Genomic DNA, 89,517 nt, shown 5'->3' with positions numbered 1-89,517 from the left:
ATTGATCGAGGGTGAGCCACTGTATATTCATATCGCGCGCATGGCGCAGAATCATTGGAACGAACATGGCAACATCAGCCTCGTCGTTGGCGCAACGGCACCTGAAGAGATGCAGCGCATCCGCCAGGTTGCTCCAGAGTTGCCATTCCTGGTGCCGGGTATCGGTGCTCAGGGCGGCGACTTGCCAGCGACAGTGAAGGCGGGGCGATTCCCAGATGGTCACGGCCTGATGATTAACTCGTCTCGTGCCATTTTGTACGCATCCAAAGGCGACGATTTTGCTGATGCGGCACGCAAAGAAGCAGCGGCATTGCGGGCTGCCATTGAGCAGTTAAATACCTGAGCCGGTATAGTACTCGCTGCGGCGGTATAGCCGCAGCCTTTCCATCCTGATTCACAACTCGCGAACGATTTCCCGAATTCGGGAAACATCGTCTTCTCCCATCTGGTCGGTTTGCAGACAACGCTCTACGTAGTCGTGATACCGAGCCTGCCATTGCTCAACGGTGGCCGGCTCTTGCCCAAACTCAACTTCAACCAGCTCAACCTGAGGGATCAGGTAGCCAACACAAAACAAATCCGAGTCCGAACATTTCGCCTCCATAGCATGCAACTTTGCCAGTGTCTCGGTCGCCCAGCGTTCAGCTGTTAAATCGGACATACCACCCCCGTACCTTTCAAACCACAGTATCCTTGCGGGTTTTTATGCAGGTACTGTTGATGATATTGCTCTGCGTAATAAAAAGGCGGCACCGAAGCGATTTCCGTCGTGATACTCCCTTTGCCCTGCTTACTCAGTTGCGCCTGATAGGCCTCCAGAGAACGACGCACGGTCTCGAGCTGATTATCGTCGGCGTAAATCGCGGATCGGTACTGCGTACCGATATCGTTACCCTGTCGCATGCCCTGAGTCGGATCGTGTGCTTCCCAGAAGGTTTTCAAAACCGTCTCGAGCGAGACCTTTGATGGATCGTACACAACCTGTACGATCTCAGCATGACCTGTCAGACCGCTACAAACCTCTTCATAAGTTGGGTTTGACGTCTCCCCGCCAGCGTAACCAACGGCGGTGTTTACCACGCCAGGCAACTCCCAGAACAGCCGTTCAGCCCCCCAAAAACAGCCAAGCCCCAGCCAAATCACGCGACAACCGTCGGGGACGTCGCGCATATCGACCGGCAACACAGCGTGAGCAAATGACAGCGACATGGGGGTTGATCGACCCGGCAGTGTCTGCTCAGGTGTGGGCATTTCGATGTTGCGGGACATTAGAGAACCTCCGGTTTCAATTGCAGCTAAGATGTGAGCGAATTATAGTGATTTCAACCATAAACTCGCAGGAACCGGCCATGTCAATCGAAAACCGGCGCTTCGCTCGCATCCCTTTTGATGCAGACATTCGCCTGACACTCAACGATTCCCCCGGCAACACACTGCACGGCACTTTACAGGATATCAGCCTGAAAGGCGCTATGATCGCCCTGAACAGCGATCAACAAGATGACTACCTGGCCGCTGACACCAGCGCCGAACTGATCATTCAACCGGAACAAAGCACTCTGTTACTGACCATGACCGTCCAGGTGGCCTACTGTTTGCCGGAGAAACGCATTTACGGGCTGAACTTTGTGTCACTCGATATTGACACGGCAGCGCATCTGCGCAGATTGGTTGAAATGAATCTCGGCAGCGATGCCAGTCTACAGCGAGAGCTGCAAAACCTGATTGAAGCCATGGAAGACGAAAACCGTGCTCCTTGAACGCAAACACCCGTCCAGAGCCGACTAAGTAACAGATTCTGACTATTTAGGTGCACCCGGCGGTGAGTGCGCGCTATGACAGGGCAATTTTTACGTCTCTAGCAGAAAAACGCACCACAATGACACCCTTTACATCAATGACATCCGCAAAAATTGAAAAACAACGTTGAAGTTTTCGATAAGACATGGCAACTTTCCATGCGGTTGTCCGTGTTTGGGCAAAAGCCTGTAAATAGTCCTTTGGTCGTGCGATTCACATTGAAACCGCAATCACTGGTCAGGCTAGCATTCTGGTTAAATCCGATCGTTGTCACCGCAGTTGGCCTGTTTATTGATAGCAAACCAACTCTTGATGCGACCTGTCATGCATCACCGTCGCCTGACAACGTCCTGAAATAACCGTATTTCGATGCACAAACTTGTGCACCAAGTAATGCAAGAAGCCTCCAAAAGGGGCTATAAAATGATAATAAGAGGATCACTCATGAAAGCATTTCAAAAAACGCTGGCTGCTACGCTGGTAAGCTCTGCTGTTCTGATCGTCGGCTGTTCATCCGATGAAGAAGCAACAACGCAGACCACAGCGGCCCCTGAAGAAAAGTCAGGCCCGGTTCATCCGGTCACTGGTGAAACGCTGGCAGCTGACCAGACGTTTACTTACTGGGCACTGGATGAGCACAGCTCACTAGACCCACAGATTATGGAAGACACCGCCGGTTCTGACCATGCCCGCCAGCTGTTTGAAGGCCTGCTGAACCAAGACGAAGACGGCAACCTGGTCCCAGGTGTTGCAGAGTCTTACACGACTAACGAAGACAAAACCATTTACACCTTCAATCTGCGTGAAGATGCTAAATGGAGCAACGGTGATCCGGTCACTGCTGGCGACTTCGTTTACGCATGGCGTCGTGCGGTAAACCCAGAAACAGCGTCTCCTTATTCTTGGTACATGGAAATCATGAACATCAAGAACGGTGCAGAAATCATCGCTGGCGAAGCACCGGTTGATTCTCTCGGTGTTGAAGCGGTTGACGACTACACCTTCCAGGTTGAGCTGACTCAATCTCTGCCTTACTTCCCAATGATGGTCAACCACTCCACCGTCTTCCCAGTTCACCCTGCAACCGTTGAAGAACACGGTTCTGACTGGACCAAGCCGGAAAACATGGTTTCTAACGGTGCATACAAGCTGACCGAACACGTTGTTAACGAACGTGTTGAAATGGAACGCAATGAAATGTACTGGAACAACGATGACACCATCATCGAGAAAGTTGTCACCATTGTGGTACCTGACGAAAACCAAGGCCTGATCCGTTGGAAAGCTGGCGAGTTCGACCGTGGTCCGGTTCCTTCAGGTCAGTTCAAGTCTCTGAAAGAAGAATTTGGCGACCAAGCAGTATCTGCTCCTCGTCTGTGTAACTACTACTACACATTCAACCTGAGCGAATCTGGTCCGGAAGCGTTCCAGGACGTTCGTGTACGTAAAGCACTGGCCTATGCGCTGGACCGTTCAGTCATTACTGAAAACATTCTGCAAGCCGGTCAGGAAAATGCTTACACCTTCACGCCAAGCAAGACTGCTGGTTTTGTAATGCCTGAAGTTGACTGGGCTGGCTGGACTCAAGAAGAGCGTGACGCCAAAGCGAAAGAATTACTGGCGGAAGCTGGTTACGGCGAAGACAACCCACTTCAGTTCGACCTGCTGTACAACACTTCTGAAGGTCACAAACAGATTGCGACCGCCATGTCTCAGATGTGGAAGTCTAAACTGGGTGTTGAAGCCACTCTGAACAACATGGAATGGAAAACATTCCTGACAGAACGTGGCGAGCAAAACTTCGAACTGGCTCGTGGCGCTTGGTGTGGTGACTACAACGAAGCATCGACCTTCCTCGACCTGGTACGTTCCGGTTCTGGTTACAACGACGGCAAGTACAACAACGCCGAAGTTGACAGCCTGATGGAAGCGGCGAAGACTTCTGCTAACCCTAACGAGCAGTACACGGCCGTTGAACAGCAGTTGGCTGAAGACATGCCAATCATTCCAATCTACTTCTATACGACTAACTTCATGCTGGATGACAGCGTGAAAGGCTGGCCGTACAACAACATCGAGCAGAACTGGTACGTTCGCAACCTGTACAAAGTTGCCGAATAAATCCAGGTCGATGTAACAGTCTGAAAACACCGCCCATCGGGCGGTGTTTTATGTTAGGGCGCAAGAAACCAAAACATCGACAGCATCACAATAAAATCAACAACTTTGACCGATGTTTGTAAGCATATGTTTACACGGTTTAGTAAGTAATTGATTTCGAACGGTTTCCAATTGCACGGAAAGTGTCGCAGATGGTCACCGATCGCGATAAAATCCCCGCCTTTTCTGCGGGTAGAACAGGATAACAACATGTCCATCTTCATACTCAAGCGTTTGTTAACGGCCATACCGACGCTGCTCATTCTGATCGTTATTTCCTTCATTCTGATGCATAGCGCACCCGGCGGTCCGTTCACGTCAGAGCGAGCATTGCCGCCTCAGGTGGAAGCCAACATCAATGCGAAATACGGTCTCGACAAACCGCTTCATGAACAAATTTATATCTACGTTAAGAGCATTGTTCTTGATTTCGATTTCGGACCGTCTTTCCGTTACAAAGACCGTTCCGTAAACGATCTGATTTCCGATGGCTTTCCCGTTACTTTAACCTACGGCAGTATTTCTGCTCTGGTTGCCGTGTTGTTCGGGGTGACACTGGGCGTGATCGCGGCGCTCAACCACAATACCTGGAAAGACTATACCGCGCTGAGTTTCACCTTTACCGCGCAGGTTCTGCCAAACTTTGTTATGGCACCGCTGCTCGTTCTGTTGTTCACCCTGTACTTAGGCTGGTTACCCGGTGGCGGCTGGGAAGGCGGGAAACCGCAATACATCATCATGCCTGTGATCGCACTGTCGACCAGCTATATGGCCACCATCGCGCGTATTACCCGCTCTTCCATGCTGGAAGTCATGAACTCAAACTTCATTCGTACGGCTAAGGCGAAAGGTTTGCCTTATCCCCGGATTGTTTTCAAACATGCGTTAAAGCCTGCCTTACTGCCGGTACTGTCCTATATGGGCCCGGCTATGGTCGGCCTGATCACCGGTTCTGTCGTCATTGACATGTACTTCAGCACCGGTGGCATTGGTGTGTTGTTCGTTAACGGCGCGCTTAACCGGGATTACTCAACCATTATGGGCATCACCATTCTGGTTGGCACACTCACTGTTCTGTTGAATCTGCTCGTAGACATCCTTTACGCGTGGATTGATCCGAAGATCCGTTATTAAGTCTCAGTGGGGAACACAATGATTGTTAATCAGAAAAAAATGCAGGACCTTGCTGACAACATGCTCAATGCAGAAGAAGTCCAGGGTCGTTCGCTGTGGGCCGACGCCGCCGGTCGCTTTATGCATAACAAAGCCGCTGTCGGCGGTGTCATCACGCTTTTATTGATCGTGATTTTTACCTTAGTCGGACCGGCCTTTGCTCAATGGTCTAACGAAGAAATCGATTGGACCGTCATCGGACAGGTTAAAACGCTCGGGGCGCCGTCCATCGAAAACGGCCACTATTTCGGCACCGATGATCTGGGTCGAGACCTCTACAGCCGTGTCATTCAAGGGACAACCATCTCTTTGATGGTCGGCATCATCGGCTCACTGGTCGCTGTGATCGTCGGTACTCTTTATGGGGCAATCGCTGGCTATGTGGGCGGTCGTGTCGACAACGTCATGATGCGACTGGTGGACATCTTCATGTCCATTCCATACATGTTCGTGCTCATTTTGCTACTGGTGATCTTTGGCCGATCCATCAACATGCTCTTTGTCGGGATCGGTTTGGTATCCTGGTTTGATATGTCACGTATTGTGCGCGGACAAACCTTAAGCATTAAGAATAAAGAGTTCATCGAAGCGGCCATCGCCGCCGGCGTGTCGAACTTCACCATCATCATGCGCCATATTGTGCCAAACCTGATCGGTATTGTGATTGTCTACGCCTCTCTACTGGTCCCTGGTTTCATTCTGACAGAATCATTTATCTCGTTCCTTGGTTTAGGTGTTCAGGAACCTCTGACCTCTTGGGGTGCATTGATCAGCGAAGGCGCGAAGACGTTGCAGTACGGTACGCTGTGGCAAATCGGCTTCCCGTTGTTCTTCTTTGTTATCACCCTGTTCAGCATGTTCTTCATCGGCGATGGTCTGCGTGACGCGCTGGATCCGAAAGACCGATAATCACCAGGAGCGAATCATGAGTTTGTTAGAAGTTAAAGATCTCGGCGTTCAGTTCCAAACCGGTGATGGTGTGGTGAGCGCAGTGAATGGCGTTAATTTTACGCTGGAACAGGGAAAGACCCTGGCAATTGTTGGAGAATCCGGTTCAGGTAAAAGCCAGACCGTATTCTCTATTATGGGCCTGCTGGCTCAAAATGGTTGGGCAACCGGTAGCGTCAAGTTCAACGGACTGGAAATTCTCAATCTGCCAGAACAGGGTTTGAACAAAATCCGCGCCGAACAGATCGCGATGATTTTCCAGGACCCGATGACCTCACTGAACCCTTATATGAAGGTCAGCGAGCAGCTGATGGAAGTGCTCATGCTCCACAAAGGCATGACCCGCCAGGAAGCACTGGAAGAATCCATCAAAATGCTGGATGCCGTGCGAATCCCAGAAGCGCGTTCACGTGTTCACCTGTACCCGCATGAGTTCTCCGGTGGTATGCGTCAGCGTGTCATGATTGCCATGGCGTTACTGTGTCGTCCAAAACTATTGATTGCGGACGAACCAACGACTGCGCTTGATGTCACCGTACAGGCACAGATCATGGATCTGTTGTCAGACCTTCAGCGTGACTTTGGTACCTCCATTGTACTAATCACCCACGACCTTGGCGTGGTCGCCGGCTCCTGTGAAGACACGCTGGTCATGTACGGCGGTCAGGTCATGGAATACGCGAAAACCGAAGAAATCTTTAAGTCGCCGGCACATCCCTATACCCGGGGACTGTTATCGGCCATTCCACGTCTGGATCACATTGGCGATCGCCTGAACACCATTCCCGGAAACCCTCCAAACATGCTGCATAAGCCTAAGGGCTGCCCTTTCTCTGAGCGTTGCGTCAATGCCAAAGAGATCTGTAAACAGGAAATGCCAGCATTGCAAATGTTTGACGGAGCCCGCAAGCGCGCTTGTCACGTTCCGGTGGAGGAAATCAAATGAGTACACAGAAAGAAAAGCTTCTCGCGGTAGAAGATCTCAAAGTTTATTTTGATATCTACCCACCCAACTCCATGCCATGGACAAAGCCTCAGAAGTTAAAGGCTGTCGATGGCGTCAGCTTTGATCTCTATGCTGGCGAAACCCTGGGAATCGTGGGTGAATCCGGTTGCGGAAAAAGCACCCTGGCCCGTGCGGTGATCAAAATGGTTCCGGCTGAAGCCGGCAAAGTCATGTGGATGGGCACTGATCTGCTCTCCTCCACCAAGAAGCAGATGCAGAAAGCCCGCAGCGACCTGCAAATGATCTTCCAGGATCCGTTGGCGTCGTTGAACCCACGGATGACCATTGGCGACATCATTTCTGAACCACTGCGCACGCATTATCCAAAAATGTCGGCGTCAGAGCGCAAAGAGAAAGTGAAGGAGATGATGATCAAGGTCGGACTGCTGCCGAACCAGATCAACCGTTATCCTCACGAGTTCTCCGGCGGTCAGTGTCAGCGTATCGGGATTGCCCGCGCCCTGATCCTGAAGCCTAAGATGATCATTTGTGACGAACCGGTTTCGGCATTGGATGTCTCCATTCAGGCGCAGATCATCAACCTGCTGATGGAACTGCAGGAAGAAATGGGACTCTCGCTGATCTTTATTGCTCACGATTTAAGCATTGTTCAGCACATTTCTACTCGAGTTATGGTGCTCTACCTGGGCAATGTCTGCGAAATCACAACGTCGGAACAGCTCTATTCGCACCCGCGTCACCCATACACGCAGGCGTTGATCTCAGCAGTACCGATCCCAGATCCGGAAATCGAGAAGAATAAGGAAGTTATTCTGATCGAAGGTGACCTTCCGTCACCAATGAACCCGCCCTCGGGTTGTGTGTTCCGAACTCGCTGCCCCAAGGCGCAGGCTAAGTGTGCTGAACTGAAACCTCAGCTCGAAGATGCCGGTAACAACCATCAGGTTGCCTGCTTCTACGCGGACTGATCAGCCTGACAGCCCAATAAAAATCCCCGCTCGCTCATAGCGACGGGGATTTTTTTGTTTCAGGAGCCAAGGCTTCGTCAACAGGCTGTCAGTGGCAACATGGCTTTGCAAAAATCACACTTTCGCCTGCGCGCCCTTCCGCTAGAATGGCTGAATCACTGAACCAAACAGGACAACCACATGCCACAGTATCGTTCCAAAACCACCACTGCCGGTCGCAATATGGCGGGGGCCAGGGCCCTTTGGCGAGCCACCGGCATGAAAGACGATGATTTCCAGAAGCCGATCATTGCGGTCGCGAACAGCTTCACTCAGTTTGTACCCGGCCATGTGCACCTGAAAGACATGGGTCAGCTGGTTGCCCGGGAGATCGAAAAAGCCGGCGGGGTTGCCAAGGAGTTCAACACCATCGCTGTCGATGATGGCATCGCCATGGGCCACGATGGCATGCTCTACAGCCTGCCTTCTCGGGAAATCATCGCCGATTCGGTTGAATACATGGCCAACGCCCACTGTGCGGACGCCCTGGTGTGTATTTCCAACTGCGACAAGATCACCCCGGGTATGCTGATGGCCGCGATGCGACTGAACATCCCGGCGATTTTTGTCTCAGGTGGTCCAATGGAAGCTGGTAAAACTAAGCTGGCGGATCACGGTCTGGATCTGGTTGATGCCATGGTCATTGCTGCTGACGATTCCGTTTCGGACGAATACGTCGCTGAAATCGAGCGCAGTGCCTGTCCAACCTGCGGGTCCTGTTCCGGGATGTTTACCGCCAACTCCATGAACTGCCTGACCGAAGCCATTGGCTTGTCTCTGCCGGGTAACGGTACCACCCTGGCCACACACTCAGATCGCCGTCGTCTGTTTGAAGAAGCCGGTCACCGCATCGTAGACCTGGCAAAGCGCTACTATGAACAGGATGATGATTCCGTTCTACCTCGCCGCATTGCGTCCTTTAAGGCGTTCGAAAATGCAATGAGCCTGGACATCGCCATGGGCGGATCCACCAACACCATTCTTCACTTGCTCGCTGCAGCACAGGAAGGTGACGTCGATTTCACCATGAAAGACATCGACCGGCTCTCCCGTGAAGTGCCTCAGCTTTGTAAAGTTGCTCCTAACACCCAGAAGTACCACATCGAAGATGTGCATCGGGCCGGCGGCATTTACGGCATTCTCGGCGAGCTTAACCGCGCCGGACGACTGCATACCGATGTGCCGACCATTCACGCGCCGTCCATGGCCCAGGCACTGAAAGAATGGGACATTATGGAAACCGCCGACGAGAAGAAAGTCGAGTTCTTTAAAGCCGGTCCTGCAGGCATTCCAACTCAGGAGGCCTTCAGCCAATCCACCCGATGGCCAACGCTGGACGGCGACCGCGCCCAGGGCTGCATTCGGTCACTGGAGCACGCCTTCAGCAAAGAAGGTGGTCTTGCCGTTCTGTATGGCAACATCGCCCAGGACGGCTGTGTGGTTAAGACGGCCGGTGTTGATGACAGTATTCTTAAGTTTGATGGTCGCGCACGAATCTTTGAAAGCCAGGATTCTGCCGTGAACGGGATTCTCAATGACGAGGTAGAGGAAGGCGATGTTGTCATTATCCGCTACGAAGGTCCGAAAGGTGGCCCCGGCATGCAGGAAATGCTCTACCCGACCAGCTATTTGAAATCCAAGGGTCTCGGCAAAGCCTGCGCTTTGTTGACCGACGGCAGGTTTTCGGGCGGTACCAGCGGCCTTTCCATCGGACACGTTTCGCCTGAAGCCGCTGCCGGTGGTAACATTGCACTCGTCGCAGAGGGCGACATCATTGAAATCGACATCCCCAACCGGTCGATAAACGTCCGGCTGACGGAGGCCGAGTTAACAGAACGGCGTGCGGCCATGGAAGCCCAGGGAGACAAAGCCTGGAAGCCTCTGGAAAATCGGCCACGCAAAGTGACCCGGGCGTTGAAAGCCTATGCGATGCTGGCCACCAGCGCCGACAAAGGTGCCGTTCGTAACGCTGAGTTGCTCGACGACTAAGGCTCGGATTACCAACGATCGCTGTCAGGGGGCTTCGGCCCCCTTTTCATTGGTCAGGTGTTGCCCTCCGGTTTTTTTACATGCTGTTATTTTTAAAAGGAAACCTGACGTGAACACCCCGTTGATACGTCGTAGCCTGTTCATCATTATCTCTGTCCTGATTGTTTTGGCTCTGATCGCCGCCGTTAACCTATGGCGGTTCGACGCCAGCGAATGGCTCAGCAAAACACTGCCCGTTGGCGCTCCGGCGTTACAGCAAAGCGATGTCGAGGTTCAGGCTCTGGGCACCGAGCTGACCTTTGTTGAGCCCGATATCCAATGGTCAGAAGCCCGGTTCAGTGCCGACCTCCTCAGTTTGCGTTTCAACCTGCTGTCGGTGTTACTCGGACAACCCCGGCTGCAATGGATCGGCCTCGACGCACCGGTTCTCGAAATGGCCACCAATCAGATCGACGTTCAACAACTGCATTGGCCGATCGACGTTGGATTTCAGGAACTGACGCTGACCAATGGTCTACTGTTGTTAAGCGACTCCGAAGTCACCGACCTTGAGCTGTCACTACTCAAAAATGGCGTCTTCGGTGAGTATGCGGTGCAGGCTTCTGCGGCCCTTTATACCCCTGATTGGCAAGCCACGCTGGGTCTTTCCACATTGTTAGGCCGCGATGGCGATGAAAACCTCGTATTGGGCAAAACCCAACTGGACACCAATCTGGTGATGCTGAACTGGACCGGGCGCCTGGCCGGTAAACTTAAATCCGTTCGCATCACTCCCGATAATGACCTGCAACTCTCCTATCTCAGTTGGTCGTCCAACTGGCGTACCTCTAAAGAACTGATGCCGTACATCCTTGATTGGGCGGGCGGATTAACCGAAGGAACGCTGAGCGACGGCCGCTGGACGCTGGACACCCTGGATTCGGCACTGGCTTATCGCGATAGCAATGACACCGCTCACACGCTGGCGATTCAATCCAATGCTTCAACCTGGCAACAGGGTGATCTGGTCGGTCAACTGGGGCTTTCACTGCTGGCAGAATATCCGCTCGACAGCCCCTATCAGAGTTATCAATTGGTCATGAGTGGACAACTGAATGAAAACGAGCCGCTTTCACTCTGGCACAACCCGGTCATTCGTCTGTCGACGGTTCGCGACGACGGGCTGCAGCAGACACATCAGGTTCAGGCAGCCAGACTGAAGCTGGATACTCAGGTCATGAGCTGGCAATTACACGATGGTGACTGGACGCTTAATGAGGGTGAATCCATCCTTGACGACTTCGGCTTTGGTCAGGTCAGTGGTCAATGGCCCGCATTGACGCCCGATCAAAGCCACCGCATGGCGAATGCGCTGAGTCCCGCACTCACCCTCATTTCACAAGACACTGAGAAACTCGATGCATTGTTCAGTCACCTGGTTCCGTAACGCCGTTCTCGCCTGGTATGACCGCCACGGCCGCAAAGATCTGCCGTGGCAAACCGGTAAAACCGCTTATCGTGTCTGGTTATCGGAGGTCATGCTGCAACAAACCCAGGTGACCACGGTGATCCCCTACTTCCAGGCTTTCACTGAGCGTTTTCCCGATGTCGCGGCGTTGGCCGAAGCCGACATCGACGAGGTATTGCACCTGTGGACCGGGCTGGGCTATTACGCACGTGCCCGCAACCTGCACAAAGCCGCAAAAGCCGTCATGGACAGTTTTGGTGGCGAGTTTCCTGCCGATCCCGAAGCGCTGGAAACCCTGCCTGGCGTTGGACGATCGACAGCGGCGGCCATTGTCAGTTCGGTATTTGATCGCCGTGCCGCCATATTGGATGGCAATGTCAAACGGGTGCTCAGTCGGTTTTTTGCTTTGGAGGAATGGCCCGGTTCGACCGCGGCTCAGAAGCAACTCTGGGCCTGGAGCGAAGCGCTAACGCCACAGACGCGAGTCGCCGACTACAATCAGGTGATGATGGACCTCGGCGCCCTGGTCTGTAAACGATCGCGCCCTGCCTGTGCCGAGTGCCCATTGTCTGAAGAATGCCTGGCGCACCGTCACGACTTAACCTCAGAGCTTCCGAAAAGCAAACCCAAAAAAGCCAAACCGGTGCGCACCTGTTTTATGGTACTGCAGCAATCACCGGAAGGTCAGGTTTTGCTACAACAGCGGCCCGCAAGCGGAATCTGGGGCGGACTGTACAGTTTTCCTGAGTTCTCTGACGAAGGCGCTCTGGAACACTATCTGGATAGCATCGCCATCGAAAAACAGGAACACTGGACGCCGTTTCGCCATACCTTCAGTCACTATCACCTCGATATTGCGCCGATCGTTGTGCATCAACAAACGGCCGTACCTGGCGTTGCTGAGTCCGGACACCTATGGTTCAATCCCCACCTGTTAGACGATGCAGAACAAGCCATTGGTTTACCCGCGCCGGTCAAACAATTGCTGATCAAGCTCGCATCCTCGATGTAACCGAAGTGACTGGAGATACGATGACCCGAACCGTCCATTGTCGAAAATATCAGAAAGATCTGCCCGGATTGGACAAGCCGCCTTTTCCCGGTCCGAAAGGTGAAGCCATTTTTGCGGATGTTTCCGCCCAAGCCTGGGCGGAATGGCAGGCGCATCAGACCCGGCTGATTAACGAAAAACAGTTGGTGATGACCGATCCGGCGTCGCGCAAATATTTACTCGATCAGATGGATCGGTTTCTATCTGGACAGGATTACGATCAAGCCGAAGGCTACGTACCGGAAGACTGAGCCCAATGCTGCGGCTCATTTTCCCTTGGATTTCTGGTCGTCCCATTCCACGAGCCGCGCTTCACCCTTTTTCAAATGTCGCTGAATAAGTTCCAGCTTGTCTTTCAGGCGTTGCGCTTCATCGTTACTTTCCGCCTGTGCCAAGCGCGCTTCCAACTCTACGGCTTTGCGTCTCAAATCGGTCAGCGCCGTTTGCAACGCTTCACGATCGGTGTCGGCTTTGCCCTTCAGCAGCTTACGAAGATGTTTTTGCCATTTCGGCTTATTCGGAGGCTGAGACATCAGAATTCTCCTGTAACTCTTCGTCTTCCAGAATCAGTGATTGAAGCGCCGATACCGCCGAGCCTGTCTGCGCCCAGTACAGCTTTTGCGCCATATGAATCAGACGAAACCCGATATTACGACAATACTCACTGTCGTTCATCAGCGACGTTATGGCTTCGGCCGGAATGCGACCAGAGGCCACCAAACGGTCAAACGTGCCGTTTTTCAAAATGTCCTGCTTCTTAACCCACTGATGCTGTTCACTGAACCCTAACAGCGCTTCTTCCTCATCCGGGTAGTTCAGAATCGATTGCAGTCGATGCAGCAACTCGGCCAGCTGCAAGCGAAACGCGCGGTACTGTTGGTTAAGTTCTTCACTGGGGTGATTGTGATAACGCCTCAGATTTTTCTGTAAATGCTTCACGTCTTTCACTGCATTGACCAAATCCCGACAGGCCACCTTCAACGCAAAAACCGTTTCCTGCTGAGCATCGGTCAGCTGGCCAGGAAGATGATGACTGGCGGTGACAATCGCGGTGTTCAGTGGGCGAACGTAGCGTTCGTACAGCTCATCAATGTCGGAGGTCTGCTCATGCACTGCGCTGTGCAATAACAGTAAATCCAAAGGCTGTTCGGATTCGATGTCGTCGCGATCGAGAAACAACGCATACGCCATCACTGCGACGCTGTTGTCCCATAACCGGCGCATCTCCTGTAACAGCGCACTGAGTGCGACGTCCGGATGGGTCATCACCGATGACGTCAGGTACTGAGGCGTTACCGGGTCCTGACGTCGATCCGCCTGACGCGCCGGCAACGACAACCGGTTCTGACGCTCATCGGTAAACCATTGCTTCAGTTGCTCGGCCAAACGTTGCATGAACGGCAGCATCAACAAGACACCGGTGACATTAAAAATGGTATGGAACAGACTCAGTTTGAGTGTGTAGTTGTCAGCCGCAATGCCGAAAACGGACGACAGCCAATCGACCAGATGAATCATTGGCAGATGAAACAGCAAGGCCACCAGAGCTGTCACACTGTTGAAGACAAAATGAGCGGCGGCCAACTGTCGACCGGGAGACGCCGCGCCAATCGCGCCGATGATCGCTGTGACCGTCGTCCCTATGTTGGCGCCGATGGCCAATGCAATGGCGTTTTCGTAGGTAATCTGGTCACTGGCCAGCGCCGTGATGGTGAGGATCAGGGTCGCGTGACTGGACTGCATAATGACCGTCGCCAGTAACCCGGCCAGTGTATACACCAACAACCCCAGCAACCCGGCTATTGCAAACTGCCTCAGGTCGAGTACCGACTGAAAGGCGCTGAAGCCGTCCTTCATGTAGTCGATTCCCAGGAACAAAAAACCCAAACCGGTCAGTACGTGCCCAAGACCCCGCCAGTGTTGGTTTGATTGCATGATCAGCACGACGCCGGTCATCAACATGGGCATGGCGTAAATGCTGAGGCTCACTTTCAAACCGATGGCAGAAACCAGCCAGGCACCGGTGGTGGTCCCGATGTTGGCACCAAAAATCACACCGATGCCCTGTAACAGCCCCATTAATCCGGAACTCAGAAAAGAAATGGTAATGACCGATACCAGCGAAGATGACTGCACTAAAGATGTGGTTACGATGCCGAAACCAATCGACTTCCAAACGCGATCGGTGCTGCGTTGCAGAAGCCGTTCAAGTGTACCGCCGGTAAACACCCGGAACCCGTTATCCAGCGACAACATGCCAAACAGAAAAATCGCAACACCGGCGCCAATCCGTTGCACATTCAGGTTCCACCATGCCGAGCCCAACAGCAACACCAACGCAACCAGAAAAAACAGGCGACGAACCATAGACGCTAAAGCACTCCTGTTGAAATCCGTTCAAAGTAAAATGGAGATTTATCCAGACCTCCCTACTTACAGCATAGACGATCAGCGCTTAGGATGAGTCCGTATGTTATGGATGCTCTGCCGGCCAAACTGTGTAGAATACCCCTTCCACCCGCTTCGTCATGTGAATCAACTTATGGGCACCACTAATAAGTCTGTTGGGGCTCTGGCCTTTCAGAAAGAGTGGCTGTCCAGGCGCGGTTTGCAGTGAATGTCGGGACCTTTGCAAAAACCGGAACAACGATAGGCGCTTTTTCTGAAAGTCGGGATGCCGCACCACCCTCCGGGCGGGCCTGAACAATTCAGGCTCCGCAGAGTTCCATCAGACTTATTAACGGTGTCCATATGTCAATGCCCATATTTTCGGCCCCCCTCGGATTACGCAGCGAGTATGTGATCAACCACCTGTCATCAACGTTTTCGGAAGAAGAGGACGTTATCGTTCTGCGCTCGCCCGACGATCCGAACTACTATTACGGCAATTCATTAGCGCTGAAAATACCCTTGGACAGCCGCACACCGGCACAATGGCAAACCCGTTTCCGAGAGTTGTTTCGTTCCCTGCCGGATGTTCAGCACTGCACACTGGTTTGGGTACGTGAAGAGCCAACGCCTGAAAACGTCCGCGACTTTCAGCGCTTAAACTTTGAATACGATGAGAATCACATACTGAAGGTGCATCGCGAAAACTTCCGGGTTCCCGAACGCCTCAACACCGAGCCTGAGTATCGTGCCTTACAAACCGACCGCGACTGGCAGCAATGGACCGCACTGAACATCGCCGAAAACCTGGACGATCACCGCGAAGAGGAACTGCGCCCTTATCTGCAAGCACGCATCCATAATTATCAACAGCTGGAAGACAAAGGATTGGGCGAGACATTGGGTGCCTTTCAGGACGGACGCTTGATCGGCTATGCCGGGCTGTACCATCTGGATGGTCTGGCACGATTCCAGATTGTTCATGTGATTCCATCGGCGCAAAACCGTGGCATCGCCCGAACGATATTAACGCAGTTAACGCAGCGACTGCCGGCGTCCGTACAGGAATTGGTGATTGTGGCCGACGAACATTACCACGCCAGTGCGTTGTATCAGAGTTTAGGGTTTCATATCGCTGAACGTGAATGCAGTCTGTGCTGGTGGCCCGGTAAACCGCATCGACCGGATCAGAACAGTCCCACATAAATCGCAAAGCCTATCCAACTCAAGGCAAGCAATACCCAAGGCAGCCAAACCGCTGCGGACGCACTTGGAGATGGGTCGGTCGGTTCTGTTGTTTTGGTTGTGGGCAGTTCTTCAGCGGGTGATGCTTTTTTCCGAGCTTTATCACGTTCACGCGCTTTGGCTTTCTCGCGTTTTTTAAACTCAGCAATGCCTTTTTCAATGCCCTGAGCAATCTGTTTGGTCTGCTCTTTGGTTTGACCGGGACGCGCGGTGCCCTTGGCAATTTTTAACGCGTCATCGATGGTCTGTTGTGAGACTGTCTGTTTTTTAGCCATGAGTACTTATCAGGTTCATTCCGTCTGCGCAATGTACCAGATCCGGTAAAGAATTTGGCAGCTGTCATCAAAAACCTTAAGCTACTTCTACCCTTTAACTGACACCAACCATCCAACGATAAGCGAGTTCATGTCCACACTTCTGCCCGGCTCAAAAGACCTCTATTTCCTGCCACTCGGAGGCACTGGCGAAATCGGCATGAACATGAACCTCTACGGTCACGACGATCACTGGCTGATGGTCGATTGCGGCGTCACGTTTAAAGACACCCTGACACCAGACTCCACCGAACTGTTCGATGTCATCAGTGCCGACCCGGCGTTCATTACCGCTCAATCTGACAAACTGTGCGGCCTGGTCCTTACCCACGCGCACGAGGACCATGTCGGTGCCGTTGCCGATCTGTGGCCGCGCCTGCAGTGCCCGGTCTACACCACCCGCTTTACCGCCGAGTTTCTGCGCCGCAAACTGGCTCAACACAGCCTGCTCGATCGGGTACCGATCATCGAAGTGGACAGTGGCGCGACCCTTGATATCGGCCCGTTCAATGTCGAGTGGTTACCCTTAACCCATTCCCTGCCCGAACCTCATGCGCTGGTCATTCGCACGTCTGCCGGCAATGTCTTTCATACTGGTGATTGGAAAATTGACCCACAACCGGTCATTGGTGAACCGTTTGACCCAACCCCGTTTCAGGCCCTGGGAGACGGCTCGATTGACGCCATGGTCTGTGATTCGACCAACGCCAACCGGCCTGGCCGGTCATTGTCTGAAGGCGCCTGTTTCGCAGGGTTGTATGAACAGGTGAAGACCACGGAAGGCCGCGTCATTGTCGGTTGTTTTGGCAGCAACATTGCCCGCCTGATCACGCTGTGCCGCATTGCTCAGGAAACCGGCCGCTACGTCGGGCTGTATGGACGCTCCCTGCAAACCATGGTCAGTACGGCCAAGGCAACCGGTGTCTGGCCTGCAGACTGCGACATCATCGACAGCCGACATCTGGCATACCTGCCGCCGAGGGAAGTACTCGCGATTGCTACCGGCAGCCAGGGCGAACCTCGGACAGCCTTGCAACGAATGGCAACCGATAGCCACTACGAACTGGATATCAGTGCCGGTGATAGAGTCATTTTCAGTGCCATCGTGATTCCCGGTAACGAAACCTCCGTCGAGAACCTGGTGCGGCTGCTGAAGCTGAAAAAGGTTGAGGTGGTGATGGCAGCCGATTGCGAAACGCCGATACACGCCAGCGGTCATCCGAGTGCCGACGACGTCGCCGATCTGTATCGCTGGGTTCAGCCCCGTATTGCCATTCCCGTTCACGGTGAAGCTGAGCACATGCTTGCGAATGCCAACATCGCCCGAACAAGCGGCGTACGCAAACAACTGACCGGACAAAACGGCGATTTGTTTGTCATCAGCGGACCGGGCAGAGTCCGGAAAAATGCCGTCTCGACCGGTCGAATCGCCTTACGTCGCTGACCGTTTGACAGGATAAGCTATACTGACAGTACGCTTCAGGACAGGAAGATGATGATGACCGAACGCCTGACCACCCAAGAAAGCAAACAGCACTGCCCCTATTGCGGCTCCCCGATTCATCTGATCATCGAACCGATGGATGAACCTCAACAATACACGGAGGACTGTGAAGTCTGCTGCCGACCGATGGTTGTCGACGTCAGTCCGGACCAACAGGTCGAGGTGTTCCGCGAAGACGATACATGACGGAACGCAAACCCGACCATTGTCAGCTCTGCGAACGCCCGACACGCCTGACATACCACCATTTAATTCCGAAAAAGATGCATCGTCGGACCCGGTTTCAAAAGCAATATGGTCGTGATGAGTTAAATCGCGGGATCTGGGTCTGCCGCAAATGCCACAATGGCATTCACCGGCTGTACGATGAAATGACGCTGGCGAAACAGTTCGCGAGTCTCGACGCGCTCAAGCAGGACCCTTCGCTGCAACGCCATGTACACTGGGTACGTAAGCAAAAAAGCTGATACCCAGTCCACGTTCTGGACATAATAGCCGTCAGCGGCGAGTACCGCGTTGCTCGAACTCGGTCGGTGTCAGGCCCGTCCAGCGTTTAAAGGCTTTAAAAAAAGCACTCTCGTCATTAAAACCGAGGCGCTCAGCAATGTCCGCTTTTGACACCTGTTGCGCCAGCAGGTCTTCGGCCATCGACAACCGGGTTTGGTCGGCCAGAATTTTAAAGGTCACCCCTTCACGAGACAGGTTTCGGTTCAGATGCCGTCCGCTCATTCCTAACGCTTCAGCGATGCGCTCTTTACCCCAGTTAGGATGCTCTCGAATGAGGTTGGCGATTTGAGAGCGCAGATCGAACTGCTGTAACTGGGAAAGCTGGTCATCGGCCAACGACCGCATCTGATCAAACAAATCGCTGTTGGCCTGCACCAATGGCAGCGACAGTTGTGAGGTATCAAACACCAGCGCATCGGCCAACTGGCCAAACCGAACCTCACAACCAAGTGCCTGCTCGTACTCAACGACCGACAGCGTCGGTTCATGCTGAAACGTCACAAAACCGGGGTTAAATGCTTCTCCCGTTAAGTACCGGGTCAACCGAACCAACGTCGCCATCACCGCCTCTACCCGCTGCGCGCGAACCACGTTATGAAAGGGTGCATAAATCAGCCGGCAACTGTGATCGTCTTGCGTGGAAACAAACTCGCCGCCTTCACCGACGATTGGATGGTAAGTCAGCAGCACATCCATGGCGTCTTCCAGTGTGTCGCAACTGAGCAACAAAAAACCGACCACATCCAGATGACCAGGCTGCACCTGCAACCCCAGTTTTAGCCCCAACCCGGGATCGGGGTACAACCGTACCAGTAATCGCCAAAGCTCATCCTGGAGCGGCATGGGGACACGCTTATAAGGCCGGATTTTTGCCAGTAACTGGTTCAACTCGTCATTGGGCGGCAGATCGGACCCATCCAACGCCGCCACAATGGCTTTGGTGAACTGTTGAGTGACCGTCGCCTGTCCCAAATTAACCATAAATGTGTCCCGAATCGTCAGGGCGAAATGCCCCAAGCCCGCTTACATTGTTCCCAGTCGCGTGAAAGGCGTCAACACAGTCGGTCTTTACCGTCCGCCCACACAACAAAAAACAACGCGATATGAACTGGAGAGACACAACAATGCTTCCTTACGCCATTATCGGCGCAGGTCCTATGGGCTTGTGCACGGCTCGTCGTCTGAGCCAATATCAGATTCTCTGGATCGGGTTCGAAAGCCATACGGATGTCGGCGGCCTTTGGGATATCGACAACCCCACCAGCACCATGTACCACTCGGCGCATCTGATTTCCTCGAAAACCATGACCGAGTTTCACGAGTTCCCGATGGACAGCGAGGTGCCCACCTACCCGGCGCATCATCACCTGAAAGCCTATTTTCAGGCGTATGCGCGTCGCTTTGGGTTGTATGAGCATTTTCGGTTTAATCACAGCGTCATCGACATTCAGCGCCATGACGATCACTGGCGAATCACGACCTCAGTCAACGGTGAGACACAAACGCATGACGTTGCTGGCGTTCTGCTGGCCAACGGCACGCTGCATCACCCAAACCGGGTCGAACTGCCGGGCGAGTTCACCGGCAAACAAATGCATGCGGCCGAGTATAAATCGCCGTCGGAGTTCAAAGACAAGCGCGTGTTGATTATCGGCTGCGGTAACAGCGGTTGTGACATTGCCGTCGATGCCGTCCATCAGGCCGCCAGTGTCGATATGTCGGTACGCCGTGGTTACTACTTTCTGCCGAAGTTCATCAAAGGCCGACCCACCGATACGCTGGGTGGTAAAATTCGTCTTCCGAAACGCTTAAAGCAGCTGGTCGACGGCTGGCTGATCCGCATGATCATCGGCAAACCCAGCGATTATGGACTGCCCGACCCGGACTACCGGCTGTATGAGAGCCATCCGGTCATCAACTCGATTTTTCTGCATTACATCGGGCATGGCGACATCAACCCACAACCGGACATTCAAGCGGTAAACGGTCAGACAGTAACGTTCAGTAATGGTCAGACCGGTGAATACGATCTGATTCTCGAAGCCACCGGTTACAAGCTGAACTACCCGTTCATTGCTCCGGAAGCACTCAACTGGCAGGGTTTTGCACCACAACTCTACCTGAACGTTTTCAACCCGATGCACAACGATATCTACGTGATGGGTATGGTAGAAGCTGCCGGTCTGGGCTGGCAGGGGCGCGACGATCAGGCCCATCTGGTGGCTTTGTATCTGCGCCAGAAACTGGACGACAAAGCCTCCGCCCGAGCGCTCGACAACACCATTCAGCAGCAGTTCCAGCAGCGCGCCGTCGGTGGCATGGATTACCTGCCGCTGGAGCGCATGGCCTATTACGTCGACAAGCAAACTTATCTCAGCCAATTGCATCAACACATCCGTGAGCTGTCGGCCGACCTTGAAGCCGACCTGGCTACTCGCATCCGGGAGGCTAACGCATGCTGACCGACGTACAGATTCAGTTTGATCCCGGTGCCCTGATACTGCTCAACGGGATTCTCGCCTTCATGATGTTCGGCGTCTCGCTCACCCTGAAACCCGACGATTTCCGTCAGATTCTGCGCGCCCCCATTGCACCCGGTATCGGGCTGATCGCACAGTTCATCGTCTTACCCGCGCTGACCGCCTGGTTTACCTGGGCGTTTGACATCGACCCGGAACTGGCGCTGGGCATGATTCTGGTGGCCTCCTGCCCCGGCGGGTCGTTCAGCAACATCATGACCCACATCGGGCGCGGCAATGTGGCCGTGTCTGTCTCCATGACCGCGGTTTCCAGTCTGGCGGCGATCATCATGACACCGTTTAACTTCATGCTCTACGGGCAGTTGAATCCAGCCACCCGTGAACTGATTCAGAACATCGCCATCAGCCCAATCGAAATCCTGATGCTGACCACGTTGGTGCTGGCCATTCCGTTAATCCTCGGCATGGTGGTCGGTCAGCGCTTTCCCCGCTTTGCCATACGCTCTGACAAGCCATTTCGGGTCCTGTCGCTGCTGGTGTTCTTTGCCTTCATCGTCATTGCCGTGCGCAACAACTTCTCGGTGTTTATGGAACACATGGCGAGCTTTGCGTTGTTGGTCATTGCGCACAATGCCCTCGCGTTGGGCATCGGCACTTTGGCGGGTTACGGCGCAAAACTGGCGCGGGCCGACCGTCGCGCGGTCACCTTGGAAGTCGGCATCCAGAACTCCGGCCTGGGGCTCGGCATTCTGTTCACGTTCTTCCCGGAGTACGGCAGCATGATGATCATCGCCGCGTTTTGGGGCGTCTGGCATCTGGTCAGTGGATTAAGCCTGGCGTTGATCTGGCATCGGCGCACGCAACTGAGGGAGACGGCTTATGTCCAAGGATAATCGCATTCTGATCACCGGCGCGGCGGGTTACATCGGCCATCAGGTCGGTAACGCGCTCGCTAAAGAACACCAGGTACTCGGTTGTGACATCCGGGCTTGCTCGGCGGCACAGTTCGAGATCAAACATCTGGACATTAATGACGAAACGCTCGCTGACCTCATGCGAGAACATCGCATCACACACGTCGTGCATTTGGCCAGTGTGCTGGAGGCCAGCGAAGACCGTGCCCGCGACTATCGCATTGATGTCGACGGTACCCGCAATGTCATCGAAGCCTGCCTGGCCGCTGGCGTTGAGCACCTGACCGTCAGCAGCAGTGGCGCCGCCTATGGCTACCACGCCGATAACGCCGAGTGGCTAAGTGAAGCCGACCCTTTACGCGGAAACTATGAGTTTGCCTACTCGTGGCACAAACGCTTAGTTGAAGACATGCTCGCCGAATACCGCCAGAGCCACCCGCAGTTACAGCAACTTATTTTGCGGCCGGGAACCGTGCTGGGGCAAAACACCCGGAACCTGATCACCAACCTGTTCCTCAAACCCCGGATTCTGACCATCAAAGGGGCTGACTCGCCCTTTGTGTTCATCTGGGACAAAGACGTGGTGAACATCATCTGTCTTGGTGTGACAGAGAATAAAACCGGCATCTTCAATCTGGCCGGAGATGGCGCCCTGACCCTCATCGACATTGCCCGGCGGCTGAACAAACCGGCGTTGTCGCTGTCTCCGCTTCTGCTCAGTGGTGCCCTGCGGCTCGGCAAGCGGCTTAAACTGACGCGCTACGGACCCGAACAGCTCAAATTCCTCCGCTATCGTCCGGTTCTGGCAAACGACCGGTTAAAAGCCGAGTTTGGCTATACCCCGCACAAAACCTCGGCGGAAGTGTTTGAACTGTTCTGTTCCGGGTTAATGCAGGAGCACAGCCGATGATGTCCTCAAACGCGGTGGCACTGATTACCGGTGCGGCGAATGGGCTGGGTTGGGGTTTGGCGCAGCACTACGCACGACAGGGATACGATCTGTTGCTCGTCGACCGAGACCAGATGACGCTGGAAAGCCGCCTGCAACACCTGCAACAACACGGATGTGCAGCGGACCAACGACTGGCAGGGCTGGCTGTGGATCTCACCGACAACCAGGCCACCAAACAGATCCTGCAAACCCTTCGCCAAACGTTTGGCCGACTGGACGTGCTGATGAATAACGCCGGCATCACTCATCGTTCGTTAGCCGATGAAACAGAAATTGCTGTCACCGAGCGCGTCATGACGCTGGATTTTATGGTGCCGGTGCGGCTCACCCAACAATGTCTGCCGTTGCTGGAAAGCCAGCAACATCGGCAAACACCGGGCACCGTCATTAACATCGGTTCTATGGCGGGTTGGTTGCCGGTCATGGGGCGGTCCGGCTATTGCGCAGCCAAAGGCGCCCTGCATCAATACTTTGAAACGCTGCGCGCCGAAACTGCCCACAGGCCGTTGCACATTCTGATGGTCTACCCCAGTTTTCTGGCAACCGACATCGAACGCAATGCCCTCAGTGGCACCGGCCAGCCGGCTAAGCACCAACGCTCAACCATTGGCTCGATTCATTCAGTGGACTGGATGGTACAGCGCATCGCCGACGCCCATCGTAAGCGCCAGGACCGACTGTTTCCCAACCGCAGTATTGCGCTGGCGGCGCTGTTTTACCGCGTAATGCCAAGCCTGTTTATTCGCTTAATGCGGCGAAAGTTCCGCAGCGAGCTGAACCCGGAGCGTACGGCATGACATGGACGTTACTCGGGCTCGCCATTTTTGCCGCCTGGACCATCGATGCGGCCATCGGGTTTGGCAGTCTGGTGATTGCCCTGGCCATCGGGGCGTTACTGTTGCCGTTGGAGGTGATCATGCCGATCCTGGTGCCGCTGAACATTCTGCTCAGTGGCTACCTGACGGTGCGCTACCGGCGGCAGATTCAATGGTCGCTGATGCTGAAAACCATCGGGCCATTCATGGTGATCGGCACGTTGGTCGGCCTCTACGTGGCCGACCTTGTCCCCGAAACCCAGCTCCGCTTGCTGTTTGGGGCCATAGTGGTCTGGTTTGCGGCGCGCAGCCTGTGGCTGGCTTTCGACAAAAACGCGCAGCCAAACGCACACAGAGCATTAACCACCCGAGTGCTGACGTTTGCGGCGGGCATTACCCACGGTCTGTTTGCCTCCGGTGGGCCGTTACTGGTGTACGCCTTAACCGGCGTTACCCTGCTGAAACAGCAGTTTCGGGCCACCCTATCGCTGGTCTGGTTTCTGTTGAACAGCGGGTTGACCCTGTGGTTTGTGAAAAACGAGCGGTTGCTCGAGCAAGCCGACAAAGTTCTGTGGTACGTTCCGGTGGTGATAGCTGCCATCGTGTTCGGCGAATGGCTGCATCACCGCGTCAGCGAAGACCGGTTTCGCAAGGTCGTCCTGGTTCTGCTGCTCATCGCCGGCATTCTGTTGCTGCTGAAATAGCCGCCCTGGTGTCGATCAGGGATCGAGTCGAGTCAGCAGCCCCAGTTCGGCTAACCAGGCCAGATAGGCCTCAACATTGAGATCCCATAGCCACCATTCATGCCCGCCCGGCATTTCTTCATACACCAGCGGTACCTCGGCCTGATGCACCCGGTCGCGGAACCGCCGATTGCCCTCAAGTAAACTGTCTTCCAGACCACAGGTAACAAACAATCTGGGACCATCAACAGATAACGGTAACGCCAGCACATCGTCGCCAGAGCCAGCAATGGCTTCGGGAGACCCAAAAGACGCGATCAGGTCGGGCACAATCGCATCGCTGCGCTCTGAGCGCTGAGCGGCCCCGGCCAGGTCCAACACCCCAGAAAATGCGCCAATGCTCTGGAACCGCTGGGGTTCAGACAAACCCAACTTCATCGCACCGTAGCCACCCATCGACAAACCGGCGATGTGACGTCGTGAACCGACACCGCGAAGGTTCAACCAGGTTTCCATTTTTTCAGGCAGTTCCTTGGCCACCCATGTCCGCCAGGCGTAACCGGTCTTCTGGTCGGTATAAAAGCTGCGCTGACCGAAGGGCATCACCACCACCAGATTGTACTGCTGAGCGTGCTCTAACAGCCGGGTACGGTGCAACCAGGTCGTCTGATCGTCCAGCAGACCGTGTAACAGGTACAGGATGGACGCCTCGGCAATCCGCTCGGGCGGCGGCAGAATCACATTCACCGACTGAGGCGTTCCTAACGCCTCACTGAACATTTGAAACGACGCAACAGTCATCAGCACACCCTCGTTTATGTCAGAAAAGGAAGACAGACTCTAACACCGTTGGTTTTTAAATAAACCGTGCTGAATCAATGTCCAAAAAGGTAGCCTGGACGGCCAGTGCACAGCCGTAAATGGACGTTTTTATTAAAAAAATCAAAGATTTAGCAAAAAAGGTGTTGACGGGTGAAATGAAAATCCGTTTAATACGCATCCGTTGACGGGGCAACAGCCTAGAACGTCAAAGCCCAGATAGCTCAGTCGGTAGAGCAGGGGACTGAAAATCCCCGTGTCGGTGGTTCGATTCCGCCTCTGGGCACCATCCTTCCTAAGCCCTTGATACATATAGTCTTTCTAGTCTACAAGAGCAGTTCCTGTTACACCACCCTGTATCACAGCTGACATGTTAATAAAGCCTTGCCTTTAGTGACTTGTAATTTTAGCCACCAGCAAATTCCTTAGAAACACACCTATTTCGTGATCTTAACGTAGTCAAACAATGACACTGATTTGTCTAGTGACAGTCAACAAGTGTAGGTGAAAACCAGTCTATATTGAGGTCCAGCACGAACCAAAGATGTAAGCCATATTTAATTTAAAGCACCTAAAGCATGGGTTGGTTTAAAGGATGTACTCTTCTCCTAGGTACTTTTTCTACACTGTCGAGTTTAGGGCTATTGCTTTGCTTTTGGGAATGCTGGCGACGGCTGCCTATTTCGGTTATGGTCACACTCACCAATTTGAACAATAAGGTGAACAGATCCATGGCAGTCAATGGTCACGCCAGCTACTTCGAAGTACCAGAATGCGGTTTATACCGACGTAATGGTTCTAAACCAGACGGATATGATCTGAGTGAAACATTTGATGCGATTCTGCAATGGACTGGTGGAAAATCGTCTTGGACCAGTACGCTTCCATGGGCTAAAGATACCAATTCCAACACCCCAAGTGCCTATTGTTACGACCTAGTCAAAGATGAGCCTACAGGCGACTTCTTTATGGTGATGTGGAAATCTGATGAAGATGCCAATGGTAAGCTGTATGCGGCTCCTATAGACAAATCTCGTGGAGCACCTGCGGCTGTAGAGCAAGGCGGGAGCAAGGGAACAGTTCTAGGGCGTCCCTGCTACTACTGGATCATTCCTCAGTACAACTCGGTTGTTTCTTTAAAATTTGACCATTCAATGACGGATTCCTCCTTATTCATGAAATTCGTTCGAGCATGCATTAACAACCACATCGGCCATGACCGTAAAAGGAAAACCGTTGATGAAGAGAACGGAAGCGTTAAAATCTACTTCGAGGATGATCAAGGACGGCATTTAAACTACCGCTTCCGTAAAAAGCTGTACATGCCAAGTTCAAACACACTCGAAATTCGAGCAATGGCAAACAAAATCACCCATGTAGTGAAACGTCAGACCATTTCAGTCGAAAGGAAAGACCACAGGTCGGAGTGGGTTAAGATGTTTGACGAAATGTTTTCTGACGTCTCGGTTAAAAAAGGAAAGAAAAACCGAGAGATAGAAGTACTTATTGAGGCTTCCCCAACTGAAACAGAGATTGCGAGTATTTTCAGGCAGTATTCAAAGGATGATCGTGACCCTCGCCAATGGGACAATACGGGTTTCATTTTAGAAGGTAAGATGAACCAACCTGTTTGGGCTACCAAATACCGCTTGACCGAATCACTTTCTATTCCAAAGTCACCTGGAGTTACACTCAGTGCTAATGACTTAAAACAACACCTGTTAGGTGAACGGCAACGACATTTGCTGATTTTGAAAAGAGGTCTGAAAGACCAAAACACTAGCAGTCAGTCAAGTTAGAGATAAAAAGATATGAAGATACAGGCCTTGTTTAAAGTGCTACGTTTCATGATGAGTAAAGGGAAATTCTACTTACTGGCTTTTCTCACTTTAAGCACCATGTTCATAATGACTGATTTTCAATATTCTTTGGTCAGCCTAAAAGAATACCTAAATGTTCTTTTGTTGATTTCGACGGTCATATTCACAATCATGGGTTTATGGATTGCCATTTTATACCCTAGCGCACTAAATCGCTTAGCGAACCCACGCAAGGTTGAAACCGCAGATTTCAGTGAGACAGGTGCAGACACAAAAAGGTTAGAAAGCCTCGTAGCCACGGTGATGAAGTCAGCCATCGTTGTTTTCTTTATTATGGTTATTTTTTTAGCTGGCCTCACTAGTCAGGCCATTGATCTTGAAGATTCCACAGTATCTATCATTAAACAAATCACTTTCTCATTTGTAGTGATGCTCAGCTTTGTTCAATCAGAAGCGCTTTTTTACGTCATTAAAAGCAACATTCTTTTCTTGAGTGATTTCCATCAAAAACGAAGTGTAATCGAAGACGACAAATCGTTCTTTGAAGACGCTACTAACGATGACTGACCGGTATCAACAGACAGACATGAACACGGATTACTTCATAGTGCCTGTCAGCTGATGGTTGACACTTCAGTTGTAGCCCTGAACAACACATTCGGGGTCAAAATGGTGCAGAGATTTACTTATCACCACTGATTGTCTCTCAATGCTCGTGCATGGACGATCAGATCAGAAAAATCAACCACCCACATACCTTCCTTCAAGCCCCGCCAATACTGGGCTGGCAATTAGTGTACCCCTTAGAGGAGAAGAACCTCACAAAAAACTGTTCTGAAGCGGTCATAGCATTACTACGACCCTTAGAGGAACAGCAAGGGAAACACTCTTGTCCATCTTCTTCTGCTCTTTCTCTTTCATTAACTACATAGGAACAATAAGAAGAAGGAGTAACAGTAACACGCATTTTAACTCCCCCCTACCCCCCTCTCCTATATATCCACAAATAAGGAAATCAATGACTATCAGACCCAACATTGAACTGAATTACAAATACACAGAATTCTTTAAAACACTACGAGACGGCCCGAACTACGCTTTCAGCCCAACGTCAGCCGTACACAGCTTCTACCCCGATTATACGTCAGGCTTATGGGGGAGAGCTGCTGAAGACCTGTTCAGCGTCGCCTATCAAGATAGAAAGCGGATGAACAAACAGACTAAGGAAGCATTTTCAGCCGTACTCTACACTCTGACACAGGCGTCTGAAGCTAACGAAGGAGATGAAAAGCAGTTCATTGGCTTTTTGCATAGCTTCAACAGAAAAGGAGAAGCCAGCAAAAGATTTAGAGCGTGGTCGTATAACAGGGACCAGTTCGCAGACGCAATAAAACGGCTTAACAAACTTGGCCTTGTCAACTACCATCTTGGTACGAAAGGCGAACATCACTTTCTCGGGCTATCCACGCTTTGCTGGCCTACAGAATTATGGAACGAATGGCTACGTACCCACTGCACCTCCCTCAATGTTGTTTCCTTTGAGCATGACCATGATCCGTTATGGCTTAAATGCGATGAAAGCAAAAGATTACTCGAATATGATGAAAGTATTCATACGACGCAAACGAGAAACCGTCTTGATCATACGAATCAGCTAAGACGGGAACAATGTTGGACGTTCGTTAGCTCCTGTAGCCACATTTTGCCTAAAGAAAACACTCACATCGAAAACAAGCTGAATGAACAGAGCCTAACCTGTAGAAGGATATTCAAGAATAAATTTCGTTCAGAAGGTAGGTTTTACTGTACAGCCCAAAACCTGAGAAAACAGGAAAGGGCCACTCTTAAGGTAAACGGACAGCCCACTGTTGAACTTGACTTTAAAAGTCTCCACCCACGTATGATGTATCATCGAGCGAATCTCGAAGTACCAAAGCATTTATCTGAAGATTGCTATTCTATACCTGGCTTTAGCCGAGATGAGCTAAAACTGGCATTTATGCGTGTTGCCAATGGGAAGAACAAACGAACAGCTATCGTCGGGACAGCGAGGGAACTGAAATGCACAATAGATCATGCATCAAAAGTCATTGATTCATTTCTACATGCACACTCAGGTATTGCGAATCAGTTCTTTAAAGACAACTGGAAGTCGTTGCAGTTTAGTGACAGCAAAATAGCAGACCAAGTGCTTTATACGGGGCTTACACAAGGCATTCCAATAATGCCGGTCCATGACAGCTTCATCGTCGAGCAACGTCATGCAGAGTGGTTGCACGCAGTCATGTCTGAAGCTTACAGCGCTGAAATGAATGGTTTCAATGCCGTCATCACTTGCCCAACAAACACCCAATGAGAGTCAAATAGTCTACGGCATTTTTTGCCGAAAAATCTGTGCGCCCATTTAATAATCCGGACCAGATAGAATTCCCCCGTACCCCCTACCCCCTCGCAAGAACACCACCCACAATCCATTAGAGTGGGCTTCTTGGTTATCCCTTATAGACGCTGTAACAGCCACAACGAACGTTGACATATGTAACACATGAAGACGATACTGCCGTCAGGCAAAGAAACATACTCACAGCATGGTGGACACAGTCATGGTTCAGTTCGTGATTTACAAACGCGTCAGTACAAAGAAACAAGGTGACAGTGGGCTGGGCCTTGAAGCGCAAGAAAGGGACATTCAACTGTACCTCGATAATTACGCAGGTGATCACGAAGTCATAGACACTTTCGTAGACGTTCTGTCAGGTAAGGACGGGGTACGGCGTCCTGCTTTCCTAGAGGCCGTTGAACTGGCAAAGAAGACTAAAGCGACCTTGCTGGTAGCCAAGTTGGACCGGATCAGCAGAGACGTTGAAACAATCGCCGGAGTCATTAAAAGGATTGACGTGAAAGTGGCGGTGATGCCTCATGCTGACAAGTTCCAACTTCACATCTACGCCGCGTTAGCTGAACAGGAACGGGAGTTTATCAGCATAAGAACGAAACAAGCCCTCGCTGAAGTAAAAGCGAAAGGGGTGAAGCTGGGCGGTTTACGTGACAAAACAGCAAAGCGAAACGTAGCAAGAAAGGAACAAGCAAAGACTGACGCCGAGTCGTTGCGTGGTCTCCTTGAGCCAATGGTAAAACAAGGCTTGTCTTTGAGGGCCATAGCAGCCGCTCTGAACGATTCCGGGCAACGAACCAGTAGAGGTTCAACTTACCAACCAACGACCGTTCAGCGGGCTTTGAAGCGCTTAGAACTGTCTCTGTAGCACCAACCTTTCAGAATAAACCTTGAGTACCTGTATACCCTTGTACTTGAGGTTATTTTTTTTACGGAAGCTTCAACTGCCGCCAGTTGGCTTTACCTTTCAAACGATCACGGACATGGTCAATACCATCGAAAGTGAATAGTTCAACAGCCTTTGCTTTTAGCGGTAACTCAAAGCCGCCCATGTATGTAGCTGACGATCCTAGTTCTTTGGCTTTTTGATTTTCATGCCCTACAACTTCCTGAAGAACAGCCCGATAAGACACTGACGGGTCTTTGTTCGAGCAAGTAGTAAAGAAGGTTTTCCTGAAGGAATGGAATACTTTTTTCTCTACAACAAAGTCAGGAAACTCGGATGACCGGTACTTTTCGTTGAACCACCGGCTTGAACCGTCCCCCGGCTTCTTTCGATCAGACAGAAGATTTGGCAACAGCATGTCGATGTTCTCTTTTCTGAGGTACGAGGCATATTCCAATAAGCCAAGGTCCAACAGAAAGCTATGGACTGGCACGGCTCTTTCTGCATTCTTGTTCTTTACGGTCTTCCCTTCTTCTCTGTTAATGCTGAAGAAGTAAACGCCATCTTCTTCTCGCAGGTCATCAACGGTCAACTGGGTTATCTCAGCCAGACGCATACCACTAAACACAGCGATCAGAATCAACCACCAGTTTGAGCGTCGGTTACCTGTAATAAACTTCGGGTGAGAATGGTTGTACAGCTTAGACGACAATATCCGTTTAATGTCTTCATGTGAGAAAGGTGCATAGGGTTGTTTGTCTTTTAACACGACTGTCATACCGCTAAAGGGATCAGACGAAATCTTGCCCTGCCTGATCAGCCACTCGCAGTATGAAGACAGATGAGAAATACGGTTGTTTATTGAAGTGCCGGAAAGCCGGTCAGATTGCGGTAAATCCATGCTGATCAAATGCAGAGGGCTTTTCCCTTTGTACTTCGCTGAATTTGAATGCTTCGGTAGCTGTTGAATGTTCTTGAGATACTGATCAGCAAGGTCATTGTCAACGGCAGACAAAGCAGGCTTGTTCATCAGAAGCCAGAATTCGTTGACATGGTCGACATACTCTTGGTGTGTTGAGGCTTTGGTGCCGGGATTCTTCAAACGTCGACCTTCTATGAAATCCTCAACCAGTGCGTTGAACGGCTCGTCAGAAGTCCTTACATCCCGAAAGGAGCCGCCCTTCATGCTTTCCAATAGATTCTTTGGTTGGTTCCAGCCTTCTAGCGTTTGCCTTTTTAAAGCGTAATACAACAGGTCTGACAACGCGATTTCCACCTCGTCAGGCAACAACGTTCCTTTAGTTAAACGCTCTTGAACGACACCCATCGCTGCACTGTCGGCTTCATACTCCGAATCGTAAGGTGATTCAGGCAGGTCATGGTTACCCACTTCCAAATCAACACCATTGAAGTGATCAGTCAACCAATCGGCATGTGCCTTCTGGGCTTCCTGAAGTGCTCTCTGCTTGATTTCTTTATAGTCCAAGTACAACTCCCACCGACTGACTTTCTTTCCAACACGAGCGGATACAGCGATTGCCCTGTACCTATCATTCGTCTTAAGAGAAAACCGAAGAACCCTGCCAACAACCCACCGATTGAAGTAATAAACCTGACCACGCTTTATAAGGTGCATGAATACAAATCCGCCGAACATATGTTACAGACCTGTACCAAATGACCTGATTGAACGGTGATTGACAGAGAACGCACTAACCGATGATACGGGAAAACCCAGTGAATTCAGTGACTTGGAGCAGCCTCACCTGAAAATCCCCGTGTCGGTGGTTCGATTCCGCCTCTGGGCACCATCTAATTTCCGATAGAAGCCTGCTGAAAAGCGGGCTTTTTTCGTTACGGGGGATTGATTTATCAATCCTCTCTCGGTGACCAAGCTGGCCGCGTTATTCCGCCTCTAGGCACCATCCTATTCTACGAAGAAGCCTCGCATTTGCGGGGCTTTTTTATATCTACCACCGACACTAAAACCGTGTCGGCGCCGGATGCGGACCAGTTCGTTGATTGCTCACCTCATCCATGAGATTCAGCCTCCGGCTTCCCTAAGGTTACGCAAATTCGTTCCCGACGAATTTGTCCGCCTCTGGGCACCATCTAATTTCACAAAGAAGCTTTCTGTCATATCAGCAATTTATGGTCGCAGAAGCGTTTGAAGAAGTCTGACTTAGTGAAAGCTTCGCTTAACTTCAGTTATTGGAGTGCAATCAACGATTCCCCTGAGGCGGCATTAAGTTGCCTTTTCAACGACCCTATCAGAACTCGACTTACCCTTTAAAAAACGAATCGCCACGAGAAGCGCTACCAAGTAGACGCAGAGCCCGTAAAGCAGACCAGCCGTCAACGCCTCGTTATAGTCTCCGTCAATCGACAGTGAGTGGAAAAACAGCTGTCCCATAACCGCCATACCTAATGCCATGCCCATTTGCTGAATGGATTGCATCGCACCGGAAGCAGCGCCTGAATCGGCAACGGGCACCGATGCCATAACGGATTGAAACAACGCAATGATCGCACTGCCCATACCAAAGCCTGCGATCAACAAAGGCCCCCAGAATAACCACTGCTGCGCAGGGCCTTTAAAATAGTGGTGTGACATAAGCATCAATGCAAAGCCAATGATGAGTGCAGACAACCCGATCACAACGCGCCAACTCTGCCACTGGGGCGATAATCGCCCCATCAAATAAGACGCACTCATCACGCCCACGGGGAACGCCATTGTTGTCAACGCTGACATAAGTGGACTGAGCTGGTAGCCCTGCTGCAAATAGAGCGTCAGAATCAAAAAATAACCTGGGGCGACGGAGGCTAAACTCATGATCAGCCCAACGCCTAACCAAAAGCTTCGGTTTTGTTGCAGACTCAAAGGCAATAACGCTGCGTGACTACGCTGAGCGAAGCGAATTTCCCAACGCATCAACACAATGAAACACAGCACAGCAAACGCCAGCAACGCGACGATCCACCAGGGCCACCCCAATACGGCACCTTCTGTAAGCGGATACAGCAACGCCGCCATAAAGACAGCAAACAACAGACTACCAATCAGGTCGATGTGTCTAACCGCCGCGCTTTTAAAGTCATTTTGCGCATGAGGTACGTATAGCCAAGCGCCGATTAAGGCCACCAACCCAATGGGCAGGTTGATCAAAAAAACCGATCGCCAATCCAAGGCCAACGGATCCCATTCCAACAATAAACCGCCAACAAAAGGCCCCAAAACAGACGCAAGACTCGACAGCATGCCGATCACACCAAACATGCGGCTTTTTTCGGAGCTGGGGAAAATGGCATTTGCAATGGCCATAACCTGTGGCGTCATCACCGCCGCGGCCAAGCCTTGCAGCAAGCGCGCAGCAATAAGCATCTCAATTGAGTTCGCAAAACCGCAGAGCGCGGATGCCAATACAAAGCCCAAAACACCAATGAGAAAAACAGGTTTGCGGCCTAAAACATCACCGAGCTTACCAAAGGGTAATAAGCCACAGGCAAAGGCCGTCACATAGACAATCGAGATCCACTGCAACTGGGCATTTGTGGCGCCCAGTTGCTGCTGAATCATGGGTAAGGAGACGTTCACGATGGTCACATCCAGTAAGTTCATGATGTTTGCCAACATCAAAAACGCAAACGCTCGCCAATAACGTGGGGTATCGGACAAAACTGCGGTCATTATCGCCTCTTATGTAACATCAAAAGTTTCATGACTTTCACCTTACATTCATGTAACTTTTAAAGCAACATAAGTTTTTAGTCTATCGGAGTCTGAAAATGCGTAACGACGGTCGACTTTCGCGCGTCATCCACGCCTTGCTGCATTTGGCCGCTATGGACAAACCTGCCACATCTGAACGACTCGCGCAGATGCTGCAAACAAACCCGGCGGTGGTGCGCCGAACCATGGCAGGCTTAAGACGCATGAACATTGTTCAGTCCAGTAAGGGCCACAATGGTGGTTGGCAACTGCAAAAGTCTTTAGATGAAATCACCTTGGCCGACCTGTATGAGGCACTGGAAACACCGCAGTTGTTTGCTTTGACAGCTGGCGACGAACATCCGACGTGTTTAGTGGAACAGGTGGCCAATAGAAGTGTGCAGGCCGCGATGACCGCCGCCAGCGATGTGTTTTTAACGCATCTTAGACAGGTGAACTTGAAGCAGCTGGAAGCAGAATTTAAGCAACGAATGGCTGAACTTCCGGCGTGGGAGCGAGCGCTTTACGAGGACTGAGTACTCAACTTCTGGCGCAATATTGAACATATCATAGGTATAGGCGATACAGCCCAGGCGGCAACGAATACCCATAATCTACCTGCTAACAGCACATCCCTTGAATCAACAAGCGCCACCACCTTTTGCTGGATTGCTAGCAGCACAATAGTTCACCGCTCATGGAGATGAACGTTTAGTTCTGCCCTTCCCGATAAACCACCTGCACATCAATGCCAGACCAATCCACCGGCGCTAAAAATCCTTTGGGCAAACTCAGCTGATTATCGATGCCACTGATCGACACATGCTCGATGTGCACGCCATCATTCACAAACACAACATTGTCGATCCCTGAAACCGTCAATCGCCTGGTATGAGCTGTAATCGTAACCGTGTTGTCAATGCCGGAAATACTCAGATCGGTGGTGCCGGAATAGTTTGTGGTGACCACGTTGTTCGTACCGGCGACCGACTCTTTGAGAATTTCCGGCCGCTGGCGTTCACCATCCGGTAAACAACTGGATAGCATTAGCGCTAGTAAAGAGCATGTGAGAGAGCGCAGAGGCAAGGGCCGTTCCTTGGATTGATCGATGTTCGGCAACAGCATACCTGAAACCTGACTGGATTTGCTCTGTCTCACGAACGTCTTCGGTGAAACCGAACATAAGCTGCGATTTTTCTGACTATTAATGAGAATTAATCTCAATTAAATTATCAGCATGAACTCAACAGTAAGCAGGAACTCACGATGAAAACCACAGGCATTAAAACCATCACCTTTGCGATCACGCACTTCAGTGTGGCGTTTTTGGTGGGCTGGGCGATTACCGGGAGTTTTGTCATGGGCAGTCTGCTGGCGATTGTTGAACCTGCCGTCAACACGGTGGCGTACGCGATACACGAGTCGTTCTGGCAGAAACGTCAAAATCGCAAACCCCAATCGTCCACCGATAACACGGATTCACACATCCGCATGGCGGTGTAACATGGCGATGCCAATCAGCGAAGACAAAGTACTGACCTGGCCGGGCGATCTGCTTCTGTCATTGCTTAACCAGCAACTCAGGGATGAGTTCAAGAGTCTTGAAGGGCTGGCGCGATACCATGATCTGTCATTGACCGTGCTGCAGAAACGTCTGTCGGAGCTGAACCTTAACTATGACCCGGTGACGAACCAGATTAAGGGGTAACCTGGTACTGCAACCCTTGTGATCGAACACTCACCTCAGAGTTCCGTTCACTTACCAAGCCTCATGTTCCATGATAAAGCCGCGGGCTGAACCCGCTCCCACCCTGGTTGACAACTCTGAGACAGATTTTTTTTGATTGCTTCACTCTAATAACCGTCAAGCTGGCTATAATGCCGCTCGAACTATGTTAGGGAAAACAACATGCAATTGACTAAGAAGCCCGTTTTATCTTCACGCTTATTAACACTTACGGCATGCGTGGCACTGCTAACCGCATGCAATGCTCAATCCGAACACGACTTTGACAACGACAGTCACGGCGGAGATCCGCAGGATGTGACCGAAAACGATTGTGGCAACGCACGCCTGCACCGCGATTTAAACAGCATTGCGATTTTCAGCGCGTCGACCAAGGACCTACGGAGCGATACAGGTGTCTACGAGTGGCGGGCCAAACAAGGCATTGGACTGGATATCTGGGACAATGGCGGTGGCTTTAACGGTGGGTCCACCATTCCTCAAGAAAACCTAGCGGCCTGCGCTGCGGTAAAGTCAGCCTTCGGCTCCCTCGGCCTGGTCCCATGGTCAGGCGAGCGCAATGAGGCTTTTTTTGAAGACCTCACTTATGTGTATATCGATCCGGACTTCGATTTTGTGTACACACCGAGAACCGACCTCACGCTTCAGCAATGGCGAGCGGCGGGCGAACCTTCCACCGCTGAAGGTAAACTGGTGTCGGCCGCATTAAACGTTCGCTATTCGAAATCCCACAATGGCGGTACGCAATCGATTATTGATACCGAAATGGAGAACATGAACAGTGAGGTCACACTCCATTGCGACCACACTCAACAAATCAAATATTTGCTTAAGACATTCAATCAACCCGGAAATCGCGATCTGGGAACCTGTGAACAGGACGCCCAGAGCGGTCAATGGGAGTGCCTCGCGGTATCTGCAGTGGCCGACTTTGAAGGCTGCACCTTTACGACGGCCACGACGATGATTCCGGATGGTGCGGGCGACTATTACCGCGTCGCGCTGGGCGGCAAGTTTACCCGCAACGATGACGATGGCTATGCAATCAGCATTTCAGACATCAATATTTTAAGCCCGTACCCGGCTCCGTAAATCGACGACACGAGCTCTCAAACTCAAGCGCTGAGCGAAGTGGCCCATTCATTGAGCTCAGCACTGACCGGCTTGTCATGCTCACCCAAAAACGCCAGGAAACGTGCTGGGTTTAAGGTAGCAATGCGATCTTCCGGGAAGCCGACTTTACGAATCGCTTCGATGGCGTAGTCAAAATGCCCGACTTCCAAACTGATGTGGGCGTCACTGCCGACACTGATTTTCCAGTCGTGCCGGTCGACCACTTCCAGGAGCGACGTACAGTGCTCATTGGACCCAGTACGGGACATATAGAAGGAGCTGTTGTTAATCTCCAGCAGAACGTTGTTGTCTTTCGCCGCACGAACCACTTCATCCTGGTCGATGGGATAGTTCGGGTTGCCGGGGTGCCCGACAATCTGCACCAGTCCGCTTTCGATGGCGTTGATCATCATCCGGGTGTTTTCCTGACGACTGCGCGGTGCAATCACCGGTTCATGAAAACTGGCGATAGCGAAATCCAGATAGGCCATCATGCCGCTGGGCAGGTCTACCCACTTACCGGTCTGCTCAAAAGGTTCCGGCAGAATGTTGGCTTCTATGCCACGTAAAATGCCGATATTGTCGACGACGCGCGGGATGACTTTCATATTGCCAAAGTGCCATGGATGCGGACTGTCCGGCATGGCAGGGGCATGATCGGTCACTGAAAAAAGCTGCAGGCCCTTGGCTTTCGCGTCACGAATGTAGTCGTTCACCGTGCTGAAAGCGTGCGTACTGGCGACGGTGTGCGAATGGGTGTCACATAAAATCTTCATGGTTACTCCTGTCTTCAAAGCCCGCACACTCTACCAATGGCATGTGACCAAACCAAGAACAACTCAGACTAACCCACCGTTCATTAACCCTGCGCAAATTCCGCTTAAAAAAAAGTGCAAATCTACGTCGGCAGGCTTCCGCCAGGGCGTCGACATGTCGCCGTTTTTCTAGCGGTCGCGGATCACTAATCCCAAGGCTTGCCCGCCAAGGGCCGTCAAAAAAATTCTCGGAAATGACAGTCAGCTATCACCCCGGACGAACATCGTTTAATCGCCAAAATATCACCGATTGAATGCGCCCAGAGCGTCAAAATCCTCGTTTTGGACACAGATTTGTCACGAAAAGGTACGTCTTGAAGCTCGTCACACCCCGAAAATGGGCGCTTTCGTATCATTTGCTCAACTTTTAACCAACACAAACCTTAGGTACACGACAATGAAAGCAATCCAACTCTTCTCCGCTCTTTTCATGGTTTTCCTGTTAGCAGGTTGCCAGATAGAGATTACGCCATTGGAGGGTGCTACATCGTCGGACACCACCGAAAAAGATCAGGGAGACACAGGCGGTACGGACACTGGCGGTGATGCCGGCAGCGACACTGGTTCAGGTTCTGACACTGGTTCAGGTTCTGACACCGGCAGCGGCTCAGACACTGGCGGTGACACCGGTACAACCGAACCACAGCCGTCTACGGTAACGCTCTATTGGTCAGCACCGCTGGAGCGCGTCAATGGCGACAGCATGACCGTCACGGACATCGGCGGTTACGAGATCCGTTACAAGTCCGAAGCTGACAGTGAATACACAAACGTTGTCCTGAACGACCCCTATGTGGACCAGTACAGCGTAACCGATCTGGCTGAAGTCGACGCATACACCTTTGAAGTCGCAGTATTCGACGTCGACGGCATCTACAGTGACTTTGTGGTTGCGACGGCTAACTAAGTCACAACACGCATTATTCATCAGTGAGACTTTGCGCCCGAATCGGGCGCTTTTTTTTGCCTGATCTGTCTGGTGGCGTGTCAGCTCGTGATCAGTACCGGTCGATGTAATCGTGTCGCTAATGCCACCGTCAATCGGTCAGCGTCCTTCGATTCAGTGGATAACGACACCGTGCGACACCGACCGTCCGTCATCACTATCTGTACCTGATGGGACAAAAAGACGCGATTCCGGCCAGCAATGCGCGTCAAAGACCGCACACCCATTATGTTTTCCAGTGTCACCCGCTTACCCGCTATGATCAGCGGCTCGGGCCCTGCATGAACGTAGGTCCTCCGAACTAAACTCATACCGAGATAGCCGGCGAGCATCAAAGGGACGAGAATCAGCAGTCCAGAGCTGACGGAGGCCGGACTCGTTGGCAATCCCACATTGACTAAAGCCGCCCCGGCCGCAATAACCAACCCAACCAGTATGCCGACCATGCCTTTCACGGGCATCAACTGGTAAGCATCGTCACCCACGGGCTGACCAACATGCGTGTTTACGTTAATCGCCATCATACGGTCGTCTGTTATGGCAACCGGCGAATGAGCATAGGCGGGATCGCGCAGGGCAGGCCATTGATGGCACACCCGACGGGTCAATGCGTAGCCCACCATGACAAAGGCGAAGGCAATCGCCCACAACAACCACCCTACTCTCAGGTTTGTCGCCAAGCCGGCGCTGGTCTCCGGAGTGAACCGGCTGATCATCGTTTGCAGATGCTCAATCGTTGCCAAATCCGCTTCCGTTGGCTGTTCAATCTCCAGATAAGGCGCCAACTGATCCTGCAAGGCCTGATAGGTTTCCTGTTGCGACGTTTGGCCGCGTTGTATTAATGAAGACGTACTTGTCCATGTCATCAGTGCTGAGCCCAAAGCAACCAACACTATGACGCCAATCATCGCTTGCCGAAACACCCTAAATATCCTTTTCTCTTTCTGGTTTGCCGCCAACTCTAACAGAGTTTTATCGCAACGGAATGCATCTGATGGTGATTATCATTCTGCGTATCAACGGCCTGTGCGCAGCAAGGTCAGATCATCGAGGACGCACCCGGTGCGAGTTCACAGTTTTGGTCGTTAAGTTCAGGGTAAACTGAGCGGTCTGTTGTATTAATGAGAAGATGAACGGATGCCGGTCAACGCCCCCCAAAAAACCCGTTATCGTCTGATCAGTCTTGGACGACTGAAGCCAGGCACCAATGAAGCCGAAGCGGTCAAGAAGCTTCAGGCATTAACCAAGCTGGACGAACTGAAGGTCCGGAAAAAGCTGCTGGCCGGCAAGAAAACCAGCCTGTTGACCACCGACGACGTCACCCGTCTTGCATCGCTGAAAGGCAAGTTTTCTGCCATAGGGCTGCTGGTAAGCGTTGCTGAAATACCACCGGAACCCGCCCAACCTGAGCCACAAACGGCCAAGCCGTCGTCAGGCCCACGTTGGCTGAAAAGACTGGGCGTCGGATTTGCCGGCCTGTTGATCTTAACAACCGCCCTGGCAGCGGCAGGTTGGTTCTGGTTGTTCAAACCCATCGCCGACCCGGCTTTGGCGGTCGAATCCGCTCTGGTCACCGAGCGTACGGCGGCTGTAACGCACATCAATCTCGACCAGGTTAACAAGCTGCTGCAACTGAGCCGCACCAGTCTCACGGACCTGGCCGCAGACCCGGTCGGCAATGCTCCGCCACTGGTGGATATTCTGGCCGACAACAGCCTCAGTTTGTCACAGGCGTTTGCTGCGGTGCTGGCAAATGACGATGGTACGCAACCTGATGCGATCGTTGCGGTCACGGGTACCTTCGGTGAGGCGGCCATGCGTCAGGCACTGTCTCGTCACTATGCACTTACGGAGACCACATCACCGGCCGGTCTGTGGCAGCTGTCGGCCAAAGCGGCTGCGGTAGACGCTGACTTTCATTGCCCTGGCGATCAGGCGCCCTCAGAGTCCGTGTTGTACGTCAGTCTGGCCGATAACCGGTTCGCCCTGGCTACGTCAACGGCGGCCTTACAGCGATTCAATGTCCGTCTCAGCAACGCCCAACCTTCGGCATCACTGGATTCATGGCAAACCTATCGGGCAAACAAACTCGCCAGCCTGATGGTCTTTTCTCCCAAAGACGGATCGGCTGCACTGCCCGGGATGGCAGGCATGATTGGCAGTCAGGTCATTGCGTCACTGCCGGATCTCAACATCGCCGCCTTGTCAGCAGAAGTCGATCTTCTGGCAAGAGGGCTGCGACTGAACGGGCAACTTGGCAGCAACAATGCCGGCTGGAATCAGCAAGTCGCGACGACCGCCACCACCTGGCTGAACTCAACCCGAAACAACGCGCAAATCACCTCACCGGTCGCGGCGGATTTAATGGCGGCAATCGCTATTCAGCACGACGCGCAAAGCGTACGTCTGGATTGGCCCATCACCGCGAACCTGGTCACTCAGTTGCGTCAGTCGATCGAAAACACCATCGCATCAGCCTTTGGTGGGCGGCTCAACGGTGGTGACAGCAACGAGGAACAGATTGTCGACGATCCCGCCGACTACCAGGCGCGTTTTGAGCTGGCCAATCTGCCACTTCTGTCATTGAACTCATCGACGGTGGCACCGGCTTTCCATGAAGGCCCGATCGCGATCGACGTTGACAGCCTGAGTATGACCGATGACGACGTGATGGAGCTGATCATCGATGCCGAAGCGGCGATGCCCGAAGGTATTAACGACAGCACTCTGCGCGCGCTCGTTGGTCAGTCGTTGATGGTAACCGACGTGAAAAGCCGCGATGGCGAGTCGTTGTTGCGCGAAGAACACTGTCTCGATGTGCAGAATGTTTTCGGCGGCAAAAACCACGAGGCGGCCACGCAAGGTTCCGTATTTTTTCAGAAAGCCAGCGTCAATAAACGGGTCCGCTTGATACCGGACACCCATGTGGCAGACATCCATGAGATCGACGTGACCTACACGCTGAGCCGCCCCACTCAGATACAAACCTTTGCGGTACCGTTGCAGGCCGGCGAGCAAGTCAGCTATGCCGGCGTGAGTATCGACCTGGTCAGTATTGGCAACCGCAGCATTCGCTATCGGCAAAGCGGCCAAATCGATCGTCTGCTGGAGGTTCGTGCTCGAAACGCGGCCGGCCAGGTTTTGCAAACGAGCTGGAGCTCGTCATTCGGTCGCGTGAAGGATCAGCATTACCGCGGCCAGATACACCAACTGGAAGTCATCATCGCTGGCAGTACGGACCAACGCACAGCCACTGCGTCACTGACCGGACTGTTCGAACCGGATCTCGACAATGAAACACCGGCATCACCCTTTGCGCTGTCCTATGCGCCTGTCGACAATGCCAAATGGAACCGCTATCAGTTCGTCGATATGCGTCTGCTGCGACCGTTAGCCGATGATTGGACAAGCTTTTATGACGATGAACGGATTGTCGGTCAGGCGACCTGGCCGGGTATGAAGTTGGTGGTCACTCACAGCGAGTCCGGCTGGTCTGGCAACCCGACGGCCCGCCTGTACATGCCGCTGTTTAAAGAACTGACAGGCTCTATGTCCGCGCTGAGTTATCGTTTGCCCGACGCAGAAAACCCGATTGAACGCTTTGTCGCGCCCAGTTTTCCGTATAACGCGGCCGATCTGACCCTGATTCCGGTTCGTGAAGTTCAACGACAACCGTTTGGTTTAACCAACTTTACACTCGATACCGGCACCGAAGCCGGTGCGGAGCTCGATGGCATCAATGGTGTACTGACCTTGCGTATGCCAAGGCGGCTGAGCAATACGGCGCTCAACCTGAACGATCTCTGGCAAGGGCAAAGCATAGAAGGTGTGCGCGTGACGCTGGAGTCTGTCGAGCGTGGCATGTTCCCTGGCTATCATCTGAAACTGGCGGGAGATTTAGACAACCTGATTGCGATCCACGGTCTGGATGAATACGGTCAGCGTGTCAGCCCGATCACTCAGAACTTTCAAGAAGCCGGTTACTGGACGGCCACCATTCCGTTTCGCAATAACATGACGTCTGTGCAGCTGGTGACTGACAATCAGCAAGCCGTGTTTGAGATGCCCTTCCGGTTTTAACGTGGGCGGGTTCAGTGCTGGTCGCCAGCCGGCACTGAACCCGTATGTTAAGAGCGTTTCAACAACAGGTTCACCCCCGAACAAGCCAAGAAGGTGGCACAGGCCCGGTTAAACCGTTTTGCCATCGCCGGTTTGGCAAACCAGCTTCGCAGGTATACTCCGAACAACGCATAAAGGCTGATCGCCGATATTTCCAACATCAGAAAGGTGACACCCAAGACAAAAAATTGCTCTGCGCTGTTGCCCTGCACGTCGACAAACTGCGGCAAAAACGCCGTGAAAATCAGAATGGCCTTTGGGTTACCGGCAGCCAGAAGGAACTCTTGTTTGGCTAACCCCCATCGATTCTGTTCACGATCGACATCGGCCACCGGGCTTGCATTAGAGCGCCATAACGACACGGCAATCCACATCAAGTACAACGCACCAAAGAGTTTGATGATAAAAAAGAGCGTCTCTGAGGCATATAAAATCACCGCTAATCCGGAAGCAGTCAGCGCAATCATCAGCGCAAAGGCCGTAATCCGTCCAAGCCCCGCCATTAACGCCACAGAAAAGCCATAGCAACGCGCGTTGTTCATAGCGAGTAGGTTGTTGGGTCCGGGAGTCATGTTCAAAGCAAAACACGCCGGAATAAAAAACAGTAACGTCAACAGCTCCAATTGGGTTCTCCTGCTTGCCTCGAGGAACAAAAAAATAAGACCGATCAGGCCTCTCTCAGCGCTGCGAAAGCCTACGTTGCTCACCCGAAAAATTCATCATTTCTTTTGAGCTTTTTCGGTGCACGGCACAGTGCACCAATAAAAAACCAGTGCACTTTTGGCGCACAGGTTGGTCCGCTCCAGCCGACAGCCCGCTGAATCCAACCCATTTTCATTTTCAATCTGCCGCACTGCGGCGGGTCATTCCGCTCATTTTCGACCAGACAGTCAACACTGGCCCGTGCTTTGCAATTCCACCGGTGCATAACCAAAAAAACAGATAAGAGAGGACAGCGCATGCTGAATAAAATCACCCGACTGCTGGCAGCTCCATTGCTGACCATCAGCACCATGGCTATGGCCGAAACCGATGTTGCCTTTACCCTGGACTGGAAATTTGAAGGACCGGCAGCGCCCTATTTTCTCGCCATCGACAATGGACACTTTGCGGCGGAAGATCTGAATGTCAGCATTACAGCTGGCCAGGGCTCATTGGATGCCATTCCAAAAGTAGCCACCGGCGCCTACCCCATCGGCTTTGCCGACATTAACTCGCTGGTTAAGTTCCTTGACCAAAATCCGGAAGCTCCGGTCAAAGCCGTGATGATGATTTACGACAAACCGCCATTCGCCGTGGTCGGGCGTAAGAGTCAGGGCATCTCCAGCGTGAGCGATTTGGAAGGCTCCGTCTTGGGTGCGCCGCCACCGGATGGTGCCTGGGCACAGTTCCCGGTCTTCGCACTGGAAAACGATCTGGACATGGACAAGATCACCGTTGAACCGGTCGGTTTCCCAACCCGTGAGCCTATGTTGGCCGAAGGCAAGGTTGACAGTGTGACTGGCTTTTCATTCTCGTCGTACCTGAACCTTGTACGTCTGGGCGTGCCGGAAGATGACTTGACCACGCTGCTGATGGCTGATCACGGTGTCGCGCTCTATGGTAACGCGATCATCGTCAACACCGACTATGCCGAATCCAACCCTGAGATCATCACCGGGTTTTTAAGCGCAGTCGCCATGGGTGTGAAAGATGCCGCCGCCGATCCGGAAGCCGGTGCTCAAGCCGTGATCGACCGTAACCCGGCCGGCGATGTTGCGTTGGAAACTCGACGCCTGAACCTGGCATTACGAGACAACATCCTGACCGACTACGTCAGTGAAAACGGCCTGGGTAATGTCGACAGTGCCCGATTTGCAAAAGCGCTGGAACAGATTGCGATTACCTATGACTTCAACAGCTCGCCAAGCATGGAGGCGATCTTCACCGATGCCTACCTGCCGGACAGCAGTGTGCTGATGGTGAAGTAATTATGTCTGTCGATGTCGGCATTGAAAATGTCAGCCACGCTTACACCACCGGGCAGCAGTCGCTGCCCGTGCTGGACAAACTTAACCTGACGATTCCGGCCGGTCAGTTTACGGCCGTGGTCGGTCCCTCGGGATGCGGCAAGTCGACACTGACCCGGCTGGCCTCCGGCCTGATGGCGCCGGACAGTGGTGCCGTGACGCTGAATGAGGAACGGGTGACGTCACCGCGTTCCACCGTGGGGATGGCGTTTCAGAATCCGGTGCTGCTCGAATGGCGAACCATCATAGAAAACGTGGTGTTGCCGATGGAAATCGTCAAGCACGATCTGACGCGCAACCAGTGCCTGAAACGCGCGGCCAAGTTACTGGAACTGGTAGGCCTGGCGGACTTCAAACATAAGCGACCGTCTGAACTGTCCGGAGGAATGCGGCAAAGGGCTTCTTTATGTCGCGCGTTGGTTCATAAACCGGACTTGCTGATCCTCGATGAACCATTCGGTGCACTGGATGCCTTCACCCGGGAAGACCTTTGGCAAATCATGCGTGAACTTCGGGGCCGGGAATCTTTTACTGGTTTACTGATCACGCACGATCTGCGAGAAAGCGTGTTCCTAGCCGATCAGGTGGTCGTGCTCTCGGGTCGTCCCGCCACCTGCCAATATGTGCTGGACGTGACCTTACCCGAAGACCGGCGTATCGATTCGCTGTACACGCCCGAGGCCGTGGAAATGCTGGCCACGTTGCGCGAACAGATTGAAATTGCACAGGGTCGCAAACAGGAGGTCGCCGCATGAGTGAGCGAATGAAAGGCATTCTGTCGCCGATCATTGCCATCGTATTGTTCCTGCTGTTTTGGGAATGGTTGGTCTGGTACAACGACTGGCCGAACTACAAAATGGCCTCGCCCTCCGATCTTTGGCCGGCATTCTGGAAGTTCCGGGACCTGTTTGCCATGTATGCCTGGGACACGCTGTGGCGTACCGTGGTCGGGCTTGCTCTGGCCGTTGTCGTTGGTGTGGCGTTCGGTGTGGTGATGGGTTTTTCAAAAACCATGCGGACGGCTTTGTATCCACTTCTGGTTGGCTTCAATGCGGTTCCCAAAGCAACCGTGGTGCCGGTCGTGGCGCTGATTTTTGTTGGTCAACACGATTTTAATACCGTCCTGATTGCGTTCATGATTTCGTTTTTTCCGATTGCGGTGTCGGTCTCCATTGGACTGTCGACCTTAGAACCGGAATATCGAGACATTCTGCGTGCACTGGGTGCATCAAAGCTGACCGTATTCTGGAAAATCGCGTTACCAAAAACCCTGCCGGAGTTTTTCGGAGCGCTTAAGGTGGCATCGACCCTGGCCTTTATCGGCACCAACCTCATGGAAATTGTTGAACCGCATGGGCGCGGCCTGGGTCATCTGTTCGACAGCGGAAAAATTAACGCTGACTACCCGCTCATGTTTGCGGTGCTCATCGCGTTGGCGGTACTGGGAATATTGCTGTACTACGCCGTCGTCATCCTAGAGAAAATCTTTGCTGGCTGGGCCGAACGGGAACCGACTTATTAGTAAACTAAAACTCAGGGAGTTACTGACTCCCTGAGTTTTCTTCGTGGCAATGGTCATGGCGTCGGCAGCCATTAGAGAACAGAGCATAACGTAGTATCAGGTTTGCAAAACGATGTTTAACCGTTAAACAGTTACCGATGCTCAAGCATTTTTTGAACGCACCGGGGCGATCCATCCGTCACCCACTCAAAACAGTCGCTATACCGACAAACCTATTCAACCACCAGCGTGTCGCATTTATAAAATACGCCACCGGTTTGAGTCACATCCTTTGCCAGTCGGGGTAATAGGTTCGACATGGTTTCAAAAAGTGTCCAGGGCGGGTTAATCACGATCATCCCGGAGGCGGTCATGCCGCGCGTATCTGAGTCCGGAGCGACGCCCAGCTCAAACCGCTGAATGTTCCGGATACCACTTTTCATGAGTGTTTTTTCCAGCCGCTGAATGGTCGGTCGATCCACCACGGGGTACCAGATCGCATAAATACCCTGCCGGAACTTTCCATGCGCTTTCATCACGGCTTGCGCGACCCATTCGTACTCGGCTTTCACTTCATAAGAAGGATCGATCAACACCAGTCCCCGCTTACTTTTTGGCGGGAACACGGCATTTAAACCTTCATAGCCATCTTTCGGCTGAACACGAATGTTTTTCTGATCGACAAAGTTTTTTTGCAGTCGGTTTGAATCGTCAGGATGAAGTTCAAACAGCCAGCCACGATCATGCGGCCGAATAAAATGTTTAGCGACCAACGGAGAGCCCGGATAAAAGTCGATGGTCGAGGACTTATTCAAATGACGGATGATGTCAAAATAGGTTTTCAGCTCTGGGTAGTCGGCAGGCTTTAGCCGTTGAATCCCATCGATGTGCTCTTGAGTCTTTTGCGCTTGAGCGCTTCTCAGATCATAAAGTCCGGCCCCTGAATGGGTATCGATATAATCAAAGGGCGTCTCCTTTTTCACAAGGTGACTGAGCATTTCAACCAGAACAATGTGTTTAATCAGGTCGGCAACATTGCCGGCATGGTACGAGTGGCGATAACTTAACAATGGCAGACCCTGTAAAACCGTTAGATGTCAGGGCGCTCAGTTAAGCTCGGTGCAGTGCGCGCCCATTGAGCGAAGACTACACCGGCTTGTCGGTTGGCGCACTAAAAAATCACCCCCGGGTTTAACCGGTTTTCCGGGTCGAACGTCTGTTTGAGCCGACGCATCCAGGCAATCTCAGTATCGGAACGACTGTACTTCAGATAGCGTTTCTTCTGATGGCCGATGCCATGCTCAGCCGATATAGAACCCTGTAATGCTTCAAGGGGTTCATACACCATCTGGTTGACCGCCTCCTTGTCTTCAGCAGACAACTCAGGACCGATATGAATAAACAGATGTAAGTTGCCATCGCCCAGGTGTCCGAAGACCACCATCTTCGCATCCGCCCATCTCGCGTTGATCGTCTCGGTCAGGTCGGTCACGTAGGCGTTCATCGCCTGAATGGGCAAACTGACGTCGTACCCAATGTAAGGTGCAAGCCCAACGGTCAGTCGTTCAATATCGTCACGAATCGCCCAAAGATCCGCTTGCTGAGCCAACGAGCTGGCCACCGCGGCATCCACCAGCAGCTCGTCACTCATGGCTTGTTCCAGCGCCGACTGAAAAATATCGGCTTCCAGTTCGTGGTAGTTAGCGGCCTGCACCAGAACATAAAACGGATAGTCGGTCGGCAACGGCGCTTTGTGTGTTTGTTCATCGTCAATAATAAAGGCATAGTGGTTCTGCCACATGACTTCGTAAGCAGAAAGGCGTCCACCCAAGGCGCCCTCCAGGTGCCGCAGCAGATGCGCGACCTTGTCGAAACTGTCGGTCGCTACGAGGGCGGTTGAATGACTCAGATGTTTTGGCCGCAGACGCAGACACAAGCGCGTCACCACGCCTAGGGAGCCTTCACTCCCGATAAACAACTGCTTCAGATCGTATCCGGTATTGTTTTTAATGAGCGGGCGTAAGTTCGTTAACACCTCACCGTTGGCCAACACGACCTCCATGCCCAGAATCTGTTCACGCATCATGCCGCGGCGCAGCACTTCGTTGCCACCGGCATTCGTCGCCGTCATGCCACCTATTGTGCAGCTACCGCGCGCGCCCAGATCGACCGGGAAATGTAATCCATGCGCTTCGGCAGCCTCCTGCAATGCCTGTAACGGAACGCCAGCCTCAACAACGACACTGCGGTTCTCCACATCAAAGGATTCAATCCGTGTCAGGCGCTCGAGCGATAACCCGATTTGCTGATCCCCGGCTACAGCACCCTCGACAAACCCGGTCAACCCACCCATCGGGATCAGTGCGACGCCATGTTCAGCACAGCATTGTATGACGGCCGTCACCTCCGCTGTCGTACCGGGTCGTACAATGGCCGCAGCCGACATCGGTGTGTTATCGAACCAACTCGTCGCTCGCTGTCGCACGGCATCGCCGGTCAGCACGTTGTTCTCTCCGACCAGAACGGTTAGTTTTTGTAGTAGTTCATGCATTCTCAGGCTCCGGACAATCACGTTTCGTCTCCAGCTTACTGATTACTCAACCAGCTGTCCCTACGACCTTGGAACGGCAAACCAAATGCACGGGGAAGCCAAAGCAACACTTGAACTGCTCCGGTCCGGGTGCGAAAGTACCAGCTATGTCTTAGTTTATTGCGATGGAGACGGTACGTTGAGTTCAACGGAAAACCGATCCGCCCTACCCTGGTGGGGCATTCACACCTTTGCGGAGCAGCCCGGCTGGACCTGGGCCTTAGAAAACCGCACGATCACCATCCGCCGGGATCCAAACGAATGGAAAGTCTGGGACCGGCCACAGCAGGAAGAATCGTCGGCCGCGTACATCCACAAGCGACCGGCGGAGTCAGTCGATGAGCCCGAGGAAGTGTATTCGCCGCACTTTACCCTGACTCGTCTGATTCAGGACCGCAGCCATACCGAACTGAACATTCTGCCAGCACTGGCCGATCGCTTTATGGTGGTGAGTCCATCAGCGACGTTGCACCTGCTACCCGGTGAAAGCGCCACGCTCTTCGTCAGTACGCCATTGTGGTTTACCGCCAAGACCACCACCAATCAAACACTGGTTTTGGACTTGCCGTTCTGGCGACCGTCAGACTCCTGGTTCGGACCCAGCACCCGCGAAGGCGAAATGTGTTACGCCAAATACACCGATGCGCGACTGGATCTGAGCTTACTCGAGCAGCGTCAGCACCGCGCTGTCACACCGGTTCACGTAATCAACAAAGCGAAAGATGTGCTGACATTCGAGCGTATTAACATTCCCGTTCCGCTGCTGACCTTATATTCCGGCGAGAATGCCCAGTTGTGGACCAACCAACTGACGCTGACCCGCAACGACGACCGGGACATTGAAGTGGACATTGCCCAGAGTGCACCCTTTGACCACTTAAACCCCACCCCGGTCAACACCGCACGACTGCCCAGTGAACGACGCACCCTGATGCGTAATCTCAGCAGTCTGTTTGCATGATCGTCGCCCCGACCTCCCGAGGAGTCTGAACCCATGGACGTACTGACCCGTTTGAATGAGTTAATCGAGTCCACGCATCTGTATTCAATACTGCAGGCGATACTGTTGCTGACGGCCGGTTATGTGCTCGGCAAACTGGCGAGCACCGCCGCGGTTAAAATTTCCGGGACCGCGCTGAGCCCCCACAGCCGTTTGATTCTGAAACGCGCGGTATTTTATGTCATTTTCGGACTGCTCAGTGTTTCGGCGCTCAGTCAGCTCGGGTTTGATCTGAACGTCATTCTCGGTGCGGCCGGTATCCTGACGGTCGCGCTGGGTTTTGCCTCGCAGACGTCCGCGTCGAACCTGATCAGCGGTTTGTTTCTGATGCTGGAGCGCCCCTTTTCCATTGGCGACATCATTCGCGTAAATGCCACTTCCGGCGAAGTCATTAGCATCGATTTACTGTCGGTCAAACTGCGCACCTTCGATAACCTGTTTGTCCGCATTCCGAACGAAACCATGCTGAAAACCGAAGTCACCACCTTAACCAAATACCCGATCCGGCGAGCCGATCTTTTAGTGGGTGTGGCCTACCGAGAAGACATTGAACGGGTGCGTGACATCCTGATGGACATCGCGGCAAAGGAACCGCTGTGTTTGGAAGAACCCAAACCACTGTTTATCTTTTCCGGGTTCGGTAACTCATCCATCGACATTCAGTTTTCCGTCTGGGCCCAACGGGAAAACTTCCTGACTCTGAAAAACAACATGCTGCAGGCCATTAAGATCCGCTTCGATCAGGAAGGCATCGAAATCCCCTTCCCGCATGTCAGTTTCTATACCGGCTCGGACAGCCGTCCACTGCCGGTCTCATTGGTCAACGATGCACCGGCCGACCCCTCTTAAGTCACCACTCGTCCAAGCCCAGCAAGCGGCGACCTAAAGCGGAGAGTTCGGCTGGTCCATACTCAAAGGTTTCCTTGCCGCGCGGATCGCCCGGAAACGCATCCCCGGCTGGTGCCTGGCGGTGAGCCCAAAGGTGAATCCTCTCGTCAACCAACCGTCTATCTTCCGGTTGTGCCGGAAACATCGAGACATATTGCGCCATCCGTGCTCGATTCATCGAACCGTTGGGTCGCACACCATGAGGCAACAGTGCATTGAACACCAGCATGTCACCGGCATTTAACGGAACCGGGGCAATGTCATAACCGGACACATCCGGATGGTAAGGGTCGACGCCCGCTGGCTGATGTGAGCGCCACCAGTCGAAATCACGAAAAATCCCCGGCACGCACTGGAAGCCCCCGGTTTCGGCATCCTGATCGGACAACGCCAACACCCCCTGTACCGACACCGGCAACGGCGTTGCGGAACTGTCGACATCAAAATGAATGAAACCCTGGTCATCAGTCAACGCCCGGGGGCCTCGATTCGGCGTGTTCAGATTGGCCCGGTCGATGGACACCCAAAGGTCTTCCCGATCCCAGATATCAACAAACAGATCGTACATCGCGCGGTGCTGACGCACCTGCCACATCGCCGGGTGATGATACATCTCAACCATACCGGTGTTGTTCAGCTCGGTCATTTTGTGATCTCGGCGCTGGCGTTTCGACCAGGTTGTCGGATCATCCGGGTCCATCTCTTCGAAGGCCCACACCGCCTGTCGCACCTGTTCGATCAACGAAGCTGGTATCAGATTACGGATAACCACATAACCGTGGGTAATCCACTGTTGCCAGTCATCCTCAGTCATGACCCGCAACGGGTGCGTTTTAATAATTTGGTGTAAGGGCTTGGCTGGCCCTACGGCGCCGGGATGTTTGGGTTGCGCGGTCATCAGTCGCCTCCAGTCGTGGTTCCGATGCGTGAGAACTGACAGTGTATGGCGCTGAACAACCAAAAGTGATGTAATTACCGCAAAAAGTACGTCTATACTTGCGAATATCGCATTATTTATAACGAACGATGAAACCGTTTCTAGAGACCATCAGCAAAGCACCGCAACAAAGCCTCACGGTGCTGGATCGCCGGCTCGATGACGGCATTCCGTTTGAGTGGCATCAGCACCCGGAGTACGAGCTGACCCTGACACTGAACAGTCAGGGGCACAGATACGTCGGCGACAGCATTGCGCCCTATCAGGACGACGATCTGGTGCTGGTCGGGCCTAACACGCCGCACACCTGGCATTCCGACAGTGCTCCGACGTCATCAAAACCGCACACCGCCCTTGTTGTCTGGTTTTCGGAAGCCTGGCTCCGGCAACTGGTCACGCTGTGCCCGGAATGGTCGAATCTGCAACACCTGATCGATCGGGCCCGGGGGGCGTTACGCTTCAGTAACCAAACCGGTGCCGCCATCCGATCAGACCTGCAGGAACTGATCGAGGCTGAACCGGAACGGCGATTACTGACCTTTGTGCAGATTCTCCAGATGCTGAACACAGATACCGAGGCACAGCCCCTGTGTCGCCATTTTCTGCACACCCCGCCTGATGATCGTCTGCAACCGGTCATTGATCGGCTTAACCGCGAATATGCCAACCCACCGACAGCGGCCGAACTGGCGGCGATGACGCACCTGAGCGTGTCGTCATTTCAGCGACAGTTTCAGCGCCACACCCGGTTGTCTCCGAGCCAATACATTGCCCGTTTACGGATCGGGCAGGCCTGCTCACAACTGATTTCCAGCCAAACCCAGATTGCCATCATCGCGCAACAGGTCGGCTATCAGAGCCTGGCTCAGTTCAACAAAACGTTTAAATCCCTGAAGGGCCTGACGCCCCGTCAGTTCCGCGCGCAGTTCCGCGCTCACTAAACTGAGCGTTCAATCATGACCAATGGCAGTCGATCCTTACAAGCTATTTGTATCTAATAGACATATCTAAAAGATAATTAAATAGGATATACCCATGCGCCTGCCCTTGCTCTTGAGCATCGCCCTGCTGTTATCGGCCTGTGCCAGCCAGCCCAAACCCGACATCAGTCAATCATCGCCGCAGATCGGCGTACAACGCTTTGATGTTCAGCGTACCGAAACCGATTGGTATCAGGTGTATGCCTGGTATCCGACCTGTAACACCCTCGACACTCAACCACTGCCTTACTCTGAGGACTGGTTGAACGATGTGCTGGCACAACAGTACGGCATTCCCGCCTTCCTGATGGGCGGAGAATCGCCTTCGGATTCCTGGCTCAACGCCCCGCCCGCGCCGGGAGCCTATCCGGTTCTGATTTTTAACCACGGCTGGGGGGCCTTTGCCCGCTCCAACATGACGCAGATGCAAACACTGGCGGAAGCCGGATTCGTTGTGTTGAGTTTGAATCATCCCGGCGACAGCGCCATCGTTCAGGACGCCTCCGGCCAGCTTCACCGACAAAGTGACGATGTGCTCAACACACCGGAGCCCACCGAGGAAGACCTCGCCGCCATCGCCCGGCAACTGACCTCTATTCGCGACAGCCAAACACCGGCTGCGTTTCGCGACGCTGTTGCGGCCCTGGAAGCTCGTCCGGATTACCAACCGTTGCAGGATAACTTTCAACGTTGGGTGGCGGACACCGAACACCTGTTAACGCTGCTCGACAGCAGTAGTGAGCAATTACCCGCAAGCCTGATCAGCCACCTCGACACCACGAACATCGGTCTGCTCGGACACAGCTTCGGCGGTGCCGTGTCCGGCGTCGTTACACATCGAACGGAACAGCACCGGCCCACCATAGTGATGGACGTGCCGCAGTTTACCTATGGCCTTGAGCTGATCCACGACACACCCACGATTCGCTATCTCAACGGCACCGACACCCGCTACGGTAAGACCACTGTTTCCGGTGAGGGCATGAATGCTGGCTGGATACAAAACAATCCCAACGCGAGCGAGCGAACCTTTACCGGTGCCGCGCACATGAACTTCACCGACCTCAATCATGTCCCGCCACTGAAATGGGCTGGCCTTTTAGGGTCGGTCGACGGTAAAGTGTTCTGGAACGAACTGAACCAGGACATCCTGACCTATTATCGTCAGCACCTGTCCACCATCACGGAACCCGACACCCTCTGTGCAAGACAAAATCATACTGGGACTGCTGAGCTTTTCTGAACTGTCGCTCTACGATCTGCGAAAGGCGATGGAACAGAGTACGGCCTTCTTTTATAACGCCAGCACGGGCAGCATTCACCCGGCCCTGAAAAAACTGGAAAAAAACGGCTGGGTGACCGTGCGGACGGTCTCTCAGGGCAAACGGGAGAAGAAACTCTATGCCCGAACCGAGGCTGGCGCCCAGACGTTCCAGGCGTGGATCAGCGAACCGCTCAAGCTGTCCACAATTAAAGATGAAGCCATCCTGCGACTGTTTTTTCTCGGCCACCAGCCGCAGGATGTGTCCACTCAACTGCAGGATTACATCGAAGAACTGACGCGGCAGGCGAGCGTGATGGCAAACCTGCAAACCCGGCTCGAACAGGAAACGGTCCCCGAAGCCTGGCAACACCAAGCCTGGTTTCAACTGCGCACGCTGAAGTTCGGACTCGATTACACACGCTTCTGTATCGGATGGATGCAGGAAACACTCGACGATTACCAAGCTCACTTTCCAATCTGATCGGTCAGATGACGGCTGATCGTGTTCGTCGCCTCTGCTATAGTGGCCGGCTTTTGAACGCACTTGGTCTACGCTTTTATTATGTTGTTGGAAAACTGGCCCAAATCGGTACGCGTCATTCTGTTTCGGATTCTCGGTCTGACCTGGATTCTGAACCTGCTGGCGCACATGCAGAAAGATCACCCCTCCACGCACGAGTTGCTGAATCGGATATTCAACCGCAATCAATTCGATGTTCGCGTGTTCAACGAAGAACGCTTGCCGAAAGAAGGCGGCTGTGTGATTGCCATCAACCACCCGCATGGCTTTTTCGATGGGCTGGGCGCGGTATGGCTGGGCAGCAAACACGGCAACGATTGCCGGATTATCGGTCGGCATTTCATCTCGGTGTTCAAGCCCATTCGGCGACTGTTTCTGTTTATTAAAATTGACGCGGAACGGCGTTCTGATCAGGGTGCACAAATTACCGAACAATCGTCTGAGTTTGTCCGTAATGGCGGTCGACTGGGCATCTCGTCGGCTGGACGATTGAGCCTGTCCAATCCGGTCTGGAAACCAGCGGAAGACCTGCCCTGGAAAACCGGTACCGTGCGCATTGCCACGGCAGCGGAGGCACCGATTGTGCTGGTCTATGTCGATGTACGTCATTCCACATGGCGGCAGATCGGCCAGCGGATTCATCCGGTCGTTCGGGCTCTGGCCCAGGTATGGAGCTATCGGTTTTTCCGCACCCAAAAGCTGCACATGCACATCCTCGATGTCGTCCACCCGGATCAGTTACCGCAAGGCGATGTTCGAGAACAGACGCAATGGCTGCAGGCGCATTTCGATAAACTCAGCGCCGATATTTCAACTGGCCGTCAACGCCGGACGACGTGACCAGAACAGTGACAGGCTCAGACCCGACACCAGGTGCCAGACACCCCAAAAGGCAGTAATGATCAACATACCCCCGAGGTCCGGATAGAAGTTAAACAGAATGATCAGACCCAAGCCGGAGTTCTGAATCCCGACTTCCAGGGTAACGGCCCGGGTCTGGTCTTCGGGTAATTTCATCAGGCGACTGCTCAGATAACCTAACCCCAATGCCAAAGCGTTATGCAATATCACCAACCCGATGAACTTATGCGCGTGCTCAAGAAAAATTTCCCCGTTTGAGCTGAAGGCAATACCGACAAACCCAAAAAACAGCAACATCGAGAGCCAGCGGAACGGCGTGTCCAGGCGAGACGACACCGTCGGAAAAGCTCGCCCCACGAACATGCCACCAGCCAAAGGCAACACCAATACCACCAGAATCAGCTTCATGATATCCAGCGGCGCGACCGAGATGTTGGCCAATAGCTGTGCGGTTTGCGGATCAAGACCTGCGTAAAACGCAAAGTTAAACGGCGTCATGATGAGCGCGGCCACCGTGGAGATGCCGGTCATGGATACAGAGGTCGCCAGGTGTCCCCGCGAAAGCCAAGTCATGATGTTCGAAAAACTGCCACCCGGACACGAGGCCACTAGAATCATCCCCAGGGCCATAGATGGATCGACATTGAGCCATTGGGTAACAACAAAGGTAATCGCAGGCAGCAAAACAAACTGACTGACCAGTCCGATCAACGGCGCTTTAGGTGCGCGCAACAGGTAACGGAAGTCATCCACCCGGACAGACAAGGAGGCGCCGAACATCATTAACGCCAACAGCCCGTTAAGCAGCGCAAATGAATCCGGATTGAAATGGATTTGAACGGTATCGAGCAAAACGTACAACCTTTCTCGTTTTTATTTTGCAGGGTAACAGCAAACCGGGGTTTTGCAACGCCAGCCCGGCGGTCAGTGTCGGCTCAGGCTGTGCCGGAACGGCCGGTGATTATACAGATAGCTCCAGGCTTTATGCCGCCAGCTGATCTCCCGTTCAAAGCGTCGGTTCACCAGCTCATGCAACCAGTTCGGCGTATTTTCACTGATCAGATCGAGCGTCTCGAATGGGGCCAAACCAGACAGTGACATGCGGATGTTTTCACGTCGGGAAAAGTTAATAAACTGCACGTAAAAAAAGCTCAACTCTGCTTCGTGCTTTTTCAGAAACCGAACGATCTCCCGGCTTCGCTCCGGATCGAGTCGTCGATTCACGTCGTAAGTTTGAACATCGCCATTGGTAAACGTACAGATAATTTTAAGAATGACGTACTCATCCGGGCTGTTCCGCAACAGCAGCTTGGACAAACGGGAAATGTGTTGCGCCAAACTCCATTGCGCACGGTTATAGAGTTTCCAAGAAACAGTTTTAAGACTCATCTGAGTTCAAAGGTTAATCGCCTGACCTCAGTATAGTGTAGTTTCCGAACATGTCTGTTTGATAACAAAGCCAAACGAATGATTTAGCGGCGGTTCACATTGAGACATCCATGGCCATTCGTTGCGTAATCCATTGCTGAAAGGCCGACATCGCTGATGAAAATGGTCGGTTTTTCTGAGTCACCAGATAAAAAGACTTCGATTGTTGCATCATGATATCGATCGGCACCATGAGATCACCGTTTTCAATTTCCTCACTGACCAACGACGGATCGGTCAGCGCCACGCCCAACCCCCGGGTGGCGGCATTGGCCGTGTTCATCCCATTGGAAAAACTGATCGTCCCTTGCGAAGGTTGGTAGGGCGTGTCGGTTAACTGGAACCACTGCGGCCATTCTTCCGGACGCTTTCGCACGGACAGCAGGCGGAACTTCAACAGATCTTCCGGCTCCATCACCCGCTCCTGTTCGAGCAGGTAGGGAGAACACACCGGCACCAGATAGGAAGAACGCAGGAACTGACAGTCGATACCCGACCACTGGCCATCCCCGAAATACACCGCCATGTCGATATCCGATTGTGCAAAATCGATCTCACCAATGGAGCTATGAATGTCCATTTCAATGTCAGGATAACGCTCGGTGAAATCCTGAAACCGGGGCAACAACCAGCGCTCCAGAAACGCCGGAGCCACAGCAAGCTTCAGTTCATCCCCGCCCTGACCAACCATCAGCCGTCGGGTGGCCGATTCCATGGTTTGAAACGCACCGGCTATTGACTCCAGATAGACCTCACCCGTCAACGTCAGAGTCACTTTCCGGGTTTTGCGCTCAAACAGCTGTATACCTAAATATTCCTCAAGTGACTTAACCTGATGACTGATCGCTGAAGGCGTAACATTCAGTTCATTTGCAGCTTCCTGAAAGCTCTCGGTGCGGCCTGCAGCTTCAAACGCTTGCAGAGACTTAAGTGGTGGCAGTCGCATGCATTACCCTAACAAGTGAATTTAATTCAACCATAGCGTTAAAATTAATCGTTTGTGACCATGCGGTCAACTGCCTACTATGGCCCTGTTCTGAAGATTTACTGTGTTTGTGACCTGTCAGAACAGGAATTTACTGAATCAGAGACTGAGCATTGCCGCATCCGCGCCTTGTCAGTTATCCCCTAGCAGGGCTCTCTCGATTCAGACGACAGCCCGGTGTTACCGATCTGTCGGGAGCTGAAACGCTCTTCCCCACCGTTTTTCAAAACTCGTTTAGTCGCCCGCTGTTAGCGGGCTTTTTTTTTGCCTGTCGAATGCCTGTCTTATCCCCGCTCTCTTTTTTAACCCCGTCATTTTGGCCACATTGGTACCATACCATCCTATTATTCATGACAGTTTTATTAAAAATTCATCAAAATAAGATCTTTATAGAAAACAGTCAGTTAGACCACTATCCGGAATCAGGTAACAGCGTTGTTTAGACAGCCGTCACACTCGATGAATGGTTCTAACTTCTAAGCCGCCTTTTCACTGTGCAAATATCCGACTTTAGTGCCAAAAGGTATTTAATTGGTATTTAAAAAAATAACACGCCCGAAAAGGACAACATCATGAAACAACCTTTACTCATGACAGCACTGGCCAGTGCTGTCCTGTCTACCGGAGCGTTTGCCGTCGACTGCGCTCCGCTGACGCCCTGGGAGCCAACGGTGGCCTACCTCGGCAAAGATCAGGTTAAACACCTCGACAGTGCTTATGAAGCCAAGTGGTGGTCACGCGGCAGCGCCCCGGATCAGCACAGCGGAACCGATCAGGAATGGCGCCTGCTCGGCCAATGCGACGGTACGATCGATCCGATTCCACCCACGGTTTCCTTGACCTCTCCAGCCGCCGGTACTTACGACGCTGGCACCCAGCTCACCCTGTCCGCAAACGCAGCAGACAACGATGGCAGTATCACGTCCGTGGTGTTTCTGGTCGATGGATCCGTCATCGCGACCCGTAACAGCGCGCCCTATACCGCCGACTGGACGGTGACCACCGGCAGCCACACACTGACCGTGGAAGCGACGGACAACGACAATCAGATCAGTACCGCATCAGTCAATGTGTCCGGTCGCGACGTCACGGACCCGAATGTGGTACCCAGCGTTTCCCTGACGGCGCCAGCTGATAACGCCGAAGTGTCCGTTGGAGATGTCCTCGCTCTCACGGCCAGCGCTGCCGACGCCGATGGTAGCGTTAGCTCGGTTGAGTTTTTTGTTGATGGCACCTCCATCGCCATTGATACCACTGCTCCATTCGCCAGCCAATGGACGGCTACCGTGGGTAACCACTCACTGTCCGCCATCGCGACCGATGACGATGGTGCCAACAGCCCCGTCGATTCGGTTTCGGTGACGGTGACCGGTGACACCACCCCACCGGTTTCCGACTGCCGACCGCAGGGGCTGTATCAGACCACCGGCATCGATGTGCCTTACTGCTCCATCTATGATGAAAATGGCCGGGAACAACTGGGTGACCACCACAATCGCCGCATCATCGGTTACTTCACCAGTTGGCGAAATGGCACCAACGGGCAGGCCCAATACCTCGCCAGTGACATTCCCTGGGAAAAGCTCACCCACATCAACTACGCCTTTGCCCACATCGACGACCAATACCGTCTGTCGGTTGGTGATCCGACCAATCCGGAAAACCCCGCGACTCAGATGACCTGGCCGAATGAGCCGGGCGCAGAGATGGACCCAAGCCTGCCGTACAACGGGCACTTCAACCTGCTGAACAAATACAAACAGCAATACCCGCACGTGAAAACGCTGATCTCGGTCGGCGGCTGGGCGGAAACCGGGGGCTTCTTTGATGACACCGGAGAACGCATCAACAACGGTGGTTTCTATACCATGACCACCAACCCCGACGGGTCTGTGAACACGCAAGGCATCAACACCTTTGCCGATTCGGCGGTCGACTTCATCCGTACCTACGGCTTTGACGGCGTTGATATTGACTACGAATATCCGACCTCAATGAATGGTGCCGGTAACCCAAAAGATTATTGGGTTGCGGATAACCTGCGGGGCGATCTGTGGGCATCGTATCAGGTGCTGATGAAAACCCTGCGTGAAAAACTCGATGCCGCTTCGGCGGAAGACGGCCAACATTATCTGCTGACCATTGCGTCACCGTCGTCAGCGTATCTGCTGCGCGGCATGGAAGATTTTGATGTCACGCCGTACCTCGATTACGTCAACATCATGTCTTACGACCTGCACGGCGCCTGGAACGCCTACGTCGGCCACAACGCGGCACTGTACGACACGGGTGAAGACCTCGAGCTGGAAGAAGGTGACATTTACGGCACCGCTCAGTACGGCAACATCGGTTACCTGAACACCGACTGGGCGGTTCATTATTTCCGCGGGGCACTGCCAGCGGGTCGGGTGAACATCGGGGTGCCCTACTACACTCGCGGCTGGGAAAACGTCAGCGGTGGCAACAACGGACTGTGGGGTAAAGCCGCACTGCCGAACCAAACCGACTGTCCCGATGGTACCGGCTTGACCGTCCCCTGTGGTTTTGGTGCCTTTGGCATTAACAATCTGTGGCACGACAAAGACGACAATGGCAACGAACTGGGCGCCGGTTCAAACCCATTGTGGCATGCGAAAAACCTCGAAGAAGGCATTGTGGGCTCTTACGTGACGCAATACGGCTTCCCGGCCAACACCACGCTAAGCGGTGACTACGTACGCCACTACGACAGCGTGGCGCAGGCCCCCTGGCTGTGGAATGCGACGGGTGGCGTCTTCCTGTCAACCGAAGACGAACAATCGATGACGGCCAAAGTCAATTACGTCATCGATCAGGGTGTTGGCGGAATCATGTTCTGGGAACTGGCGGGCGACTATGATTGGAACGCCAGCGAAGGCGAATATTACATTGGTGATACGCTGACCAGCATCGCGTACAACGCCTTTGCCAATGCCTCCCCTTATGACATTGTCACCGCGGACAACATTCCGGCACCGACCGAAGTACTGGAGCTGAACTACGACTTCGACGGCTTTAAAACCGGTGACAACAACTTCCCGATCAACCCAACGTTGCGACTGACCAACACAGGCGATCAGGAAATACCCGGCGGCACCGTCATTGAGTTCAACATGTCGACCGCCACGTCGAGCATCATCAATGATCAGTCCGGCGTTGGTTTGTCCGTCATCAGCGACGGCAGCAACACCGCAGGAAACAATGTCGGCGGTCTGGAGAATACCTTCCACCGCGTTGCGATGACACTGCCGGCCTGGCAAACACTGGCACCGGGTGAGGAAGTCGAAGTCACCATGAACTATTACCTGCCAGTCTCTTTGCCCAGCGGCTTCCGCGTAGTCATCGGTTCGAACAGCTACGGCGTGACGCAGGAATACGCCAACTTGCCAATTGCCGACCTTTCAACGGATGGCAATGATGGTGGCGACAACGGTGACGGTGGCAACGATGGCAGCTGCGATGCCACGAACGTTCCGGTTTACCCCAACTGGCCACAGACCGATTGGCAGGGCAATCCCAGTCATGCCAGTGGTTCTGACCTGATGGTACATAACAATGCCATCTGGGAAGCCAAGTGGTATACCAGTACAGAGCCTGGTTCCGACAGTTCCTGGGCGTTGGTGTGTAATCTGTAATTACGGTTAGACAGTACGCAAACGGCCGGAGAATCCGGCCGTTTTTTTGTTTCGAACATTCATCAAGCAATCAAAGCTTTCCGGCACCGGCATTCGCTTTAACATACTCGACAACGTCGCTGGCTGGCTTTGCGGGATTAACCCCATACAGCTCAGGCTTCCAGCCAACGTCCGGAGACATAGGCTTGCCGCTGGCGGCATTGGCAGCGTCCAGCAGATCAATCATCTCGCCATTGAACATCGACCCTGTATCAAAGAACACATCGCCTTTCATGTTACCCGCCGCATGAGACGCATTGCCGTTTGCTATCTCAAAAACATTCGCTTCGGAGTAGATAGCTGAATGTTTACCGGCACCCAGCGCCTGACGCAGGACATTGTGCTGTGGCTTATTGGCAAGCGAATCTAAATGGGCTTCATAAGCATTACGGCCATTGCCGGCACCCTGTGCATTTCCGACAAAATAATTGTTGTAAGAATGCACTTGACCATAACGTACCCGAGGCATTCGCTGTCCAACATTGTTGAAGTAATTATCATGCAGCGTCACACGCAGGTGGCCAGTATCGGCTGTTTTCTTATCGCTGTTACCGATTAACATTGCTTTGTCGTGATCATGAAAATAGCTATTTGAGATGGTAATCAAGTCCGCCTGATTGGTGATATCGATCAGACCATCATGATGTTGCACCTTCTGTGTGATCTCATTTTGTGGAAAAGGATACACCGGTGGAAACATGGAATCGGGACGATCGCCATCGGAGAATGTGCAATGATCAATCCAGATACGCTTCGCGCCGTTAATTGAAATCAGGTCATATTCAGCGTTCCAACGGCCGCCGCGACACATCTGCGGGCCATGCGAAGCATCGACATACGTGTCCTGACATCCGGGATAGCTGGCATCCAATTTGAAGCTGTCACCCGGATCCCAAGCTGGGAAGTAGTCAAACGCGTCTTCAAAAGCAATGTTACGGATAATGACATTTTCGACATTGTCTCCGAGTAACAGCATACCTTTTTCTATGGTGGCATCATCGCCAAGTCCAATCAGCGTAGTATTGGATGGAACATGAATGACAATCTGAGCTTTCTGAGCATCGGCAGAGGCCTGACGCGCTTCTTCCAATGGACCATCCAGGTTACGGTTAGGGCGCCCTTTGATCAGCGGCTTAATGTTCCAGACGGCTGGAGAATAAGCGTTTTTATAATCTTCAAAATTGTACGGCGCAACTCGATAATCCTCTTCGGTCAGCTCCTGACCGTCGTCATCGCTGGACAAGTTAATCGTGCCCTTGATCTGAATGATTTTGGGTTCATCGCCCGCCTGAGACAGGGCATCGACGAAGGCTTTACGGCTGGAAACCGTAAAAACGTTCTCTTCCAGGGCTAAGGCGCCTCCCGTAACAGGCCCTTCAGCCGCTGCCCAGCCGTCCTGCTCGGGCAAAACTTCTCGGGCCGAATCGGCCGTCGCTTGCAGGCCCAGGCTGGAACAGCCGAACAGCATAAACGGCAACAGGCACGTTGCGAGATAAGTACGTTTACTCATGGTTTTCTCCAAATGTTTTTGTTGTTGTTCTACGCTTTCGGAGAAACATAAAAACACTTTTTTGATTTATTTAAAATAGCGTTTTAAATTAAAATATTGATTCATTTCAAAAAAATCAAAGATAGTCAGAAATAAGATACTTTTTGCCAGGGTTGTTGAGGATGAATTTCGGCAATATCGACATGCATAGGAAGAGCCCCCTCTGCTGAACGTATGTATCGAAGACTCGACCTGGAGGACTTTGCAGATCATGCATGGTCGATTCGACGACGAACGTCAACAAGGGCAAAAGCTAACAATGATGAAAGGTCTGAGGATCGGTGTTTATGACTGTGGCAACGGCAGTGATATCCACAGTGATCAGGTGAGGGCTTTCCGATCTTGGCTCACGCAGCCACTTGATCGCTCTCAGGCGCTCGCATCAGCCAAAGAGCAACAATCGCCAGGCCCATCATGGCGCCACCCGCAACAAACACATGGTAATAGCTGAACCACTGAGCAATGACGCCGATGAACACATTGCTCAATAACATGGCACAGATAAAGACATTGTTGAACAGCGTATTGGCTAACCCCAACTGATCGCGCATGAGCTTTTGCATGAGCAACATCCCCAGAGTCTGCGTTGTCGCGACGAAGAGCGCATTAAAAAATTGAAGCCCCATCAATGCCGGAGTTTGCGTAAAAGTCAGCATGCCGAGGAATAAAAGCAGCCCGGAAGTCATTCCAACCAACAGAACGCGGCGATAGCCCAATCGAGCGCCCCACATCCCTGCTAAAATCATCAACGGAATTTCCAGTAAAGCGGCTAATCCTAACAGGTAACCAGCCCACTGATCGGCGATCATCAGTTCCTTGGTGAGGTAGAGAGGAATGGCGGTGACAAACAGAGTATTCGCCATAAATGCAAATAGAAAACTGCCCAGTAAGAGGACGATCGAGACATTACGATACCAGGCCATCGGGGCAATATGGCCGGTATCACTTTCGGTTTGATGACTCTGTTCTGGCAAACGCCAGGTCATCAGCGCTAACAACTGCGACATCACGATGGCAATCATAAAGGTCATTGAAAATCCATACCCGGCTTTTACCATGAACGCCACTGGCGGACCAATCACAAAGGACACCGCAAAGCCCGCGCGCATAGAGGAAATAAAGACTTCGGTATCTTTAATCCCATTCTGATCACAATATTCTCGACCCAGACTGTAAATCTGCGACATCGCCGGTGCATTGCCGCTGAACAAAAGTACCGCGGCCGCCAGTACAACCCAGTAATTATTGGAAAGCGCAAAGACAACAAGCGTGGCGGTTAGAAATTGCTGGCCGACGATGATGATTTTCTTTCGTGATAATCCTTTATCAGACCACTTCGCTACCCGGGTCGCGACAAACACGCCGGCCATCGCCTGAATGGCCAAAAAAATCCCCATCTGCAATGGACTGGCGCCCACTTCGTCAATTAAGAACAACCCCATCAACGGCATGACCAGCGAAATACTAAGCCCGTTGAACAACGCTGCACTGATGAACTGAACACGATAAATCAGAAGTTGAGACATTAAGATTACCTCCTGACTAAGAAAGGATGCTGGCTAACGACCTGCCAGAAAAAATCGAACCGAAGTAAGCCGCATAAAAGTAACGCTTTATGGCGTAAGCGAAATGACTTATCGCAATGATTGCCGAAGATCACAGCTACCGATGAGAAGGCCACCGAGTCCCGACATTCGCTCTGAGAACGGATGACCGGGACAGGAGGTATTATAACGGCCGCGACTACACGCGCTCTGTCAAAGCCAACTTAACGCCTAAGGCCGCAAAGCTTGCCGAAAACGCCTTTTGCATGACAATGCTTGCCCGTTGAGATTGCACAATGAACGCACTGAACACACTGGACAGAAAGCCGTAAACCAAAAATACCGCGAGAGTCATCAGCATAAACACGCCACCCAACGTCAGCATGTTCAGCAAGGCGCTATCCGTTGCAGCCGGAATGAACTGAGGCAGAAACGCCAGAAAGAAAATCGACAGTTTAGGGTTAAGAATGTTCAGCAGAAACCCTTTCAGTACCAAACCGGACAACCGGTTGTCGGTCTGCTCTTCCTGAACCGATAAGGGCGTTGATGAGCGCCAAATCTGCCAAGCCAAAAACAGCAGGTAAGCGGCCCCGACATATTTCACTATCTGAAACGCCAGCGCACTGGTGTGAAAAATAGCCGCCAAGCCAAACACACTGGCTAGCAGGCTGGGAATGATCCCCAGTGTGCAACCAACGGCCGCAAACACGCTCGCTCGCTTGCCCTGAAAAAGACCGGTGGCAACGGTGAACAACACACCCGTTCCGGGGATTAACACAACAACCAGCGAGGTCAGTAAAAATTCGATGGAGACCATAATTCAATTCCTTTGAGTTCAGCAGTTTGCAACAGTAACACAGGAAATTTGCACCACGCTGTTCTTTGCTTTCTGGTTACAACTTTTAAAAACGCCAGCTGGTGTTCACGGGTCAAAGTCCGTTACCCTACCCCTCACGAACCATGACGTCTGCTGGAGAACGCAAGGAGCGCACATGAACTCTGAGATTAGTGCCATTTTCAATCAATACCCGCCCGAAGCCAGACTTCGGCTCGAGCACCTGCGCAGTCTTTTCCTCAATCTTCGCGATGAACTTGGGCTGGGTGAAGTCGAGGAATCGCTGAAATGGGGTGAACCCAGCTACACCGTGAAAGGCGGCAGCCCGGTGCGAATGGCCTGGAAGGCAAAACACCCGGACCACGTCTGCCTGTATTTTATCTGTACGACCCCTCTGGTGGCGACCTTCCGGGAACTGTATCGCGACAAACTCACCTTCGAGGGTAACCGGACCATTGTATTGCCCCTGAGCAAACCCGTACCCGAAGCAGAAGTCGCCCACTGCCTGTCATTGGCGATGACTTATCAGTCCATCAAACACCTGCCAAACCTTGGTGCCTGACAGCACACTATAAATCACCAAAATAAACCAATATCAAACAAAGGCTACCATAACGCTACCCTTAGGTGCGCCATATGCAACCTTGGCAATAAAACTACTCTTGCAAACAACAATAATTATTCTCACTATCATCCAATTAATTCAGGACAGGCTGTATGGATACCGGGTTACTGTTAATTAATATCTTGCTCTATCTCTTTTTACCTCTGTGGGGGATTGCAGGTTTTGTCGATTGGCTATGCCATCGCGCGACTCAGATCGAAACCACGTCAGGACTGAAAGAATCGCTCATGCACACCTTAATGGGCATTCAAGTCGGTATTCCGATTCTGTTGTGCCTGACCTTCCGCGTAAATGTTCTCATCCTGCTTTTGTGCCTGGCGGCCTGGGCATTACATGAGTTCGTTGCACACATGGATGTCAAGTTCGCTTCACCGCGCCGTAAGATCAGTATCTGGGAAATGCACGCCCACAGTTATCTGGCGACGTTGCCGCTGTACATGCTGTCGATCATTGCAGTCATTAACTGGCCGGTCGTGGTTGATCTGGTCACCTTGAACTGGACTGGCCAACTGCGTCTGGTACCGATGGAGTACGCGCACGGCTTTGATGGCTACCTGTTCTGGTACCTGACGTTTATGGCAGTGGCCTGTGTCTTCCCTTACCTCGAGGAAAACCTGCGCTGTCTGCGGGCGGCCCTTGCCAACCGAGCGGTGTCAGCATGAGCGTCTACATCAACAGCACCGGACACTACTTGCCCGGATCGGCCATAGACAACGACAGCATCGAACGTATTCTCGGCAAAGTGCATGGCAAACCCAGCCGACTTAAAAATCGTATACTGAAAAGTAACGGTATCCGCACCCGCCATTATGCGATGGACGCTGAACACAAAACACTGGAAAGCAATGCGCAAATGGCCGCCAAAGCTGCGAATGCTTGTGTCGATGCCATTGGACTTCGTCGACAGCGACTGGGATTACTCAGTGCCGCCACCAGTCAGGGCGACCTGGTTTTGCCCGGTTTTGGCAGTATGGTTCAGGCTGAACTCGGCCTTTCTGATGTGGAGCTGCATACCAGTCATGGCATCTGCTCAAGCAGCATGATGGCTCTGAAACATGCTTACCTGTCAGTAAAGGCCGGAGAGCATGAAGCGGCACTCGTAGTTGCCAGTGAACTGTCGTCTCGGTTGTTTAAAGCCAGTCGTTACGAAGCGGCCGGTGATCAACCGGATTTCAATGCAGAGTTTCTGCGCTGGATGCTCTCCGATGGCGCCGGTGCCTTACTGTTGGAAAACACCCCCGGCAAGCGCAGCCTGCGCATCGACTGGATACAGGGGTACTCTCATGCCGATGCTTACCCGGTGTGTATGACGGTAGGACAGCCGCGCACTGAGAACCAAGACCTTAGCTGGCAGGACTACCCTACATACGCTGACGCCGAAGCGGCGGGTGCCCTGTTGATCCGCCAAGACGTTCGCCTGCTTGAAAATGTGGTGAAACTGGGCGTCGATGGGTTTCTGCGAGTCATGGATAAACACCGGTTAACACCGGATTCGATTGACCATGTCCTGTGCCATTATTCGTCCGACCACTTCCGCAGCAAAATTTTCGACCTGCTCAACGCGGCGGGCATGATGGTGCCGGAAGAACGCTGGTACACCAATCTTTATGATCGCGGCAATACCGGCTGCGCGTCATTGTTCATCATGCTGGATGAGTTTCTGAACACCCAAACCTACAACGAGGGCGATACGCTGCTGTGCATGGTGCCTGAAAGCGGTCGTTTTAATAATGTGTATATGCAACTGACGGTGGTAAACGCATGAACGCCCCTGCAACACTCACAACACCTGATATGAACGAACAGGCGCAACAATGTTTGCAAAAACTGATGCGGGTCTGGTTCGATTTTGAACGCCAAGTGGGTCGGGTACCGATCATTCAACGCCTGGAACGTGGCACCTTTACGCAAGACGACTATCAGCGGCTGCTGTGTCATTTGCGCCAGCAGGTTATTGAAGGCGGACGCTGGATCAGCCGCAGTGCCTCAAGTTTTGAACGCGACTATCTGGATGTGCGCAGCCTGGTGATTGGACATGCCAAAGACGAGCATCAGGATTATCAAATGCTCGAACAGGATTACCTCCGCGCCGGCGGCTCTGAAGACACCATTCAAACGCAGGTGGCGAACCTCGGGACCGAAGCCCTGCACAGTTTCCTGATGCATCGGGCCAGCCTACCGAACCCAATCGATATGATCGGCGCCATGTGGATGATTGAAGGGCTGGGTCAGAAGATGGCCGGCAGCTGGGCTGATCGGATTGATGAGGCGGTACCAACGACGCCACCGTGCACGCAGTTTATGCGCTATCATGCCGAGAACGATGAGCAGCACATGAACAAGCTTTACGCGATGCTTGACCGGGTTTGCCGCACAGACGCCGATGGCCTGCGCATTGTAAAAACGGCTCGCGTCGTGGGTCGGCTGTACGCATTACAACTGGAAGAGGTCGATCATGACGACACGTTATAGTGCGTTCATACAGGCCGTTGCCAACGACGACGCCTTACCGATCGACAAACAAGCCGCACAACTCTGGTTGAAAGATTTGCACAATCCCGGACGCTGGATCCTCCGACCACTGCTGCAATTCTTTTTTGGTGTACTGTTGCACCTTATCTGGTTTGTAAAGCGTCTGCCGCTGCCGCAGTTCCGTGCACACAGTTTACTGCAACGCCTGATCTGTTGGTTTTGCAAACACTGGGTCACATACGAGGCCAACATTTTAATTTTGCGGCACTTTGCGACTGAATCAAACATTCTTAACTTTCTCAATGACAACGACGTCGACCCTGGCGAGCCAATCAAACTCTACCCGACCAAAATCAGCGATATGCTGCGCGACTCGTTTGTTGAACACGATCAGGAATTGTTCAGACTCGTCGGAGGTTTTGAGTCGGCACAGGGCCCGAAAAAAACCGAGCCGCTGCGTTGGACGAACTGGCAACCTATCGAAAACATTGAGTTTGAGGTAACACGTAAACGCACACAAATTATTGATTTTGAAACCGCTCACGTCCTGTTTATGTGTTTGTTCTGCTTACTGTTAACACGAGATGAATACCGGGACGCAATCAATGGCTTTCAACTCGACCAGAGCATTGCCATTCGAGTAGGCAAGCTCATCGATGACCCAAGCGTGGTCGAGTATGCCTACAATAAATACCCGCACTATCTGGTCGGCCCATGGAATCTGACCCATCGGTTCTTTATGCATGGATTATTTACCGAGTATCTGTATGCGCGACTGGCACTGGCCCATGAGGCTCAAACGCCAAAACCATAGCCAAGGTCGGAGCGCCACAGCATGAGCCTGAGTTAACAGACTGTGACGGCTACTTCCATCTAAAAATGGCTGAACTGTCGCTCAACAAAAAAGCATCGCTCCCAAATCAGGGAGCGATGCTTTTCACATTTAAGCTCTGTTGAACACTGCGCCTTAATTACTCACTTACAAGCAGTTCAAACGATTCGGCAGACTCGTCTGACGAACCATCTTCGCTGTCGTCAATGGTCACACTGACCAAATCATTAATACCGGTCTGCTCGTGCCATTGCATCGCATTCGGGATACGAATCGCATACTGACTGTCCTGCTGTAGCGACGCGGCGGCATCAGGCAACCAAAGCCCCAAGTCATAAGTGCCTTCGGTGATCGATGCAGGAACCTGGACCGCACCAGTCAGCGCTGTCACGGTTCCCGATTGCCAAAGGCGTACATCTTCATCAGCCAGCCGCACCTGATATCGATCACCCTCGTTATACAACACCAGATAAACCGGACGTTCATTAAACGGCGCAGCAAAACCGGTGTTCTCAATCCGGATATCAAACTCAAATCGTCCACCCGGAACAATCCCCGAAGGCAGCGAACTTTCTTCCAACTCGAAACGATAGCCAAGACGTTCTTCGATTTCAGCGTAACAACCGTTCGCTTCCCATCCGCTCAACACTTCTGGATGATAATCGCTGTTCAGGAAGCTGTAATGAAAGCGCGACATTTCGTCCAATGCAATGTCGCACCCCGACCGGGCGCTGACCGCACAGGTTTCGCCACCCATGGGGACATAGCGGGTATCGTCGTCCAGGTAAGCTTTCCATTGGGCCACTTCGTCGCTTGGGTAAGTTCCCATGTCGGTGTCGCTGGCGAGGAAACAATCGTTGTGATGACCAAGACGTGCCTGGCGAGTGTCGCCAAATGCCTCAGTCACCGTCAGTGGTTCACTGTACATCTCTCCTTTATGTGCTGGGTAGCGCAGCTGAATGGCGCGCTGCTCAGGCACCGCCGCCATGAGCTTATCAATTATGCCTTGCCAGGTCGCCGGGTCATCCAGCAAGCCATTGGTTGAAGTATGCCACTCGCCCCAAGCGCCGATAAATCCGGCCTGTACCACGGCAATGACATCGGCATTTGCCTGTAATAAGGGGGCAACCTGTTCGATGTGTCGGCTGACCCATTCATAAGAGGCATCCGGTTCAGAGTTTGGATAAGGACCAAAGTTGTATGCGAACCGAGGAATAATTTTAATGCCGCTGTCTCGGGCAGCGTCGAACCCGGCCTGAACACTGTCGAGTAATGATTCCGGTAGACGTTGCGACCGGTAATCATCTAAACGAATGTAACTGTAGGCCAAGGTATAACCTTCTTCGCGGACGTAATCGAAATCACGTTCACTCACCAGATCTACGTAAGCGTAGAAACCACGTTCAGGGTTTACGTTGTCGGTGATCGCGTCCTGAAAGCTGACCGGACCATTCGGCGCGAGTTCGAAAACACCGTCGCCCGGCTGATCGCCTGAAACATCATCTTCCGGCAGATCAATCGTAATGCCGTCGTCGAGATTAATATCAATCTGACAGGCCGACAGAATCGCCCCCGCCAGACAAGCAACAAAGAATACCCTTTTACTCATGAAACGCTCCCTCAAGAAATAAGTCAGCACCATACGGCACAACCGTCTTTGCGAGTGGGAACTCACGCACGAAAAAAGAGTGCCATATTATTCAACCGTGAACGATTAGAGCTCGTTGACGAAACCAGAGTGACGCCGGTCACAAAGAAAAACGCACTGTTACGGTTCACCGCGCACCATCGTTTGTATCATTTTATTGACAGGCATTCGCCTCCGTCCCCTTCGAAACCTCAATAGTGCGGCTATGATGCAAACGGTTTGATTCACAAAAGGGGGACATTATGAAAATTGGTGTCATCGGCGCTGGCGCGGTAGGTGTCGGCGTCTGTCATTACACGCTGGCCTTCGGCTCCTGTTCAGAGCTGGTGCTGATCGATCAACAGATTGGCAAGGCCGAAGGCGAAATGATGGACTTCGGTCATGCAAACTCATTAACGTTTTCAAAAAACATTCGTCTGCGCGCCGGTGATGATTATTCGTTGCTGACCGATGCGGACATTGTGGTCATTACGGCCGGCGCCCAGATTAAAGAAGGCCAAACGCGTGACGACCTAGCGGAAATCAACAGCCGCATCACGGTCGACATTGCACAAAAAATCGAAACGGTGGCCCCGAATGCGATCCTGCTGGTCGTGACCAATCCGTGTGACATTGCCACGTACTTCATTACGCAGAACACCGGTTTCCCAGCGGATCGGGTCATCAGCGCAGGCTGCATTATTGATACCGCCCGGCTGATGAAGCTGGTCAGTGAAAAGGTCGATGTCGACCCCAAAAATGTGTCTGGTTACATTCTGGGCGAGCATGGCAGCCATTGCTTTATGCCGTGGGGATTAGTCGGTGTGGCCGGTCAGCCGATTGATTACTATTGCCAGCACAACGGGTTTGATGCCATCGATCCGCAGACGTTGCTGGAAGAAGTCAAACAAGCCGGTTTCGAAATTTTTAAGCGCAAACACAACACCACACACGGCATTGCCGCCAGCGTGTTTCGGATGATTCAGGCCATCACCATTGATGAGTATTCCATTCTTCCCGTCGGGACATTGCTTTCCGGTCATTACGGCTTAAGTGATGTCGTGCTCAGCCTGCCAACCATTGTGAACGCCCGCGGGGCACACAAAGTTCTGGAGCACCCCTTCAGTGAAACCGAAACGCGCGAATTGCATGACATCGCGGCGGCGTTGCAAAAACTGATTCGCGAAGTGCAGGCAAAAACCGGCCTGCGCGGCATCAGTTAAGGGCCGCTATTTCCCAGCTTTCTTACAACAAACGGGCCTTAGCTGGGTGAGTCTGTCTCCAGATACCGTTGCGGATGCATCACCTCGTCATACATCGGGACCAACCGGGACAGCAGATCGTTCTGAGCGGTCACCGGTGTTCCGGCAGCGTCCATCGCCGCGATCAGGTCATTCACCAGCGAATCAAAATGTGATTGATCGAGCGACATCGTTGAGTGCGCTTGTGCCATAGAGTCGCCGGTGTATTCACACCCCCCATCACTGACCTGACACAGCTGCTCAATCAGTTTACTGCGGAAACGATCAATGTCCGTTTCGGCAAAAAATCCTATCAGCTTCTCGTTGCTGCCCAGTTCGTAAAGCAGGTTATCAACGATGGTCGTGACGCCCTGCAGGCCGCCTAGTCTCTGGTAGAGTGTTTCGTCCGGCTTAGTTTGGCCAGCACAGGCCGTTAGCATTAAGACGCTCACCAGACACAGATGCGATAGCGTTCGTTTCAGTTCAGGCATAGTCGTTGTCTCAATTGGTGATCTGAATGGATACGTAGCCGCCGCGCTGCTCGTCCCAGAGCGCGACCGTCCCTAAGTCGACATACGCAGCGACCACGGCAATGCGCGGGTTTGGGAACCAGGCAACAAAGGCATCCCACCAAGCGCTTTCATCAACGGACGACAAACGATCCGGCTTTTGACGATACTCACCGCCGACGGCCCAATGCGGATTTAAAAAGAGTGCTGCACTGCCCTCAGCAACCAACTGGTAATCGGAGCCGTCAGCATTGCCAAACCCCAGCAGACCGATTTGATTGGCATTGGTGTAACGGGCCGTCGCATTCACCAGAACGTTACGACCACCCAAAGCATGCAGCCAGAGTTTACTGGCACTGACATAGACATCGGTCCCCTGGTCGCTGTCGGCGCCGAGAACGTCCTTCGCAATGTTCGGGTTTTGGTTGTATTTCTGCTGCAGACCGACACTGACCTGTGGCCAACGCTCGTATATCAAGTGACCAAACGCACGGACTTTCAGGCCATACACCTGCTGCTGAATGACGGCATCAAACGGTCCGCTGGCGAGTTCTTCAACTTGCAAGGTCTGCTGGGCATAACTCAACTCCAGTCGATTATTAACACCCACTAAGACCGTTCCGGTGTCGAGAATAAAATCATCCACCTGCACGCCACTGATGCTGGCGGCTGCACCCCACTCGCCTTCACTGCCATATCCTCCAATCGTCGCCCAAGGCACTATACCGCCGCCGGATGCGCCTTCGAGCTGTGATAACGCCGATGTCCCCAGGATTTTACTGGTACTCTCCGCCAGCGCCGCCGAGCCCAGGCACAGCAGAGACAGAAAACAAAGCATCGGTTTAACCATGTTGAACCTCCGTTTGTGGCATCCGGAAGTCTGACAACCAGGTCATGATGTCATCGGATGCGATCGGCTTACTGAGAAAGTAACCCTGAATGGCATTGCAGTGCATCGAAGACAGCAGCTGCATCGACGCCTCATTTTCGACGCCCTCTGCTATCACAGACAGCCCCAGGTGATGCGCCATTTCAATGGTCGAACGGACAATCTTCTGATCATCCAAATCCATGCTCAGGTTCAGAACAAAGGATTTATCAATCTTCAACTCATGTACGGGTAACACTTTCAATTGCGCCAAAGATGAAAACCCGGTGCCGAAGTCATCGATCGCCAGTGACACGCCCGCATCATACAGGCGCTGAAGGTTGGCAACGGCATGATCCAGCTCTTCAACCACGGCACTCTCTGTGACTTCCAACATCAACCATTTCGGGTCGACATCACCCTGGTCGATGCGGGCAATCACCCGATCGATAAAATCGTCCTTCAGAATGTCCCGGGCCGACAGATTAATGCTCACCCCCAACGAATGGCCTGCGCGGTGCCATCGCGCCAGTTGCGCCAACGACTCATCAAACACCCAATCGGTAATCTGGGTAATCATGCCGGAACTTTCCGCCAGCGGAATGAACTCATCCGGGTAAATGGGACCAAGGACATCATCGTGCCAGCGAATCAGGGCTTCCGCTGAGTGCACGCGCTGAGCCTGTAAATCGTACTGTGGCTGAAACAACAGACTGAACTGACGCTCACTGATCGCACTCTGCAACCGTTCCGTGACCTGCAGTTTGCGTAAGTGCCGCGACTCCATATCCGGCTCAAATACACACCAGCGCTCCCCGGCGGCTCGCCCTTCACTCAACGCAATGTGGCTGCGCCGGTGCACCGTTTCAAAGTCAGCGGCATGGTCCGGACAGTACAGTACGCCCAGTCGGACTGAGAGCCGAAACTCAACATTACTTTCATGTATCGGTTGCGTCATCAGATCCAGAATGTCATCGATGACCTGAGACAACCCATCATCGCGAGCGCCTTGGTTAAAGAGTAACAGTTCGTCGGTTGCAATCCGGCCGACCGCATCATCGTCAGGAAGCATCTGCGATAGGCGACTCGCCACTTGCCTTAAACCACGATCCAGCATTTGCGTTCCGTAAACGTCGCTGAGGTTATCGAAGTTGGCAATTTTCACCAGAATCGCACGGCAATGATGCGCGCCGGGGGGTTGTGCAATCCGCTGATGAAACAGATCCGACAGGTACTGCCGATTGGGCAGCTCGGTCAGCATGTCATGTTGTGCCTGATAGGTGATGCGTGCTTCGCGCACCTGAATATCGGCCTGCATTTGGTTCAGCGTTTCTCCCAGTTCGGCAAACTCCGTGCGCCCGGGTATGGAGAGCTGCTGTCGATAGTTCCCTTTCGAGATACGCCGGGCGGCGCGAACCAATACATTAATAGGTCGGGTAATGGTACTGGCGACGACCGTTGACGCCAGTACAACCAACAGCAACACGACCACCGCAATGATCAACATCTGGTTCTGCAAACTGCTGTACGCGGCCATCGCGTCTTTCAAACTGACCGAGAGCACCAACGTGACATGCTGTGTCGCACGATCGAGCAGAACCAGCTCCCGGTTCAGCCACTCATCGTCCACCAGCGAGGATTCAAACGCCGGCACCATTGAAGTAAAGGTTGTTGCGTCGCCGTCCATTCGCGCATTAGCATTCGACAACGTGCTTAGCACCTGCATCGGCCCCTGTGCCGATTCCTGGTAAAGCATACTCACGTCTGTGGTCGTGATGTCACGAAACCGCTGAATCAGTTCATCATCGATCGCAAAACCGACGCCCACCCAGGCAATCAATTCCGGGGCCAACACAGGTACCATCACCAACTGAAAGGGTGTGTTTTCCGCTACCGCCAGCTGCGCAAAAGCACGGGGTTGCTGACTGACTTCAGTCGACAGTTCGGGGCCGGCCACGCCCAGATCGTGAGTACTGATCTGAATATCGCCTTCCGGATTCATCAACAGAATCATATCTGCTGCAATACGTTCCCCGTGATTTGCCAGCACACTGATGATGGTGTCTTCTTCATTGGTGGCAATGGCCTGCCGAAAGCCGAAGTCTTCGGCCAGTAACGTGGTGCGGTCCGTCAGTTGACGACGGTTATCCTCCAGCAAGGTCTCAAACACGCGCTCCGCCACTTCCAGTTCCCGGGCAGCATTACTGCGGGCGTTACTGTCGACGGCTCTGAGCACCGCCCAGGTCGACACAAACAGCGCGGTGCCGAGCAGAATCGTAAAAACAATCAGAAGTCGGTTGCGAAAACTAACCGTCATTGCGTTTAAAACTCTTCAGTCGGTCGCGCAGTGAATTTTCAGGAGCATCGTCGGTTTCTTCTTCCGTCAGCGTAAAGGGCAACGTTAAGGTCCAGCCCTCCGCGCTGAGTTGAAGATCGCTTACCGATTGCGTCACCGTGGTCGGCAGGTCCCGATGCCAAACGCGCACCTGCACGCTCTCTGAAACCGCTGACGGCAGCATCAGAGCGCCGTCTGCGTTCGATACCCCCGCCCAATCGGCATCCGTCACCACGATATGTGCGCTCATACGGTCATGAATATTACAGCCAACCGCGACAATGCCCGCTGTTGGAAAGGTGACCGGGTCGGCCTGATTACCGGCATACAGCTGGAGCTCGAACGTCTTGGTATTGGAAAACGAATAAACGTGATGTCGGGATTCATCGTTATTTGGGAAACTGACCGACGCCCCTTTGGGCACTACCAACACGCGCGGAACAAACTGAAAATCCTTTTGATCCATCAGGTAAGCAGAGGCTCCCCATTGCACCGATTCGACCTCCGGGCCCGTCAACTCAACGGCGGCATCCGGGACGGGTGACCCCGCCTGATCAACCAGAACAAGCGATTGGGCCAAAGCCAACGATGGCAAGAACATCAGGATCAAACTCAACAGGACATACGGCGGCATGGGTCTATTTTCCTAACAACTTAATAGCAAACAGGTACGCGGGACGAGGCCGAACAGACCGCCCTGATTGCACCTCAACAGGCACAGCGCCCCAGACGAGTGGCAAACTGCGTGAACGTTCGGCGCGACTTTTCAGTCAACCTTTATTCACCATAGAAGAAAACACCCGCAAATGTGTGTATTGGGGCAAAAAAAAGAGGCCATTGGTCTCACAGACTGATGACAAAGTCACCGACGGTTTTGAGACGACGAAAAGGTAGCTCTCAAATGGACGTCGAAAACATGGCGGTCCGGCGTTCCGGTGTTTTCGTCGAGCGTATCAGGTGGTTCGGCATTCCGGCGATACTTGCAGCGATCCATTTGAGAGTTACCTTTTCGTCGGTGGGGCTTATCCAAAAAAAAGGGGCCATTGGCCCCTTTCGCTGTGTCATTCGACTCAATCGCCCGGCGTCGCTGCCGGCTTACGTGCGTTAAAGAACACCACGTAAAACGTTGGCACCGCCACAAGCGTCAGCACTGTCGCAAAGCCCAGGCCGAAACTGATGACCACCGCCATGTCTTTAAAGAACGGGTCCAGAAACAGCGGTGCCAGACCCAGAATCGTGGTCAACGCGGCCATAAACACCGGTCGTAAACGACTGACGGCGGCATCAAACACCGCCGAGTAATGATCTTTGCCATCGCGAATTTCCACATTAACCTGATCGATCAGCACGATGCCGTTCTTAATCACCATCCCCGACAGACTTAACAACCCGATAAAGCCCATGAAGCCGAACGCCACATCGAGCACCAACAGGCCGGTTGCAATACCAATCATCATCAGCGGGATACAGAACCAAACCACCAACGTTTCTTTAACGGAATTAAACAACAGGACAGTAATGACAAACATGAACAGATACCCCATCGGGGCTAAGCGAATCATGTTTTCGCGCGCCATGTTGGAGTCTTCCCATTCGCCACCAAACTCCATGCTGTAGCCCGGTGGTAAATCAATCGCTTCAATGGCATCACGCGTGCGTTTAAACAGCTGATCTGCGTTATACGGGCTGTTGATGTGCGGATCGGCCATGGCCGTAATCGTCCGCTGCCGGTCCCGACGTTCAATGACCGGGTTTTCCCAGATAATGTCAAAGCGCTCGGTCACTTCCGTCAGGTTCACGTAGGTGCCGTTGGTAAAAATCTGAATGTCCTTCAACCGATCGACACTATCCCGCTCACGCTCAGGTAAGGTGGCGACAATCGGCAGCAACTTAGTGCCATCACGGAAAGCACCAACCTGCTGACCCTGCAATTGCGTCAACAAGGCGCTGTCGTAATCGGTCTTGGAAATCCCCAGCTCCGAGGCTTTTTCAGCATTAAATACCGGCTGTAGCACCTTCACCTGATCTTTCCAGTCGTCGCGGATCCCTTCCAGGTTCGGATCGGACCGGTAAACGCTCTTGGCCTGTTCCGACAAATCACGCAGTACATCGGCATCCGGCCCGGAGAACCGGGTTTCCAGCTTGGCTCCTCCACCCGGACCGAGCTGCAGCTTGCGCAGGGTAAAATGCGCTTCCGGCTGTTCGTCACTGAGGTACTGGTGAATGTCATTGAGCAACGCATCAATGTCTTCGACCCGATGAGTTCGAACAACAAGCTGAACGTTGTTATAACCGGACTCCATCGCCATGTAGGTCAGAATAAAGCGTGGCAGCCCCTGGTTAAACGTGGCCGTGACAAAGTTAACACGCTTATCGTCCGCAAGCTTTTGCTCCAGCGCCTGAGCCTTGGCTTGTGTCGTTTCCAGATTCGTCGCGCTGGGGTAACGAAGTTCCGCGTAAAACAACGGCGTCAACGAGCTTGGGAAGAACGCCTGTTTCACAAAGGTAAAGCCGTAACCCGCCCCGGCTAACGCGGAGACCAATAGCGCGATGGTTACCCAGCGATGCCCCATAGCAACCGATAGAATCTTTTTGTAGACGGAGAAAATGACACCGCGATACGGATCCCGTTCTTCGTCTTCACCGGCGGCGATGTCTTCTTTAAACAGCAGGTCACAGAAAAACGGTGTCAACGTGACAGCCGTAAACCAACTGATGGTCAGACTGATCAACAGCACCCAGAACAGCGAGCCGACAAACTCACCAATGCTGTCCGGTGACAACCCCATCGGGGCAAAAGCCGTAATCGCGATAACGGTCGCACCGGCCAACGGCCACTGCGTTTGTTTGACCACATCGCTGGCGGCCTGCAGTTTGGTTTTGCCGCGTTTTAAACCAATCAGTATCCCTTCGGTCACCACAATGGCGTTGTCCACCAGCATCCCGAGCGCGACGATCAACCCGCCAAGAGAAATACGCTGCAACGCCAGACCGACCCAATCCATCACAATAAAGGTGCCGAGAATCGTGATCGCCAGAATCATGCCGATCAACACACCAGATTTCAGGCCCATAAACACCAGCAACACAACGATCACGATCACCACGGCCTGCACCAGACTCATGATGAAACCGTTCACCGCCTTCTCGACTTCATCGCCCTGAAAGTAGATGGGTTCCAGCATGATGCCCTGCGGCACCAGCGTCATCGACGATTGCAGTTTATCTCTTACGTGTTCACCGACATCAACAACATTCACGTCAGGCAAAAAGGAAACGCCCAGGGCAATGGCAGAACGGCCATTGTGGCGAATCACATGCGAACTGGGGTCCATATAACCGCGGGAAATCTCAGCGATGTCTTTCAGTTTGACGGTCTGTCCGGTCTGCGCACTGGTGATGGTCAACAGCCCGAGCTCTTCCAGCGAGTTGAACTCACCGGTGGGTGACAGGCGCACGTAATCCTCACCGACATTCACGAAGCCCGAGTGCGACACCACGTTTTGCTCATTCAACAAACCGGCAATCTGCTCGACCGGAATGCCCATAGCCACCAGATTATGACGCGGGATTTCAATATTAATCTGCTCGCGCTGAGCTCCACTGACGGTGACTTTAGAAACCCCTTCGACCAACGCCAGTTCTTTGCCGAGATCAGAAGCAATGGTGGTCAGTTCATGCGCTTCAAAGGCGCCTTCCGTCTCTGCAGATAACGCATACAAAATGCCGTAAACATCGCTGAAATCATCCACGACGCGCGGACTGTCGGCGCCGGGCGGGAGCTGTTCTTCAAGATCACGGATCTTCTTGCGAACCTCATCCCATACCTGACCGAGCGTGTCGCCTCGAATGGTATCTTTCATCTCAACCGACAGCTTTGAAAGACCGGCCGTTGAGGTGGAGAAAATCTGCTTCACATACGGCAGATTCTGCATTTCTCGTTCTAACAGGTAGGTTACTTCGTCCTCAACCTGAGACGGCGTCGCGCCCGGGTATTGGGTAATGATGTTGACCTGTTTGATCGAGAACTCCGGATCTTCCAGTCGTCCCAGGCTAAGAAAGGCCAGAATGCCACCAACCAGAAGGATCAGGGTCACCATCCAACTGGTGACCTTACGTTCAATAAAATAACGGGCGATATCCATGGATTACTCCGCCTCCCAAATCGCGACTCGCTGCCCGTCCACCAACTTGTTAACGCCAGCAGAAACAATCTGGTCACCCGCATTTAACCCGTCAAGCAGGGTGACATGCGCGCCTCGCAGTTCACCCAGTGCAACGGCGGTTTTGGTGACTTTGTTGTCCTGCAGGTGCCAGACGTAGGCTTGCTGGTTCTGATAAAACACCGCATGCGACGGAATCGACAACGACGGGCGATCGGTAATACGTGCCAAGTCCAACAGCACGGTGGCGTCCATCCCCGGCAGCAACGTGCCTTCGTCCTGCGGGGGTTTCTGCAGAGTCAGTGTCACGTCAAAAGAACGAGTACTGCGATCGGAGCTGGCACTGAACTCACGAACATCGGCGGTGTAGACATCATCTGGGTAGGCATCAAAGACCACTTCTACGTTAGTCCGTTCCACATCTTCGTTCATCTGCGCAATGATGTCGCTGGGCACCTGGAACAGCACATCGATGTTGTCGGTTGACTGGATCGTCACCAGCGGATGGGCCGCCGCAATAAAATCGTATCGTTTTGGGTTCACTCGAACCACCGTCCCGGCAAACGGTGCTTTAACCCGCGTGTTCTCCAGTTGGTTTTGCGCTTGCTGCAAACCGACCGTGGCTTTATCGAGGTTGGCTTTGGCGTTGTCAAAGTCGGCTTGCGTTGCAATGTTGCGCTCACGCGAGGATGACACCCGATCGAACGAGACCTTGGCGAGGTTATAGTTCGCCTCGGCCTGTCGAAGGTTCAACTGATAGTCGGTATCGTCCAACGTCAGCAGCAGATCGCCAGCTTCTACTTCGTCGCCCGCTTCGACAGCCAGCGAAACGACCTGCCCGGCCACTTTGGAGGCGACATTCGCGCTTTCACTGGCGGCAACGCGGCCGGGAAACTCCCGCACCGGCTCTTTTAAATCGGAACGAACAACATCAACCTTAACCGGTTGCTCAGTACGGGGGACATCCTGAACTTCAGAAGACGGCTGACAGGACGACAGAAACGCCACCAGCGCCAGGCTGGTAACCAGATAACTCGAAGGGACGGTGCGGTTCACAAAACTCTCCAGAAAGGCGTTAACCCTGAAAATACGATACAAATGTATTGAAAGCCGCGAAATATAAGTCTAATTTATGAGCATTCAATAACGATTCTCAGATATGAGACAGAGGTGACCGGTTTGTATCGAAACAGCAAGGACAAACGCGTACATCAGACCGCCGGTCAACTTTATGACGCCATCCGCTCCCTGCTGGAAGATGGCAAACCTTTTGAGAGCATCGGCATCAAAGAAGTCAGCGCACAGGCCGGTATTGGCCGAGCGACCTTCTACCGCAACTTCGACTATGTCGACGATGTTCTCAAGTACCAGCTCGACCATCTGTTCATGCAACTGAAAGAGGAGCAACCGCCGGAACGGTTTAAATCGCCGGACACCCTGATACCGTTCTTCGATTTCTGGGTTCGTCATGATCAGATGCTGCAGGTTCTGCTGAAAGCCAACCGCTGGGATATCTTTGCGGAGCAGTTCCGCAAAGCCACCAACACAGAACTGCCGATCATTATTGAAGAACACGACCTCGATCAACGCTCGCTGCGCTATCTGGAGCAGAGCATCAACAGCCTCATCACTGCGACACTCTACACATGGTTGACACACGGCTGTATCGAGACTGCCGAGGAGCTGCAACAGCAGTTCGTGCTGCCCTTTGAGCTTTATTTAAAACGAACGCGAGACCCCAGTATCTGACCCATTAAAGAAAAACGACATCCGGACCAATCACTCCTAAACTTTAAAATCATAAAACTGCCCGTATCTTTTCCGTTTGCACTGAGTCACTGACGTTTCAGCACCGGAACCGCTTTAAGGACATCACTATGACCGATTTTCTCTTACTGGCCACAATTCTGCTGGTCGCCGGTGTGTTCGCCGTACCGCTGGCGACCAAACTGGGGATGGGATCGGTTTTGGGATACCTGCTGGCCGGTATCGCCATCAGCCCGATATTGAGCCTGCTGCACGTGGATGTGGTCCAGATTCAGCATTTTGCGGAGTTCGGCGTGGTAATGATGCTGTTTTTGGTCGGTTTGGAACTGGAACCAAAGCTGCTTTGGCAAATGCGGCACAAGTTGCTGGGTTTGGGCGGTTTACAGGTCGGCCTGACCATCGTTGCCGTCATGGCCATTGCGATGATGATGGGGCAACCCTGGCGCATCTCCCTGGCGATTGGTCTGGTACTGGCCCTGTCGTCAACGGCCATCGTCCTGCAGACGCTGAATGAAAAAGGCCTGATGCACAGCGATGGCGGCCAGTCGAGTTTTTCCGTGCTGTTGTTTCAGGATATTGCGGTAATTCCCATGCTGGCGTTGATCCCTCTGCTGGCCATTCCAGAAGTTTCAAACCCCGCTGCCACCGCTGTCACTCACGCAGCCGAAGCCTCCCATGGCGGCGGCTTAAGCCTCGTCGACGGACTCACTGGCTGGCAAACGGCACTGGTCACGGTCGGCGCCATTGCCTTTGTGTTATTTGCCGGTAACTACCTGACACGCCCGCTGTTTCGATTCATTTCAGTCGCCCGCTTACGGGAACTGTTTACCGCCACCGCGCTGATGATTGTGATCGGTATTGCCCTGTTGATGTCGCTGGTTGGGGTCTCCCCTGCATTAGGCACCTTTCTGGCCGGCGTGGTGCTGGCCAACAGCGAATACCGACACGAACTGGAAGCCGACATTGAGCCCTTCAAAGGGCTGTTACTTGGATTGTTCTTTATCACCGTCGGTGCCGGCATCAACTTTGCCCTGCTGGCTGACAATGCCGGCCTGGTCATCGGCCTGACGCTCGGCCTGATCGTTTTAAAAGCCACCATCCTGCTAGTGCTCAGCCAGCTGTTTAAACTGCAGGGCTACGACCGTTGGTTAATGGCCTTCGGGCTCGCCCAGGCCGGCGAGTTCGGGTTCGTGCTGCTCAGCTTCACCGTCGCCAGCTCGGTTTTACCTTCTGAGGTGGCCGACATTCTGATGCTGATAGTTGCTCTGTCCATGCTGATCACACCATTATTGTTCATAGGGCTGGATCGATTCATTGCGCCGAAGTTTGCAAAGAGCCAGCGCGAAGCCGACACCATCGACAAAACCTCGGACATCATCATCATCGGCCATGGTCGCGTCGGCGGTATCGTCAACCGAATGCTGCGCAGTGCCGGATATGACACCACCGTGATCGATTACAGTTCCAGCCAACTGGAAATGCTGCGTCGCTTTGGGTTAACGGTCTTTTTCGGCGATGGCACCCGCCCGGATCTGTTGCACTCCGCCGGTATCGACAAAGCCAAAATGCTCGTCATTGCCATAGACGACAAAAACCACATCACCGAACTCGCCCGGTACGTGAGTAAACATTACCCACATGTTCACATCCTGTCTCGGGCACGGGACCGCACTCACGTTTATGATCTTTGGGCGGTGGGTTGCCGGGACATTATTCGGGAGACGTACGACAGTTCACTGCGTATGGGCCGGTCAGCATTCGAAGCGCTGGGTTTCAGCCGTGAAGCCTCGCAAGCCATGGTGGACGAGTTTAATCTGCGCGATCGTGATGCCATGCTGCGCACGGCTACGGTTTACCGACAGGACATTCCGACCACCGAAAACCCGGAGTTTGTTGCCATGGTGCGCCAGATTGCAGAAGAGTGGGAAAATGATCTGTTGGGCGAACACGACCCCATCGAACAACGGGATGATGATTTGAGGCAGCCGGAGGGTTGAGTTTTAAGCTTGCCAACTGTTTAGTCGACAAGTGGTGATGGCGTATCTTCGGGTTGCTAAAACGAAGTACCGCAGCTTCTAACTAACGATCGAATGTGTCTCCTAACCTTGGGAAAAGTCAGCGCCGAACTCCCTTTTCACTCCACTCATGGTGAACAGCGCACCGTTACAGTCGGCACAAGTAGCGAGCTTGCAAGTACAGCGTAAACCACGAAGAGCAGGCTTTAGGCTCGTGGTATGTAATGCACTTGTACGTAAATTCAAACCAATGACTCAAAGCCCTTAGCAACTGTGCCGGGTACAAACTCGGTTATTTGGTAATCGGCTACCCCTTCCCGGTGAAACGGGTCTTCCTTAATAATCTTTTCTATATTGCTAAGAGACTCGTTCTTAACAATGATGATTCCGCCCGTTCGAGGTTCTTTTCGACCCGAAACCACGAACAAACCTTTCTCATAGTATTTATTTAAAAACTCGAAATGCTCATCGATGAGAGGGTCAATGAGATCAAAATCGACTTTGTAATCAATTGAGATTACGAACATAAAGTTCCCTTTAATAGTTAATGTCTGTAGCAGTTGCGTAGGCTTTTTCGCGTTGAGCACCTGCAACTGTTAGGAGCTGACTACCTTTGCAATCAGGTCCCCCTTTAGTTTCGTATATAGCTTTCGATCTGATTGATGCTTTTCGGCTAGCCGTTCTTTGAGCTCAGCATATTCAGCTTTTAAATTTTTATCAGACCTAAGCGACTCTCTGAACTTAACGTAATCCCGAAGTTGGGAAGTCCCTGCAAATGAAACATGGATGTAATGTGTTCTATAGGATTCAGGACCCTTGGCAAAGAAAAAGTCGCCTTCAATATCTCTTTCGCCAAAATACTCATAAATATCGTTAGGCAGAGCTTTAATGATTTCATTTAGGTCTTCGGTAGATTTCACTTCTATTCCAATGTCTATGATTGGCTTTGCCTTTAGCCCTGGTACTGAAGTGCTTCCTATGTGCTCAATACGAGAAATATTCGAACCAGTAAGCTCCAGCAGAACCGATCGTTCCTTTTCAAACTCTATAGGCCATTGCTCTGAGTATTCCCTAAGAGCAACAGTCCCTCGTTTTAATCCGATACTCATTGGTTCCAAACTAAGGTTAATCGGCGCAGACTGATACTTCCGATGAAGCGTATCAGAACGAAATTCAACATTTTGTCAGATGCTTTTTGCAGGTGGACATTGAGGAATCTGGACTTCATCACCATCTGTTTCCCTCCGCCATATCGACATTTACTTTTTCAAGATGCAAGTTCCCTGTCTCATCAGGAATAGATCGTAATGCAAAGCTGAATCTATTCATATCTAAACATAAATCAAAATCTGATGAAGGGCACCACGGTTTATCTGGGTCAAAAAATCGTTCTGAGTAGGGAGAATTACATAAAGTCTCAACAATAGCCGTCTCATCAAACGGTTGGTTGTTTAACAGCATCTTAATATATTCAGCACAAAGGTCATCTTCATCAGATTGGCTTTTAGCTTCAAGCCCCATTTTAACCAGCGTTACCTTATCAGGATTTCTATCTTTAATGTATTTAGCCGTCGCCTTTGCGTTTACAAATGCTCCCGTGAGAACTTCATCCGCATTTACTGCGTTAACTAATCCTTGAGTACCGGCGTGCGTGGTATGGACAACTGCCTTACCCAATAGGTTCGCAGCCATAATTTCTGTTGGCGAGTTTCCATAGTCAAACCCCGGTAGCTTCTTGCCTTTCCTTTCGCCAACCAGGATCCCATCATCAAAACTTTTCACCAAATCATATGCGTCATCGACGTCACCAATAGGGTATATTTTGGAAACACCCTTGCTAAAGCAATAACAGGCAACAGAAAAAGCCCTAAAAACATCTATAACAACCGCTATACCTTCAGCGTTCCTAGCCCCATCTACAAAATTGACTATATCTATTTTCATACTTTCTCTCTGGGCATCTTTGGCATGTAACCTTTTAGCACTGCCGCGAGCGTTAGTGATTCGAAGGCCAGCTCGCAGCAACGTGGAGGGATTATACAGGGGCTTTTGTTACTTAACTTTCTTATGAGTGGTTTTGGCCTTAAGACAAATCACGTGACGCACCTGGGAGAAGTTTTGCAAACTTCTTTTTACCTAACACGCCGTATAAGAAAAATACTGGACCGAGAATAAAACCAACCCAAAGGTCTGGGCTGTTTAATGAAAGAAATAGAAATAGAGCCATCCCGAACATGAGAAGCCCTAAAAGTACAGCTAGTACTCTAGTGATCTTTGTTGATGCAGTCTCTTTCATTTTCTACTTAATACTCATAACGGCTTTCGGTTTCAGTTTCGGTGAAGTTCAAAGGCCTAGTACAAGGCGCACATCGCAGAACATATTGTGATCTTTTCAAGAAGCGCTACGCCGATGTAGGGCTTAAATGGCACGCTGAAAGCAGACGAACTTTTGACTCAGGACACTAACTGTTCTGAGTATTAGTCCGACATTAACGCCCGCACACGACAAGCGTAACGCTCCAGAAGATCATCCACAATGTTCATGGACTCGAGCGCAGAGACGGTATCCAGTAAGTAGTCGGACGCTCGCCCCAAAGGGCCAACGCCTAACGCCAGGTCCTGGCAACGCTCTTCAAAACTCAAATCCCCGGCGTATTGCGGATAATCCCGATCCATAACAAACACTATGGCATGTACCGACCCTTCGGCCTGAGTGTCTACCGGCAACCACATCGGGGTATAAGCACCGGTGACCATTTCACGTGCCCAGAGGATGTCGAGTTCACTGTCCAGATGTTCCGGCGCCATGCACAGGGCCTGTCCGTAACAGTGCTGGCCTTTTTCCAGCCCCAGAACCAGCCCCGGTTGCTCCAGGTTACCGCGGCCAATATAGGTACGCAGACAAAAATCCCGGTGGTACCCGTTCAGGTACGCATCCACCTGTTCGGTAAAGTGAAAAGCCGGGTTCCATAACAGCGAGCCGTAAGCAAACACCCAAACCCGACCGTCGCTGTTCGGGTTCTCCGTCAGCATCCGTTGCCAACTTTGCCGTCGCTCTTCGGCGGTCGTCAAACGTACCAGCCCGAGGTCGGCGGCTTCCTTTGCCATGGCTTCAATGGCACCGTTCTGTATGGCTTCTCGACTGATGTTGGTCACGGACTGCATCTCTTCTCGTGTAGTTCAGGCTGGGAGGGTCACTGAGGAAAGCCTAACGAAGTCAGTTTCAAATGACCAGCCGACGGCAAGTTCACCCCATTTCAACCAGTTCGGCCACTTCCAGTGTGCCGTTAATCGACAGGAACGGACAGCGTTGAACCATGGCCAGCACTTCGTCCATCGATTCCGCCTGCAGCACGGTATAGCCGGACATGCGTGACTGACTGCCCGCAGAGGCCTGGCCATCCGGCGTGACCGTATGGCCATCTTTCAAGGGGTTCATAGCGCTGACAACCGCATCACCAAGGCCGCCTAGCCATTGTTGATACTCTTGAAAATGCGCAGCTCCGGCTTCTTTGCTGGTCGGTGTATCGCCACCAAAATAGGTGATCATAAAACGCTTCATGTCTGCCCTCTCCGTGTCTTTGCCGACTGAATGCCGACCTCAAGTTACTATAGCCGGTTTTTCGGTCATCATGCTCGGGTCGGTCAGTGCTAACTGCAAAAAGGCATCCACATAATCCAGACCGTCTTCGCCTTCACGAAACCCCAGATGTATCTGCTTATGAATGCCATCCTGGCCTAGAGGACGCCATTGCAGGGGCAATGTCCGCTGAACCTGCTGCACCAACCATTTTGGTAACGCACACACACCGCGGTCCGCGGCCACCAGCTGCAGCATGATGTCGGTATCCTCTACCGATTTATGCCGCGCCGGCAGACATTGCGCGGGCGTTAAAAACTGGCTGTATACGTCCAGCCGCTCCCGGTCCACCGGGTAGGCCAACAGCGTTTGCTGTTGCAAATCTTCCGGTCGGATCCAGTCTCGCTTGGTCAGTGCCGACTGATCACTGATCACCAGCACCTGTTCATAATCAAATACCGGCACAAATCGCACTCCCGCTTTATCCAGCGGGTCCGGGGTGACCAGAATATCGATGTCGTAACTGTACAGGGCCGCCATGCCACCGAACTGAAACTTCTGCTTCACATCGACGTCCACTTCCGGCCATTGGCGCAGGTAGGGCGTCACAATGCTGAGCAGCCACTGGTAGCAGGGGTAGCATTCCATGCCGATTCGCAGCTGCCCTTTTTCACCGCGAGCCATATCGCGAACCACCTGATCGGCATGCTCAAGTTGCGGCAACAGACGCTTGGCGACCGCCAGCAGATAATGGCCGGCCTGCGTCAGCTCCATCCGGCGACCCGTGCGCTGCCACAATGGCGTACCAATCTGTTCCTCAAACTTCCGAACGGTATGACTCAACGCGGACTGTGTCAGGTTCATTGCCTGTGACGCGGCCGTCATCGAACCCAGTTCATCGATATGTTTCAGAATGGCCAAATGATGACGTTCTATCATAGAAAATCTCGCTTTTCCGGGTTATTCGCCAACTAAAACGCGAATTATATGAATTTTACTCATACAACAATGAATTAATACCATTTTTCATCAACATCGGTTCTTCATAGCATGTCGGCGTTCTCATTCACCTTCAGGGATACGACACGCATGGCACAGATTCACAACCTTGGCTTTCCACGCATTGGCGAAAAGCGAGAGCTCAAATTTGCACTGGAAGCCTACTGGCACGGCAATGAGTCCGCTGACCAGCTGACCACAATTGCCGATACGCTCGAACGCCGGCACTGGCAACATCAGGCCCAGCTCGACTGGGTTCCGGTGGGGGATTTTTCCCTGTACGACCACGTTCTGGACACCGCTATGACACTCGGTGCGATCCCCGAGCGGATCCGCGAAGCCACCGAAACCGATCTGGACCGGTACTTTCGCTTTGCCCGTGGTCGCTCACCGGAAAGCGGCGTCTGTTGCGGCACTCGTGCCGGCAAAATGGTGAAATGGTTCAACACTAACTACCACTACATCGTGCCGGAGCTATCCGCCAACACTCAGTTCAGCTTAAACAACCGTCGACTGGAGCGTGCCCTCGATACGGCCCGTCAGGAAAACATTGCGGCCAAGCCGGTCATTCTCGGTCCGCTGACCTTTTTAGCGCTATCGGAGTTCTCCGACGGTTCTGACCCGTTGGCAAAACTGCCCGATCTGGTTCAGGTTTACGGACAATGGTTGAATGCGCTGGCCAGGAGCGGCGCGACCTGGGTACAAATCGATGAACCCATTCTGGTAACCGATCTGGCTCAGCCTTGGCAGACCGCGTTCGAAACGGCCTACCACCAACTGCAGTCCGCGCCGGTTAAATTGCTGCTCACCACCTACTTCGGTGAACTGCGCAACAATCTGCGTCTGGCGTGTGAGCTGCCGGTTGCCGGGCTGCATGTCGATGCCATTGAAGGCCGCGAAGAAGCGCTGCGCGTTGCCGATTGGCTGCCCAGCCATAAGGTTCTATCGCTTGGTGTTATCAACGGACGAAACATCTGGCGGAATGACCTGAACGATACCCTGACTTTTCTGGAGCCATTGGCTGAACGTTTAGGTGACCGGCTGTGGCTGGCGCCGTCGTGCTCATTGCTGCACGTGCCGGTCACTGTCCGGCATGAAACGCAACTGGATCCGGCGCTGAAAAAGACGCTCGCGTTTGCTGTTGAAAAACTCTACGAACTGCAGATTCTCGCCCGGGCATTAAAC

At 52.7% G+C, this 89,517-nt stretch carries 84 protein-coding genes and 1 tRNA gene (1 of these 85 only partly in view); 50 read left to right on the top strand and 35 right to left on the bottom strand.

The features are described 5' to 3' along the window. Nucleotides 1–343 (top strand): beta/alpha barrel domain-containing protein (locus MED297_RS02705; protein ID WP_473965377.1); only part of this gene is annotated, 343 nt, incomplete at its 5' end. Between the two features lie 51 nt (nucleotides 344–394). On the opposite strand, the gene MED297_RS02700 is transcribed toward MED297_RS02705, so the two are convergent. Continuing rightward, a complete protein-coding gene (locus tag MED297_RS02700; RefSeq protein WP_008042128.1) occupies nucleotides 395–661 on the bottom strand; it encodes a hypothetical protein in 267 nt (88 codons plus the stop codon). Further along, nucleotides 649–1,269 (bottom strand): peptide-methionine (S)-S-oxide reductase MsrA, encoded by a 621-nt coding sequence (gene msrA / locus MED297_RS02695; protein WP_008042127.1) that lies wholly within the window; start codon nucleotides 1,267–1,269, stop codon nucleotides 649–651. Before msrA ends, MED297_RS02700 begins: the two co-directional genes overlap by 13 nt. An 80-nt stretch (nucleotides 1,270–1,349) precedes the next feature. On the opposite strand from msrA, the gene MED297_RS02690 reads away from it, so the two are divergent. From MED297_RS02690 to MED297_RS02640, 10 genes are all read left to right on the top strand, one after another. Further along, nucleotides 1,350–1,760 carry a PilZ domain-containing protein gene (locus tag MED297_RS02690; RefSeq protein WP_008042126.1) on the top strand — a complete coding sequence of 137 codons (411 nt, stop codon included), beginning with the start codon at nucleotides 1,350–1,352 and terminating at the stop codon, nucleotides 1,758–1,760. A gap of 484 nt (nucleotides 1,761–2,244) precedes the next feature. Then, nucleotides 2,245–3,921: a peptide ABC transporter substrate-binding protein gene (locus tag MED297_RS02685; RefSeq protein ID WP_008042124.1), complete on the top strand. Its 1,677-nt coding sequence runs from the start codon at nucleotides 2,245–2,247 to the stop codon at nucleotides 3,919–3,921. Nucleotides 3,922–4,170: 249 nt separating this feature from the next. After that, nucleotides 4,171–5,094: an oligopeptide ABC transporter permease OppB gene (gene oppB / locus MED297_RS02675; RefSeq protein WP_008042122.1), complete on the top strand. Its 924-nt coding sequence runs from the start codon at nucleotides 4,171–4,173 to the stop codon at nucleotides 5,092–5,094. Between the two features lie 18 nt (nucleotides 5,095–5,112). Then, the gene (locus MED297_RS02670) at nucleotides 5,113–6,042 is read left to right on the top strand and encodes an ABC transporter permease subunit (RefSeq protein WP_008042121.1); all 930 of its coding nucleotides are present in this window, start codon (nucleotides 5,113–5,115) and stop codon (nucleotides 6,040–6,042) included. Nucleotides 6,043–6,058: 16 nt separating this feature from the next. Continuing rightward, the gene (locus MED297_RS02665; RefSeq protein ID WP_008042120.1) at nucleotides 6,059–7,027 is read left to right on the top strand and encodes an oligopeptide/dipeptide ABC transporter ATP-binding protein; all 969 of its coding nucleotides are present in this window, start codon (nucleotides 6,059–6,061) and stop codon (nucleotides 7,025–7,027) included. Continuing rightward, nucleotides 7,024–8,016 (top strand): murein tripeptide/oligopeptide ABC transporter ATP binding protein OppF, encoded by a 993-nt coding sequence (oppF, locus tag MED297_RS02660; protein WP_008042119.1) that lies wholly within the window; start codon nucleotides 7,024–7,026, stop codon nucleotides 8,014–8,016. The genes MED297_RS02665 and oppF overlap by 4 nt, the downstream gene beginning before the upstream one ends. Before the next feature lie 180 nt (nucleotides 8,017–8,196). After that, on the top strand, nucleotides 8,197–10,044 hold the full coding sequence (gene ilvD, locus MED297_RS02655; protein ID WP_008042118.1) for a dihydroxy-acid dehydratase: 1,848 nt from the start codon (nucleotides 8,197–8,199) through the stop codon (nucleotides 10,042–10,044). Nucleotides 10,045–10,153: 109 nt separating this feature from the next. Then, nucleotides 10,154–11,470 (top strand): hypothetical protein, encoded by a 1,317-nt coding sequence (locus MED297_RS02650; RefSeq protein WP_008042117.1) that lies wholly within the window; start codon nucleotides 10,154–10,156, stop codon nucleotides 11,468–11,470. Then, nucleotides 11,442–12,503 carry an A/G-specific adenine glycosylase gene (mutY, locus tag MED297_RS02645; RefSeq protein ID WP_008042116.1) on the top strand — a complete coding sequence of 354 codons (1,062 nt, stop codon included), beginning with the start codon at nucleotides 11,442–11,444 and terminating at the stop codon, nucleotides 12,501–12,503. The genes MED297_RS02650 and mutY overlap by 29 nt, the downstream gene beginning before the upstream one ends. Before the next feature lie 20 nt (nucleotides 12,504–12,523). Next, nucleotides 12,524–12,793 carry an oxidative damage protection protein gene (locus MED297_RS02640; protein ID WP_008042104.1) on the top strand — a complete coding sequence of 90 codons (270 nt, stop codon included), beginning with the start codon at nucleotides 12,524–12,526 and terminating at the stop codon, nucleotides 12,791–12,793. 15 nt (nucleotides 12,794–12,808) lie between these two features. On the opposite strand, the gene MED297_RS02635 is transcribed toward MED297_RS02640, so the two are convergent. Both MED297_RS02635 and MED297_RS02630 read right to left on the bottom strand, forming a co-directional pair. Next, complete coding sequence (locus tag MED297_RS02635) at nucleotides 12,809–13,075, bottom strand: hypothetical protein (protein ID WP_008042103.1); 267 nt, start codon at nucleotides 13,073–13,075, stop codon at nucleotides 12,809–12,811. Next, on the bottom strand, nucleotides 13,056–14,909 hold the full coding sequence (locus MED297_RS02630) for a Na/Pi cotransporter family protein (RefSeq protein WP_008042102.1): 1,854 nt from the start codon (nucleotides 14,907–14,909) through the stop codon (nucleotides 13,056–13,058). The genes MED297_RS02635 and MED297_RS02630 overlap by 20 nt, the downstream gene beginning before the upstream one ends. A gap of 384 nt (nucleotides 14,910–15,293) precedes the next feature. Here MED297_RS02630 and MED297_RS21010 point away from each other — a divergent pair, with 384 nt between their 5' ends. Next, nucleotides 15,294–16,136: a GNAT family N-acetyltransferase gene (locus MED297_RS21010; protein WP_008042101.1), complete on the top strand. Its 843-nt coding sequence runs from the start codon at nucleotides 15,294–15,296 to the stop codon at nucleotides 16,134–16,136. Here the strand turns inward: MED297_RS21010 and MED297_RS02620 are convergent. After that, nucleotides 16,118–16,450 carry a DUF2956 domain-containing protein gene (locus MED297_RS02620; RefSeq protein WP_008042100.1) on the bottom strand — a complete coding sequence of 111 codons (333 nt, stop codon included), beginning with the start codon at nucleotides 16,448–16,450 and terminating at the stop codon, nucleotides 16,118–16,120. The two genes, MED297_RS21010 and MED297_RS02620, sit on opposite strands and share 19 nt — an antisense overlap. A 130-nt stretch (nucleotides 16,451–16,580) precedes the next feature. Between MED297_RS02620 and MED297_RS02615 the strand changes: the two genes are divergently transcribed. Genes MED297_RS02615 through MED297_RS02605 form a run of 3 tightly spaced genes read left to right on the top strand, consistent with a single transcriptional unit; the run spans nucleotide 16,581 to nucleotide 18,460 of the window. Continuing rightward, nucleotides 16,581–17,933 carry a ribonuclease J gene (locus MED297_RS02615; protein ID WP_008042099.1) on the top strand — a complete coding sequence of 451 codons (1,353 nt, stop codon included), beginning with the start codon at nucleotides 16,581–16,583 and terminating at the stop codon, nucleotides 17,931–17,933. Nucleotides 17,934–17,981: 48 nt separating this feature from the next. Further along, a complete protein-coding gene (locus tag MED297_RS02610) occupies nucleotides 17,982–18,179 on the top strand; it encodes a zinc ribbon domain-containing protein (RefSeq protein WP_008042098.1) in 198 nt (65 codons plus the stop codon). Then, on the top strand, nucleotides 18,176–18,460 hold the full coding sequence (locus MED297_RS02605; protein ID WP_008042096.1) for an HNH endonuclease: 285 nt from the start codon (nucleotides 18,176–18,178) through the stop codon (nucleotides 18,458–18,460). Before MED297_RS02610 ends, MED297_RS02605 begins: the two co-directional genes overlap by 4 nt. 31 nt (nucleotides 18,461–18,491) lie before the next feature. On the opposite strand, the gene MED297_RS02600 is transcribed toward MED297_RS02605, so the two are convergent. Next, complete coding sequence (locus MED297_RS02600; RefSeq protein WP_040556403.1) at nucleotides 18,492–19,481, bottom strand: AraC family transcriptional regulator; 990 nt, start codon at nucleotides 19,479–19,481, stop codon at nucleotides 18,492–18,494. A 143-nt stretch (nucleotides 19,482–19,624) separates the two neighbouring features. Here MED297_RS02600 and MED297_RS02595 point away from each other — a divergent pair, with 143 nt between their 5' ends. The 5 genes from MED297_RS02595 to MED297_RS02575 are packed head-to-tail and all read left to right on the top strand — an operon-like array spanning nucleotide 19,625 to nucleotide 24,365. Continuing rightward, nucleotides 19,625–20,962, top strand: a complete 1,338-nt coding sequence (locus MED297_RS02595) for a flavin-containing monooxygenase (RefSeq protein ID WP_008042094.1) — start codon at nucleotides 19,625–19,627, stop codon at nucleotides 20,960–20,962. Then, complete coding sequence (locus tag MED297_RS02590; protein WP_008042093.1) at nucleotides 20,956–21,873, top strand: bile acid:sodium symporter family protein; 918 nt, start codon at nucleotides 20,956–20,958, stop codon at nucleotides 21,871–21,873. The genes MED297_RS02595 and MED297_RS02590 overlap by 7 nt, the downstream gene beginning before the upstream one ends. Next, nucleotides 21,860–22,804: an SDR family oxidoreductase gene (locus MED297_RS02585; protein ID WP_008042092.1), complete on the top strand. Its 945-nt coding sequence runs from the start codon at nucleotides 21,860–21,862 to the stop codon at nucleotides 22,802–22,804. The genes MED297_RS02590 and MED297_RS02585 overlap by 14 nt, the downstream gene beginning before the upstream one ends. After that, nucleotides 22,801–23,643: an SDR family NAD(P)-dependent oxidoreductase gene (locus MED297_RS02580; RefSeq protein WP_008042091.1), complete on the top strand. Its 843-nt coding sequence runs from the start codon at nucleotides 22,801–22,803 to the stop codon at nucleotides 23,641–23,643. Before MED297_RS02585 ends, MED297_RS02580 begins: the two co-directional genes overlap by 4 nt. Beyond that, a complete protein-coding gene (locus tag MED297_RS02575) occupies nucleotides 23,640–24,365 on the top strand; it encodes a sulfite exporter TauE/SafE family protein (RefSeq protein ID WP_008042090.1) in 726 nt (241 codons plus the stop codon). The genes MED297_RS02580 and MED297_RS02575 overlap by 4 nt, the downstream gene beginning before the upstream one ends. Before the next feature lie 15 nt (nucleotides 24,366–24,380). Here the strand turns inward: MED297_RS02575 and MED297_RS02570 are convergent, their stop codons facing one another. Beyond that, nucleotides 24,381–25,145 (bottom strand): alpha/beta hydrolase, encoded by a 765-nt coding sequence (locus tag MED297_RS02570; RefSeq protein ID WP_008042089.1) that lies wholly within the window; start codon nucleotides 25,143–25,145, stop codon nucleotides 24,381–24,383. Nucleotides 25,146–25,376: 231 nt separating this feature from the next. On the opposite strand from MED297_RS02570, the gene MED297_RS02565 reads away from it, so the two are divergent. The 5 genes from MED297_RS02565 (at nucleotide 25,377) to MED297_RS02545 (ending at nucleotide 30,246) form a co-directional block, all read left to right on the top strand. Beyond that, nucleotides 25,377–25,452, top strand: a tRNA-Phe gene (locus tag MED297_RS02565). 442 nt (nucleotides 25,453–25,894) lie between these two features. Beyond that, nucleotides 25,895–26,962 (top strand): hypothetical protein, encoded by a 1,068-nt coding sequence (locus MED297_RS02560; protein ID WP_008042086.1) that lies wholly within the window; start codon nucleotides 25,895–25,897, stop codon nucleotides 26,960–26,962. A gap of 12 nt (nucleotides 26,963–26,974) precedes the next feature. Further along, on the top strand, nucleotides 26,975–27,550 hold the full coding sequence (locus MED297_RS21005) for a hypothetical protein (RefSeq protein ID WP_008042085.1): 576 nt from the start codon (nucleotides 26,975–26,977) through the stop codon (nucleotides 27,548–27,550). A 451-nt stretch (nucleotides 27,551–28,001) separates the two neighbouring features. Then, a complete protein-coding gene (locus MED297_RS02550) occupies nucleotides 28,002–29,339 on the top strand; it encodes a hypothetical protein (RefSeq protein WP_008042084.1) in 1,338 nt (445 codons plus the stop codon). Nucleotides 29,340–29,586: 247 nt separating this feature from the next. Next, nucleotides 29,587–30,246: a recombinase family protein gene (locus MED297_RS02545; protein WP_040556567.1), complete on the top strand. Its 660-nt coding sequence runs from the start codon at nucleotides 29,587–29,589 to the stop codon at nucleotides 30,244–30,246. Nucleotides 30,247–30,307: 61 nt separating this feature from the next. Here the strand turns inward: MED297_RS02545 and MED297_RS02540 are convergent, their stop codons facing one another. Continuing rightward, nucleotides 30,308–31,750, bottom strand: a complete 1,443-nt coding sequence (locus MED297_RS02540; RefSeq protein ID WP_161599264.1) for a site-specific integrase — start codon at nucleotides 31,748–31,750, stop codon at nucleotides 30,308–30,310. Nucleotides 31,751–32,509: 759 nt separating this feature from the next. Beyond that, nucleotides 32,510–33,955 carry an MFS transporter gene (locus tag MED297_RS02535; RefSeq protein WP_008042081.1) on the bottom strand — a complete coding sequence of 482 codons (1,446 nt, stop codon included), beginning with the start codon at nucleotides 33,953–33,955 and terminating at the stop codon, nucleotides 32,510–32,512. A 98-nt stretch (nucleotides 33,956–34,053) separates the two neighbouring features. Here MED297_RS02535 and MED297_RS02530 point away from each other — a divergent pair, with 98 nt between their 5' ends. Further along, nucleotides 34,054–34,512 carry an RrF2 family transcriptional regulator gene (locus MED297_RS02530; RefSeq protein WP_008042080.1) on the top strand — a complete coding sequence of 153 codons (459 nt, stop codon included), beginning with the start codon at nucleotides 34,054–34,056 and terminating at the stop codon, nucleotides 34,510–34,512. A 175-nt stretch (nucleotides 34,513–34,687) separates the two neighbouring features. Here MED297_RS02530 and MED297_RS21000 read toward each other — a convergent pair whose 3' ends face one another. Beyond that, nucleotides 34,688–35,134, bottom strand: coding sequence for a DUF3060 domain-containing protein (locus tag MED297_RS21000; RefSeq protein WP_154650825.1), 447 nt, complete (start codon nucleotides 35,132–35,134; stop codon nucleotides 34,688–34,690). Nucleotides 35,135–35,242: 108 nt separating this feature from the next. Between MED297_RS21000 and MED297_RS02520 the strand changes: the two genes are divergently transcribed. The 3 genes from MED297_RS02520 (at nucleotide 35,243) to MED297_RS02510 (ending at nucleotide 36,815) form a co-directional block, all read left to right on the top strand. Next, nucleotides 35,243–35,479, top strand: coding sequence for a DUF2061 domain-containing protein (locus MED297_RS02520; RefSeq protein WP_008042077.1), 237 nt, complete (start codon nucleotides 35,243–35,245; stop codon nucleotides 35,477–35,479). 1 nt (nucleotide 35,480) lies between these two features. Then, complete coding sequence (locus MED297_RS02515) at nucleotides 35,481–35,684, top strand: DUF4250 family protein (protein ID WP_008042075.1); 204 nt, start codon at nucleotides 35,481–35,483, stop codon at nucleotides 35,682–35,684. A gap of 201 nt (nucleotides 35,685–35,885) precedes the next feature. Next, nucleotides 35,886–36,815, top strand: coding sequence for a hypothetical protein (locus MED297_RS02510; RefSeq protein ID WP_154650824.1), 930 nt, complete (start codon nucleotides 35,886–35,888; stop codon nucleotides 36,813–36,815). 23 nt (nucleotides 36,816–36,838) lie between these two features. Here the strand turns inward: MED297_RS02510 and MED297_RS02505 are convergent, their stop codons facing one another. After that, nucleotides 36,839–37,612 carry a phosphatase gene (locus tag MED297_RS02505; protein WP_008042071.1) on the bottom strand — a complete coding sequence of 258 codons (774 nt, stop codon included), beginning with the start codon at nucleotides 37,610–37,612 and terminating at the stop codon, nucleotides 36,839–36,841. 436 nt (nucleotides 37,613–38,048) lie between these two features. On the opposite strand from MED297_RS02505, the gene MED297_RS22395 reads away from it, so the two are divergent. Next, the gene (locus tag MED297_RS22395) at nucleotides 38,049–38,558 is read left to right on the top strand and encodes a fibronectin type III domain-containing protein (RefSeq protein WP_202594501.1); all 510 of its coding nucleotides are present in this window, start codon (nucleotides 38,049–38,051) and stop codon (nucleotides 38,556–38,558) included. Between the two features lie 80 nt (nucleotides 38,559–38,638). Here the strand turns inward: MED297_RS22395 and MED297_RS02495 are convergent, their stop codons facing one another. Next, nucleotides 38,639–39,520: a hypothetical protein gene (locus tag MED297_RS02495; RefSeq protein WP_008042067.1), complete on the bottom strand. Its 882-nt coding sequence runs from the start codon at nucleotides 39,518–39,520 to the stop codon at nucleotides 38,639–38,641. 214 nt (nucleotides 39,521–39,734) lie between these two features. Between MED297_RS02495 and MED297_RS02490 the strand changes: the two genes are divergently transcribed. After that, nucleotides 39,735–42,677: a hypothetical protein gene (locus MED297_RS02490; RefSeq protein WP_008042065.1), complete on the top strand. Its 2,943-nt coding sequence runs from the start codon at nucleotides 39,735–39,737 to the stop codon at nucleotides 42,675–42,677. 47 nt (nucleotides 42,678–42,724) lie between these two features. Here MED297_RS02490 and MED297_RS02485 read toward each other — a convergent pair whose 3' ends face one another. Continuing rightward, nucleotides 42,725–43,339, bottom strand: a complete 615-nt coding sequence (locus tag MED297_RS02485; RefSeq protein WP_008042063.1) for a LysE family translocator — start codon at nucleotides 43,337–43,339, stop codon at nucleotides 42,725–42,727. 336 nt (nucleotides 43,340–43,675) lie between these two features. On the opposite strand from MED297_RS02485, the gene MED297_RS02475 reads away from it, so the two are divergent. From MED297_RS02475 to MED297_RS02465, 3 genes are read left to right on the top strand one after another with little or no spacing between them, the layout of a single operon-like run. Continuing rightward, nucleotides 43,676–44,686 (top strand): ABC transporter substrate-binding protein, encoded by a 1,011-nt coding sequence (locus MED297_RS02475; protein ID WP_008042060.1) that lies wholly within the window; start codon nucleotides 43,676–43,678, stop codon nucleotides 44,684–44,686. A 2-nt stretch (nucleotides 44,687–44,688) separates the two neighbouring features. After that, complete coding sequence (locus MED297_RS02470) at nucleotides 44,689–45,480, top strand: ABC transporter ATP-binding protein (RefSeq protein ID WP_008042059.1); 792 nt, start codon at nucleotides 44,689–44,691, stop codon at nucleotides 45,478–45,480. Beyond that, nucleotides 45,477–46,247, top strand: coding sequence for an ABC transporter permease (locus tag MED297_RS02465; RefSeq protein WP_008042058.1), 771 nt, complete (start codon nucleotides 45,477–45,479; stop codon nucleotides 46,245–46,247). Before MED297_RS02470 ends, MED297_RS02465 begins: the two co-directional genes overlap by 4 nt. Nucleotides 46,248–46,459: 212 nt before the next feature. Here the strand turns inward: MED297_RS02465 and MED297_RS02460 are convergent, their stop codons facing one another. Next, nucleotides 46,460–47,296 (bottom strand): 23S rRNA (adenine(2030)-N(6))-methyltransferase RlmJ, encoded by an 837-nt coding sequence (locus MED297_RS02460; RefSeq protein WP_008042057.1) that lies wholly within the window; start codon nucleotides 47,294–47,296, stop codon nucleotides 46,460–46,462. A 101-nt stretch (nucleotides 47,297–47,397) separates the two neighbouring features. Further along, nucleotides 47,398–48,777, bottom strand: coding sequence for an FAD-binding oxidoreductase (locus tag MED297_RS02455; protein ID WP_008042056.1), 1,380 nt, complete (start codon nucleotides 48,775–48,777; stop codon nucleotides 47,398–47,400). Nucleotides 48,778–48,955: 178 nt separating this feature from the next. On the opposite strand from MED297_RS02455, the gene MED297_RS02450 reads away from it, so the two are divergent. Together MED297_RS02450 and MED297_RS02445 are read left to right on the top strand one after the other, a co-directional pair. Further along, nucleotides 48,956–49,777 (top strand): hypothetical protein, encoded by an 822-nt coding sequence (locus tag MED297_RS02450; RefSeq protein WP_154650823.1) that lies wholly within the window; start codon nucleotides 48,956–48,958, stop codon nucleotides 49,775–49,777. Nucleotides 49,778–49,810: 33 nt separating this feature from the next. Then, nucleotides 49,811–50,665 carry a mechanosensitive ion channel family protein gene (locus MED297_RS02445; RefSeq protein WP_008042054.1) on the top strand — a complete coding sequence of 285 codons (855 nt, stop codon included), beginning with the start codon at nucleotides 49,811–49,813 and terminating at the stop codon, nucleotides 50,663–50,665. 1 nt (nucleotide 50,666) lies between these two features. Here MED297_RS02445 and MED297_RS02440 read toward each other — a convergent pair whose 3' ends face one another. Further along, nucleotides 50,667–51,602, bottom strand: a complete 936-nt coding sequence (locus tag MED297_RS02440; protein WP_008042053.1) for a phytanoyl-CoA dioxygenase family protein — start codon at nucleotides 51,600–51,602, stop codon at nucleotides 50,667–50,669. Nucleotides 51,603–51,730: 128 nt separating this feature from the next. On the opposite strand from MED297_RS02440, the gene MED297_RS02435 reads away from it, so the two are divergent. From MED297_RS02435 to MED297_RS02420, 4 genes are all read left to right on the top strand, one after another. Continuing rightward, nucleotides 51,731–52,582: a helix-turn-helix domain-containing protein gene (locus MED297_RS02435; protein ID WP_008042039.1), complete on the top strand. Its 852-nt coding sequence runs from the start codon at nucleotides 51,731–51,733 to the stop codon at nucleotides 52,580–52,582. A gap of 94 nt (nucleotides 52,583–52,676) precedes the next feature. Beyond that, on the top strand, nucleotides 52,677–53,864 hold the full coding sequence (locus MED297_RS02430) for an alpha/beta hydrolase (protein WP_008042038.1): 1,188 nt from the start codon (nucleotides 52,677–52,679) through the stop codon (nucleotides 53,862–53,864). Further along, entirely contained in the window at nucleotides 53,824–54,366 is a 543-nt protein-coding gene (locus MED297_RS20995) for a PadR family transcriptional regulator (RefSeq protein WP_008042037.1), read from the top strand. Before MED297_RS02430 ends, MED297_RS20995 begins: the two co-directional genes overlap by 41 nt. Before the next feature lie 63 nt (nucleotides 54,367–54,429). Next, nucleotides 54,430–55,245 carry a lysophospholipid acyltransferase family protein gene (locus tag MED297_RS02420; protein WP_154650822.1) on the top strand — a complete coding sequence of 272 codons (816 nt, stop codon included), beginning with the start codon at nucleotides 54,430–54,432 and terminating at the stop codon, nucleotides 55,243–55,245. Here MED297_RS02420 and MED297_RS02415 read toward each other — a convergent pair. From MED297_RS02415 to gcvA, 3 genes are all read right to left on the bottom strand, one after another. Then, the gene (locus MED297_RS02415) at nucleotides 55,216–56,118 is read right to left on the bottom strand and encodes a bile acid:sodium symporter family protein (protein WP_237613402.1); all 903 of its coding nucleotides are present in this window, start codon (nucleotides 56,116–56,118) and stop codon (nucleotides 55,216–55,218) included. The genes MED297_RS02420 and MED297_RS02415 overlap by 30 nt on opposite strands. 72 nt (nucleotides 56,119–56,190) lie before the next feature. Next, on the bottom strand, nucleotides 56,191–56,655 hold the full coding sequence (locus tag MED297_RS02410; protein ID WP_008042028.1) for a hypothetical protein: 465 nt from the start codon (nucleotides 56,653–56,655) through the stop codon (nucleotides 56,191–56,193). 94 nt (nucleotides 56,656–56,749) lie between these two features. Continuing rightward, nucleotides 56,750–57,640, bottom strand: a complete 891-nt coding sequence (gene gcvA, locus MED297_RS02405; protein ID WP_008042027.1) for a transcriptional regulator GcvA — start codon at nucleotides 57,638–57,640, stop codon at nucleotides 56,750–56,752. Nucleotides 57,641–58,251: 611 nt separating this feature from the next. Here gcvA and MED297_RS02400 point away from each other — a divergent pair. After that, nucleotides 58,252–61,332, top strand: a complete 3,081-nt coding sequence (locus MED297_RS02400) for a glycosyl hydrolase family 18 protein (RefSeq protein WP_008042026.1) — start codon at nucleotides 58,252–58,254, stop codon at nucleotides 61,330–61,332. Between the two features lie 70 nt (nucleotides 61,333–61,402). On the opposite strand, the gene MED297_RS02395 is transcribed toward MED297_RS02400, so the two are convergent. The 3 genes from MED297_RS02395 to MED297_RS02385 all read right to left on the bottom strand — a co-directional run bounded on the left by MED297_RS02395 (nucleotide 61,403) and on the right by MED297_RS02385 (nucleotide 65,281). Continuing rightward, nucleotides 61,403–62,881 (bottom strand): pectate lyase family protein, encoded by a 1,479-nt coding sequence (locus MED297_RS02395; protein ID WP_040556402.1) that lies wholly within the window; start codon nucleotides 62,879–62,881, stop codon nucleotides 61,403–61,405. A 386-nt stretch (nucleotides 62,882–63,267) separates the two neighbouring features. Beyond that, nucleotides 63,268–64,446 (bottom strand): sugar efflux transporter, encoded by a 1,179-nt coding sequence (locus tag MED297_RS02390; protein ID WP_008042024.1) that lies wholly within the window; start codon nucleotides 64,444–64,446, stop codon nucleotides 63,268–63,270. Between the two features lie 217 nt (nucleotides 64,447–64,663). Beyond that, entirely contained in the window at nucleotides 64,664–65,281 is a 618-nt protein-coding gene (locus MED297_RS02385; RefSeq protein WP_008042023.1) for a LysE family translocator, read from the bottom strand. 175 nt (nucleotides 65,282–65,456) lie between these two features. Between MED297_RS02385 and MED297_RS02380 the strand changes: the two genes are divergently transcribed. From MED297_RS02380 to MED297_RS02360, 5 genes are all read left to right on the top strand, one after another. Further along, nucleotides 65,457–65,861 carry a DUF1801 domain-containing protein gene (locus tag MED297_RS02380; RefSeq protein ID WP_008042020.1) on the top strand — a complete coding sequence of 135 codons (405 nt, stop codon included), beginning with the start codon at nucleotides 65,457–65,459 and terminating at the stop codon, nucleotides 65,859–65,861. A gap of 155 nt (nucleotides 65,862–66,016) precedes the next feature. Further along, nucleotides 66,017–66,586: a hypothetical protein gene (locus tag MED297_RS02375; protein WP_008042019.1), complete on the top strand. Its 570-nt coding sequence runs from the start codon at nucleotides 66,017–66,019 to the stop codon at nucleotides 66,584–66,586. Further along, nucleotides 66,583–67,689 (top strand): beta-ketoacyl-ACP synthase III, encoded by a 1,107-nt coding sequence (locus MED297_RS02370; protein WP_008042018.1) that lies wholly within the window; start codon nucleotides 66,583–66,585, stop codon nucleotides 67,687–67,689. Before MED297_RS02375 ends, MED297_RS02370 begins: the two co-directional genes overlap by 4 nt. Next, on the top strand, nucleotides 67,686–68,396 hold the full coding sequence (locus MED297_RS02365) for an iron-containing redox enzyme family protein (protein WP_008042017.1): 711 nt from the start codon (nucleotides 67,686–67,688) through the stop codon (nucleotides 68,394–68,396). The genes MED297_RS02370 and MED297_RS02365 overlap by 4 nt, the downstream gene beginning before the upstream one ends. Next, entirely contained in the window at nucleotides 68,380–69,210 is an 831-nt protein-coding gene (locus MED297_RS02360) for a DUF6999 family protein (RefSeq protein ID WP_008042016.1), read from the top strand. Before MED297_RS02365 ends, MED297_RS02360 begins: the two co-directional genes overlap by 17 nt. Before the next feature lie 157 nt (nucleotides 69,211–69,367). Here MED297_RS02360 and MED297_RS02355 read toward each other — a convergent pair whose 3' ends face one another. After that, a complete protein-coding gene (locus MED297_RS02355; RefSeq protein ID WP_008042014.1) occupies nucleotides 69,368–70,837 on the bottom strand; it encodes a DUF4832 domain-containing protein in 1,470 nt (489 codons plus the stop codon). Nucleotides 70,838–71,118: 281 nt separating this feature from the next. On the opposite strand from MED297_RS02355, the gene MED297_RS02350 reads away from it, so the two are divergent. After that, entirely contained in the window at nucleotides 71,119–72,078 is a 960-nt protein-coding gene (locus tag MED297_RS02350; RefSeq protein ID WP_008042012.1) for an L-lactate dehydrogenase, read from the top strand. A gap of 38 nt (nucleotides 72,079–72,116) precedes the next feature. Here MED297_RS02350 and MED297_RS02345 read toward each other — a convergent pair whose 3' ends face one another. The 6 genes from MED297_RS02345 to MED297_RS02320 all read right to left on the bottom strand — a co-directional run bounded on the left by MED297_RS02345 (nucleotide 72,117) and on the right by MED297_RS02320 (nucleotide 81,027). Next, nucleotides 72,117–72,587: a group I truncated hemoglobin gene (locus tag MED297_RS02345; protein ID WP_008042010.1), complete on the bottom strand. Its 471-nt coding sequence runs from the start codon at nucleotides 72,585–72,587 to the stop codon at nucleotides 72,117–72,119. A 10-nt stretch (nucleotides 72,588–72,597) separates the two neighbouring features. Continuing rightward, a complete protein-coding gene (locus MED297_RS02340; RefSeq protein WP_008042008.1) occupies nucleotides 72,598–73,455 on the bottom strand; it encodes a DUF3034 family protein in 858 nt (285 codons plus the stop codon). Further along, nucleotides 73,448–75,790: a putative bifunctional diguanylate cyclase/phosphodiesterase gene (locus MED297_RS02335; RefSeq protein ID WP_008042003.1), complete on the bottom strand. Its 2,343-nt coding sequence runs from the start codon at nucleotides 75,788–75,790 to the stop codon at nucleotides 73,448–73,450. The genes MED297_RS02340 and MED297_RS02335 overlap by 8 nt, the downstream gene beginning before the upstream one ends. Then, complete coding sequence (locus MED297_RS02330; RefSeq protein WP_008042001.1) at nucleotides 75,780–76,442, bottom strand: methylamine utilization protein; 663 nt, start codon at nucleotides 76,440–76,442, stop codon at nucleotides 75,780–75,782. Before MED297_RS02330 ends, MED297_RS02335 begins: the two co-directional genes overlap by 11 nt. 436 nt (nucleotides 76,443–76,878) lie before the next feature. Further along, nucleotides 76,879–79,953: an efflux RND transporter permease subunit gene (locus MED297_RS02325; protein ID WP_008041998.1), complete on the bottom strand. Its 3,075-nt coding sequence runs from the start codon at nucleotides 79,951–79,953 to the stop codon at nucleotides 76,879–76,881. A 3-nt stretch (nucleotides 79,954–79,956) separates the two neighbouring features. Continuing rightward, the gene (locus tag MED297_RS02320) at nucleotides 79,957–81,027 is read right to left on the bottom strand and encodes an efflux RND transporter periplasmic adaptor subunit (RefSeq protein ID WP_040556401.1); all 1,071 of its coding nucleotides are present in this window, start codon (nucleotides 81,025–81,027) and stop codon (nucleotides 79,957–79,959) included. A 123-nt stretch (nucleotides 81,028–81,150) separates the two neighbouring features. Here MED297_RS02320 and MED297_RS20990 point away from each other — a divergent pair, with 123 nt between their 5' ends. Together MED297_RS20990 and MED297_RS02310 are read left to right on the top strand one after the other, a co-directional pair. Beyond that, nucleotides 81,151–81,720, top strand: a complete 570-nt coding sequence (locus tag MED297_RS20990) for a TetR/AcrR family transcriptional regulator (protein WP_154650821.1) — start codon at nucleotides 81,151–81,153, stop codon at nucleotides 81,718–81,720. A 128-nt stretch (nucleotides 81,721–81,848) separates the two neighbouring features. Next, nucleotides 81,849–83,735: a cation:proton antiporter domain-containing protein gene (locus tag MED297_RS02310; protein WP_008041993.1), complete on the top strand. Its 1,887-nt coding sequence runs from the start codon at nucleotides 81,849–81,851 to the stop codon at nucleotides 83,733–83,735. A 260-nt stretch (nucleotides 83,736–83,995) separates the two neighbouring features. On the opposite strand, the gene MED297_RS02305 is transcribed toward MED297_RS02310, so the two are convergent. The 6 genes from MED297_RS02305 to MED297_RS02275 form a co-directional block, all read right to left on the bottom strand. After that, nucleotides 83,996–84,280 (bottom strand): YciI family protein, encoded by a 285-nt coding sequence (locus MED297_RS02305; protein WP_040556555.1) that lies wholly within the window; start codon nucleotides 84,278–84,280, stop codon nucleotides 83,996–83,998. Between the two features lie 69 nt (nucleotides 84,281–84,349). After that, nucleotides 84,350–84,862: a GrpB family protein gene (locus tag MED297_RS02300; RefSeq protein WP_008041991.1), complete on the bottom strand. Its 513-nt coding sequence runs from the start codon at nucleotides 84,860–84,862 to the stop codon at nucleotides 84,350–84,352. A gap of 118 nt (nucleotides 84,863–84,980) precedes the next feature. Beyond that, entirely contained in the window at nucleotides 84,981–85,697 is a 717-nt protein-coding gene (locus MED297_RS02295; RefSeq protein WP_008041990.1) for a 2-phosphosulfolactate phosphatase, read from the bottom strand. A 534-nt stretch (nucleotides 85,698–86,231) separates the two neighbouring features. Further along, nucleotides 86,232–86,918, bottom strand: coding sequence for a gamma-glutamylcyclotransferase (locus tag MED297_RS02285; protein ID WP_008041989.1), 687 nt, complete (start codon nucleotides 86,916–86,918; stop codon nucleotides 86,232–86,234). A gap of 82 nt (nucleotides 86,919–87,000) precedes the next feature. Next, nucleotides 87,001–87,315, bottom strand: coding sequence for a YciI family protein (locus MED297_RS02280; RefSeq protein ID WP_008041988.1), 315 nt, complete (start codon nucleotides 87,313–87,315; stop codon nucleotides 87,001–87,003). A gap of 39 nt (nucleotides 87,316–87,354) precedes the next feature. Further along, nucleotides 87,355–88,272 carry a LysR family transcriptional regulator gene (locus tag MED297_RS02275; protein WP_008041987.1) on the bottom strand — a complete coding sequence of 306 codons (918 nt, stop codon included), beginning with the start codon at nucleotides 88,270–88,272 and terminating at the stop codon, nucleotides 87,355–87,357. Nucleotides 88,273–88,422: 150 nt separating this feature from the next. On the opposite strand from MED297_RS02275, the gene metE reads away from it, so the two are divergent. Beyond that, nucleotides 88,423–89,517, top strand: partial view of a 5-methyltetrahydropteroyltriglutamate--homocysteine S-methyltransferase gene (gene metE / locus MED297_RS02270; RefSeq protein WP_008041986.1) — the 5' portion only. The gene runs 1,197 nt beyond the window's last position; only the first 1,095 of its 2,292 coding nucleotides appear in the window; it begins with the start codon at nucleotides 88,423–88,425; the stop codon falls past the right edge of the window.

The organism is Reinekea blandensis MED297, from assembly GCF_000153185.1.
Lineage (GTDB): Bacteria > Pseudomonadota > Gammaproteobacteria > Pseudomonadales > Natronospirillaceae > Reinekea > Reinekea blandensis.
Note: the sequence above shows the minus strand (reverse complement) of the source record. Positions and strands in the feature narration are given on the sequence as shown.

Bases quoted from the DNA above. Each gene is read 5' to 3' on its own strand.
- MED297_RS02375 (WP_008042019.1), top strand. From the start codon at position 66,017: ATGGATACCGGGTTACTGTTAATTAATATCTTGCTCTATCTCTTTTTA.
- MED297_RS02275 (WP_008041987.1), bottom strand. From the start codon at position 88,272: ATGATAGAACGTCATCATTTGGCCATTCTGAAACATATCGATGAACTG.
- oppF (WP_008042119.1), top strand. From the start codon at position 7,024: ATGAGTACACAGAAAGAAAAGCTTCTCGCGGTAGAAGATCTCAAAGTT.
- MED297_RS02620 (WP_008042100.1), bottom strand. From the start codon at position 16,450: ATGGCTAAAAAACAGACAGTCTCACAACAGACCATCGATGACGCGTTA.
- oppB (WP_008042122.1), top strand. From the start codon at position 4,171: ATGTCCATCTTCATACTCAAGCGTTTGTTAACGGCCATACCGACGCTG.
- MED297_RS02530 (WP_008042080.1), top strand. From the start codon at position 34,054: ATGCGTAACGACGGTCGACTTTCGCGCGTCATCCACGCCTTGCTGCAT.
- MED297_RS02700 (WP_008042128.1), bottom strand. From the start codon at position 661: ATGTCCGATTTAACAGCTGAACGCTGGGCGACCGAGACACTGGCAAAG.
- MED297_RS02535 (WP_008042081.1), bottom strand. From the start codon at position 33,955: ATGACCGCAGTTTTGTCCGATACCCCACGTTATTGGCGAGCGTTTGCG.
- MED297_RS02640 (WP_008042104.1), top strand. From the start codon at position 12,524: ATGACCCGAACCGTCCATTGTCGAAAATATCAGAAAGATCTGCCCGGA.
- MED297_RS02630 (WP_008042102.1), bottom strand. From the start codon at position 14,909: ATGGTTCGTCGCCTGTTTTTTCTGGTTGCGTTGGTGTTGCTGTTGGGC.
- MED297_RS02395 (WP_040556402.1), bottom strand. From the start codon at position 62,881: ATGAGTAAACGTACTTATCTCGCAACGTGCCTGTTGCCGTTTATGCTG.
- MED297_RS02605 (WP_008042096.1), top strand. From the start codon at position 18,176: ATGACGGAACGCAAACCCGACCATTGTCAGCTCTGCGAACGCCCGACA.
- MED297_RS22395 (WP_202594501.1), top strand. From the start codon at position 38,049: ATGAAAGCAATCCAACTCTTCTCCGCTCTTTTCATGGTTTTCCTGTTA.
- MED297_RS02550 (WP_008042084.1), top strand. From the start codon at position 28,002: ATGACTATCAGACCCAACATTGAACTGAATTACAAATACACAGAATTC.
- MED297_RS02475 (WP_008042060.1), top strand. From the start codon at position 43,676: ATGCTGAATAAAATCACCCGACTGCTGGCAGCTCCATTGCTGACCATC.
- MED297_RS02305 (WP_040556555.1), bottom strand. From the start codon at position 84,280: ATGTTCGTAATCTCAATTGATTACAAAGTCGATTTTGATCTCATTGAC.
- mutY (WP_008042116.1), top strand. From the start codon at position 11,442: ATGCATTGTTCAGTCACCTGGTTCCGTAACGCCGTTCTCGCCTGGTAT.
- MED297_RS02325 (WP_008041998.1), bottom strand. From the start codon at position 79,953: ATGGATATCGCCCGTTATTTTATTGAACGTAAGGTCACCAGTTGGATG.
- MED297_RS02580 (WP_008042091.1), top strand. From the start codon at position 22,801: ATGATGTCCTCAAACGCGGTGGCACTGATTACCGGTGCGGCGAATGGG.
- MED297_RS02690 (WP_008042126.1), top strand. From the start codon at position 1,350: ATGTCAATCGAAAACCGGCGCTTCGCTCGCATCCCTTTTGATGCAGAC.
- MED297_RS02445 (WP_008042054.1), top strand. From the start codon at position 49,811: ATGGACGTACTGACCCGTTTGAATGAGTTAATCGAGTCCACGCATCTG.
- MED297_RS02295 (WP_008041990.1), bottom strand. From the start codon at position 85,697: ATGAAAATAGATATAGTCAATTTTGTAGATGGGGCTAGGAACGCTGAA.
- MED297_RS21005 (WP_008042085.1), top strand. From the start codon at position 26,975: ATGAAGATACAGGCCTTGTTTAAAGTGCTACGTTTCATGATGAGTAAA.
- MED297_RS02590 (WP_008042093.1), top strand. From the start codon at position 20,956: ATGCTGACCGACGTACAGATTCAGTTTGATCCCGGTGCCCTGATACTG.
- MED297_RS02665 (WP_008042120.1), top strand. From the start codon at position 6,059: ATGAGTTTGTTAGAAGTTAAAGATCTCGGCGTTCAGTTCCAAACCGGT.
- MED297_RS02310 (WP_008041993.1), top strand. From the start codon at position 81,849: ATGACCGATTTTCTCTTACTGGCCACAATTCTGCTGGTCGCCGGTGTG.
- MED297_RS02600 (WP_040556403.1), bottom strand. From the start codon at position 19,481: ATGGTTAATTTGGGACAGGCGACGGTCACTCAACAGTTCACCAAAGCC.
- MED297_RS02635 (WP_008042103.1), bottom strand. From the start codon at position 13,075: ATGTCTCAGCCTCCGAATAAGCCGAAATGGCAAAAACATCTTCGTAAG.
- MED297_RS02615 (WP_008042099.1), top strand. From the start codon at position 16,581: ATGTCCACACTTCTGCCCGGCTCAAAAGACCTCTATTTCCTGCCACTC.
- MED297_RS02285 (WP_008041989.1), bottom strand. From the start codon at position 86,918: ATGCAGTCCGTGACCAACATCAGTCGAGAAGCCATACAGAACGGTGCC.
- MED297_RS21010 (WP_008042101.1), top strand. From the start codon at position 15,294: ATGTCAATGCCCATATTTTCGGCCCCCCTCGGATTACGCAGCGAGTAT.
- MED297_RS02340 (WP_008042008.1), bottom strand. From the start codon at position 73,455: ATGGTTAAACCGATGCTTTGTTTTCTGTCTCTGCTGTGCCTGGGCTCG.
- MED297_RS02365 (WP_008042017.1), top strand. From the start codon at position 67,686: ATGAACGCCCCTGCAACACTCACAACACCTGATATGAACGAACAGGCG.
- MED297_RS02455 (WP_008042056.1), bottom strand. From the start codon at position 48,777: ATGCATGAACTACTACAAAAACTAACCGTTCTGGTCGGAGAGAACAAC.
- MED297_RS02685 (WP_008042124.1), top strand. From the start codon at position 2,245: ATGAAAGCATTTCAAAAAACGCTGGCTGCTACGCTGGTAAGCTCTGCT.
- MED297_RS02440 (WP_008042053.1), bottom strand. From the start codon at position 51,602: ATGACCGCGCAACCCAAACATCCCGGCGCCGTAGGGCCAGCCAAGCCC.
- MED297_RS02545 (WP_040556567.1), top strand. From the start codon at position 29,587: ATGGTTCAGTTCGTGATTTACAAACGCGTCAGTACAAAGAAACAAGGT.
- MED297_RS02280 (WP_008041988.1), bottom strand. From the start codon at position 87,315: ATGAAGCGTTTTATGATCACCTATTTTGGTGGCGATACACCGACCAGC.
- ilvD (WP_008042118.1), top strand. From the start codon at position 8,197: ATGCCACAGTATCGTTCCAAAACCACCACTGCCGGTCGCAATATGGCG.
- MED297_RS02410 (WP_008042028.1), bottom strand. From the start codon at position 56,655: ATGAGTCTTAAAACTGTTTCTTGGAAACTCTATAACCGTGCGCAATGG.
- MED297_RS02510 (WP_154650824.1), top strand. From the start codon at position 35,886: ATGCAATTGACTAAGAAGCCCGTTTTATCTTCACGCTTATTAACACTT.
- msrA (WP_008042127.1), bottom strand. From the start codon at position 1,269: ATGTCCCGCAACATCGAAATGCCCACACCTGAGCAGACACTGCCGGGT.
- MED297_RS02400 (WP_008042026.1), top strand. From the start codon at position 58,252: ATGAAACAACCTTTACTCATGACAGCACTGGCCAGTGCTGTCCTGTCT.
- MED297_RS02360 (WP_008042016.1), top strand. From the start codon at position 68,380: ATGACGACACGTTATAGTGCGTTCATACAGGCCGTTGCCAACGACGAC.
- MED297_RS02505 (WP_008042071.1), bottom strand. From the start codon at position 37,612: ATGAAGATTTTATGTGACACCCATTCGCACACCGTCGCCAGTACGCAC.
- MED297_RS02465 (WP_008042058.1), top strand. From the start codon at position 45,477: ATGAGTGAGCGAATGAAAGGCATTCTGTCGCCGATCATTGCCATCGTA.
- MED297_RS02385 (WP_008042023.1), bottom strand. From the start codon at position 65,281: ATGGTCTCCATCGAATTTTTACTGACCTCGCTGGTTGTTGTGTTAATC.
- MED297_RS02520 (WP_008042077.1), top strand. From the start codon at position 35,243: ATGAAAACCACAGGCATTAAAACCATCACCTTTGCGATCACGCACTTC.
- MED297_RS02515 (WP_008042075.1), top strand. From the start codon at position 35,481: ATGGCGATGCCAATCAGCGAAGACAAAGTACTGACCTGGCCGGGCGAT.
- MED297_RS02370 (WP_008042018.1), top strand. From the start codon at position 66,583: ATGAGCGTCTACATCAACAGCACCGGACACTACTTGCCCGGATCGGCC.
- MED297_RS02390 (WP_008042024.1), bottom strand. From the start codon at position 64,446: ATGTCTCAACTTCTGATTTATCGTGTTCAGTTCATCAGTGCAGCGTTG.
- MED297_RS02300 (WP_008041991.1), bottom strand. From the start codon at position 84,862: ATGAGTATCGGATTAAAACGAGGGACTGTTGCTCTTAGGGAATACTCA.
- MED297_RS02610 (WP_008042098.1), top strand. From the start codon at position 17,982: ATGATGATGACCGAACGCCTGACCACCCAAGAAAGCAAACAGCACTGC.
- MED297_RS02560 (WP_008042086.1), top strand. From the start codon at position 25,895: ATGGCAGTCAATGGTCACGCCAGCTACTTCGAAGTACCAGAATGCGGT.
- MED297_RS02470 (WP_008042059.1), top strand. From the start codon at position 44,689: ATGTCTGTCGATGTCGGCATTGAAAATGTCAGCCACGCTTACACCACC.
- MED297_RS02355 (WP_008042014.1), bottom strand. From the start codon at position 70,837: ATGAGTAAAAGGGTATTCTTTGTTGCTTGTCTGGCGGGGGCGATTCTG.
- MED297_RS02345 (WP_008042010.1), bottom strand. From the start codon at position 72,587: ATGCCTGAACTGAAACGAACGCTATCGCATCTGTGTCTGGTGAGCGTC.
- gcvA (WP_008042027.1), bottom strand. From the start codon at position 57,640: ATGCGACTGCCACCACTTAAGTCTCTGCAAGCGTTTGAAGCTGCAGGC.
- MED297_RS02335 (WP_008042003.1), bottom strand. From the start codon at position 75,790: ATGACGGTTAGTTTTCGCAACCGACTTCTGATTGTTTTTACGATTCTG.
- MED297_RS02595 (WP_008042094.1), top strand. From the start codon at position 19,625: ATGCTTCCTTACGCCATTATCGGCGCAGGTCCTATGGGCTTGTGCACG.
- MED297_RS02670 (WP_008042121.1), top strand. From the start codon at position 5,113: ATGATTGTTAATCAGAAAAAAATGCAGGACCTTGCTGACAACATGCTC.
- MED297_RS02430 (WP_008042038.1), top strand. From the start codon at position 52,677: ATGCGCCTGCCCTTGCTCTTGAGCATCGCCCTGCTGTTATCGGCCTGT.
- MED297_RS02380 (WP_008042020.1), top strand. From the start codon at position 65,457: ATGAACTCTGAGATTAGTGCCATTTTCAATCAATACCCGCCCGAAGCC.
- MED297_RS02575 (WP_008042090.1), top strand. From the start codon at position 23,640: ATGACATGGACGTTACTCGGGCTCGCCATTTTTGCCGCCTGGACCATC.
- MED297_RS02350 (WP_008042012.1), top strand. From the start codon at position 71,119: ATGAAAATTGGTGTCATCGGCGCTGGCGCGGTAGGTGTCGGCGTCTGT.
- MED297_RS02330 (WP_008042001.1), bottom strand. From the start codon at position 76,442: ATGCCGCCGTATGTCCTGTTGAGTTTGATCCTGATGTTCTTGCCATCG.
- MED297_RS02435 (WP_008042039.1), top strand. From the start codon at position 51,731: ATGAAACCGTTTCTAGAGACCATCAGCAAAGCACCGCAACAAAGCCTC.
- MED297_RS02585 (WP_008042092.1), top strand. From the start codon at position 21,860: ATGTCCAAGGATAATCGCATTCTGATCACCGGCGCGGCGGGTTACATC.
- MED297_RS02490 (WP_008042065.1), top strand. From the start codon at position 39,735: ATGCCGGTCAACGCCCCCCAAAAAACCCGTTATCGTCTGATCAGTCTT.
- MED297_RS02570 (WP_008042089.1), bottom strand. From the start codon at position 25,145: ATGACTGTTGCGTCGTTTCAAATGTTCAGTGAGGCGTTAGGAACGCCT.